Annotated in this window: 111 protein-coding genes and 6 pseudogenes (1 of these 117 cut by a window edge); 59 read left to right on the forward strand and 58 right to left on the reverse strand. The window is 66.3% G+C overall.

The genetic code is table 11. The features are described 5' to 3' along the window. On the reverse strand, positions 1-23 hold the 5' end (the start) of the coding sequence (locus tag ACRXBZ_RS37725; protein ID WP_433883156.1) for a PucR family transcriptional regulator. 1,297 nt of this gene lie to the left of the window's left edge; only the first 23 of its 1,320 coding nucleotides appear in the window; the start codon lies at positions 21-23; the stop codon falls past the left edge of the window. A 444-nt stretch (positions 24-467) separates the two neighbouring features. Between ACRXBZ_RS37725 and ACRXBZ_RS37730 the strand changes: the two genes are divergently transcribed. Then, complete coding sequence (locus tag ACRXBZ_RS37730; RefSeq protein WP_433883157.1) at positions 468-1,025, forward strand: ferritin; 558 nt, start codon at positions 468-470, stop codon at positions 1,023-1,025. A 134-nt stretch (positions 1,026-1,159) separates the two neighbouring features. On the opposite strand, the gene ACRXBZ_RS37735 is transcribed toward ACRXBZ_RS37730, so the two are convergent. The 6 genes and pseudogenes from ACRXBZ_RS37735 to ACRXBZ_RS37760 all read right to left on the reverse strand — a co-directional run. Beyond that, a complete protein-coding gene (locus ACRXBZ_RS37735; protein WP_433883158.1) occupies positions 1,160-1,531 on the reverse strand; it encodes a CBS domain-containing protein in 372 nt (123 codons plus the stop codon). A gap of 15 nt (positions 1,532-1,546) precedes the next feature. Beyond that, positions 1,547-1,699 (reverse strand): hypothetical protein, encoded by a 153-nt coding sequence (locus ACRXBZ_RS37740; RefSeq protein WP_433883159.1) that lies wholly within the window; start codon positions 1,697-1,699, stop codon positions 1,547-1,549. Between the two features lie 33 nt (positions 1,700-1,732). Then, positions 1,733-1,948 (reverse strand): helix-turn-helix domain-containing protein, encoded by a 216-nt coding sequence (locus ACRXBZ_RS37745; RefSeq protein ID WP_433883160.1) that lies wholly within the window; start codon positions 1,946-1,948, stop codon positions 1,733-1,735. 128 nt (positions 1,949-2,076) lie between these two features. After that, positions 2,077-2,442, reverse strand: coding sequence for a hypothetical protein (locus ACRXBZ_RS37750; RefSeq protein WP_433883161.1), 366 nt, complete (start codon positions 2,440-2,442; stop codon positions 2,077-2,079). A gap of 6 nt (positions 2,443-2,448) precedes the next feature. After that, positions 2,449-2,973 carry an NAD(P)H-dependent oxidoreductase subunit E gene (locus ACRXBZ_RS37755; protein ID WP_433884093.1) on the reverse strand — a complete coding sequence of 175 codons (525 nt, stop codon included), beginning with the start codon at positions 2,971-2,973 and terminating at the stop codon, positions 2,449-2,451. 146 nt (positions 2,974-3,119) lie between these two features. Beyond that, positions 3,120-3,347, reverse strand: a pseudogene (locus ACRXBZ_RS37760) (universal stress protein); the annotation flags it as partial. Positions 3,348-3,472: 125 nt separating this feature from the next. Between ACRXBZ_RS37760 and ACRXBZ_RS37765 the strand changes: the two are divergent. The 6 genes from ACRXBZ_RS37765 (at position 3,473) to ACRXBZ_RS37790 (ending at position 9,409) form a co-directional block, all read left to right on the forward strand. Then, positions 3,473-4,363 carry an IS982 family transposase gene (locus ACRXBZ_RS37765; RefSeq protein ID WP_433883162.1) on the forward strand — a complete coding sequence of 297 codons (891 nt, stop codon included), beginning with the start codon at positions 3,473-3,475 and terminating at the stop codon, positions 4,361-4,363. An 85-nt stretch (positions 4,364-4,448) separates the two neighbouring features. Further along, positions 4,449-4,865 (forward strand): CBS domain-containing protein, encoded by a 417-nt coding sequence (locus ACRXBZ_RS37770; protein WP_433883163.1) that lies wholly within the window; start codon positions 4,449-4,451, stop codon positions 4,863-4,865. 230 nt (positions 4,866-5,095) lie between these two features. Beyond that, positions 5,096-5,950, forward strand: coding sequence for a universal stress protein (locus ACRXBZ_RS37775; RefSeq protein WP_433883164.1), 855 nt, complete (start codon positions 5,096-5,098; stop codon positions 5,948-5,950). Further along, entirely contained in the window at positions 5,943-6,581 is a 639-nt protein-coding gene (locus tag ACRXBZ_RS37780; protein WP_433883165.1) for a hypothetical protein, read from the forward strand. The genes ACRXBZ_RS37775 and ACRXBZ_RS37780 overlap by 8 nt, the downstream gene beginning before the upstream one ends. Before the next feature lie 549 nt (positions 6,582-7,130). Continuing rightward, complete coding sequence (gene ltrA, locus ACRXBZ_RS37785; RefSeq protein WP_433881700.1) at positions 7,131-8,447, forward strand: group II intron reverse transcriptase/maturase; 1,317 nt, start codon at positions 7,131-7,133, stop codon at positions 8,445-8,447. A 263-nt stretch (positions 8,448-8,710) separates the two neighbouring features. Next, complete coding sequence (locus ACRXBZ_RS37790; protein WP_433883166.1) at positions 8,711-9,409, forward strand: haloacid dehalogenase type II; 699 nt, start codon at positions 8,711-8,713, stop codon at positions 9,407-9,409. 184 nt (positions 9,410-9,593) lie between these two features. On the opposite strand, the gene ACRXBZ_RS37795 is transcribed toward ACRXBZ_RS37790, so the two are convergent. Beyond that, positions 9,594-10,598 (reverse strand): Acg family FMN-binding oxidoreductase, encoded by a 1,005-nt coding sequence (locus tag ACRXBZ_RS37795; protein ID WP_433883167.1) that lies wholly within the window; start codon positions 10,596-10,598, stop codon positions 9,594-9,596. A 310-nt stretch (positions 10,599-10,908) separates the two neighbouring features. Between ACRXBZ_RS37795 and ACRXBZ_RS37800 the strand changes: the two genes are divergently transcribed. Then, entirely contained in the window at positions 10,909-11,424 is a 516-nt protein-coding gene (locus tag ACRXBZ_RS37800; protein WP_433883168.1) for a universal stress protein, read from the forward strand. A 32-nt stretch (positions 11,425-11,456) separates the two neighbouring features. Next, complete coding sequence (locus ACRXBZ_RS37805; RefSeq protein ID WP_433883169.1) at positions 11,457-12,344, forward strand: universal stress protein; 888 nt, start codon at positions 11,457-11,459, stop codon at positions 12,342-12,344. Between the two features lie 10 nt (positions 12,345-12,354). Here the strand turns inward: ACRXBZ_RS37805 and ACRXBZ_RS37810 are convergent, their stop codons facing one another. Then, positions 12,355-13,194: a universal stress protein gene (locus tag ACRXBZ_RS37810; RefSeq protein WP_433883170.1), complete on the reverse strand. Its 840-nt coding sequence runs from the start codon at positions 13,192-13,194 to the stop codon at positions 12,355-12,357. Positions 13,195-13,203: 9 nt separating this feature from the next. After that, positions 13,204-14,028 carry a universal stress protein gene (locus ACRXBZ_RS37815; RefSeq protein ID WP_433883171.1) on the reverse strand — a complete coding sequence of 275 codons (825 nt, stop codon included), beginning with the start codon at positions 14,026-14,028 and terminating at the stop codon, positions 13,204-13,206. A 318-nt stretch (positions 14,029-14,346) separates the two neighbouring features. Between ACRXBZ_RS37815 and ACRXBZ_RS37820 the strand changes: the two genes are divergently transcribed. Then, a complete protein-coding gene (locus ACRXBZ_RS37820; RefSeq protein WP_433883172.1) occupies positions 14,347-14,613 on the forward strand; it encodes a DUF3040 domain-containing protein in 267 nt (88 codons plus the stop codon). A 221-nt stretch (positions 14,614-14,834) separates the two neighbouring features. Here the strand turns inward: ACRXBZ_RS37820 and ACRXBZ_RS37825 are convergent. The 5 genes and pseudogenes from ACRXBZ_RS37825 to ACRXBZ_RS37845 form a co-directional block, all read right to left on the reverse strand. Next, a pseudogene (locus ACRXBZ_RS37825) lies at positions 14,835-15,320 on the reverse strand (heavy metal translocating P-type ATPase); the annotation flags it as partial. A 131-nt stretch (positions 15,321-15,451) separates the two neighbouring features. Next, the gene (locus ACRXBZ_RS37830) at positions 15,452-15,859 is read right to left on the reverse strand and encodes an Hsp20/alpha crystallin family protein (RefSeq protein ID WP_433883173.1); all 408 of its coding nucleotides are present in this window, start codon (positions 15,857-15,859) and stop codon (positions 15,452-15,454) included. A gap of 260 nt (positions 15,860-16,119) precedes the next feature. Beyond that, a complete protein-coding gene (locus ACRXBZ_RS37835; protein WP_433884094.1) occupies positions 16,120-16,653 on the reverse strand; it encodes a 2-oxo acid dehydrogenase subunit E2 in 534 nt (177 codons plus the stop codon). Further along, the gene (locus tag ACRXBZ_RS37840) at positions 16,536-17,000 is read right to left on the reverse strand and encodes a biotin/lipoyl-containing protein (protein WP_433883174.1); all 465 of its coding nucleotides are present in this window, start codon (positions 16,998-17,000) and stop codon (positions 16,536-16,538) included. Before ACRXBZ_RS37840 ends, ACRXBZ_RS37835 begins: the two co-directional genes overlap by 118 nt. Positions 17,001-17,020: 20 nt before the next feature. Continuing rightward, a pseudogene (locus ACRXBZ_RS37845) lies at positions 17,021-18,151 on the reverse strand (transketolase-like TK C-terminal-containing protein); the annotation flags it as partial. A gap of 62 nt (positions 18,152-18,213) precedes the next feature. On the opposite strand from ACRXBZ_RS37845, the gene ACRXBZ_RS37850 reads away from it, so the two are divergent. The 22 genes and pseudogenes from ACRXBZ_RS37850 (at position 18,214) to ACRXBZ_RS37955 (ending at position 35,071) form a co-directional block, all read left to right on the forward strand. After that, on the forward strand, positions 18,214-18,588 hold the full coding sequence (locus tag ACRXBZ_RS37850) for a hypothetical protein (RefSeq protein ID WP_433884095.1): 375 nt from the start codon (positions 18,214-18,216) through the stop codon (positions 18,586-18,588). A gap of 50 nt (positions 18,589-18,638) precedes the next feature. Next, the gene (locus ACRXBZ_RS37855; protein WP_433883175.1) at positions 18,639-19,169 is read left to right on the forward strand and encodes a hypothetical protein; all 531 of its coding nucleotides are present in this window, start codon (positions 18,639-18,641) and stop codon (positions 19,167-19,169) included. A gap of 29 nt (positions 19,170-19,198) precedes the next feature. Beyond that, a pseudogene (locus ACRXBZ_RS37860) lies at positions 19,199-19,671 on the forward strand (M24 family metallopeptidase); the annotation flags it as partial. Between the two features lie 165 nt (positions 19,672-19,836). Next, positions 19,837-20,232, forward strand: coding sequence for an MmgE/PrpD family protein (locus tag ACRXBZ_RS37865; RefSeq protein WP_433884096.1), 396 nt, complete (start codon positions 19,837-19,839; stop codon positions 20,230-20,232). A gap of 8 nt (positions 20,233-20,240) precedes the next feature. After that, on the forward strand, positions 20,241-21,317 hold the full coding sequence (locus ACRXBZ_RS37870) for an MFS transporter (protein WP_433884097.1): 1,077 nt from the start codon (positions 20,241-20,243) through the stop codon (positions 21,315-21,317). Further along, positions 21,314-21,475, forward strand: a complete 162-nt coding sequence (locus tag ACRXBZ_RS37875; protein WP_433883176.1) for a hypothetical protein — start codon at positions 21,314-21,316, stop codon at positions 21,473-21,475. Before ACRXBZ_RS37870 ends, ACRXBZ_RS37875 begins: the two co-directional genes overlap by 4 nt. Positions 21,476-22,165: 690 nt before the next feature. Further along, positions 22,166-23,680, forward strand: coding sequence for a heavy-metal-associated domain-containing protein (locus ACRXBZ_RS37880; RefSeq protein ID WP_433883177.1), 1,515 nt, complete (start codon positions 22,166-22,168; stop codon positions 23,678-23,680). After that, complete coding sequence (locus tag ACRXBZ_RS37885) at positions 23,569-25,761, forward strand: cation-translocating P-type ATPase (RefSeq protein WP_433883178.1); 2,193 nt, start codon at positions 23,569-23,571, stop codon at positions 25,759-25,761. The genes ACRXBZ_RS37880 and ACRXBZ_RS37885 overlap by 112 nt, the downstream gene beginning before the upstream one ends. Beyond that, on the forward strand, positions 25,749-26,498 hold the full coding sequence (locus ACRXBZ_RS37890; protein WP_433883179.1) for a cation transporting ATPase C-terminal domain-containing protein: 750 nt from the start codon (positions 25,749-25,751) through the stop codon (positions 26,496-26,498). Before ACRXBZ_RS37885 ends, ACRXBZ_RS37890 begins: the two co-directional genes overlap by 13 nt. A 107-nt stretch (positions 26,499-26,605) precedes the next feature. Further along, positions 26,606-26,812 (forward strand): three-helix bundle dimerization domain-containing protein, encoded by a 207-nt coding sequence (locus tag ACRXBZ_RS37895; protein WP_433883180.1) that lies wholly within the window; start codon positions 26,606-26,608, stop codon positions 26,810-26,812. 1,426 nt (positions 26,813-28,238) lie between these two features. Continuing rightward, a complete protein-coding gene (locus tag ACRXBZ_RS37900; RefSeq protein WP_433883181.1) occupies positions 28,239-28,481 on the forward strand; it encodes a hypothetical protein in 243 nt (80 codons plus the stop codon). 142 nt (positions 28,482-28,623) lie between these two features. After that, positions 28,624-29,052: a hypothetical protein gene (locus tag ACRXBZ_RS37905; RefSeq protein ID WP_433883182.1), complete on the forward strand. Its 429-nt coding sequence runs from the start codon at positions 28,624-28,626 to the stop codon at positions 29,050-29,052. Between the two features lie 395 nt (positions 29,053-29,447). Continuing rightward, on the forward strand, positions 29,448-30,164 hold the full coding sequence (locus ACRXBZ_RS37910) for a hypothetical protein (RefSeq protein WP_433883183.1): 717 nt from the start codon (positions 29,448-29,450) through the stop codon (positions 30,162-30,164). Positions 30,165-30,280: 116 nt separating this feature from the next. Continuing rightward, positions 30,281-31,348 (forward strand): SRPBCC family protein, encoded by a 1,068-nt coding sequence (locus ACRXBZ_RS37915; RefSeq protein WP_433883184.1) that lies wholly within the window; start codon positions 30,281-30,283, stop codon positions 31,346-31,348. 4 nt (positions 31,349-31,352) lie between these two features. Continuing rightward, a complete protein-coding gene (gvpJ, locus tag ACRXBZ_RS37920) occupies positions 31,353-31,775 on the forward strand; it encodes a gas vesicle protein GvpJ (protein WP_433883185.1) in 423 nt (140 codons plus the stop codon). Further along, a complete protein-coding gene (locus tag ACRXBZ_RS37925) occupies positions 31,772-32,578 on the forward strand; it encodes a GvpL/GvpF family gas vesicle protein (protein WP_433883186.1) in 807 nt (268 codons plus the stop codon). Before gvpJ ends, ACRXBZ_RS37925 begins: the two co-directional genes overlap by 4 nt. A 2-nt stretch (positions 32,579-32,580) precedes the next feature. Then, on the forward strand, positions 32,581-32,832 hold the full coding sequence (locus ACRXBZ_RS37930) for a gas vesicle protein GvpG (RefSeq protein WP_168588241.1): 252 nt from the start codon (positions 32,581-32,583) through the stop codon (positions 32,830-32,832). A gap of 4 nt (positions 32,833-32,836) precedes the next feature. Next, positions 32,837-33,286 (forward strand): gas vesicle protein GvpO, encoded by a 450-nt coding sequence (gene gvpO, locus ACRXBZ_RS37935; protein WP_433883187.1) that lies wholly within the window; start codon positions 32,837-32,839, stop codon positions 33,284-33,286. Continuing rightward, on the forward strand, positions 33,283-33,747 hold the full coding sequence (locus tag ACRXBZ_RS37940; RefSeq protein WP_433883188.1) for a gas vesicle protein: 465 nt from the start codon (positions 33,283-33,285) through the stop codon (positions 33,745-33,747). The genes gvpO and ACRXBZ_RS37940 overlap by 4 nt, the downstream gene beginning before the upstream one ends. Then, positions 33,740-34,522, forward strand: coding sequence for a GvpL/GvpF family gas vesicle protein (locus ACRXBZ_RS37945; RefSeq protein WP_433883189.1), 783 nt, complete (start codon positions 33,740-33,742; stop codon positions 34,520-34,522). Before ACRXBZ_RS37940 ends, ACRXBZ_RS37945 begins: the two co-directional genes overlap by 8 nt. Then, on the forward strand, positions 34,519-34,755 hold the full coding sequence (locus tag ACRXBZ_RS37950) for a gas vesicle protein (RefSeq protein WP_433883190.1): 237 nt from the start codon (positions 34,519-34,521) through the stop codon (positions 34,753-34,755). Before ACRXBZ_RS37945 ends, ACRXBZ_RS37950 begins: the two co-directional genes overlap by 4 nt. After that, the gene (locus ACRXBZ_RS37955) at positions 34,748-35,071 is read left to right on the forward strand and encodes a gas vesicle protein K (protein ID WP_433883191.1); all 324 of its coding nucleotides are present in this window, start codon (positions 34,748-34,750) and stop codon (positions 35,069-35,071) included. The genes ACRXBZ_RS37950 and ACRXBZ_RS37955 overlap by 8 nt, the downstream gene beginning before the upstream one ends. 184 nt (positions 35,072-35,255) lie before the next feature. On the opposite strand, the gene ACRXBZ_RS37960 is transcribed toward ACRXBZ_RS37955, so the two are convergent. From ACRXBZ_RS37960 to ACRXBZ_RS37970, 3 genes are all read right to left on the reverse strand, one after another. Then, positions 35,256-35,519: a GlsB/YeaQ/YmgE family stress response membrane protein gene (locus ACRXBZ_RS37960; RefSeq protein ID WP_168588245.1), complete on the reverse strand. Its 264-nt coding sequence runs from the start codon at positions 35,517-35,519 to the stop codon at positions 35,256-35,258. A 504-nt stretch (positions 35,520-36,023) separates the two neighbouring features. Then, positions 36,024-36,221 (reverse strand): ubiquitin-like protein Pup, encoded by a 198-nt coding sequence (locus ACRXBZ_RS37965; protein ID WP_433883192.1) that lies wholly within the window; start codon positions 36,219-36,221, stop codon positions 36,024-36,026. Between the two features lie 33 nt (positions 36,222-36,254). Then, positions 36,255-36,731: a DUF2017 family protein gene (locus tag ACRXBZ_RS37970; protein ID WP_433883193.1), complete on the reverse strand. Its 477-nt coding sequence runs from the start codon at positions 36,729-36,731 to the stop codon at positions 36,255-36,257. Positions 36,732-37,310: 579 nt separating this feature from the next. Here ACRXBZ_RS37970 and ACRXBZ_RS37975 point away from each other — a divergent pair. The 6 genes and pseudogenes from ACRXBZ_RS37975 (at position 37,311) to ACRXBZ_RS38000 (ending at position 42,307) form a co-directional block, all read left to right on the forward strand. After that, the gene (locus ACRXBZ_RS37975) at positions 37,311-37,649 is read left to right on the forward strand and encodes a DUF8129 domain-containing protein (RefSeq protein WP_433883194.1); all 339 of its coding nucleotides are present in this window, start codon (positions 37,311-37,313) and stop codon (positions 37,647-37,649) included. Positions 37,650-37,879: 230 nt separating this feature from the next. Next, positions 37,880-39,676, forward strand: a complete 1,797-nt coding sequence (locus tag ACRXBZ_RS37980) for a thiamine pyrophosphate-requiring protein (protein WP_433883195.1) — start codon at positions 37,880-37,882, stop codon at positions 39,674-39,676. A gap of 322 nt (positions 39,677-39,998) precedes the next feature. After that, the gene (locus ACRXBZ_RS37985; protein WP_433883196.1) at positions 39,999-40,325 is read left to right on the forward strand and encodes an enolase C-terminal domain-like protein; all 327 of its coding nucleotides are present in this window, start codon (positions 39,999-40,001) and stop codon (positions 40,323-40,325) included. Positions 40,326-40,339: 14 nt separating this feature from the next. Beyond that, positions 40,340-40,765, forward strand: a pseudogene (locus ACRXBZ_RS37990) (FAD-binding oxidoreductase); the annotation flags it as partial. An 83-nt stretch (positions 40,766-40,848) separates the two neighbouring features. Further along, positions 40,849-41,826 carry an FAD-binding oxidoreductase gene (locus tag ACRXBZ_RS37995; RefSeq protein ID WP_433883197.1) on the forward strand — a complete coding sequence of 326 codons (978 nt, stop codon included), beginning with the start codon at positions 40,849-40,851 and terminating at the stop codon, positions 41,824-41,826. Between the two features lie 76 nt (positions 41,827-41,902). Further along, positions 41,903-42,307 carry a DUF6292 family protein gene (locus ACRXBZ_RS38000; RefSeq protein ID WP_433883198.1) on the forward strand — a complete coding sequence of 135 codons (405 nt, stop codon included), beginning with the start codon at positions 41,903-41,905 and terminating at the stop codon, positions 42,305-42,307. A 312-nt stretch (positions 42,308-42,619) separates the two neighbouring features. On the opposite strand, the gene ACRXBZ_RS38005 is transcribed toward ACRXBZ_RS38000, so the two are convergent. The 3 genes from ACRXBZ_RS38005 to ACRXBZ_RS38015 all read right to left on the reverse strand — a co-directional run bounded on the left by ACRXBZ_RS38005 (position 42,620) and on the right by ACRXBZ_RS38015 (position 43,897). After that, a complete protein-coding gene (locus ACRXBZ_RS38005) occupies positions 42,620-43,177 on the reverse strand; it encodes a hypothetical protein (RefSeq protein ID WP_433883199.1) in 558 nt (185 codons plus the stop codon). Positions 43,178-43,288: 111 nt separating this feature from the next. Further along, complete coding sequence (locus tag ACRXBZ_RS38010) at positions 43,289-43,687, reverse strand: Rossmann-fold NAD(P)-binding domain-containing protein (protein WP_433883200.1); 399 nt, start codon at positions 43,685-43,687, stop codon at positions 43,289-43,291. 42 nt (positions 43,688-43,729) lie between these two features. Beyond that, complete coding sequence (locus ACRXBZ_RS38015) at positions 43,730-43,897, reverse strand: hypothetical protein (RefSeq protein ID WP_433883201.1); 168 nt, start codon at positions 43,895-43,897, stop codon at positions 43,730-43,732. A gap of 102 nt (positions 43,898-43,999) precedes the next feature. Here ACRXBZ_RS38015 and ACRXBZ_RS38020 point away from each other — a divergent pair. Then, positions 44,000-44,365, forward strand: a pseudogene (locus ACRXBZ_RS38020) (cytochrome c oxidase subunit 3); the annotation flags it as partial. A 341-nt stretch (positions 44,366-44,706) separates the two neighbouring features. Next, positions 44,707-45,129 carry an FHA domain-containing protein gene (locus tag ACRXBZ_RS38025; RefSeq protein ID WP_433883202.1) on the forward strand — a complete coding sequence of 141 codons (423 nt, stop codon included), beginning with the start codon at positions 44,707-44,709 and terminating at the stop codon, positions 45,127-45,129. 444 nt (positions 45,130-45,573) lie between these two features. Here the strand turns inward: ACRXBZ_RS38025 and ACRXBZ_RS38030 are convergent, their stop codons facing one another. The 4 genes from ACRXBZ_RS38030 to ACRXBZ_RS38045 form a co-directional block, all read right to left on the reverse strand. Then, positions 45,574-46,854: an MFS transporter gene (locus tag ACRXBZ_RS38030; protein ID WP_433883203.1), complete on the reverse strand. Its 1,281-nt coding sequence runs from the start codon at positions 46,852-46,854 to the stop codon at positions 45,574-45,576. A 20-nt stretch (positions 46,855-46,874) separates the two neighbouring features. Further along, complete coding sequence (locus ACRXBZ_RS38035) at positions 46,875-48,902, reverse strand: hydantoinase/oxoprolinase family protein (RefSeq protein ID WP_433883204.1); 2,028 nt, start codon at positions 48,900-48,902, stop codon at positions 46,875-46,877. Next, positions 48,902-50,623, reverse strand: a complete 1,722-nt coding sequence (locus ACRXBZ_RS38040; RefSeq protein ID WP_168588260.1) for a hydantoinase B/oxoprolinase family protein — start codon at positions 50,621-50,623, stop codon at positions 48,902-48,904. The genes ACRXBZ_RS38035 and ACRXBZ_RS38040 overlap by 1 nt, the downstream gene beginning before the upstream one ends. A 236-nt stretch (positions 50,624-50,859) precedes the next feature. Then, entirely contained in the window at positions 50,860-52,470 is a 1,611-nt protein-coding gene (locus ACRXBZ_RS38045; RefSeq protein WP_433883205.1) for a PucR family transcriptional regulator, read from the reverse strand. Positions 52,471-52,608: 138 nt separating this feature from the next. Between ACRXBZ_RS38045 and ACRXBZ_RS38050 the strand changes: the two genes are divergently transcribed. Then, positions 52,609-53,880 carry an NAD(P)/FAD-dependent oxidoreductase gene (locus ACRXBZ_RS38050; protein WP_433883206.1) on the forward strand — a complete coding sequence of 424 codons (1,272 nt, stop codon included), beginning with the start codon at positions 52,609-52,611 and terminating at the stop codon, positions 53,878-53,880. 267 nt (positions 53,881-54,147) lie between these two features. Here ACRXBZ_RS38050 and ACRXBZ_RS38055 read toward each other — a convergent pair whose 3' ends face one another. The 3 genes from ACRXBZ_RS38055 to ACRXBZ_RS38065 all read right to left on the reverse strand — a co-directional run bounded on the left by ACRXBZ_RS38055 (position 54,148) and on the right by ACRXBZ_RS38065 (position 57,603). After that, positions 54,148-55,500, reverse strand: coding sequence for an SLC13 family permease (locus ACRXBZ_RS38055; protein WP_433883207.1), 1,353 nt, complete (start codon positions 55,498-55,500; stop codon positions 54,148-54,150). 77 nt (positions 55,501-55,577) lie between these two features. Further along, positions 55,578-56,369 (reverse strand): enoyl-CoA hydratase-related protein, encoded by a 792-nt coding sequence (locus tag ACRXBZ_RS38060; RefSeq protein WP_433883208.1) that lies wholly within the window; start codon positions 56,367-56,369, stop codon positions 55,578-55,580. Beyond that, positions 56,362-57,603: a CaiB/BaiF CoA transferase family protein gene (locus tag ACRXBZ_RS38065; protein WP_433883209.1), complete on the reverse strand. Its 1,242-nt coding sequence runs from the start codon at positions 57,601-57,603 to the stop codon at positions 56,362-56,364. The genes ACRXBZ_RS38060 and ACRXBZ_RS38065 overlap by 8 nt, the downstream gene beginning before the upstream one ends. Positions 57,604-57,735: 132 nt before the next feature. Between ACRXBZ_RS38065 and ACRXBZ_RS38070 the strand changes: the two genes are divergently transcribed. Then, complete coding sequence (locus ACRXBZ_RS38070; protein WP_433883210.1) at positions 57,736-58,629, forward strand: LysR family transcriptional regulator; 894 nt, start codon at positions 57,736-57,738, stop codon at positions 58,627-58,629. A gap of 60 nt (positions 58,630-58,689) precedes the next feature. On the opposite strand, the gene ACRXBZ_RS38075 is transcribed toward ACRXBZ_RS38070, so the two are convergent. The 10 genes from ACRXBZ_RS38075 to ACRXBZ_RS38120 are packed head-to-tail and all read right to left on the reverse strand — an operon-like array spanning position 58,690 to position 67,826. Continuing rightward, the gene (locus tag ACRXBZ_RS38075; RefSeq protein ID WP_433883211.1) at positions 58,690-59,463 is read right to left on the reverse strand and encodes a crotonase/enoyl-CoA hydratase family protein; all 774 of its coding nucleotides are present in this window, start codon (positions 59,461-59,463) and stop codon (positions 58,690-58,692) included. Continuing rightward, positions 59,460-60,251, reverse strand: a complete 792-nt coding sequence (locus tag ACRXBZ_RS38080) for a VOC family protein (RefSeq protein ID WP_433883212.1) — start codon at positions 60,249-60,251, stop codon at positions 59,460-59,462. The genes ACRXBZ_RS38075 and ACRXBZ_RS38080 overlap by 4 nt, the downstream gene beginning before the upstream one ends. Continuing rightward, positions 60,244-61,605, reverse strand: coding sequence for an acetyl-CoA carboxylase biotin carboxylase subunit (locus ACRXBZ_RS38085; protein ID WP_433883213.1), 1,362 nt, complete (start codon positions 61,603-61,605; stop codon positions 60,244-60,246). The genes ACRXBZ_RS38080 and ACRXBZ_RS38085 overlap by 8 nt, the downstream gene beginning before the upstream one ends. A gap of 7 nt (positions 61,606-61,612) precedes the next feature. After that, positions 61,613-61,825, reverse strand: a complete 213-nt coding sequence (locus ACRXBZ_RS38090) for a biotin/lipoyl-binding carrier protein (protein ID WP_132495323.1) — start codon at positions 61,823-61,825, stop codon at positions 61,613-61,615. A gap of 32 nt (positions 61,826-61,857) precedes the next feature. Beyond that, complete coding sequence (locus ACRXBZ_RS38095) at positions 61,858-63,426, reverse strand: acyl-CoA carboxylase subunit beta (protein WP_433883214.1); 1,569 nt, start codon at positions 63,424-63,426, stop codon at positions 61,858-61,860. Further along, complete coding sequence (locus ACRXBZ_RS38100; RefSeq protein ID WP_433883215.1) at positions 63,423-64,994, reverse strand: AMP-binding protein; 1,572 nt, start codon at positions 64,992-64,994, stop codon at positions 63,423-63,425. Before ACRXBZ_RS38100 ends, ACRXBZ_RS38095 begins: the two co-directional genes overlap by 4 nt. Then, complete coding sequence (gene fabG / locus ACRXBZ_RS38105; protein WP_433883216.1) at positions 64,991-65,740, reverse strand: 3-oxoacyl-ACP reductase FabG; 750 nt, start codon at positions 65,738-65,740, stop codon at positions 64,991-64,993. Before fabG ends, ACRXBZ_RS38100 begins: the two co-directional genes overlap by 4 nt. Further along, positions 65,730-66,203: a MaoC family dehydratase gene (locus ACRXBZ_RS38110; RefSeq protein WP_433883217.1), complete on the reverse strand. Its 474-nt coding sequence runs from the start codon at positions 66,201-66,203 to the stop codon at positions 65,730-65,732. Before ACRXBZ_RS38110 ends, fabG begins: the two co-directional genes overlap by 11 nt. Further along, positions 66,200-67,420, reverse strand: coding sequence for an acetyl-CoA C-acetyltransferase (locus tag ACRXBZ_RS38115; RefSeq protein ID WP_433883218.1), 1,221 nt, complete (start codon positions 67,418-67,420; stop codon positions 66,200-66,202). The genes ACRXBZ_RS38110 and ACRXBZ_RS38115 overlap by 4 nt, the downstream gene beginning before the upstream one ends. Further along, a complete protein-coding gene (locus tag ACRXBZ_RS38120) occupies positions 67,413-67,826 on the reverse strand; it encodes an acyl-CoA thioesterase (RefSeq protein WP_433883219.1) in 414 nt (137 codons plus the stop codon). Before ACRXBZ_RS38120 ends, ACRXBZ_RS38115 begins: the two co-directional genes overlap by 8 nt. A 153-nt stretch (positions 67,827-67,979) precedes the next feature. On the opposite strand from ACRXBZ_RS38120, the gene ACRXBZ_RS38125 reads away from it, so the two are divergent. The 4 genes from ACRXBZ_RS38125 to ACRXBZ_RS38140 all read left to right on the forward strand — a co-directional run bounded on the left by ACRXBZ_RS38125 (position 67,980) and on the right by ACRXBZ_RS38140 (position 74,424). Further along, positions 67,980-68,591: a TetR/AcrR family transcriptional regulator gene (locus tag ACRXBZ_RS38125; protein ID WP_433883220.1), complete on the forward strand. Its 612-nt coding sequence runs from the start codon at positions 67,980-67,982 to the stop codon at positions 68,589-68,591. Between the two features lie 28 nt (positions 68,592-68,619). Beyond that, positions 68,620-70,176 carry a PucR family transcriptional regulator gene (locus ACRXBZ_RS38130; protein ID WP_433883221.1) on the forward strand — a complete coding sequence of 519 codons (1,557 nt, stop codon included), beginning with the start codon at positions 68,620-68,622 and terminating at the stop codon, positions 70,174-70,176. A gap of 75 nt (positions 70,177-70,251) precedes the next feature. After that, entirely contained in the window at positions 70,252-71,652 is a 1,401-nt protein-coding gene (locus ACRXBZ_RS38135) for an amino acid permease (protein ID WP_433883222.1), read from the forward strand. 474 nt (positions 71,653-72,126) lie between these two features. Continuing rightward, positions 72,127-74,424, forward strand: a complete 2,298-nt coding sequence (locus tag ACRXBZ_RS38140; RefSeq protein WP_433884098.1) for an ATP-binding protein — start codon at positions 72,127-72,129, stop codon at positions 74,422-74,424. A gap of 204 nt (positions 74,425-74,628) precedes the next feature. Here ACRXBZ_RS38140 and ACRXBZ_RS38145 read toward each other — a convergent pair whose 3' ends face one another. Continuing rightward, positions 74,629-75,552 carry a LysR substrate-binding domain-containing protein gene (locus ACRXBZ_RS38145; protein WP_168588279.1) on the reverse strand — a complete coding sequence of 308 codons (924 nt, stop codon included), beginning with the start codon at positions 75,550-75,552 and terminating at the stop codon, positions 74,629-74,631. A 130-nt stretch (positions 75,553-75,682) separates the two neighbouring features. On the opposite strand from ACRXBZ_RS38145, the gene ACRXBZ_RS38150 reads away from it, so the two are divergent. Further along, entirely contained in the window at positions 75,683-77,008 is a 1,326-nt protein-coding gene (locus tag ACRXBZ_RS38150; RefSeq protein ID WP_433883223.1) for an MFS transporter, read from the forward strand. 79 nt (positions 77,009-77,087) lie between these two features. Here ACRXBZ_RS38150 and ACRXBZ_RS38155 read toward each other — a convergent pair whose 3' ends face one another. The 7 genes from ACRXBZ_RS38155 to ACRXBZ_RS38185 form a co-directional block, all read right to left on the reverse strand. Next, the gene (locus ACRXBZ_RS38155) at positions 77,088-78,257 is read right to left on the reverse strand and encodes an aspartate aminotransferase family protein (protein ID WP_433883224.1); all 1,170 of its coding nucleotides are present in this window, start codon (positions 78,255-78,257) and stop codon (positions 77,088-77,090) included. Next, positions 78,254-79,585 carry an MFS transporter gene (locus ACRXBZ_RS38160; RefSeq protein ID WP_433883225.1) on the reverse strand — a complete coding sequence of 444 codons (1,332 nt, stop codon included), beginning with the start codon at positions 79,583-79,585 and terminating at the stop codon, positions 78,254-78,256. The genes ACRXBZ_RS38155 and ACRXBZ_RS38160 overlap by 4 nt, the downstream gene beginning before the upstream one ends. Positions 79,586-79,619: 34 nt before the next feature. Beyond that, the gene (locus tag ACRXBZ_RS38165) at positions 79,620-81,290 is read right to left on the reverse strand and encodes a hydantoinase B/oxoprolinase family protein (RefSeq protein ID WP_433883226.1); all 1,671 of its coding nucleotides are present in this window, start codon (positions 81,288-81,290) and stop codon (positions 79,620-79,622) included. A 253-nt stretch (positions 81,291-81,543) separates the two neighbouring features. Further along, positions 81,544-83,574, reverse strand: coding sequence for a hydantoinase/oxoprolinase family protein (locus tag ACRXBZ_RS38170; RefSeq protein WP_433883227.1), 2,031 nt, complete (start codon positions 83,572-83,574; stop codon positions 81,544-81,546). Positions 83,575-83,606: 32 nt separating this feature from the next. Further along, on the reverse strand, positions 83,607-84,365 hold the full coding sequence (locus ACRXBZ_RS38175; RefSeq protein WP_433883228.1) for an IclR family transcriptional regulator: 759 nt from the start codon (positions 84,363-84,365) through the stop codon (positions 83,607-83,609). 301 nt (positions 84,366-84,666) lie between these two features. Then, complete coding sequence (locus ACRXBZ_RS38180) at positions 84,667-85,257, reverse strand: response regulator transcription factor (protein ID WP_433883229.1); 591 nt, start codon at positions 85,255-85,257, stop codon at positions 84,667-84,669. After that, positions 85,230-85,622 carry a hypothetical protein gene (locus tag ACRXBZ_RS38185; RefSeq protein WP_433883230.1) on the reverse strand — a complete coding sequence of 131 codons (393 nt, stop codon included), beginning with the start codon at positions 85,620-85,622 and terminating at the stop codon, positions 85,230-85,232. The genes ACRXBZ_RS38180 and ACRXBZ_RS38185 overlap by 28 nt, the downstream gene beginning before the upstream one ends. A gap of 118 nt (positions 85,623-85,740) precedes the next feature. Here ACRXBZ_RS38185 and ACRXBZ_RS38190 point away from each other — a divergent pair, with 118 nt between their 5' ends. The 3 genes from ACRXBZ_RS38190 (at position 85,741) to ACRXBZ_RS38200 (ending at position 89,666) form a co-directional block, all read left to right on the forward strand. Continuing rightward, positions 85,741-86,676 carry an IS4 family transposase gene (locus tag ACRXBZ_RS38190; RefSeq protein WP_433883231.1) on the forward strand — a complete coding sequence of 312 codons (936 nt, stop codon included), beginning with the start codon at positions 85,741-85,743 and terminating at the stop codon, positions 86,674-86,676. Between the two features lie 714 nt (positions 86,677-87,390). After that, positions 87,391-89,055, forward strand: a complete 1,665-nt coding sequence (gene ltrA, locus ACRXBZ_RS38195; RefSeq protein WP_433882425.1) for a group II intron reverse transcriptase/maturase — start codon at positions 87,391-87,393, stop codon at positions 89,053-89,055. Positions 89,056-89,279: 224 nt separating this feature from the next. After that, on the forward strand, positions 89,280-89,666 hold the full coding sequence (locus ACRXBZ_RS38200) for a hypothetical protein (protein WP_433879291.1): 387 nt from the start codon (positions 89,280-89,282) through the stop codon (positions 89,664-89,666). A gap of 22 nt (positions 89,667-89,688) precedes the next feature. Here ACRXBZ_RS38200 and ACRXBZ_RS38205 read toward each other — a convergent pair whose 3' ends face one another. The 5 genes from ACRXBZ_RS38205 to ACRXBZ_RS38225 all read right to left on the reverse strand — a co-directional run bounded on the left by ACRXBZ_RS38205 (position 89,689) and on the right by ACRXBZ_RS38225 (position 95,584). After that, entirely contained in the window at positions 89,689-90,078 is a 390-nt protein-coding gene (locus ACRXBZ_RS38205) for a hypothetical protein (protein ID WP_433883232.1), read from the reverse strand. A 218-nt stretch (positions 90,079-90,296) separates the two neighbouring features. Next, the gene (locus ACRXBZ_RS38210; protein WP_433877661.1) at positions 90,297-92,075 is read right to left on the reverse strand and encodes a reverse transcriptase/maturase family protein; all 1,779 of its coding nucleotides are present in this window, start codon (positions 92,073-92,075) and stop codon (positions 90,297-90,299) included. A 798-nt stretch (positions 92,076-92,873) separates the two neighbouring features. Then, a complete protein-coding gene (locus ACRXBZ_RS38215) occupies positions 92,874-93,782 on the reverse strand; it encodes an IS3 family transposase (RefSeq protein WP_433883233.1) in 909 nt (302 codons plus the stop codon). Then, complete coding sequence (locus tag ACRXBZ_RS38220; protein WP_433883234.1) at positions 93,779-94,072, reverse strand: transposase; 294 nt, start codon at positions 94,070-94,072, stop codon at positions 93,779-93,781. Before ACRXBZ_RS38220 ends, ACRXBZ_RS38215 begins: the two co-directional genes overlap by 4 nt. 177 nt (positions 94,073-94,249) lie before the next feature. After that, positions 94,250-95,584, reverse strand: a complete 1,335-nt coding sequence (locus ACRXBZ_RS38225) for an IS66 family transposase (protein WP_433883235.1) — start codon at positions 95,582-95,584, stop codon at positions 94,250-94,252. A 441-nt stretch (positions 95,585-96,025) separates the two neighbouring features. Here ACRXBZ_RS38225 and ltrA (ACRXBZ_RS38230) point away from each other — a divergent pair, with 441 nt between their 5' ends. After that, positions 96,026-97,516 (forward strand): group II intron reverse transcriptase/maturase, encoded by a 1,491-nt coding sequence (gene ltrA / locus ACRXBZ_RS38230; RefSeq protein ID WP_433883236.1) that lies wholly within the window; start codon positions 96,026-96,028, stop codon positions 97,514-97,516. Positions 97,517-97,870: 354 nt separating this feature from the next. Here the strand turns inward: ltrA (ACRXBZ_RS38230) and ACRXBZ_RS38235 are convergent, their stop codons facing one another. Next, a complete protein-coding gene (locus tag ACRXBZ_RS38235) occupies positions 97,871-98,791 on the reverse strand; it encodes an IS701 family transposase (RefSeq protein WP_433883237.1) in 921 nt (306 codons plus the stop codon). A gap of 115 nt (positions 98,792-98,906) precedes the next feature. On the opposite strand from ACRXBZ_RS38235, the gene ACRXBZ_RS38240 reads away from it, so the two are divergent. From ACRXBZ_RS38240 to ACRXBZ_RS38250, 3 genes are all read left to right on the forward strand, one after another. Further along, positions 98,907-99,815 carry an IS5 family transposase gene (locus tag ACRXBZ_RS38240; protein WP_433877464.1) on the forward strand — a complete coding sequence of 303 codons (909 nt, stop codon included), beginning with the start codon at positions 98,907-98,909 and terminating at the stop codon, positions 99,813-99,815. Positions 99,816-100,605: 790 nt separating this feature from the next. Beyond that, the gene (locus ACRXBZ_RS38245; protein ID WP_433883238.1) at positions 100,606-100,776 is read left to right on the forward strand and encodes a helix-turn-helix domain-containing protein; all 171 of its coding nucleotides are present in this window, start codon (positions 100,606-100,608) and stop codon (positions 100,774-100,776) included. Positions 100,777-100,911: 135 nt separating this feature from the next. Further along, positions 100,912-101,502 carry a hypothetical protein gene (locus tag ACRXBZ_RS38250; protein ID WP_433883239.1) on the forward strand — a complete coding sequence of 197 codons (591 nt, stop codon included), beginning with the start codon at positions 100,912-100,914 and terminating at the stop codon, positions 101,500-101,502. On the opposite strand, the gene ACRXBZ_RS38255 is transcribed toward ACRXBZ_RS38250, so the two are convergent. Genes ACRXBZ_RS38255 through ACRXBZ_RS38280 form a run of 6 tightly spaced genes read right to left on the reverse strand, consistent with a single transcriptional unit; the run spans position 101,473 to position 107,551 of the window. Beyond that, complete coding sequence (locus ACRXBZ_RS38255; protein ID WP_433883240.1) at positions 101,473-102,768, reverse strand: cytochrome P450; 1,296 nt, start codon at positions 102,766-102,768, stop codon at positions 101,473-101,475. The genes ACRXBZ_RS38250 and ACRXBZ_RS38255 overlap by 30 nt on opposite strands. After that, complete coding sequence (locus tag ACRXBZ_RS38260) at positions 102,761-103,846, reverse strand: fatty acid desaturase (RefSeq protein WP_433883241.1); 1,086 nt, start codon at positions 103,844-103,846, stop codon at positions 102,761-102,763. The genes ACRXBZ_RS38255 and ACRXBZ_RS38260 overlap by 8 nt, the downstream gene beginning before the upstream one ends. Further along, positions 103,843-104,124 (reverse strand): acyl carrier protein, encoded by a 282-nt coding sequence (locus ACRXBZ_RS38265; protein WP_433883242.1) that lies wholly within the window; start codon positions 104,122-104,124, stop codon positions 103,843-103,845. The genes ACRXBZ_RS38260 and ACRXBZ_RS38265 overlap by 4 nt, the downstream gene beginning before the upstream one ends. After that, positions 104,125-105,060, reverse strand: coding sequence for an acyl-CoA desaturase (locus tag ACRXBZ_RS38270; RefSeq protein ID WP_433883243.1), 936 nt, complete (start codon positions 105,058-105,060; stop codon positions 104,125-104,127). Between the two features lie 3 nt (positions 105,061-105,063). Beyond that, positions 105,064-105,945, reverse strand: coding sequence for an acyl-CoA desaturase (locus ACRXBZ_RS38275; protein WP_433883244.1), 882 nt, complete (start codon positions 105,943-105,945; stop codon positions 105,064-105,066). Continuing rightward, on the reverse strand, positions 105,929-107,551 hold the full coding sequence (locus ACRXBZ_RS38280) for a fatty acyl-AMP ligase (protein ID WP_433883245.1): 1,623 nt from the start codon (positions 107,549-107,551) through the stop codon (positions 105,929-105,931). Before ACRXBZ_RS38280 ends, ACRXBZ_RS38275 begins: the two co-directional genes overlap by 17 nt. 393 nt (positions 107,552-107,944) lie before the next feature. On the opposite strand from ACRXBZ_RS38280, the gene ACRXBZ_RS38285 reads away from it, so the two are divergent. From ACRXBZ_RS38285 to ACRXBZ_RS38305, 5 genes are all read left to right on the forward strand, one after another. Continuing rightward, a complete protein-coding gene (locus tag ACRXBZ_RS38285; protein ID WP_433883246.1) occupies positions 107,945-108,247 on the forward strand; it encodes a hypothetical protein in 303 nt (100 codons plus the stop codon). A 236-nt stretch (positions 108,248-108,483) separates the two neighbouring features. Beyond that, positions 108,484-109,605, forward strand: coding sequence for an IS66 family transposase (gene tnpC, locus ACRXBZ_RS38290; RefSeq protein WP_433883247.1), 1,122 nt, complete (start codon positions 108,484-108,486; stop codon positions 109,603-109,605). A 64-nt stretch (positions 109,606-109,669) separates the two neighbouring features. Continuing rightward, positions 109,670-110,089, forward strand: a complete 420-nt coding sequence (locus ACRXBZ_RS38295) for a hypothetical protein (protein ID WP_433883248.1) — start codon at positions 109,670-109,672, stop codon at positions 110,087-110,089. A 554-nt stretch (positions 110,090-110,643) separates the two neighbouring features. Beyond that, positions 110,644-111,912, forward strand: coding sequence for a group II intron reverse transcriptase/maturase (gene ltrA / locus ACRXBZ_RS38300; protein ID WP_433883249.1), 1,269 nt, complete (start codon positions 110,644-110,646; stop codon positions 111,910-111,912). Positions 111,913-112,035: 123 nt separating this feature from the next. Then, on the forward strand, positions 112,036-113,040 hold the full coding sequence (locus tag ACRXBZ_RS38305) for an IS3 family transposase (RefSeq protein WP_433883250.1): 1,005 nt from the start codon (positions 112,036-112,038) through the stop codon (positions 113,038-113,040). Positions 113,041-113,348 lie beyond the last annotated feature (308 nt).

Here is a 113,348-nt window from a genome sequence, read left to right on the forward strand (position 1 = left end):
AACCAGCGCATCGTCGGTCGCATTGATCCTCCCACGCAAGGGACATCGTCCACTACCTGGCCATCCTCGGTCAGCGCACCGGCTCTACGCCATACCGTCAGTCCACCCGGGACGGCGAGGACTTCGATGAAACCCCACCACAGAGCCCACACGGCTCACTTCTGACCACTTCCGCACCAAGGTAGCCAGGGCGTGGTCCAATGCAGCCCGTGTTGGAGGATCGGGTGCGGCGCGGGTGCATTGTGGACGGTCATGGTGCGCTGCTGACCGCCGCCCCGTCGGATTAGCGAAGCGCCGACGGGACGACGCCCGTGGATCGAGACCGTCAGGAATACCGATCTCCTCGAACAGGGTCTGCCGAGCGGCCTTGCGAGGCTGGTTTGGTGTGGCGGGAGGGTGTCGCTCGATTGGCTTGAATGCTGGAAACCGGGTTCTTGGCGGTCAACGGTGCGCCGTAGCGTTTGTACATGGCTACCGTTGTGAAGATCGTGCCGCGCACCTCGCGTGTCCAGAACCTTTTCGAGGAGCAGGTGGGCAACGAGTTGGCCGTGGCGCAACAGTACCTTGCGATTGCGGTGTGGTTCGACCAGCGGGACCTGCCCCGGCTGGCTTCGTACTTCTACCGGCACTCGGTTAAGAAGCGCAACGATGGGATGCGGGTCGTCCAATACATGTTGGATAACAACATCGAGGTCGCGATTCCCGGAGTTCCGGCCGTCCGCAACAGGTTCGAGGATCCCCGCGAGCTCATCGCCCTCGCCTTGGAGAAAGAGCGCGCCGTGACCGACGAAGTCACGACGTTGTCGCAGACGCTCCGGGAGGATCGCGACTACCTCGGCGAGCAGTTCATGCGCTGGTTCTTGACCGAACAGGTCGAACAGGTCGCGGAAATGACCACGGTGCTCGATGTCATGGATCGCTCGCAGGGCAACATGTTCGACATGGAGGACTACCTCAAACGAGACCCCGTCGGCGAAGACAGGAACGATTCCGCAGCCCCGCGCACAGCGGGCGGGGCGCTATAACCGGATCCGGCACTGGGCCACAGCGGTTCGGTGCTGCTGGTACCCCGTCTCACCTGCACCTCGAGTACCACGCCGCTCAGTAGCACGACCCTTTTGAGGCTCGGGGATCGGTTGATGCGCTGTGCCGGTCGTGGTCAAAGCCAGGTTTCGACGGCCAGCAGGTCGCGCATGGAGATCACGCCGACGACCATTCGGCCTTGCTTCACCGGGAGGTGACGGATCCCGGCGTCGAGCATCCGCCGCGCCGCATCCCGGGTGTCCTCCCCGAAGGCAGCGGTTTCCAGTTGGTGCGATGCGAACAGGGTGGCTGTTGCCGTTCGCGGATCAGCCTTCTCCGCGACGGCCCGGACGATGTCCCGTTCCGAGATGATGCCGACGATCCGGTCGTTGTCGAGCATGGCGAGAGCGCCGACGTGGTCCGCGGTCATCTTCCTCGCGACCTCTTCGAGCGAATCGGACGCGTCACACGTCAGCGTCCCCGGGTGGAAAACGTCTTCGACGTGCATGGCTTCCTCCGTGCGCTATACGTGCAGTCGATTCGGCTCGGCTTCGACCACGGTCACCTGCCGTGTACCCGGCGTCGCCAGCGTCAACGCGTGAGCGATGTCGTGGCTGGCCGGGTCGCCGACCGCGGCCGGCTGAGGATTCTCCAACGGTTCGGCCCACTGCGGCATCAGAGCGGATCCCGGTCTGGTCCAGCCACGAGATCACCGCGCCCTCGCGGCAAGCGCGGGCGGCGATGGCCGGATAGTCCTCCTCCCCTCATCGGCGCACGGCCTCGGGGTCCCGCTCGTAGGCCTGCGGATCGGTTTCTGCGGCGACACACCCCAACAGCGCAGATAGTCGCCGACGGTGTGCAAACTCAACACGACGCCGTGGCGCATCCGGATCAACTCGGCCACCGCCTTGCGGGTCCACACCACCCCAGCCGAACGCAGCGGAGCTGCACGACCGGCCCGAAATGGGACTGGATCCGCACCTGCATGCGCTGCACCCTCACCATCCGCCTGTGATCACCCGAGGGCGGCGCAATTTCGCGAGAAATTGACCGTCACCCGGGTGAACGCCAATTTCTCGCGAAATTGACCCCACCCTTGGCCCCACCGAAGGAGAACCACGATGTCCTGGAGCCTTCCACGATCTCGACGTCGAAGTCGAACGACGAGCCGTGCACACCGGCCCCGAAGTGCCCCGCAGCGCGCGCTGCTTCCACCGCAGCCTGCATCCTCCCCACCGCCACCGGGTACTCCGACCGCACGAACACCACGCCCCGGTTCGCGCCGACCGCAAAACCGGCGGGGGCCAGTCCTTCCAGCACGCGGTGCGGGTCGCTTTCCAACAGCAGTCGGTCGCAGAACGAACCAGGATCGCCCTCGTCCCCGTTGGCCACCACGAATCTCGGCGCCGGGCCGCGCACCGCCTCCTACTTCTGCACCACCGGGAATTCGGCACCGCCTCGGCCGCGCAGGCCGGCGATTGCGACCTCGGCGCGGACCGCGTCCGGGGATCCGTCGGCGACGAGATGCGGCCACACCTGCCAGGCGTCCTCCGCACCGGTCAGCCCCGCGAGCGTCACGGCCCGGCGGCTGGCGACGCGGTAGGGGATCGCGGGCGCCGGGGTGACCGGGTGGTCGGCGGAGAGCAACCGATCATCGAGCTCAGGACCGGTGATCGGCGTGTGCTCGTCGAGGGTGGTCGGTGAGGAGACGCCGGCCAACGACACCGAACCGTCGGCGCTGGCGTGGCCCGGTTCGACGCCGAGCGCCGCTTCGGCCAGCGGCATGGTGTGGTCGCCCGCCGAGACGAAGCACGAGGTTCCGGCGCAGATCCGGACGTGACGCGTGCCGCGCACACCGGCGAAATCGGCGTAGAACCCCGCCGCCCCAGTGAGCGCGGCCACCGGCCGCCGGATCTCCTCGGCGATGACGTGCAGGTCGTTCGCACTGATGCGCTCCCGTCGCGCAGCAACGGCATGCTACCGCCCGAGCACTCCGGTCTCGCCGTGCCCGAACCGCTGTTCCCATTCCACGAACGCATCTCGCCCACGGACTCCCCCTCGGCGATGAGGCCGTCAGCCGGGGACAACGCGACCGGACACGGCGGGTGGTGCAACACGCCCCTGGCCGCCGAGCCCACCAGCAGGCCGGGAAATCCCCCGAGCCCACGATGGCCAACCACCAGCAGCTGCGCATGCTGTGTGGCCTCGCACAGCGCTTGCACCGGCGGGGTGTTCGACACGATCTGGCGCACGACCACTTCCGGGTAGGACTCGGTCCAGGCGGACACCTGTTCGGCGAGGCACGATGACTCAGAGCCGTCCACGCCCCAGTTGCAAGCTCCGCGTCCGGCGGCGAGTGACCATCTCCCCTAGATGATTGATTCCGTGAAGATCACGTGAAGGGAGGGCCGGTGAGCGGGTAGAGGAGGAGGGTGTTCAAGATCAATGTGTGAGCAAAGAACTAAACACCCTCCTGACCGCACTCTACGTGCTCGTCGACGACCACGTTGTTCCCGCCCGCACAGGGCGAGGTCGTCAACCGCTACTCACGGACAGTGAGCTCATTACGCTGGCCGTGGCCCAGGTCCTGCTGCGCTACCACGGGGAGCGTCGCTGGATCCGGCACATCCATAGCGATCCGCAGTGGCGCGCCATGTTCCCGTATCTGCCGAAACAGTCCGGCTACAACAAGCGTTTACGTGCGGCGGAACCGTTGCTGTGCAAGGCAATCCGGACCGTGGCTGCGTGCTGCCCGTCCTGGTTCGACGACCTGTGGATCACCGACGCCACCCCTGTGCCCTGCGGGATGTCCCGCGAGACCGTCAAGCGCTCCGACCTCGCCGGACACGCCGGCTACGGGTACTGCGCGTCACACGCCCGCTGGTATTGGGGGCTCAAGCTGTACCTGGTGTGCAGCGGGGATGGGGTACCCATCATGTGGTGCCTGGCCAACCCCAAGATCGGCGAACGCGAGGTGCTGGCCGCGCTGCTCGACCACAACCACCACCTCATCCGCGACGGCCAGATCCTGCTGGCTGACAAGGGATTCTCCGGCAAGGAGTTCAAGAATCTCACCGAGCAGATGACGCTGCGCTTGCTACGCCCGGACCGCAAGGACGAGACCTACCGCAACGGCAACCTCGGCGGAGTGCGCCAGTGGATCGAGTCGGTCAACCAGACCCTCAAAGCCCAACTCGGCCTCGAACAACACGGCGGACGCACCCCAGCAGGCGTGTTCACCCGCATCGCCCAACGCCTACTGGCCATGACCGCCGCCATCTGGCACAACTGGACAACCGGCGCGACCAGCAAACGATCACTCATCGCATTCGATCACTAACACCAACTTCACGGAATCAATCATCTAGCTGAGACGCCGCGGGCGCGCGACGGTCAGGAGCGGGTACGGCCCTTCGAGGTGGAACATGAACGACCAGGAAACCGCGCTCGGCCTCGCCAGCACCCCCGTGGTCGCGGTCCGACCCGAACTGGACGCGATGGATGCGTTGTATGAGATGTACCGCCGCGACGTGCACCACCTCGCCGTGGTCGCCGACGAGGACACCGTGGGGCTGGTGAACGCGGCAGACCTGCTGCAGGGCATCGCGGCCCAGTACCCGAAGCCGACCACTTCGGCCGGCTCGCTGTGCCCGGCGCAGGGGCCCCGAGTGGACGCGACCGACGACATCGGTTTCGCAGCGCAACGCATGATCGACGCCCACACCGATGCCGTCCTGGTCATGCGGCACGGGCGGGTGTGCGGTGTGCTCACCGCGGTCGATCTCGTCCGCAGCATCGCCCAGGACTCCGTCGCACACCAGCAGAAAGAGGGGTCTCGATGAGTGTCGCTAGCGCCGAGATGGACGGGAGCCACGGGCAGGACGCGTGGTTTTGCTGGCGGAGCGCTTCGCCCGCGGGGAAATCGGCGAAGAAGGATACCGGCACCGGATGACGGTATTCGCCGAACGCAGGCGCCGGACGTGACGCCTGGGTTGGGCGTACCACGCAAGTGGTACCCGAGAACGAGCTGGGGACGATCCGATGTACCCGATCTCGACGTGGGGGAACGCGCATGCGGTGCGTGCTGGCAGGCGTCGACGGCTCCGCTGAGTCGGCGACTGCGGCACTCTGGGCAGCTGACGAGGCATCCCTGCGTGGTGTGCCAGTGCGGCTCGTGACGGTCGTCGCGAGTGGCGACAGCTCGCAGGCATGGAGCGTCGTGCGCAGCGCCGGCGAGTTGTGTTGTCGTGAGCATCGCAAGATCGATAGTGCCGAAGACGTGGTGCACGGATTCCCGCCGGATGCACTGGCCTTGGAGTCCGTCGACGCCCAGTTGCTCGTCGTCGGTTCGCGCGGCCGGGGCGCCGTTGCCGAGACACTGCTGGGATCGGTGAGCAGAGCGGTTGCGGAACGAGCAAGCTGTCCAGTCGTCGTCGTTCCGCAGCATCGGACCAGTTTCGCCCTGGGCCCGGTGGTGCTCGGTGTGGCAGACCCGCCATTCGGTTCGGCGGCAGTCTCGTTCGCCTTCGCAGAAGCCGCCCTGCGGGACACCCCGCTGCTGGTGGTGCACGTGTGGCGACCGGTCCCAGGCAAGCAGTTCCGGACCGCGCCCGCATCGATGGCGAGGTTGTCGACAGTGGACGAAGCCCGAACCGGCCTGACAGTGAATCTGGCTGACTGGACGGCAAAATACCCGAACGTTCAACTAGGCACGGACGTGCGCTACGGCAATCCCGCCGAGGAGTTGAGCCTCGCCGCCTCCTCGGCCCAGCTGCTGGTCCTCGGCCACCACAGCAGGGTACTCGGGTTCGGCTCGGTCGCGCGCAGCGTCCTGCACCGTGCGGACTGCCCGGTCGTGATCGTCGGCGAAACCCACCACGGCGAGGACCTTGATTTCGCCGAAGAAGGGAGAAGAGCTGATGAATGACGAGACCGGCAAGACGCGGACCCAGCACCCCGACGTCGCCTCAGCGACGTGGGAGGTCACCGAGCGTTCGGTGAGCGTCGACGACTTCGCGGCGCGCTACGACGTCGGCGCGGTCGAACACCTGGTCGTCGATGCGCAGCCGGAGACGATGTACCAGGAGCTGCGGCATCTCGACCTGCTCACCATCAGGTCGCGAACCGCGGACCTGGCCATGTGGGCGCGGGGACTGCCGGAGCGGCTCAAACGCCGAGTTCAGCCTCGGGTTCCGACCCGACTGACCTACGACGACCTGTGCGTCAGCGGCGACTGGGTGCTGCTCGGCGAACAGCCAGGCCGGGAAGTGGTTTTCGGTGCGGTTGGCAGGTTCTGGACGCCGATCGTGCGCATGGAGGAGGTCACGGCCGAGGAGTTCGCCGAGTACGGCAAGCCCGGCAGGGGAAAGATCGTCACCTCGCTCTCGGTGCGCCCCTACGGCCGCCGCAGCAGCCTGGCCACCTACGACATCCGCGCCACGCTCGACGACCCGATCACGCGCCGGATCTTCACGCTCTACTGGCGGACGGTATCGCCGTTCGTCAAAGCCATCATGCGCGCCACCCTGCGCGCTGCGGCCAAGCATGCGCGCGCGTGAGTGATTTTTCTGGCGAGAAAAGGGCTCTAGGAAGCGCCGGGGTAAACCGGCATGAGGAAAGGGATGAAAGCGCCCGACATCGAAGGAGTAGCGATCCACGGTGGCCCCGAGCCATGCGTCGACGACCCGTGAGGGCGTGGCGAAGCGTTGGACAGGGGTACGTGCAGGCCGGGCTATGGAGCCGCGAAATCCCCACTTCGGGGTGCTGACGTTGTTGGAGCGGCGGAAGGCAACACTGCTGGCGGCGTTATCGCGAGTCGCCAGTGGGCCCCGCGCGGTCGGAGAACCTGTGCATGTACGGAGTCCTCATGTGCGAGAACCGGGAGATCCCATGCTCGCCCGTCTGCCTGATCAGCAGGCGGGCCGTTCAGGGAACGCTGAGGCGGTAAGCCTGGGATGAACGAGTGTGGGAAGTCGGACGGCCCCGTAGTACCTGCGAACCCGCCGAACAAAGCCGCGCCTGTGGTGGCGGAGGTGGGGGAGGAAAGGGGGTCGGCCAAGGGGAACACGGCCAGCAAAACACGCCCCGGACACAGAGCCGGATCGGGTGTGCCCAGTGCGCTGGCTCGTGTGCGGCAAGTGGCACGACGGGATAGGGATGCGCGGTTCACCGCGCTGCTGCACCATGTCGACCTGGATCGCTTGCGGAAGGCGTATTGGGCGATTCGCCCGAACGCCGCGCCGGGGGTGGACGGGGTGACATGGGAGGTCTACGGGCAGGATCTGGAGGCGAATCTTCATGATCTGCATGCCCGTGTTCATAGCGGCGGGTACCGGGCGAAACCCTCGCGGAGGGCGTACATCCCGAAGGCAGATGGGCGGCAGCGGCCGCTCGGGATCGCCGCGTTGGAGGACAAGATTGTCCAGCGGGCGGTCGTCGAGGTGTTGAACGCGATCTACGAGGTGGACTTCCGGGGCTTTTCCTATGGGTTCAGGCCGGGGCGTAAGCCTCACGACGCGTTGGATGCGTTGGCGGTCGGGATCGAGCGGAAGAAGGTGAACTGGGTGCTTGACGCGGATATCCGTGACTTTTTCGGTCAGCTTGATCGGGCTTGGCTGAGAAAGTTTCTTGAGCACCGGATTGCGGACAAGCGGGTCTTGCGGCTGATCGACAAGTGGTTGGCTGCGGGGGTCGTCGAGGACGGGACGTGGACGCAGAGCGACAAGGGCTCACCGCAGGGGGCATCGGCGTCCCCGCTTTTGGCCAATGTCTACCTGCACTACGTCCTCGACCTGTGGGCTGACTGGTGGAGAAGCCACCACGCGCACGGTGACGTGATCATCGTGCGGTGGGCGGATGACTTCATCGTGGGGTTCGAGTATCGACAGGACGCCGAGCGGTTCCTCGGCGAGCTTCGCGAGCGGTTCGCGAAGTTTGGGCTGGAGCTGCACCCGGAGAAGACGCGACTGATCGAGTTCGGCCGGTTCGCCGCCGGGAATCGACGGAAGCAGGGACTGGGCAAGCCGGAGACGTTCGACTTCCTGGGCTTTACGCATATCTGCGGAAAGACCCGGACCGGACGCTTCGGGTTGCGGCGGTTCACGATCTCGAAGCGGTTGCGGGCGAAGCTTGGTGAGGTGAAGACCGAGCTGATGCGACGCCGGCATCTGTCCGTCCCCGAACAGAGCACATGGCTGGCCAGCGTGGTGCGCGGGCACTTTGCTTACTATGCCGTGCCCGGCAACAGCGCAGCGGTGAACGACTTCCGGGATCAGGTGACACGGCACTGGTATCGGGCGCTTCGGCGACGTAGCCAGCGCACCCGCTTGACCTGGGAACGGATGAACCGGCTGGCCAACCGGTGGCTACCGCAGGCTCGTATCACGCATCCTTGGCCCAGCGAGCGCTTCGCCGCCAGAACCTAAGGCAGGAGCCCAGTGCGGTAGTTCCGCACGCTGGGATCTGTGCGGGGGGCCGCCCGTGAGGGCGGTCCCTACCGCGACCTGCTTCTTCCGTAGGTTAGGCGTGTCCGGGGATTGACACATCTACCGAGACATGACACCGGTAAGAATCGGCATTGCCGCTCACGGCCCGATGGACGCCGGTCGTGAGTGAGTGTTCCGGTAAGAACCGGCATCATCACTCACGACCGCACGGCCGCCCGGTTTCCCGTGGAAAGATCGCCGGAATGGCGATCGATGTGTGCGAGATTCGGGTCCTGTTCTTCGACGTGCTCGGGACCGTGGTGGACGAAGCAGGTTCGGCAGCGGACGAGTTCGAACGGGCAGTACACGACGCAACCGGTCAGAGCGGACACGGCAAGCCGCTGGCCGCAACGTGGTTGGGCGAGTGTACCCAGCGGCTGAACTCGATTCTCGGAGGTGAGTCGTGGGCGCCGCTGGAGGAGATCAACCGCCACGCCCTGGCCACAGCAGTCGAAGAACAAGGACTCACCGTTGACGCCTCGGCCCTGGACCGGCTCGCACTGGTCACCCGACGGCTGCGCCCGTGGCCGGATGCGGCGCCTGCTCTCCGCGCCTTGTCCGGACGTTTCACCCTGGCGGCGCTGTCCAACGCGACCACGGCGATGCTCGCCGCTATCAGCCGCCGAGGCGCTCTACCTTGGCACTGCGTGCTTTCCAGCGAACTCGTGCGCTCCTACAAGCCCGACCCCGCGGTGTACGCGATGGCGCTGGATCTTCTCCGCGTCGAACCCGAGCAGAGCATGCTCGTCGCGGCACACCCCTGGGACCTGCGCGCCGCAGCGGCGAAAGGCATCCGAACGGCATACGTGGCCCGGGCAGGAGAGGGCGCCCCAGAACCCACCGACGCCTTCGACGTCGAAGTCGACGACCTCGCCCACCTCGCACGCACATTGATCGAGTGAGAGGACGCAGGGCAACTTTTGCCAAATTACTTGGAAAAGGGATTCTCTCGTGGGCAGACGGGTGCGGTGACGGCCACGGATGGGGGCCTCAGCGTTGCACGGGCGCTGGCCAGCGTCGGCACCGTAAGGTGCTGGCTCGCGGAACGTTTTTACACGCTGTGTGAACGGCTCTGATCAAAACACCTCAGGTTTCGAACGCTTCGGCGGCGCCGTTGACGAGCATGTCGCCGATGTCCCGGCGGGGCGAAGCGACCGACGGCGCGCCGTGGCCGATCCGCAGCAATGCTCGTGGGGTGACGTTTCCACCGAGCAGCCGTTGGAGCTCCTCGCGTGTCTCCGGCACCTCGACGACCTCGGAGATCATCGACGCGACCAGGCCTTGTGCGGTTGCGGTCAGCCACAACCGCTGCAGCGCCTGCCCGGCCTGCAGGTCTGCTTCTCGGCTGTTGTGCCGGGTGCACAAGACGACCAGCAAGGGATGGGTTTCGAATTCGGTTCCCGGCGCCCGCTCGGTTTGCCCGGCGGTGAAGTCGCGGTGCACCCACTGGTCCTTGGGTTCCGGTTTGGGGCCCGCTGCCGACACCGGCACGCCCTCGGTCGTGTCATCGGCGCGTCCGATCCATGCGGCCATTTCGGTTCGGAAGCGCGGGTCGGCCATCTGCGCTCGATGCGCACGATGCACCAACCCCTCAAGCGTGCCGTGCTCGCCTGGCTGTACCACGTGCAGCCAGGCTTGCTCTTCATGAGCAGCGCGCATCAGCAAGTGCCGGTCCTCTGTGGACACAGGTATGTTCCGGAACGGATGCCGGTGGCTGTGCCGCTCGGTGATCGCCTCATAGCACCGGAGGTCGACCGGGCGCTGGTGAGCTTGGCCGCCGCCGCGCACCTCGGCCAGCGTGGTGGCGGCTGCCAGGTGCGGGAGCAACGTCACCACCGGCCGGATGCCCGCTTGTTCCAGAGCGAGTCGCAGGTTGAACAGCGCCGCCCCGCACGCCAACCGCAGTTCCCTGTCCTCGGGGTCGGCGATCGGCAGGTGCCGTTTCGGATCCGCGTGCAGTTCGATCAGTTGGGGCAGGATCCGGAAGCGCCACGGCTGGCTGTTGTGCAGCGATGGAGCCATCCCGGCCAGCCGGATGATCTGCTCCGTCTGGCCTGATGTCAGCCCGAAGGCCGCGGGGAACGCTCGCATTCACGACTCCTCATCCGCGCGTTCGATGCCGTCACTGTGACTGTTCGGATTTTGCCGGGGCGAGGGTCCAAGTGCCTCTGAACTGCACCGGAGGCGCGAGTGACGAAGTGCCCTAATTCCGGTCGAATGCATGGCGCAGCCTTGGCATCGACACCGATCCGCTCGGGGAGCCAGTGATGAACGGTTCACCGGGAGACAACCTGCAATGGCTGGTCCAGGCGCTGCGGTCGATTCCCAACCCGTTGCGACGCCGGGAGCGGGACGTTGTCGAACCGATGTGGACTCGCTTGCGTTGAGGCAGGAGTGCGAGGTGGGAACCGTGGTCGGCTACGAGGTTCTCGTGGTGGGGGTGGACGGATCGGACGCGAGCGCGCGAGCGCTGCGCTGGGCCCTCGATGAAGGACGGCGGCGGTGCATACCGGTGCACGCGGTCATGGCTTGGACATCGCACGCTGTTCTCGCCGGGCCGGGCCCGATGTTGATGCGTCCTGGCCTGGCGCCGCACCACGTGCGGGAACAGCTTTGGGAGGACCTGAAGAATGTGGTGCGCGGCTGCATGGGCGGAACCACGACGCCGGAGGTCCACATCGAACTCGTCGAGGGTGATGCTGCCGAGGTGTTGGCCGAGCGGTCGGCGCACGCCACGATGCTGGTCCTGGGTGATCGTGGTCACGGGAGGGTCGCCGACGCGATTCTGGGCAGCACGGCACTGCGGTGCATCCACAAGGCACGAAGCCCGGTGCTGGTCGTCCCCGAGGGAATGCCGGAGCGGACCGGGCAACATGAACAGGCCGGCGTGGCCTCCCTCGATCCCGCGCTCGATTAGGGCGAGTCAGCAGTGAGGGGAGATCGATCGGGATGAATGAGACCAGTCGCAAGGCTGTGGTGGTGGGGTTCGATCTGACGGAGTCTTCCCGACGGGCTGTGTGGTGGGCAGCGCGCGAGGCATCCAGTCGGCGTCATCCGTTGATGCTCGTGCACGTGCTCACGTGGCCGTTCGAAGAGCTCGCCCCGATCAAGGTGCCAGGCGAAGGCGACGTCCTGGAGCCGCTGCAGAAGATCCTGCGACAGGAACTCGCGGAATTGGTCGCCGGCTGCTGGGAAATCGACGCGGAGCTGGAAGTGCACAGCAGCATGCCGTTCGGGGATCCGGCGGAAATGTTGGCGGACTTGGCCGGGGAGGCCGAGGTGCTGGTGCTCGGCGGGCCGCGCATCGAGATGGAGCTCGGGGTGCTGGGCTCGACGTCGGCGGAACTGCTGACGCGGCGTACTGGGGCTCCCATCGTCGTGGTGCGTGGTGGCCGCGAGCAGCTCGGTTCGGCGCCGGTCGTCGTCGGCGTCGACGGATCATCGGTCAGCCGACTCGCCATCGGTTTCGGCTACGACTTCGCTTCCCGTCACGGCAGCGAACTGGTCGCGGTGCACGCTTGGAGCGACCTTCCGCTGGACCCCTTCGCCCGGGTGCAGCAGTGGGAGCTGCCTTGGGGCGAGGTGCGCGAAGAAGCCGAGGAAGTGCTCGCCTCATCCCTGTCGGGCTGGGGTGAACGGTTTCCCGATGTCAGCGTTCGGCGGGTGGTTACGCCGGAAAAGCCCGCCGAGGCGCTGTTCAGAGAAGCCGAGGGCGCGAGCCTGCTGGTCGTGGGCAGCCATGGGAGGGGACGAATCCGTCGCAGCCTGCTCGGCTCGGTGAGCCATGCGGTCGTCAACCGCGCCTCTTGCCCGGTCGCGGTCCTGCGCGCTGGGTAACGCGCCTGCCCTACTGCGCTTGATGTCCTCCTGCGGTACGGACGACAGCTACCGGGCACTGGGCGTGGTGCAAGACTCCTGCGGCCACCGAACCCAGGAAAAGCCCGTCGAACCCGCCGCCGCCCCGGTGCCCGACGACGAGCAGACATGCGTCGCGTGCCGCGTCGGTCAAGGCAGCTACGGGGTGTCCCCGCTGTGCCACCTCGCGCACCGTGACCTTTGGGTATTCCGCGCGCAGGGCAGCGGTTTGCTTGCCCAGCGACTGTTTGATCCCCCGCTCCACCTGTTCGCGGTCGACGGGTGCCAACGGCACGGCGAGCAGGCCTTCTTCGTGCCACACCTCCATCGCGACCAGGTCGGTGCCCAGCCGCTCTGCGGCGGCGAACGCGAACCAGAGCGCTTCCTGGCTGCACGGTGAATCATCCACACCGGCGACCACTGGGCCCACGGTGGTGGGGATGCCCTTGCGCACGATGACGACCGGGCAGGCCGCGTGGGTGGCCACGCCGACACTCACCCCGCCCAGCAGGGCGTCGGTGAAACCGCCATGCCCACGCGCACCGAGGACCACCAACTGTGCTTTCGCGCTCTGACGCAACAGCACCTCGACGGGATGACCGGTCGCGACTTCGGCGGTCACCGCAAGATTCGGCCGGTTGGCACTGCACTCCGCCGCGGCCTTCTGCACTGCCTTCTCGGCGTAATCGGCGCGGGCCGGATCGTCGTTGGTGATCACGACGTGAAGCGGCGCGCGGCGGCGATCCGCTTCCGCGGCGGCCCAGACGGCAGCGGCGATCGAGCTGTCCGATCCGTCAACGCCCACCACGACGGGCTGGTCCGGTGTTGACACGGCACTTCCTCAACCTTTCGTGTCACGGACGACAGCGACCGGGCACGGGGCGTGGTGCAGCACCCCGGCGGCCACCGATCCCAGCAGCAGTCCGGTGAACCCGCCGCGTCCGCGGTGCCCGACAACCAGCAGCCGTGCATCTTCGGCTGCGGCGGCGAGCTCGGCGACCGGGTGTCCCCGCTGGGCGACCTTGCGGACAGGCACATTCGGGTAGGACTCGGCCCAGCCAGCGAGCTGCTCTGCCACCCAGCGCAATGCTTCGTCGTGCAGATCGGCCAGCTCGTATTCCAGGCGGGGCACGACCGGCGCGTACTCGATGTCCTGCCATACCTGCATGGCCACGAGCCCGGACTCAAACCGGGACGCGGCGTCGAACGCGTATTGCAGGGCGGCGCCGCTGTGCGGGGAGTTGTCCAGCCCGACGACGACCGGGCCGCCCTCGCGGCGCCTCCGGACCACGACGACGGGGCACCGCGCGTGGGTAGCCACCTTGGCGCTGACCGAGCCCAGCAAGGTCGCGGCCAGCGTGCTTCGTCCGCGGGAACCGACCGCTACCAGCACGGCACCGTCGGAGAGCTGCAGCAGGACGTCCGCGGGGTCGCCGGGCACGACGTCCGAGGAGACTTCAAGGCTCGGGTGGTCGCCTGCGATCTGGTCCGTCACGGGCCCGAGGATTTCCCATGCCTCGTCGTCCCACATCGGGTCACCGGACGCCATCACGACGTACAGCTGCTTAGCGGGCCGCAGATCGGCTTCTCCAGCAGCCCACCGAACGGCCGTCAGCGACGATTCGGAGCCATCCACTCCGACGACAACCCGCCCACTCGACTCCATGCCAAACCTCCCACTGCCTGCCTCCTGGGTACCCCGGGCCATCTTCGGCACATAAGGCCACTCGGCCCTAGCTAGTGCTAGTGGGGCCGCGGTTCTCGGTGATGGCGACAGCGATCACGGTCGGCGCGAGGTAGGCGGCGGTGGCTCCGACCAGGCGTTGGCACCGATTCGCCGCGAACAGCGCATGGTGTGGGGACGTTGGACTCTGCTGCGGCGCTGGCTCCGCCCTTCATCGTGAGGCGTCGACTCGAGCAGTGGGAAGGTCGCCGTCATCTTCCTCATAGGTTCGGTTCGCTTGGTGCACCTCGGGAGGTTCCGATGCTGAGACGCTACGAACGGCGCCTTCTCGAGGAGATCGAGCGGCAGCTGTGTTCCGAAGACCCGGAGTTCGCGCAAAGGATGACCCATGTGCGCCCATTCATGAAGGTCTTGGGGTGGCTCACGGTTCGCAGGGCTCTCGGAATTGTGGCGGCGTTCCTCGCCCTGCTGTGCGTGGTGTTCAACGAAGGTACCGGATTCTTCGTTGCCGGGGCACTCGCCGCAGCGCTGTTCATGTCCGAGAGTTGGCAGATCCAGACCGAATGACGAGGAGTTTCGCGATGCCCACGACAGAGCACTGGTCGGTCGACATCTATCTCACCGAGCTGACCGGCGAGCCCGCACACCTGCACGGCTAGTCCGCGCGTCGAACGGGAGCGTCCGCAGGCGCTGCTCGCAACGCATGCATATCCGCCACCCCCGCCTTGCACCGATTCGTCGAGGACTGCGGCACTGCTTCCGACCTGGCCGTCCACCGGCACGACCTCGCCAGGGTTCACCACCAGCAGGTCGCCGACGCTCACTTGGTCCACGACAACGGTTTCGAGCGCGCCATCCGCGTATCGATGGGCGAACCGCGGCGCGTGTTCCATCAAGGCGCGCAGGTCATGGGAGGCCCGGCGCTGCGCCGCGGCGTCCAGGGCCTGCCCGGACGCCAACATGACCGCGATCAGCGATCCGGCGAGGTACTCGTGCACCACGAGGGTCCCACCGAGCGAGAGCACGGCGATGAGATCTACCCCGGTACGTCCGCGCCACAGCGCGTGCGCCATCCACGTCAGCGCGGGCACGATCGCTACCGCGGTTCCGGCCACCCACGCCGCGCCGGCCGTGCTGGCGGCGCCAACCGCCCAGGCGATGACGCCGAGCAGCAACGCTCCCGCAGTGACAGCGAGAAGGGTTGGCTCGAACCACGGCCGAACGCGGCGAGCAGCGTTCGGCCACCTGGGTACTGAGCGTGGTTCGGACATCATTTGTCGTTGTTGTCTTCGTCGATGCGGATTCCGCTGGCATTGCCGAGGGTTTCGACGAAGACGAGAAGTCCAGTGAGTCCAGCACCGCGCTGGGGAAGGCGCGGCCGCTGTCCGCCACGCCCTCCAGTCGTTCACTTGCCCTTGCGCATCACCGGGATTTCCTTGCGGGTCTCGGCTTCTCGGCGTGGCATGTGGATAGTGAGGATGCCCGCTTCGTACTCGGCGTTGATGTCTTCGGTGTTGCAGCTGGTCGGCAGCAGCAGGGTGCGGCTGAACGAGCCGTAGTAGAACTCGCTGTGCCGGTCGGTGCGTTCTTCGTGCTTGCGCTCCGCGGTGATCTTGAGCTGGTTGCCCTCGACGTTGATGTGGATGTTCTTTTCGGGGTCCACGCCGGGGAGTTCGCAGCGGACCACGAACTCGTCCTTCTCAGTGTAGGTCTCCACGCGCATCGCATGCCGTTCACCGAAGGGCCACTCGGTTTCGAACATCTGGAAGATGTCAGGCAGGCCCAGGCTCGGCCGAGGCTGCAAGCTGGTCATGGTGTCCTCCGTTCGCGAAAGATGGACAACGTCTACGGTCCGTCTTGCCATCCCTGTGGAATAGGGCCGACCGGCCCGTTCCGACCGGACGCATCGCGGGTACCCGGGCGGCGTTGAACTTGGACCCGTGGTGCCGGGGGAGTGTCGCGATGACAAGCCCGTGAGTGTTTGTGGGTGCTATGGCACCCAATAGCGCTCACGGCGGTCACCTGAGCGCCGTCGCGAGGTTCGACAGCCCGGACGGGTAAGCCACCTTCAAATCACGAAACGTGTGAAAGCGCGCTGTCTGGTTGGCTTGGAAAATCAGCCCGTTCGATGTGGTTCTTGATCGTGGACAGGAACCGAGCGGCGTCGGCGCCGTCGACCGGCCGGTGGTCGTAGCTGACGGACAGGTAGGCCATCGAGCGCACCGCGATCGTGTGCCCGCCCGTGCCGTCGGGGCGGGGAACCACGCGCTCCACAATGGCTCCGGTGCCCAGGATCCCGGTCTGCGGGGGGTTGAGGATCGGTGTGTCGAAGAGCGCGCCGCGGCTGCCGGTGTTGGTGATCGTGAACGTGCCGCCGGCTAGCTCGTCCGGGCTGATCCGGCCATCTCGCGTGCGCCCGGCGACGTCGGCGATGGCGACCGCCAGCCCCTCGACATCGAGGCGGTCCGCGTCGCGGATGACGGGCACCATCAACCCACGCGGGGTATCGACGGCGATCCCGAGGTGACAGGCGGAGTGGTAGGTGGCTGTGGTGTTGTCGTCGCTGACCGAGGCGTTGAGCATAGGGTGCTCGCGCAGCGCCTCGATCGCGCCCTTGGCGAAGAACGGCAGGAAAGACAGCCTCGTGCCGGTGCGCCCGGCGGCGTGTCTGGTTCCGGAGCAGGCGGTGCGTCACTGTGCGAGGCGGGCACTGCCCCTGCGGGCTCGACGATGGCCAGCGGTTCGCCCACCGCGACGGTGTCATTCTCCTTGGCCAACAGCTCGCGGATCGTGCCGGCGAAGGGTGCAGGCACTTCCGTGTCGACCTTGTCGGTCGCCACCTCGAGCAAAGGCTCGTCGGCAGCAACGGTGTCGCCGGCCCGCTTGAGCCAGCGGGTGATAAGGGCTTCAGTCACGTTCTCACCGAGCGCAGGCATGGTCACATGGGTGCTCATTGGACGTCGTTCTCCAAACGTTATTCGGCGAGGTCGAGGGCGGCACGGACGATGCTGTCGGCGTCGAGCCCGTGGTAGCGGTACACGTCCTCGAGCGAGCCCGACTGACCGAACCGCGTGACTCCAAGCGCGGAAGTCGGCACCCGGTTAATCGTGGCCAGGAACGACAGTGTGTGTGGATGTCCATCGAGGACGGTGACCAGCGGTGTCGCCCGGTCCGCAGCGAACACCTGGTCCACGATCCACGACTCTGCCTGCTCAAACCCCTGGCGCGCGCGCACGGCGCGATATAGCAGGTCGGGGCTGGTCACGCAGATGACGTCGGCGATCGTGCCTGCGGCCTCGAGCCGGTCGGCGGCCGCGAGCGCCTCGGGCACCACGGCACCCATCGCGGCGATCGTCACCCGCGCACCTTCCCGCCGCCGCAGCGAATACGCACCTGCCACCACTTGCCGGCGCCGGCGCTCCCGTGCCGCCGGGTCGGTGGGCACGGCGGCTAGAGACTGATCGACCGGCCTCGTCGACAACCTCAGGTAGGCCGAGCTGCCGTCCGGCCCGCCGAGGCGGGCGAGGCTGGCCAGCAGTGTCCACTATGTATCGATCGCGAACGCCGGCTCATAGGTCACGCACCCGGGCTGCTCGAGCCCGATGGACGGGGTCTTGATGGACTGGTGCGCACCGCCTTCTGGCGCCAGCGACACGCCTGATGGGGTGCCGATCAGGATGGACTGGCCTCCGGCGTAGATGCCGTAGGACCAGGGTTCCAGTGCCCGCTCGACGAACGGGTCGTAGAGCACACCGATCGGCAGCAATGGCTCGTCCCACCGGCTCCAGGTCGCGCCCAGCTCGCCGAGCAGGCTCACCAGGTTCACTTCGGCGATGCCGAGCTCGATGTGCTGTCCGGTCGGCTTCTCCCGCCAGTGCAGGATGGTCTCGGCGTCGTCGGCGAACCAATCCCGACGTTCGGTCAGCGACCACACCCCGACCTTGTTCACCCAGCCACCGAGGTTGGTCGTCGAGCTGACGTCGGGGCTGACGGTCACCACGCGGCGGGCGACGTCCGGCGCCTCGCGCGTGAGATCCAACAGCACCCGACCCAGGGCGGCCTGGGTCGTCGCCGTCCCGGACGGGGTGCGCCCGATATCGGTCGGCACCGTTGGAGGCGTCTGTGGGAGTGGCCGAGATCGCCCGGCAGGTAGGGCTCGGAAAGACAGTGGTCTCCCGGATCGCTCAGACCCTCGTCTCCACGGGGCTCTTGGAGCGAGAGCCAGGCGGCTGGTACCGCATCGGCCTGCACGCATTCGAGATCGGTAGCCAGTATCAGCTACACCGGGTGCTTGAGGAAGCCGCTTCATCATGGGCGTGTCCCGTTATGCGGAGTAGTAACCCGATATTCGGAACAGTAGGGATAGCTCGCGCAGGGAGCACCTACATCGTCCGGACTCAAGGACGTCAACACCCGGAAGCGCGACCGAGGTGGCCCTCGACGGTAGCTGGGTCTTTCCGGTGGGCCGCTCCCAAAGAACTGCAGTCATTTCCGAAGATCGACTCCCGCAAACTCCGAAAGTTTAGGAATGATGCGACGTGAACGATGAAGCACCGGGCCGACTGCTTAACACGACGCGGGCAGTCCGGGTCATGGAGGAGATCGGAGTCGACGCACTGATTGCGACGACGCCCGAGAATGTCACGTACTCGAGCAACTTCTGGGCCCTGCCACAGTGGCTTCGGCGGGGTCCTCAGGTGTATTTCGCGCTGTCCCGGCAGGCGCTGCAGGAGGATTCCTGGCTGGTCGTGGGGACCGGGACGCTGGATCTTCTCGCCAGCCAGCAGGTCTGGATCGACAACGTCGTCCGTTATGGCTTCTTCTCGCTGACGGGATCCGTAACGAGCCATGGGCTCGACAGTGACTGGGTCTCGGCCGAGCAGAAGCGTCTCAGCGACCTGCTTGATTCTCCGTATGGGGATGGACCGGCGAAGGCGCTGGCCCACGCCATTGAGAAGATGGGACTGACCGCCGGCCGTCTGGGCATCGACGAGTTCGGGATCACGCCGTCTGTACTGGCCGAGAGCTGCGTGAACTGCTTCCTCAGTGCGAGATCGTTCCGGCGAGCGAGGCGTCCAGGAAGATACGGGCAGTCAAGACCGCGGCCGAGGTTGCGCGGCTGACCAAGGCTGCGCAGGCCACCGAGCGAGCGATCGAGGCGACGTTCGCCGAGGTAAAACCCGGAGTGACCGAGACGGAACTGTCGAAGGTGTTCCTTCGGGAGCTTATCGATGCAGGGGCGGACCCTGCCCTGACCGTCCTGGGATGCGGAGTACGGTCCGCCCTGTCCAGTGCCACTCCGTCGAACTACGAGCTGTCGATCGGCGACATCATCCGCTTCGATGCCGGTTGCTACTACGAGCACTACCGTGCCGACATCTCGAGGTGTGCGGTGCTCGGCGAGCCGACCCCGAAGCACACCCGAATTTACGACGCAATCCTCGCAGGTCAGGACGCGGCCCTGGCGAAGATCCGGCCCGGCGTCGCTGCGCGGGAGGTCTACCATGCGCTATGGAGGTGGCCCGGTCCGCCGACCTCCCGGACTACGAGCGGAATCATGTCGGGCACGGAATCGGCATCGAGGGATACGACATCCCCAATCTCACTGCCCAGAACGAGACGGTCTTTGAGGCCAGCATGACGCTGTGCATCGAGACGCCCTACTACGAGCTCGGCTGGGGCGGGTCTCCAGGTCGAAGACACGGTCGTCGTCACCGACACCTACGAGACGTTGATGTCGACAGGCCGGCACCTGCGCGTCCTAGAAGTCCGATGAACGGACCAAGTCTCATGGGCTCGCTTGCAGCCCGCTGTTCCGAAGCCGCAGCGGCCGGTCAAGGCGGCTTGCCGGTAATAAGGCGCGCTGAGGAGTGCGTACTCGATTTGGTCGCGTTGGCGATCGGTGGATCTCAAACCGAAGTGGGTCGAATCGCGCTGCGCAGCAAACTGGGGCGATCCACTCAGAATCGGTCGGCAATGACTGGTTGCTCGGTCCTCGGTATGCAGGAAAGGTTGTCGGCTAGCGACGCCGCCGGCTTGAACGGTCTGCTTGGGCATGCGCTGCAATGCGACGACGGCATGAGGAGGGCGCACGGCCACCCTGGCATCGCGGTCATTCCCGCGGCGCTTGCCTCGGCCGAGGCAAGCGGGGCAAGTGGACGGACATTCCTCTCCGCGGTTATCTGACGGCGACCCTGGTCGGCAGCACGCTGGAGTTTTACGACTACCTCATCTTCGGCCAAGCCGCCGCGTTGGTGTTCCCCCGGCTGTTCTTTCCTGGCACCTCGCCCAGTGCGGGGGTGCTGAGTGCGTTCGCCGTGTTCGGTGTCGGCTTCGTCGCCCGACCGGTTGGTGCGGCTATCGCTGGCCACTACGGTGACCGTTACGGCCGTCGTGCTGTCTTATTCGTGACACTGGTTTTGATGGGGATCGCCACCGGTGGCATCGGGCTGCTCCCAACATACGGCGAGGTCGGCATGTGGGCGCCGGCCCTGCTGGTGGCGTGCCGGCTCGTGCAGGGGTTGGCGCTCGGTGGGGAGTGGGCCGGTTCCGTCCTTCTCGCTGTGGAGCAGCCGGAGTTCCAGCGGAGCATGGACACCAAGGCCGCGGTGCGGCGGCCGCTGCTGACCGTGCTGCGCGACCGGCCGGTCAACTTCGTGTTGTCTATGGGGTGCCGAATGGGCAACGACATAGCCTTCTACATCGTCACCGTTTTCGCCATCACGTATGTGACGCACGAGAAGCTCATGCCGACGACCGTGGTGCTCACCGCGACGATGGCGGCGGCCGGGGTCTCCGTGATCACCACGCCGTTGATGGGCGCGCTCGCCGACCGGGTCGGCGCGCGCAGACTGTCGGTGTATGGGTTGGTCGGGCTCGCCATCGGCGTAGCCGCATTCTTCCCGCTGCTCAACACCGGGCGGCCGACACTCGCCATCCTGGTGGTGGCGCTGACGAACGGCATCGCCGGCAAGGCCTTTTGGGCGCCGTACGCCGGGATCATGTCCACGCTGTTCTCCACCGGATGCGCTACAGCGGGATGTCGTTCAGCTTCCAGCTCGCGGGCATCCTCGGCGGTGGAATCGCCCCGTTCGTCGCCGCGTCGCTGCTCGAGCTCACCGATTCGTGGGTGCCGATCATGCTGTACGGGCTGGTCGCGATCGCAGTCAGCATCGGCTGTGGGATCCGCGGTGCGGCCGCATGATCGACCCGCGCGCGGCATCCGTGCCGGTGTCGAGAGTGCCAGTGTGGGGGAAGAGGCAAAACAATGACGTTGACCATTCCGAGCATGGCCGAGGTGACCGATACGCCGGCGCCGCGGCCGCCGGACAAGCTAGCCGCGTCGCGTTACGACGTTGCGTCCGGCGTCGATCACGAACGCTACCTCCCGTACGGCGCCTTCAAGTTCGAACGGCGCAACGGCGAATAACGGTTTGAAGTGATCCCGCTTCCGTCGACAGTGATCATAATGTTCACCGGCGGCAGGAAGGACGGGGATGGCGAGTCGACGGAGTTCGCCGGGCGGATCTGGAGAAGCTGCGCAAGGGCTATGCCCAGGCCCAGATGTATATCGCATTTTGAAAAAAGCGGCGGCCTGGTTCGCGAGCGGGAACAGGTAGAGTTCGAATTCATCGCGGGCCAGGCCGATCAGAAAGAGTTTCCTGCGGATTGTATGTGCTGGATCCTCTCTCAGCTCAGCAGTACTGGCGTGTTGGCGGGTCGAACAGCGGGGCGAAGCCCGTCGCTGTCGTTGATCGGCTCGCGGGCCACGGAGAGGACGGATGTACGGCTGTTTCGAGGTTCGCTTTTCGCTCGCCGGCCCTACGCTCGGATTCACCACGGTATCTGTGCGCGGGAGGTAGTCGTGGCTAGGACAGCGCAGAACGCAACGCCTGGTGCAGGCGCGCGGCGACATGGGGCGTGGTCGCGAGCCGGGACGGTCGGCCTGCCCGTCGCGGCGGAGTTTCGTCGGCCCGATGTTTGGGTGCGGTGTAGTGGGGGGGACGCGGCCCGCGCGGTGCGGGACGGTTGGGTGCTCGAATGGCCGGTTGTGGAGGCGACCGGCGCGGGGGTGCCACGGGCGTCGGCCGGCTGCGTGTCGAGCAGTTGAGGGTGTTCGATGCTGCGTACCTTGGGCGTGTTGGCCTCGCAGATCGTGGCTCCGGTGGCGGCCGCCGCGAGGAGCATCGCGGGCTTGGAGAGCGGGCGGCGGGCGTGGGCGTCGGAGGGGCGTGCGCACGTAGAGGTGCGCGGTGTTCATCAGCCGGGGACTGAGGAAGCCGGCGAGCGGATCGTCCGGCGCCTGGAGAAGGTGCCGGGCGTTGCCTGGGTCGAGATCAACGCCGCCGTGGGGCGGGTGGTCATCGGGCACGATCCGGACTTGGTGGGGATCGCCGAGCTGGTGGGCGCGGTGGAGGACGCCGAGGCGGAAACGGGGCTGGACGGGGAACCGTTCGCCACGGTCAGCGCAGATCATCCGGACAATCCGGTCAAGGTGTTCGCCGAGGTGGCGATGCTGGGCGCGAACCTGGCCGGCGCTGCGATCACGATGGGGGCCGAACTGCTGCCCTTGCCCGCCCTGCCGCCGTCTGTTCCGGCGCTGGTGTCGACCGGGGAATCGGCCTCCCGGGTCCGGGGGCCGTTGGAAACCCGGCTGGGCAAGACGGCCACCGATGTGCTGTTCGGGATCGGCAGCGCGGTGGCGAACACGCTTGCGCAGCGCCGGTCGAGTTTGCTGGCGGAATCGGCGTACCGGTTTTTTCTGTTGCGGGAGACCCAGGCCGCGCAGCGTAGCTGGGCCCGGTGGGAAGCCGGCGTCGGCAGGCATCCCGCCAGTCACCGCAGTGAGCCGGTGGCGGTTCGGCCGCGCCCTGTGCCGTTGCCCGATGGCCCGGTCGAGCGCGCCGCGAACGGTTCGGCTCTTGCCGGGCCGGCGGCGTTCGCGGGCATGCTCGGGGTGACGCGGAGCTTTCAGCGTGCGCAAGCGATGTTGGTCGCGGGCGCGCCGCGCGCGGCTTTGGTGGGCCGGGGCGCGTTCGCGGCTCAGCTCGGGTACGGGTTGTCCGAGCGGACGACGCTGGTGTTCGAACCCCGGGTGTTGCGGCGGTTGGACCGGGTCGACACGGTGGTGATCGACGCCGGCGTTGTGCGCACTGGTGCTCGGCTGGTGCACGACGTGATTCCCGCGCAGAGCGATCACGCGGTCGTTGAGCTGTGGGAACGGGCGCACCACTTGGTCGGTGTGACCAAGGCGGATGGAACGCGGCGTGAGGGTTGGTCGCTGTCTTCGGTGGCTCAGTCGCGGTTGCCTTCTGATGTGCGTGGCGCGGCGGGGCCCGGCATTGAGGTGTTCGCGCTGCGCCACGATTCGCGGAGGGTTGCGTGGGTCCTTGCCGCCGAGGAATTGGATCCTCTCGCCGAGGAGTTGGTCGCGGCAGCTCGCGGGGTCGGGTCGGTGGTCGTCGCTGGGGATGGGGCCGGTTGGCGGCGCAGATCGGTGTTGATCGCGTGGTTGCGGGTGGGGTGCGGCTTGCTTCGGCTGTGCGGGAGATGCAGCGGGAGGGCCGTGTCGTCGCTGTGGTGTCCTCGCATGCGCGGGCGGCGCTGGCGGCTGCGGATGTCGGTTTCGGTGTGACCCGTGATGGTGAGGTTCCGTGGGGTGCGCACCTGATCGCGGGCGCGAGCCTGGGGGAGCCGTGTGCGTTGTTGCGCAACGTGTCGACCGCGCGTCATGTCAGCAGGCGCAGCGCGCAGCTGTCGTTGATCGGTTCGGTCGGCGGGGCGGCGCTAGCCGCTTTCGGGCCCGCTATCGGGAGTCAGGCCCGTGCTGGAATTCCGGTGGCCGTGTGCGCGGCGATCGCGCTGGGAGCGGGGACGTGGTGGGGGATGCAGGCTGCGTGGCGCCCGGTTCCGCGCGCCGTGCCGCGCACTGCCTGGCATGCGATGGCGCCCGGCACGGTGCTGGACTTGCTCGACAGTTCACCAGAGGGCCTGACCGGTGATGCGGCGCACCAGCGTTTCCCGGATCATGACGAAGGAGCGGACTTCGGCCGGATGGGTGTGCTGCGGGCGTCGTTGGAAGAGCTGGCGAGTCCGTTGACGCCTGCCTTGGCGGGTGGGGCCGCGATCTCGGCGAGCATCGGTGCCGTTGCGGACGCGACGATCATCCTGGGCGTGCTGGGAATGAACGGGTTGATCGGCGGCGTGCAACGTATCACCGCGGACCGTGCGTTGAACAAGCTGCTGGCGGCCAGCGTTGTTCGGGTTGTGGTGCGCCGCAAGGAAAACGTGACGCAGTTGCCCGCTGACCAGCTCGTGCTCGGTGATGTGGTGGAGTTGGTGGCCGGGGATGCTGTTCCGGCCGACTGCCGACTCCTGGAGGCGGACGGGCTGGAGCTCGATGAGTCGAGCCTGACCGGCGAGTCGATGCTGGTCACCAAGACAGTGACGGCGACTCCGGCGGTGCCGGTCGCGGACCGGACCTGCATGATCTACCGGGGCACCGCGGTCGCCGCCGGGCGAGCCGTGGGTGTCGTGGTCGCGATCGGTGCGAACACCGAGGCCGGCAGCGTGATCGGGCCTGAGGTCCGACGAGGTGCAGATGGTGTCGCGGCTCGCCTGCAGACGCTGGCGAAGGTGACGGTGCCGGTCTGCCTGGGAGCAGGTGGGGTTCTGCTGGTCACGGACATGCTGCGGGGGCGTCGGTTGGGGACATCGCTGGGGCGGTCGGTGAGCCTGGCGGTGGCGGCCGTTCCCGAGGGATTGCCGTTCGTTGCCACCGTCGCCGAGCTCGCGGCTGCCCGGCGGTTGTCGAAACGCGGGGCGTTGGTGCGTAACTCCGCGACGATCGAGGCTCTGGGCCGGGCGCAGGTGTTGTGCTTCGATAAGACCGGCACCCTCACCGAAGGGCGGATCGCGCTACGGCGGGTATCCGACGGCGCGTCGAGCCGGTGGCTCGAGGACATTTCCACAGTGCAACGCCGAGTGCTCGCGGGTGCTTTGCGGGCAAGTCCGTTGGTGGACAACGGTGAACTGCTCCCGCATCCCACCGATCGCGCGGTCGTCGATGGCGCGCGCGGCGCGGGAGTGCACCCGGCCGAAGGCAAGGAGGGCTGGGTGCCGATCGACGAGATGCCCTTCGAGCCCTCCCGCGGCTACCACGCGGTGCTCGGCACCTTCAGCGACGGCAATCTGCTGAGTGTGAAAGGTGCCCCGGAGATCGTGCTGGCCCAGTGCACCCGGTGGCGCAGACCAGATGGCGACGTGCCGCTGGAGGGTACCGCTGGTCGAGGCGTCGAGCGTGTTGCCGAAAACCTCGCCCGGCAGGGCTACCGGGTGCTGGCTGTCGCCGAGCGGGCTGCTTCGGATCGCAGTGATCTCGACGAGTCCCGGATCCGGGATCTGCGGTTGATCGGATTCGTCGTGCTGGCCGACCCGGTACGGCCCACCGCGGCCGCCGCCGTCGCACAGCTCCAGCGGGCCGGTGTCGAGGTCGTGATGGTCACCGGCGATCACCCCAGCACCGCCGAGGCGATCGCCGCCGAACTCAACGCGCTCAACGAACGCCGCGTCATGACCGGCACCGAACTGGACACCCTCGACGACGAGCAGCTGGCGGCGGAAGTAGCCACCGTCGCGGTGTTCGCGAGGTCAGCCCGGCACAGAAGGCGCGCATCGTCGAGGCCCTGCAGCGCAACGGCCGTGTGGTCGCGGTGACCGGGGACGGCGCCAACGACGCCCCGGCGATCCGGTTGGCCGACATCGGCATCGCGCTGGGGCAGCGCGCAACTCCTGCGGCGCGTGAGGCCGCCGACCTCGTGGTCACCGACGACCGCATCGAGACCATCGTCGACGCCATCGTGGAAGGCCGCGCCATGTGGGCATCGGTGCGCGACTCGCTGGCCATCCTGCTCGGCGGCAACCTCGGCGAGATCGGCTTTACCGTCGTCACCGGTCTGATCAACGGCGGGGGCAGCCTCAACGCCCGGCAGCTGCTGCTGGTCAACCTGCTCACCGACATCCTCCCGGCGATGGCGATCGCGGTAAGGCCACCGCCGACGATCACCGCCGATATGCTGCTGGCCGAAGGCCCCGAAGCCTCGCTTGGCGCGGCGTTGACCCACGACATCTACCGCCGTGCCGCGGTGACCGCCGGGGCCGCGATCTGTGCGTGGATCTTGGGCAGGGCGACCGGAACCCTGCGCCAGGCCAACACGGTCGCGCTCGTGGCGCTGGTCGCCGCCCAGCTCGGACAGACCCTGGTCGTGCGCGGACGGACACCACTGGTCGTGGGGTGTGCGTTTGTCTCGTTCGTGGCCCTGGCCGCCGTCGTCCAGACACCCGGCCTGAGCCAATTCTTCGGGTCCAGCCCGCTACTCCCGCACGGCTGGATGATCGCCGCGGGCGCAACGACCGCCGCCACCGCCCTCAGCCTCCTGCTCCAACAATGGTGAACCGCCGTGTGTGAGCGCCAAGATCCCGTCACCGCAGCCATCGTCGGGCCCGACTCGGGACAACTTCGAGCAGACAAGACCTCCAGCCGACGGGCGATGAACTCGTGATGGGGATCGATCACGCGCGGCTTCAACGAGAACTGGACCTGGTACGGGAAGAACTGTCCGGCCAGTTCCCCGACGCGCGGCCCGGACAGATCTTGCACGCGATCAACACCGCGGCCGCCGAGCTGGTACCGCAAGCCACGATAGGAACCTTCCTGCCGATCCTCATACGCCGACGCGCGCAGGAAAGACTACGAACACGGCAATAGCACGCGAGCGGCACCGACACCGCGGCCAGGCCGCTTCACCGGAGGAACGTGGTGCGGAGGCCCCCGGATTTATTGATCGGAAACGTAAGGGTGTGCGATCTTCGTTGGTCTGGCGTGATCGGCAGCGCAAGCTGCGGTATGCGGTCGCCGAGCACACCCCGGTCATGTTGGGGCTGCCGGATGACCGCAGACCAGCACGACCGCCAGCACGAGTGTCGTGAGCGGTTTCAGGCGCTGTAGCCCCGAAAACCGCGCACGGACCACCTCGGAACGCAGAAGCGGAGACGGGAGGTGATCACAACCTACAGTTCGCACACTTCCGCACGGCACGAATACATGCTCGGCGCGATGTCTGCCTACTCGTGGTGGGGGGTGCTTCTCTTGCCGGATGCGGGTGGGTGTGGGTGTGGTGCCCGCACCGGGCTGCGCCGCTTACGAACCGGTTTGCCGCTCTCTCCTGTTCCGTGCGCTGTCGCATCGTGGGAACCGGTTTCTTTCGGTGTGCTCTTGGTATGTGTCTTATCGGTGCGCGGCCTGGAGGTGCGCCGGTCGGCCCCGCACGCCGGTCGGACTTCCTTTTCCTTTGCGGCACCTTTGGCTTGCGGGGCCATGCCGCGGGCCATGCCGGCATCGGTCGGTGTTCGAGCGCCGTCGTCGGAGCCCTTCAGCCTCTCACCGGCCCGGGTAAGGGCGCCGCCTGTGGTAGCCAAGACCATCCCGATACTGCGGGTCACGCCTGTGCGCAGCCGTCCGAACCGTCCCTGCCTACCGGATTCGCCTTTCTTTTCCTTTACTTGTCCAGTGCGGGACTTAGGCAGGTCCGTGGCCGCGTCGGAAATGGTCCGACCAGCGCGCTTCGAAACGGGCTGGGTCCGCTCACGGACTAGCGGGACGTTCGGCAACTTCCTACCCACGGTATGGCGAAGCTTCCGGCCCACGTTTCGGGCGGTCATTCGCAGCTTAAGCTTCATCAACCACCTCTGCACGTAACCGATGACGATCGCCAGAAACACCTTGATCCGGGTCATCGCAAACCTCCGGCGCTGATCACATTGCCGGAGATCGCGTCCGCCCAATAAGTGCGCATACTCGACCTCGGCGATGTCCGAGCTGTCGCGCTCGGTGTTCCCCAGTTCCGGCGGTTGAAACCACGAAGTGTGAACTACTTGTGCCCGTCGTCGCCCCGGACCAGCTGGGGCACTGGATCGGTTATCGACAGGCACCAGTGGGGTAGCCTCGGTGCATGGCTTCGCTGGGCAAGGCCGGGGCCAGGCCTCGGAAATTCCTAGCGCGATTGGCCGGATGGCTACGGGAGGCCACTGGGCGGATCGTCCGTGACTTGCTGGTCAAGGGCTCCGAGGTGCTACACCGAAAGGTTCCCGCCTGGTTGGACAAACTCGCCAACTCGGCGAGCAGTTCGCCGAGCGTGCAATCTGGACTGGCTGGGGTTTCCGCTGCTATTAGGGGGAAGCACCCGTTGTGGCCGGCGGTGAAGGCCGCGGTCACCGGACTGAGCGTCAAGGTCAAGGTCCTCCTGGTTGTTGGCCTTGCCCTCGTCCTACTGTTGGGGCCCGTGTTGCTCGTGCTGCTCTTGTTGTTCCTGATCGTTGTTGCGGTGATCAGGACGATGCGGGTTCGGCGCAGTGAGGAACTTTTTACTTTATGGTGATTGTGGGGTGATTCAGAGTTGCATCGCAAACAGCTCTTGAACCTTCACCGACTGACAGTGTCGGGAAGCCCCGCACGAATAGTTTTTTTAAGTGTTCGGACGTTGGCGTGCATACCGCGATCTTGGCATCGGGAGGGTCGTGATGTTGGTCCGGATCAAAGTGTACCTGGCAGCTTTCGTCGGCTACCTGCTGGGCCGATGGCGCATGGGGAAAGCCGCCTTGCGGTTCGCGCGCCTGCTGGCACGCAAGAAACTGAGCAGCATGCCTGGCCGCCGCCGGGCAGCCTCGAATCACAGAAGGCTACGGCTTCAGCGCGCAGGTGTGACCGCTGCAAGCGTTATGGCTGGCGCCGGCGCTGCATACGCTGCGTATCGCATGACTCGCTCGGTCGCGCTCGAATCCAGCGAAGCCGAGCAGCCGTCTGGCGAAGGCACTCCAGGGGAAGGAGCTGCGTCGCTGGGCGAGAGCAGGGACGAGACAATCGTTCCGCCAGAGGGTGCTATCCCGGCCGCACGCGAGGCACCCAAGACCAAAGCGAAGAAGGCAGCGAAGAAGGGGGCTCAACGCTGACCCGGTACCGAGCCACGGCCATCTAAATCAAGGCTACTGCATTCTCCGAATCTTCATGGCCGCTACAAGACCGGGTGAGTGGACGAGGAACTCCTGGGGCCGGCGTAGTCCGGTGATCTCGATTTCGAGTTAGGCATATTCCATCGTGAGGGACAGCCGCGATGGTTGATGAATTTCAAAATCAGAACCGATCATGAAATCGACCCGTGGCGGAGGTGTCCGGCGGTCAGTGGGTGGGTAGCCTATTGAAATGATCGTGGTAGTCGGCTGATCGGGATTCGACGCTAGGTCGATTGCAAGATAGTAGCGCCGGACACTGGCTGCACTCGGTTGCGTGAGTTGATCGTGACTGCGGGCAACAGGCCCTCACGGCACTTCGGGGCAGGGGAGCTGATATGAAATCCGGACCTCAAATTGCGCTGGCAGTAGCCGTCGGTTATGCCCTCGGGCGCAGTCGCAAGATGAAGCTCGCGATCACCGCCGCGGGGATGCTGGCGGGACGACGTTTCGCAGATCCCAAGGAGCTGCTGGCCAAGGGCGGCAAACTGCTAGGAGCGTCCCCAGAGGTGCAGAAGCTTACGGGAGAGGCACGAGAGCGGTTGTTGGACGCGGCCAAATCAGCCGTGCTGGCGGCAGCGACGAGCAAGATCGAATCGCTTGGTGACAGCCTAACGGAGCGTGCCGCCGGGTTGCGTGCGGTCAACGTCGAAGGGGCCGGAGAGCAGCTCTCGGGCGCCGGGAAAGAAGTGACCAGCCTCAGCAAGAAGGCGATGCGGCGGAGGGCGAACTCGGAAGGGACTCCCGCAGCGGAAGAGGATGAGATCGAGTCCGGGGGAGACGAAGAAGAACAGGCTGCGGAGCAGTCCTCAGACGGCAGAACGGAACGCCACCGCACGTCCGGACACTCCGCACCCTTGAGCGGTCGGTTGGCGAGGTCTGCCACCGAGGCGAAGGAAACCGTGCGGACGTCGCGATCCAGTGCGCAAGGCAAGTCCTCTAGTGGTTCGAGCGGACGGGCTGGGAGCCGGAGCGGCGGTTCGGCGGGACAGGGCCAGCGCAAGCAGGCGGCGACCCCCAGGTCCAAGCGGTCTGCTCCTAGGAAGACGTCTTGAGGGGCTGGGTGATGACCATGGCGCAACCGTCCAGCGAAAATCGCGCATCCAGATCGGGTGGCTTGTTGCGAGATCTACCGCTCGAGCCGTTGAAGGCCGGCGCCAAGGAGCTACTGATGTCGGCCGGGGAGCGTGCGGCCGGCTTCGTCGGCGACAAGGTCGAAGAAATGGCAGAACGGTTGAGCGAATCGGCGGAGAACGGTGGCGCCGGACTGATGGCAGCGGTTACGGGCAGCAAGGAGCTGGCAGAAGGAGGATCCCCGGTTAAGTCGGCGCTGAAGGCCGGGTTCACGGGTATGGCAGAAAAAGCCAAAGGCGCACTGGGCATGGGCGGCGGAAAAGGAGGGAAGAAGGGGAAGTCCAAGGTAGTGAACATCATCGAGCACAATGATGTTGGGCTGCCGATTCGCGTCGTGTACGACCAGTGGACCAGATTCGAGGATTTCCCGAGCATGACGAAGAAAGTCCTCAGCGTGGATCAGGAGTCCGACGAAAAGGTCAACTGGCAGGCGCAGATCTTCCTCTCGAAGCGGAGCTGGCAAGCCACCATCGTCGAACAGGTTCCCGACGAACGGATCGTGTGGACTTCAACAGGCGCGAAGGGGACAGTGGACGGCTCCGTCACCTTCCACGAGCTCGCGCCGGATATGACCAGGATCTTGCTAGTCATCGAGTACTACCCGCAAGGGTTCTTCGAGAAGACCGCGTACATGTGGCGCGCGCAGGGCCGCCGTGTTCGCGCCGACTTCAAGTACATCAAGCGGCACTTGATGACGCGGACGATCTTGGAGCAGGACGCGGTCGAAGGTTGGCGTGGCGAGATCCGGGATCGTGAGGTCGTTAAGACCCACGAAGATGCATTGCGCGAAGAGGAAGAAGACGCGGAGTACGGCCCTGAGGCTGGCGAGGAAGAGCCGCAAGAGTACGAGGGCGAGTACGGCGAAGCCGAAGAGGGCAGTGAGGAGGGCGAGTACGGCGACGAAGGGGAGGAAGAAGCCGAGGAATACGGAGAGGAAGAGGAGGGCGAGTACGGCGACGAAGAAAACGAGAGGGCCGAAGAGTCGGAAGCCGAGGAGTACGAGGATGAAGGCGAGGAGAAGTACGAAGAGGACGAAGCCCGCGAAGACGAAGGCCAGCGCGGCCGGCGTCGCCGTGCAGCGGTGACGTCCAGCCGGAGAAGGTGATCACATGACCGTCGCGAGCATGCAAGGGGGCGGCGGATCGCCGGTGCAGCGCGGATCGTCGGGCGACTTGGCGGAGGTTGTCGAACTTATCCTGGACAAGGGACTCGTCATCGACCTCTTCGTGCGGGTTTCCTTGGTGGGAATCGAGATCGCCACCGTCGATGCGCGGGTCGTAGTGGCCAGTGTGGACACCTACCTGCGGTTCGCCGAGGCGACCAACAGACTGGACCTGGAGCAGAAGGGCGGCAAGGACCTTCCGGAGCTGATGGAGGGCATGACGCAGAGCGGCGTCGAAGGCAAGACCAAGGGAGTGATCGACGCTGCCAAGGACAAGTTCGACGAATTCCGGAGTGGTGATCAGGCGGAGAGGCGGGAGAAGCAGCCCGTCAAGCGCAGGGAACCGCGGAATCGGGAGCGTGAACGATGACCACGCACGCGAGGCGCGCCGAAGGTGTCCGGACCGAGCAAGAAGGCACCGAGCAAGAAGGAACCGAGAAAGCCGTGTATGTCTACGGCATCATCGGTCGTCGGGAAGAGCTGCCGGACGAGCTTCCCTCTGTCGGGGACGACAAGGCCAAGGTGGTGCTGGCCTCGCGCGGCGAACTCTCCGCGTTGATCAGCGAGGTGCGGCTGGTTCGACCGCTCGGCACCCGTGAGGATCTGCTTGCGCATGAGCGTGTCCTCGACACCCTCGCCGCCGAAACGACCGTGATACCGATGCGTTTTGGTTCGGTCGTGACAACTGAGAAAGCGGTCGTCGAGGAACTGCTGGACCCCCACCACGACCACTTCGAGGCCATGCTCACCGAACTTGAAGGACTCGTTCAGTTCACCGTTCGGGGCAGATACGCGGAGAGCGCGCACCTGCGCGAGATCGTGGCTGACGTACCCGAAGTCCGACAGCTTCGCGAAGATCTCAGCGGTCTGCCGGAAGACGCGGGCTACGCAGAGCGCTTGCGGCTGGGTGAACTTGTCAGCAACGCCGTTGCCCAGAAACGCGAATCCGATGCGGAGACGCTGATAGCCTCGCTCGAACCGTCCTCCGCTGCTTCACTTTCACATGCGGTCGCAGCCGAAGACGATGCCGTGCACGTCACGTTCCTAGTCGATCGCGAGGAGATCCCGCAGTTCGAGCAAGCCGTGGACGAACTGGGGGAGTGGTGGGCGGGACGGATCGACCTGCGCTTGATCGGTCCGCTCGCGCCTTACGACTTCTTGCCGGGGGCCTGAACATGGGACTCATCACCGGGCTTCTCACGCTGCCCCTGGCACCAGTACGGGGTGTCGTGTGGGTTGCCGAACAGGTGAAGCAGCACGCAGAACAGCAGTATTACGACCCCGCGCTCATCCAGCGCCAGATTGCGGACGTCGACGATGCCTACGCGGCCGGTGCGCTGTCCGACTCGGAACGCGACCGGTTGCACGAAGACTTGCTGAACAGGCTGTTCGAGGCGCAGCGGCGACGTCGAGGAGAGGAGATGTGACCTGGTGGCTACGGTGCGGCGCGAGGGATCAGGAGATCGCGAGCCGCCGGCGGAGCGCCGTCGGCGCAACCCCCCGCGGCAGCCGGCATCCAGGACGCCGACAACCAAGAGCAGCCCGGAGCAGGGCCGGAAGCCGGAGCGGGCGCGCCAAAAACACGACAGCGACGATGACAAAGGCCGAGCGCAAGAACAGCATTCACTCAAAGCGGCCCAGGTGGCCCGGCTGGCCGTACGCCAAGTGCACGAGTTGACCGGTCGGCAGCCGGAAGGCGTCACTTCGCTCGAGCGGTCCGAAACGGGCTGGGTCGTGGGCGTCGAGGTGGTCGAGAGCCGCCGGGTTCCGGACACGGCCGACATCTTGGCCGTGTACGAGGCTGAACTGGACGACGACGGTGATCTCGTTTCTTACCGCCGGGTCGACCGTTATGCCAGAGGGCGAGGCAACGAACGATGAACGGCTATGACGGCAGCGACCGGGCCACCGCTCCTGCAGTGCGAGGAGGCGGTGCCCGCGCACCGACGTGGTACGGCGAGCGAGCGACGTCCGCACAACCGCAGTCCGCGAACCTTGCCGACATCCTGGAACGGGTCCTGGACAAGGGCATCGTCATCGCCGGTGACATCCAGGTGAACTTGCTGGACATCGAACTTCTCACGATCAAGCTCCGGCTGGTCGTCGCCTCGGTTGAGCGCGCCCGCGAAATGGGGATCGACTGGTGGGAGCACGACCCGACGCTGTCCTCCGGCCACCGTGACCTAGTCGAAGAGAACCGGTCGCTGCGATCACAGGTGCGCGAACTCGAATCCGGGCGCAGCACGACCGAGGCGGCGCTGGAGGAAGGTGCGGACGAGCCGTTCCCCGAACCTCATCGGGAGGTGCGCAAACGCAGCACCGAGGAGCAGGACCGTGGCTGAAACGCTTTCTTACGTCTACGCGATCTTGCGAGCGGGCGTGGACATTTCCGTGCGGGTGGCAGGAATCGCCGGGTCGGAGGTCCGTCTGGTCACTTCCGGTGGCCTTGCTGCACTTGTCAGCACTGTCGACGCCGGCGAGTTCGGCGAGCAAGGGCTGCGCAAGAACCTGGAAGACATGGGGTGGCTGGAAACTACGGTCCGGGCACATAGCCGGGTCGTCGAGGCCGCGATCAGCGCCGCCCCTGTCGCCCCGCTGGCCCTGGCCACGGTCTACTACAACGATGACCGCGTTCGGGCCGCGCTCGCGGAGCGCGGACCCGCGTTTGCCGACATCCTGGAGCTTATCTCCGGTCATGCCGAGTGGGGCGTCAAGGCGTTCGCTGACGTCAGCAAGAGGGAGCAGCGGGAGCCCACCGCCTCGGGTCCCGGAGGGTCCCAGGAGCGGCCGGGGCAGGCATACCTCGGCAAGCTCCGGGAACGGCGGAAGGGACAGGCCGAGGCGGAGCGCGATGCGTTGCAGCAAGCCGAGGAGATCCACGATGCGCTCAGCGATCTGTCGCATGCGAACCGGGTACACCCGCCGCAGAATCGTGATCTCGCGGGCTATCAGGGATTGATGGTGCTCAACGGTGCCTACCTGGTAGACGATGCGCGCACCGAGGAGTTCATAGCGGCGGTGGAGAGCATCGCCGCGGAGAGCGCCCTGCGGATCGAGCTGACCGGACCGTGGGCCCCGTATTCGTTCGCGATGGTGGAAGGTGCGGATCAGCGGTGAGCGCGATTGACGCGGGCCGCGACATCAGCCCGCTCACAGTTCGCGACTCCCGGGAGATCGCACTCGTCGACCTGCTCGACCGGTTGTTGGCGGGCGGCGTCGTGTTGGCCGGCGACGTAACCATCTCGCTGGCGGGTGTCGACTTGGTGCGGGTGTCTTTACGGGCCATCATCACCTCGATCCACGAGGTCACGGTGGATGCCGACTCGTGGGAGCAGGTCGACGATGGGTGAATCTTCGCGTGACCACCGACCCGAGAGGCAACGGGGACTGCCGCACCGCATCGAAACCGACGCGGAGTCGGTACAACGTGACCTGGTCCGGCTCGTCCTGACTATCGTCGAACTGCTGCGCCAGTTGATGGAACGGCAGGCCCTGCGCCGTGTGGATGCGGGCGGGCTCGACGAGGACCAGGTGGAAGAGCTGGGCCTGGCTCTGATGAAGCTGGAAGAGGCGATGGCCGAACTCCGCGACCGCTTCGGCTTCGCCGCTGAGGACCTCAACCTCGACCTCGGGCCACTCGGCCCTCTGCTACGTCGCGATGACTAACCACAACGGAAACTGTCATTTGATCGCGATTCGCGGCTGGCTTCTGCGCCCACGCCGTGGCGCTGGTCATGTGACGCATTTTGCGCGGGTCAGTGGATCCGACAGCTACTGGAGGTCTATCTCGTGCCTGTGCGCTGTACACGGCCGCACCGCTACGGGTGATGCGGTCGTTCATATGTTGCTCTTATGCGTGGGTGCGGTGGATGATCAGCCGATAGATCAGCAGCAGGATGAGCGAGCCGATGATTGCCCATACGAAGCTCATCACGTTGAAACCGCTGACGCCTGCGCCGCCCATTACGCGGGTTGAAATCCAGCCTCCGAGTAGTCCGCCGACGATGCCGATCAAGATGGTCACGATGATCCCGCCAGGGTCACGGCCGGGCAAGATGAACTTGGCGATCGCGCCAGCGATCAACCCGAACAGGATCCAGCTAAGAATTCCCATGACACTCTCCTTCTTCAGGTCTTTTCAGTGCCTATGGGGTTTCCCAGGCTGGGCTCGATGTATTCGCGAGTGGATGTGGGAATCGGTTCCGGCGGTGGGAGGGTGTGCGGGCGACTGATGTCCTGACGGGTGGCTGCTGCTGGGGTTCGAGCACGTGCCCGGTCGGCATGCAGATCTCTCGCCGGGTTCGCCGGACCTTCCGCGCCATCCGTCTGGCGAGATCCGGTTGCATGGGCAAGGGCGACGCCCTCTTTGTCAGGATGAGACGAGACAGTTGGCGTGAGTGCGGGGTACCGGAGCGAGGGCGGGGATCGTAGATCCTGATGGACGTGTCCACTTGGCCGCGCGGCCGGCACCCGGAGAACCGGAACCTACGGGTGGAAAAGAGCTCTCAACGCGTTCGCCGCACGCTTCGGCGACCGGCTCCCCTCTGACCAATGGGCACAATAGATGTTCAACAATCAATGAACTTCAAACATCTAGGATCAATAACTGCGGGAAAGTTCATTGGCCGCCCTTTTGTATATAATTTTTAAAGATTACGTCGGCCTCCTCCTCAGTTTGGGGCAGCAGCTCATCCAATTCTTCCATAAATTTGTCATATTTTTCCTTGTCATGTGCAGTCGTTCGGGCAGTTTCACCCTGGTGCGAGTCCTGCTCGTCATCGTCTTGACGTTCGTGACGTGATTGTTGCTGCACCACAGTTGTCCTCCTTTAGCCGACGCGAGACCGGAATCATTGTTCGAAACATTCGGACACGAAGGCGCGGTCGCCTGCTGTAGCCAGAGTGTCGGCTACGGTTGATAACCACTGCATAAGCTTGTTTTGCGCACTGGGCTGATCTGATTGCCCCGCAACGTCGAGCGAAGGCAGGCCGAGTCGTGCCGCGAGCGCGATGCGCAGTTCGTGAACTGTCCAGGTCCAGGTCATGCGGTGCTGGCCATCGCGAATGACGATGGCCCCACCGCGGTCGGGTAAATCATTGAGCAGAGTCGTGATCGCTGCCTGAGCCCTGCTGAACCGGGAAAAGAGGTCGCGCTCGCGAAGGCAATCGTCTCCGAACAAGCTTGAAATTACCGGATCGTCGAAGTGTCCACCGAGTGCTCGATCCACGCGATGCAGGTAATCGGTCAAGTGTTTCCGCAGCCAACGGATCTGGCGAGGACTGAAAATGACGATGGTATTGTCACCTTGGCGATCCCAGCTGATCAAAACACGCCTCACCTCCCCACCGTTTCTTCCTGCGGCTCTCCCTGGGTTCCCAACTCCAAGCATGGACGACACCGAGCCGATGATCCGCACAAATGAGAGGAAAATTGCCCATAAAACAGCAAGAACTGCCCTTTCATGCGCTCGAAACGTATGTCACCAAGCCCGGAGCATCGTCACCGCGTTCGGCTCCAGAGCGCCGGTAAGGAAGCTGCCGTCGGTGACGACGTCAAGAAATGGTGCGGCAATACGCTGGATGGGCGATTCGGCGTGAAGACGGCGCCGCGGGCAGGTCGAGTCCGCCGGCTCGGAGCCGGCGCGGCCTTCCATGGAGAGCTTCAGGAAATCGGCGTCCGCTACTCGGACTGAGAAGGACCACGCGACTGCTCGCGTGGTCCTGGTTCCAGACATGGCTGCGTTCAGCTGCAAGCGGGCGGAGCGGGGGGCAGTTCGGCCACTCGACACATCGGGCCCAGAGACCTTTGGGTTAGGGCTAAGCATGTTCCTGCCGGGAATGGGGAACGCCTGTGGTTGATGTACGTGCGCTGCGCGCGCCGCTGGCAGGACCGCAGAGGAGGAGAGATGTCCCCGCAGGAGCTTCCCCTCATCGACTACGACAACGGACCGGTTGGCTCCTTGCAGCACCGGATCCGCTCGCTGGATGGCCAGGAGATCCAGCAGTTGCTGGATTACGAGCGCGAGCACAACAACCGGGTTGAAGTGATGGAGATCTTGGAGAAACGGTCGCAGGAGTTGCGAGATGGCGCGACTCCGTCGGGCGGGGCGCAGGATGACCGGCGGGTGGAGGCCGAGGGCACTGCTGGCGAGTCTCCGGTCAAGCCCAGCGGCTCGCCGGAACCGCGGCACGGGATCGGTGGGTTGCCCGGCAAACCCGAGGCCGACCGCCCGCAAAAGCGGTGAGCCGTGCTGCGTCGTTGTTGCGCTGGGAGATGTGCTCGGCGGCAGAGCGTTTGGCGGCAGCAAGTCGAGGGCCTCGCTCGTGCATTCAGCCGAGTCCTTCCTCCTGAGTCGGCCCAGAACTTCGAGCTCGGTCGCCTTCGGTGGACTGCCGACGGTGGTTAGTGTCGCGGCACTTCGGGTAGATCGGCCCTGGGGATTGTCCCCTGAGTTTTTTCGAGGAGGTGCTCAACGTGGCGGAGTTGGTTGCGGATCGCGTCTTGTCCCGATTGCGGGAGTGGGGCGTCGAGCACGTTTTCGCCTATGCCGGTGACGGGAGCAATGGGTTGCTGGCCGCGTGGGAGCGGGCCGGTGATCGGCCGCGCTTCGTGCAATCCCGGCACGAGGAACTGTCGGCGTTCGAGGCGGTCGGATATGCGAAGTTCTCCGGCCGGGTCGGCGTGTGCGCCGCTACTTCAGGGCCCGGAGCGATCCACCTGCTCAACGGCCTCTACGACGCCAAGCTCGACGGCGTGCCGGTGGTGGCCATCATCGGGCAGACCGCCCGCTCGGCCGCGGGCGGTTCGTATCAGCAGGAAGTCGACCTGATGGCGCTGTACAAGGACGTCGCGAGCGAGTACCTGGGCATGGTCATGGTGCCCGAGCAGCTGCCCAACGTGCTGGACCGGGCGATGCGCACCGCACATGCGCGCAACACGGTGACGGCGGTGATCATTCCCGGCGACGTGCAAACCCTTGAGTACAGCGCGCCGACGCACGAATTCAAGATGGTCCCCTCCAGCATCGGGATGTCCGGCTCCTCGGTGCTACCGGACGCGGCCAGTATGCGCAGCGCGGCCGAGGTGCTCAACGCGGGCGAGCGTGTGGCGATCATGATCGGTCAGGGTGCGCGCGATGCCGCGGACGAGGTCGTCCAGGTCGCCGACGTACTCGGCGCGGGTGTGGCGAAGGCATTGCTCGGCAAGGATGTGCTGGCCGACGACCTGCCGTTCGTGACCGGGGCGGCCGGGCTGCTGGGGACGAAACCGTCGTACCAGCTCATGCGTGATTGCGACACGCTGCTGGTGGTCGGGTCGAGCTTCCCGTACAGCCAGTTCTTGCCCGAGTTCGGGCAGGCACGCGGGGTCCAGATCGACATCGACCCGAACCGCATCGGCATGCGCTATCCGTTCGAGGTCAACCTGCTCGGCGATGCTCAGCGGACCTTGAGCGCGCTGCTGCCGTTGCTGCGGCGCAAGAGCGACCGCTCTTGGCGCACGAGCGTCGAGGACAGCGTGCGGGAGTGGTGGGAGGTCATGGACCGGCGGGCGCACGTCGAGGCGGATCCGATCAACCCGGAGCGGGTGTTCCACGAGCTCTCGCCCCAACTGCCCGACGACGTCATCCTCACCTCGGATTCCGGTTCGGCGGCGAACTGGTACGCGCGCCACCTCAAGATCCGCGCTGGCATGCGGGGTTCGTTGTCGGGGACGTTGGCGACGATGGGCCCGGGGGTTCCGTACGCCACGGGGGCGAAGTTCGCACACCCGGATCGCCCGGTGATCGCGCTGGTCGGCGACGGTGCCATGCAGATGAACGGCATCAACGAGCTGATCACCCTGGCGCACTACTGGCGGGAGTGGAGCGATCCGCGGGTGGTGGTCGCGGTGCTCAACAACGGCGATCTCAACCAGGTCACCTGGGAACTGCGGGTGATGAGCGGTGCTCCGCAGTTCATCCCGTCGCAGCGCCTTCCGGACGTCGGCTACGCCGCGGTCGCCGACCAGCTGGGCTTGCGGGCGGCGAAGGTCGATGATCCCGGCCGGATCCACGAGGCGTGGCGGCAGGCTTTGACCGCCGACCGGCCGACCGTGCTGGAGTTCGTCACAGACCCAACGGTGCCGCCGATCCCGCCCCGGGCAGACCTCGACCAGTTGGAGAAGGTGACCAGCTCGCTGCTCAAGGGAGACCCCGAGGCTTGGTCGGTGGTCCGTGAGGGCGTGAAGTCCAAGGTGCAGGAGTTCCTGCCCGGTGGCCGCCACAAGCGATGAGCACCACCGGGGCCCGGATCGGGCCGGTGCGGGCGAGGGCGTACCGGGTGCCAACCGATGCTGACGAGGCCGATGGCACATTGGCCTGGTCGGCCACGAGGATCGTGGTGGTGCGCGCCGAGGTCGGTGACGTGGTCGGACTGGGCTGGACCTACGCCGATGTCGCGGGTATCGAGCTTGTGCACGGGATCCTGGCCTCCGCCGTCGAAGGCCGCGACGGGCTCGATGTCCCGGCCGCGTGGCAGGCGATGCAGCAGGCGGTTCGCAACGTCGGGCGTTCGGGCCTGGTCTCATGCGCGATGTCGGCGGTAGAGATCGCGCTGTGGGACGTTGTGAGGCGGTGGACTGCCTGCAGGTGGACGTCACCCGCTGCGGTGGTTTCGGAGAGTGGTTGCGGGCCGCCGCGTTGGCGGCTGCTCGCAACCGGGAGATCTCCGGGCACTGCGCGCAGAACCTCGCCGCACACGTCGCGCTGGCCACGCCGAACCTCCGGCATCTGGAGTGGTTCCACGACCATGACCGGATCGAGCGGATGGTCTTCGACGGGGTGCTCGATCCGACCGGTGGGTGGGTGCGCCCCGAGCTCTCGCGCGCGGGGCACGGCATGACGTTCAAGGCGGCTGACGCCGAAGCCTCTCGGATCGCCTGAAAGGGGAGGGGAAGATGGTTGATGGTCGTGCGCGGATCTCCGAACCGTCTCAAGTGGACATCGAAGCGCTGGAACGCGATCTCCGCGCGGAGGTCGATGGGGAAGTCCGCTTCGACGCGGGCACCCGCGGCGCGTATTCGACGGACGCGTCGAACTACCGCCAGGTGCCCATAGGCGTCGTCGTGCCGCGCACGGTGGAGGCGGGAGCACGTGCGGTAGCGGTCTGCCGCCGCCATGACGCGCCGGTTCTGTCTCGCGGCGGCGGCACGAGCCTCGGGGGCCAGTGCACGAACGCCGCGGTCGTCCTGGACTGGAGCAAGTACTGCAACAAGCTCGTCTCGGTCGACCCGCGAGCGCGGACCTGCGTCGTCGAGCCCGGGATCGCGCTGGACGACCTCAACCGCCAACTCGCGGAGCACGGGCTGAAGTTCGGGCCGCAACCGGCCACGCACAGCCACTGCACGATCGGCGGGATGGTGGGCAACAACTCTGCGGGGCCAGCGCCCAGCAATACGGCAAGACCGTGGACAACGTGGCCCGGCTGGAGATTCTCACCTACGACGGCACCCGGGCCTGGGCGGGCAGATGGACGCAGGAAGAACTGGCGGACCGCATCGACGCGGGCGGCGGGCTCGGCGCGTTGTGCGCACGCTTGCGGGAGATTCGCGACCGCTACGCCGACCAGATCCGTGAGCGCTACCCGGACATCCCGAGGAGGGTGTCCGGCTATAACCTGGATTCGCTGCTCGGCGCGGAATTCGACCTGGCCGGGCTCGTGGTCGGCAGCGAGGGCACGCTGGCCACCGTGCTCCACGCCGAGATCGATTTGGTGCTAGTGGTGCCGGCTGCAGCCATGCTCGCGCTCGGCTACGACGACATCGCTGCGGCCGCCGACGCCGTGCCGGAGATCATCGCGCATTGCCGGCCGATGCAACTGGAAGCCATCGGTGGCGAACTGGTGCACTTTATGCGGGAGGAAGGCCAGTTCCTCGAGTCGGTCGCGATGCTGCCGCAGGGGAACAGTTGGTTGATGGTCCAGTTCGGCGGCGACACCAACGAGGAAGCCGACACTCAGCTGCACGAGTTGCTTGCCGCTCTGGGGAAGTCGACCTCGGACGATGACGTCGCCGTTTCGGACGATCCCGAACAGGAGCAGCGGATGCTCAAGGCTCGCGAGGCGGGGCTGGGAGTCACCGCGCATCCCCCGGATATGCCAGAAAGCTGGGAAGGCTGGGAGGATTCGGCCGTGTCGGCGAATGCGGTCGGCGACTACCTGCGCGACCTGCTCGCGCTGTTCCAGCGGTACGGCTACGAGCGTCCGGCGCTCTACGGCCACTTCGGCCACGGCTGCGTGCACATCAGGATGCCGTTTCGGCTCAAGAACGGCCCCGGGCTGACCACGTTCCGGGAGTTCTTGTTCAGCGCAGCCGACCTCGTCACGTCGCACGGCGTGTGGACTGTCAGCGAAGAGCGAGGCGGCCCTGAGTTCTGGGAGGACTAGGCCAGAAGCGTTCTGGTTACCCTGAGAGCAGCCTAGTGATTCTGACAGGAAGTGAGGTTGGACGAGAGGAGCGGCCATGGACACGACCAGCCGCGCGGCCGACGGATTGGTCACCTACGTGAGGTCGGTAGCCGACGACCTCGGCGGCGATGTCTTCGAGATCGATATCAATCTCGATCGGGAATTGGCCACCGCGATTGTTCTGGTGAATTCGCACGTACCAACCCTCGCGGAGTTTCCGCTCTTGCTGACTTGGGATGAGGTCAGCGGCTGGGGGCTGCGCATCGAGACCGACGGCCAGGGGGACACCGCAGTGCTAGAGTTTATGGGCGAGGACATTCTGCCCGACCCTGCGCGGGTAGAGCAGTTCCTGCTGGAGGCGACGAACGGGCAGAACCCCGGAATGGTCGCCGCACCAGCGTTTCGCTTCCCGAATGCGCAGGACGACCTCGAACGACGGCTTGCGGAGTTCTGCGAATGAGGGGGACGGCATGGGCATGTGATACATCCGCCGTCTTGCCGGTCGGCCTCTTTTGACCCCTAAGTTCGTGCAAGCCCTTGCACCGTTGCTTGCGCAGGAGGTCGGCCAATGACGATGCCGAGCAGCGAGAGTTGCGACCGAGCCAAAGATACGACGGACGGGTTGTAGCGTTGAGCGTATTTGATGCAGGGACGCGCATTTGCGCACTGCAACTCAGGTAGGCTGTGATGTCGGTCTGCAGCGCACTGCAGCTGGCAGAATCAACGACGGTCGCACTCAAGGGGCTTCCGGCGATTCACTAGTCCATCGCGGCTACTCACGATATTCAGGTCTGGACGGGCGTGCCTCGCTGCTTCCCAGGGCGGAGTTCACGACGTGGCGTGATCCTTCCTGTGATACTGACCGGGGCTCAATCGTGTCTGGCTCGGGCGCGAGCCTGCCGGCCACGACTATGCCGTAGACGGCGTGATCGAGTGCGATGAGCAGTCGTCCAAGTAGCTTTCGGCGAGCCGGGCGTACAGCCAGAAGCGGCGCTATGATGCCCTCGAAAACCAGCCAGATGACTAGACCGTAGGCCGGCCCGCACCACCGTCTCGCGCGGATCTTACGAGGAAGAAGCCGGTATCCGAGTCCTGCCAGTGCGCCATAGAACCAGTGCGCGGTCTCAGTCAGTGCGGCGCGATGTTCCTCGGCGAGCCTGTGGACGGATTCTGGCGCGTGCTGGCCGACGATCGCTTCGGGCGGGGTTTCGTGGACGAGGCCGATGTTACCGGTGACGGTGCGGATACCTGTCATCGCCATGGCGCCGACTAAGCCGCGCGCTCCGGCCAGGACCAGATCGCGGGTTCTTGACTGCTGTGAATGTGACACGCGCACCCCTCGCCTGATCGTGCTCGTCAGACCTGATTCTGAGCACCCAACGGCTACCCGATCGGGCGGACGCAAACCATGTTCCGGCGGGTCATGAGCACTGGCGAGTGGTCACGGTCGTTGACCCGCTCCTGTTCCGACTTCGTGCAGGCGCCCTCCGGGTATGTGCGATTGCAGAGGCGGGGTATTTCCGCCCGTGGCGTTGTGCAATCCGCGGAGGAAGTCTTCAACGGCGTCCGTTGAGCTGTGCTGTGGTGTCCAACCAAGCTCGTCGCGAGCGCGGGTGATGTCCATGACGGGAAGTCGGAGGAACATGTCGAACAGTTCCGGCGAAGCGGGGACCAAGTGCAGCTTCCAAGCGGCCGAAAGGGCGGTCTGCGGAATCCACGATGGAAGGCTCACCGTGGGCTTGCTGAACAGCTTGCCGAGGACATCGGTGTCGATCAGCGGATCTGCGCTGATGTTGAACGCACCGATGCTGGTGGAGTGTGCTGCCAGCCGGGTGTCCATTCAGGGTCGAAATTCGAATGCCTGGCTAGTTGATCTTTGTGGTCAGGCTGGGGTGACTGGTGGCATCCAGGGGTTGCCGGTGAGGGCGGCGTGGATGGCGTCGATGGCGCGTCGCCCGTGGTTGGTGGCGCTGGTCAGGTAGGAACGGACTCGGCAGAACCGGGCCAGGGTGGCCAGGGTGTGCCAGTAGCCGGAGACTTTCTGGTGCAATTTCGGGCTTTTCAGCGCTTGCTCCGGTGTATTTGCTGAAAAGCCCGAGGGTGCGCAGTGCTTTTTTGGTGCGTGCGGGCAGTTGCCGGTACCACACCAGCGTGCCAGTGGGGTGTGTTCGCCGCCGAACGCGGGGATGTCTACGGGTTGCGCCGCTGGTATGTCGTCACCCTCGTGATGGGGACGATCTTCGTGCTGGGCCAGGCGAACGAGTACCGCATGCTGGTCACCGAGCACGCCACAACGATCTCATCCTCGGCATTCGGGACGGCCTTCTACACGGCTACCGGGTTCCACGGCCTGCACGTCATCGGCGGCCTGGTGGCATTCGTGTTCTTGATGGTCCGCACTCTCCTGAGCCGGTTCACGCCGGCGCAGGCGATCGCGGCGATCGTCGTCTCATACTACTGGCACTTCGTGGACATCGTGTGGATTGGCCTGTTCAGCGTGATTTACCTGGTCCCCTAACCTGGCATTGGTTGTGGGGGCTTCATGACACTCCAGCCGGTCGCGGCTTCGAGACGTTCAAGGTCACCGCAGGCGACCCCCGACGAGTTGTCGCCCAGCCTCAATCGACCGGATCTCGGTGCGATGAGAGTGGTGTCGGAGGTCCTGCGAGGCGCAGGAGACGGCGGGTGCGCTGTTGCGCTGCGGTTCTCTTCCCACGGGGCCGCTGGCGCATTAGGGTGTGGATCCCCGATCAGGTGCGCAGGCCAGGCATGGGCCGCTGTGCCGGAGTGCTGGTCATCTCGCTCCCCGAACGCTCGGGTTGGCTGGTCACTTCGACCGGTTTCGCGTCAGGAGATGTTATGAGCCATACCGCAAATGATGTGCCGCCAACAAAGAAGGTGCGGCGCTCACCGGAAGCCACCATTCCGTCGACCGAACCGCCCAAGCCCGTCGGCATCCCGCAGGCTGCCCGGGAGCCCGTTTCCCGCGGGGCGACCCCAAAGCTGATCTACACGCGTGGCCCCGACGCCGGGGTCGGGCATGAAGTGAGCTCACCGTGCATGCTCGGACGTGATCACAGCTGTGACCTGGTGCTCGATGATCCCACTGTGTCCCGTTTTCACGCCGAGGTGTTGCTGATCAACGATTGTTACGTGGTGACCGACGTCGGCTCGCTGAACGGCACGTACGTCAACGGACGGCTGATCGACCGTGCGGAGCTCGTCGACGGCGATGCGGTGTGGATTGGAACCTACCGTCTCCGTTTCCAGCTCGACGGCTGACTTCGAGTAGCTGGGTTGGTAGCACCGTCGGTAGCACCACCGTGCAAACGCGCCCCTGTAGCACTGCGACGCCGGTCAGGTCGGGGCTGGGGAGCGCCGCAGCTGACAGTGATCAACCCTCTCCAACTAGCGGAGACCTCCGGGTTGGGCGCTGTTTCGGTGCAGGGCGGTGATCAGATCGTGGGGCGGAGGTGCGCTGCAGAGAATGGATGCGCCGCTCACCGTTTCCCAGGACTTTTCCCGGGTCCTGCAGCGAGTGCCCGGTGTGTTCATTCCCCTCGGTCGATGCCGGATCGGCCCACCTCCGAGCGGAAGTGGGCCGATCCGGTCGACTGGCGTCCCGGCACTGTCATCGACCAGTGTTCGCTTGCTGGCTGCGGACCGCGCCGTGCCGTCCTCGATGCTTACGGCCTTTCCCAACGGCCGCACATCGGTTGACGACGATCAGGAATTGGCGGTGGGAGTTCCTTCCGGTGATGTAGCGGCTCTCACGGTGCCGTCCTCGAGGTTTTCCAGGCGGGAGTTCCGTGTCTCGGGGAACAGCCAGATCCACGCACCCACCGCGGTGTAAAGGACTGTCGCCGCGAGGAAGATCGGCATGTAGCCGGCATTCGCGATGACCCCCGCCGCGATGAGCGGAGGAAGCGCGGAGGTTCCGCGGGCGAGCTGGAGTGCCGCGGAAACACCTGCCGAGCGGAAGCGCGTCGGGAACACCTCGCTAAAGAGCGTCCCGAAGATGGTCGGTGCAGTCGATCCGAAGTAGAGGATGAAAAACGGTACGAGTAGCACCGATGAGCCGATTGCAGACGGACCGGCGAGATAGACGATCAATCCGCCGACGGCGGCGAAGACCATCACGATGGTCACCGTGGGACGGCGTCCCCACCGGTCGCAGGCCCAGGAACCGAACAGGCATCCGCAAAGGCCGGCTACGGCGGTGAAGAAGATCCACCACGAGGCCGCGGCCATGCTGAACCCGAGCGAGGTCAGGTATTTCGGCAGCAGCGTCGTCAAGCCGTAGTAGGCCCAGAAGTAGAGGACGGCAGGGACAAGACACAGGGCGAACGGGCGGAGGAACGTCCCGGACGTGTACTCCCGCAGTTTGAGGCGGTTGACCGAAGCGTTCTTGACCCAGTGGGGAGACTCGGGAGTGTGTGAGCGGAGATAGATGACCAGCAGCACCGGCGCTCCGGAGATCGCGAACGTCCATCGCCACCCAATCGCCGGAAGCAGATGCCCCCCGACGAGAGCAGCAAGCATGATCGAGAGAAAGGCGCCGCCGTAGTAGAGGCCGCCCCACCACCCTCGACGGCTCGGTTCGATGATCTCGGAGATGAGTGACTGCCCGACGCCGTATTCGCCGCCGAGCCCGAGTCCGGCGATGGCCGTCAGGACGACCAGCACTTCGTAGTTAGGTGCGATCGCACGGGCGAAGGTCGCGATCGTGAACATCAGCACGGTGATCATCAGGACGCGGCGGCGGCCGATGCGGTCAGCCAGCATCCCGAAACCGACCCCACCGACAGCCATGGCGATCAGCGAGGCGGACACGAGCCATGCACCGGCGGCCGTGGACAGGCCGAATTCCGCGATGATGGGGACCAGTAGGAAGGTGAGAAGGAAGATCTCGTAGTAGTCGAAGAGCCACCCGAGGAAGGCCCCGACGAAGGCACCACGCTGTGCCTTGTCGAGGCGGCCCCGGGATCCTGTAGTGGTGTCAGCCACGATGGACTCCCATCGGTGGGTCAGGACCGCTTGAGCAGCAGATTTCCAGTGGGGGTGAGTTCGGTACGCCAGCCCTCACGGACCAGCACAGTGGTGTCCTCTTGCACGATTACCGCTGGCCCGTCGAGTTGGTCCGGCACCGCCGAGCGCGACAGCACCGGCACGGTGGCGAAGCGGTCCTCCCCGGGCAGGTAGATGCTGCGTTCCCCGCGGTGCACCGGTGCTGTGCTCGGAGCGATCGACGGGCGCGGCCGGGCCATCGAGGCCGTGGCGCGCACGCCGACGATCTCCACCATGCCCTCGGGGTCCCGCTGCCCGTAGTGGCGCTCGTGCAGGCTGTTGAAGCCGGTCTCCACCGCGTCGAGCAGTTTCGGGTCGTTGGCCGCCACGGGCACGGTCAGCTCGTGTGACTGGCCGACGTAGCGGGCGTCAACGGCGTGCGCGATGGTGATCTCACCGGTGGCTCCGGCACGCCGGATGTCGGCGTGAGCGAGATCGGCAACCGCTTCGAGCGCCGCAAGAACCTCGGCCGGATCTGTGTGGCCGGGGCGCCCGCTGAAGGTCCGTTGCCGCGGGACCTGCATGTCGGCGCTGAGGAGCCCGTAGGCGGACAGAACACCCGGATGCGGTGGCACCAGGATTTCGTCGATCCTCAGGTCGTCGGCGACGGTGCATGCGTGCATCGGTCCCGCTCCTCCGCAGGCGACGATGGCGAAACGGCGGGGGTCGTGCCCCCGGGCCACCGAGACGACCCGCAGTGCCGCGGACATGGAAGCCGAGGCGATTCGGTGCACACCCCAGGCGGCCTCGGTCTCGGTCATGCCGAGCGGTTCGGCGACCCGCCGGCGCAACGCGGAAACGGCGAGTTCCCGGTTCAGGGACAGGCGTCCGCCTGCGAGGCCTTCGCTTCCGAGGTATCCGAGCACGAGGTTGGCATCGGTAACGGTGGGCTCGGTTCCGCCACGGCCATAGGCGGCGGGGCCGGGTACGGATCCCGCGCTGCGCGGTCCGACGCGCAAGCTGCCTGCGGCATCGACAAAGGCGATGCTGCCGCCACCCGCGCCGATGGTGTGGACATCGACGGTCGGTACCCGAAGCGGATGGCCGACCACCACGGCCTCATCGTGCACCAGCGGCTTGCCGTCCACGACCAGGGCGACGTCGGTGCTCGTGCCGCCCATGTCGAATCCGAGAACGGACCGGCGGCCGGCGTCGCGCGCCACCGCGGCAGCCCCGCTCGCGCCGCCGGCCAGGCCGGACAGCACGGTCCCCACGGCACGCTCGGCGACCAGTTCAGCCGAAACGACGCCGCCATGCGACTCCATCACCTGCAGCGCGGCCGGCACCCCGAGCTCCTGCAGCCTCGTCCCGACGCGGTTCAGGTACGCCGCAATGCGAGGACGGATGTAGGCGTCGACCGCGGTGGCGACCAGTCGTTCGAACTCACGGAAGCGCGGGTCGATACGCGACGACAGGCTGACCGTCAGTTCGGGGTGGCGCGCCGTGATGAGCTTGAGAGCACGCTCCTCGTGCCCGGAGTCGACGAACGAGAACAGGAACGACACGGCGATCGCCTCGACATGGTGCCGGTTGACGAGGTCGTCGACCGCAGCGACTAAAGCGGCCTCATCGAGAGCGTCCACCTCCTCGCCGAAGGGACTCATTCGAGCCTGCACCCCTCGCACCCGGGAACGGGGACACAGGTAGTCGGGGGTGTCCGCTCCGGCGAACAGGTCGTACATCCGGCTGCGCTTGGCCCTGCCGAGGTACAGGATGTCTTCGAAACCAGCCGTCGTGACGATGCCGATCCGCGAACCGCCCTGTTCGAGCAGGGCGTTGGTCCCGACCGTCGTACCGTGCACCAGGGAGGTGACGTCCGCGCCGGTCAGCCCGGCCGCCCGCAGAGTGCGGGCGAGACCGTCGGCGAGACCTTCGCTTTGGTCCACGGTGGTGGGGACCTTGCCGATCGTGGCGGGGCCGCCGTCATCCGGACAGACGATGATGTCGGTGAAGGTGCCCCCGACGTCGATGCCGACAGATGCTCCCATTATGCCTCCTTGCTTTCTGCCCGCAGCGCCTCGGTCGCTGCGTCGTCCACCGCGCCGTCGGCGTCGAGTACGACGCCGTAGACCTCACGTGCCTGTGAGACCGTGACCCGCTGGTCCGCGACGTCGGTCGCGACCAGGGACGGCGGTCGGCTCATCGGATCCCCGTGCCCACCTCCACCGGATAGCCGTACGCGCAGCCGGTCACCGCGTTCGAGATTGACCATCGTCTTCGACGGCAGAGACTCTTCGGACCCGTCCGCTCGCAGGATCGCCGCTTCGCTGTGCGGCGCACCGATACCGTCGTCGAGGCCCCACGCACGTGAGGTGTGCCGTTCGCCTCGGTAGTTGGCCGAAACCTCGGTCCCTGCAAGAAACACCTTCTCGGTGCCGCACCCGCCGCGCCAGCGGCCCGCTCCGCCAGAGTCGGGCCAGATCGACCAGCTCTCCACGCGCACCGGAGCGGCCAATTCGAGCGCCTCCGCCGGAACGTTCATGCAGTTCGAGGCGCTCGACTCGACGGCGTCGACCCCGTCGAGCCCCGGTCGGGCTCCCATGCCACCCGGGCCGAGTTCGCTGGTCACGAACGTTTCGCCGGTGACGGGATCGACGCCGCCGAAGTTCATCACCAGCAACTGGCCGCTGTGTGCCGCCGGGATCCGCTCCGGCAACGCCTGCGCGAAGCAGCCGAACAGCACGTCGCACAGCCTGAGTACGGTCGCGGTCCGCGAGTTGACTGGAGCAGGCTCCTCGGGGTTCACCACGGTCCCTGGGGGCAGCGTGATCTGTACCGAGCGGTAGCAGCCGCTGTTGTTCGGGATGTCGTCGCCCGTCACTGCTCGCAGGACGTAGTAGACCGCTGCGATCGAGGACGCGGGAACGCAGTTGTAGGGGCCCCGGGTCTGAGGCGCGGTCCCGGTGAAGTCCACGTGCAACGACGAGCCGTCGACCGTGACGGTTGCCCGGAGCTCGATCGGCTTCCCTACGTCCACACCGTCGTCGTCCAGGTAGTCGACGAAGCTGTAGCTGCCGTCGGGGATGGCGGCGATGCGGTTGCGGGTGAGCTCGTGGGACTGCTCCAGCAGCGCGGCCACGACGGCATCGTAGGTGTCGGCTCCGATCTCGCCGACGAGTTCGCTCACTCGGGTCTGGGCAAGCGAGCATGCGGCGAGCTGCGCACGCAGGTCGCCAAGGACGACGCGGGGGGTGCGCACGTTGGCGCGAATCACCTCGAAGATCGGGGTGACGGGCTCGCCGCCGTCGACAAGCTTCATCGGGGGAAGGCGCAGTCCTTCCTGAAACAGGTCGGTGGCGTTGGGCGGGAGACTCCCGGGCACCATCCCGCCGACTTCTTGGTGATGCGACATCGTCGCGGCGAGCGCGACCACGTTGCCGTCGTGGAACAGCGGGCGAATGACCGCTATGTCGGGCAGGTGGGTTCCGCCGGCGTAGGGGTCGTTGAGAACGAAGACGTCGCCCTCGCTCATCTCGTCCGTAGGCCAGCGGGTGAGTACCGCACCCACAGCTGGGATCATGCAGCCGAGGTGGATGGGGATGGACGCGGCCTGGGCGATATTGTTGCCTTCTCGGTCGAACACCGCCGAGGAGGCGTCGAGTCCCTCCTTGACGATGGTCGAGTAGGCGGCCCTCAGCAACGCGCTCTCCATCTCGTCGGCGATGGAGGTCAGCCGGTGTCGTACGACCTCGCGGGTGATCGGATCCATTGATCTCCTCGGCGTAACGGCCCGCACCATGACGGCCTCGGCATGGTGCGGGAGGGATAGGGAGCCCGATGGCTTGGCGACAACTGTGACCGCCGACCGAAGCGCGGAACAAGTCACGGAGTGTGCAGTCCGGTTCGCTGTAGTTGCACGAGTTGCTCAGGGCGGCGCGGGTTGGGCAGGACGCCGTGAGCGTTATTGGGTGCTATAGCACCCGCAAACACTCACGGCGCGAAGTCCTAGGAACGGTTGCGTATGCGGCGCCGGAATTCAAGCCCCCGCAATGCGATGAGCAGGCGCAGGTTCACATCGGGGTCCTCGAGCGAGACGTTCAGCAGTCTCGTGATCTTCTCGATGCGGTAGTACAGGGTCCGTCGCTCGATCGACAGCACCCGCGCGGCTTCGGCCTTACGACCGGAGTGCTCGAGGTAAACCTGCAATGTCGGCAGGAGCGGTGTACTCGCGGTGGCGTCGTGATCAAGCAGCGCACCGAGCTCGCGCTCGATGTGCCGACTCAGCGACTGGGCGCGATCGAGGTCGATGAGCAGCCGGTCGATCCCCAGATCGCCCGAGAGCAGCACCCCGCGCTCGCGTCCTATGCGCGTCGCGTACCGGACGGCGTCCGCTGCGTCGGCGAATGCCCGTGGCAGGCCAGTGACCGGAACGGGATCGCTGATGCCGGCCACCACCGGCACGCCGTGATCCGCATAGCAGGTTTCAGCGACCTGCTCGGCGCGGGCACGGACGTCGTCAGGCGAGTGGACATGACCACCCAGCACCGTCAGCAACTGCCCCCCGTCGTACGCGGTGAGGACTCGGTCCCCCGCATCCGACGCGAGCAGCCGGCGTGCCGACGTGGCGACTGCACGCAGCCGCTCAGACCGCTCCAGCGGTCGGAACACCAGTACCCGGAAGCTGCCGGAGAGGTCGATCCCGAAGGCCGCGGCGCGCAACCGCAGCTCGCGCTGGTCGGCGACGTGTCCGCCGACCAGATCATGCACGAAGACACTGCGTGCGTTCTGCTGCCCGAGCCCAGCGTCTGGATCCTTGGCGAAGGCCAGCCCGATGGCGGTGGCGGCTCGGTCCAGAATGAGTCGCCCGGCCTCATCGGTCGGGTCTCCCGGCTCGAGCACGTGCACGCTGCCCCAACACTCGCCGCGGACCGGGATCGCGGCCCAGACGCACGTCGTACCGCCCGCAGTGGTCCGGCTGGGTAGGCCGTCGGAGGTGGGGGTGTGTCCCACACGCGCGTGTGCCGCCCAGTTCCCGACCCGCCGGTCGGTCTCGGCGGTCTGTGGAGCGTACGCGAGGACCTCGCCCGCGGCGTCGGAAACGACCACCGGGTGATCCAGCGAACGGGCCAGTTCGTCTATGGTTTCGGTGAGGCTTCCCCCATCGAGCGCCAAGCGCGCGATGCGGCGTCCGGCGGACTCGGCACGCTGCATTGCGCCGACCCGGCTGTTGATGATCGTCGTGTGGACGGCCTCGGTGATGTCCATGAAATAGGCGGGGTGCTGCAGCTCGATGACCGGCAGCCCGTGGTGGCGCGCCTCATCGCACATCGCGCCGGGAATCCGGTGCAGGACCACGCCGACCTCCACCGCCACACCGGCGATGCCGGCCCGAGCCAACTCGCGAATCCAGGCGCGCTGGGCCGATGCCTCGGATGCGATGCCGCGGCCCTGGGTCAACAGCAGCTCGCCGCCCTGGAACAGGCGCCCAGAATCGGGCATCTCGCTGATGTGGACCCAGCGGACCGCGACATCGAGGGCGTCGTCAGCCGCGACAACGCGGGCCGAGGCCCGGCGAAAGGGCTCGAATTGGAGGACCTCACGAAGAGTCGGAACCATCAGCGAAGCCTAAGCAACTCGCGCAACAGATCGCCACAAGATGACACATGTTGTGCATTGTCAGTTGGTTATTGCGCCGTCACGATGGCAGAGATCCGGCCGTTGACCGGAAGAACGAAATAACGCGGGAGGAACTTAATGCCGACCACGAAAGGTCGCCGTCCCGACGTCGTCATAGTGGGCGGCGGGATCATCGGACTCGCGACGGCGTACGAGCTCGGCCGGGAAGGAATCGCGGTCGCGCTCCTGGACGCAGACGTCCTCGGTTCCGGCCAGTCCACCCGGGGGTGGGGGTTCGTCCGGCAGCAAGGTCGCAGCCCGCAGGAGCTTTCGATGATGCGGGCCGCGAACCGGCGGTGGAGCGGCCTCGAGGACGAGCTGGACGAGAAGATCGAGTGGGTTCAGGGTGGCAATCTCGCTCTGGCCGGTGCGGACGCCGCCGAGAAGTACGTGACCTGGGCCGGGATCGGCGCGGAACACGGTCTCGACACTCGACTGGTCGATCCGTTCGAGGTGCAGGAGCTCGTGCCGGGTCTGCGTCTGCCGCACGACACGGCGATCTACACCAGTTCGGACGGGCACGCCGACCCCGTGTCGGCCACCCGGGCCTACGGCGAGGCCGCGGCCCGGGCCGGCGCGGTCGTGCTCACCGGCTGGCGTGCCCTCGCGCTCGAACGACGGGGGGACCGGGTGATCGGAGTCCACACCGACCACGGACCTTTGAGGGCGGAAACGGTCGTGTGCGCCGCCGGCGCGGGCTCGCGCCGACTGCTGCGTACGGCGGGGATCCGACTGCCACAGAATCGGGTCCGGGGAACGGTCGGGCTAACCGCGCCTGTCCCGCCGGTGTCGACCACGAGCGTGTGGGCGCCGGGCCTGGCATTCCGGCAGCGCCCCGACGGTCGGATGATCTTCTCGACCGGAGGCGGCGGAGACGTCGATCTGACTCTGGACACTTTCCTGCAGGCTCCCCACTTCATGACCGCCTTCCTGCATAACCACCGCAGAATGCGGCTGCGCGTGAACGCCGAGGCGCTGCGCGAGCTTCGGCACCGGTTCACCGGGGTCGAGGTGTCCACGGAGCCCTGCACGTCCCCTGCTCTCGCCAGGCGCAGCCTGACACGTCTGCGGGCGGCCCTGCCGTCCCAGCTCGAGCTGCGTGCTGAACGCTTCTGGGCCGGTGTCATCGATGCCACGCCCGACGGCCTGCCCGTGCTGGACCGCCCCGCTGAGCACCCTGGCCTGGTCGTGGCGACCGGGTTCAGTGGTCACGGATTCGGTCTTGCACCCGCCGTCGGTGAAGTTGTCGCTGCCCTGGTGAACAACGCCCGTCCCGACCACGACGTCCACCCCTTCCGGCTGCGCCGCTTTGCGGACGGTGACTACCGGGCACCGACCGCGATTCTCTGAGATGTGCGGCTGCCGTCGCCGGACCAGCACGGTGCCGGTGGTCGGACTCCGCTGTACGGCGCCGGATCGCACTGCCGGCTGAAATCGCCGACATCCTGACGAAATCCCGGCACAACTCGTGACATCGGACGACTGCGATTCACGACTGCCAAGACGATCCACAGTGGACTTTTGTGTGCTGGGCGCGCTGTGCAGGAGTGCCGATTTCGCGCGAAATCGCCGCTCGCCACGCGTGCCACGTGTCAATTTCGCGCGAAATCGACGAAATCATAGGAGGCTGGGGATCACGAGCGCCGCGCAGGTCACCAGCGGTCCGATGACGGTCATGGACAGTCCCCAGCGGAGGAGTGCCCGGGTGACTCGCGGCCGGTCCGCCTCGGGCGTGCAGGCGACCATGACGGCTCCAGAGGTGGAGAACGGCGTCGAGTCGACGATCGTGGCGGACACAGATAGCGCGATGATCAACCCTGCGGCGGAGATGCCGCCCTCGGCGATGAGCGGCAGCGAGAGCGGGATGATGATCGGCAGCAATGCGGTTGTGGACGCGAATGCCGACACGAGCGCGCCAACGAAGCACAGCATGAGGACCGCGACGAGCGGCGAGGGGATCGCGGCGGCGAGGTCGCCAAGCGCGTCGACCGCGCCCATGCGCTGCAGCAGTGCGACGTAGGTGACGATGCCGCCGACGAGCAGGATCGTGCTCCAGTCGATGTCGGCGATCGCCGCGGCCGAGTCGCGAGGGAAGGCGAGCGAGAGCACGACACCCAAGGCCAGGGCCACCGTGCCGATGTTGATGGTGATTCCGAAAGCCGGAACCGCGATCACGATGACAACCAGAGATGCGAGGCAGAGCAGCGTGAAGCGCTGAGCGAGCGTGGTGCGGGTGGCCCTCGCCGGGCTGGACATCGTGCGCTCGACCCGCTCGGCGGTCGACACCGAGGCCCCACTCGATCCGCTAGGCATACCGCCGCCGATGGGCTCGAGGGGCACGGCTGGGATGCCCACTGTGCTGTCCCCGGCGTCCCCGGTCCGGTGCCGCCGGAACAGTATCTGCGCCGCCACCTGCAGCGCGACAACGAGGGCGAGGACAAACGCGAACTGCGCATAGGGATTGACCACCACGCCGCCGAGTTCGCCGATGCTGACGGTGAGCACACCGTAGAGGCTGGTGGGCGCGAAGGCGCCCGCGATGGAGCCGTTGACCGCGCCGAGCCCCATCACCATCGGGTCCCGGCCGTTCTTCTCCGCCAGCAGCATCGCGATCGGGATCACGATGAGGGCCGCCAAGGGATTGCCAAGTCCTGCGATGACGAGTGCGATCACGAACATCAGCCATGGCAGGAGGAACTTCTTCCGTCCGGTGCGACGTACCGCGCCGTCGACCAGCCAGTCCAGTGTGCCGTTGGCCCGCGCTATCGCGATGAGATAGGTCATCCCCAGTAGCAGCACCATGAGGCTCACGGGGAAGCCGCCAAGTACCTCTTCCAACGGCTGCCGGCCGAGAGTCAGGCCGACTCCGACCGCCGCGGTGAGCGCCAGCGCGCCTATGTGCACGCCCCGTACAGCGCCGAGGACGAACACGAGAACCAGAATGCCGATGGCAACGAACTGGACCGTCATGTCGAGGACTCCCTGCGTAGGGTGACGGATGAGATGTGGGTCGTGCATCTTTCGGGAACGCGTTGCCGTGCGTCAGGTCAGCGACCGCGCCAGCACGGTGATCTTTTGCCCAGGAAGGCCGATACGGCCTCCCGCGAGTCGTCGGAGAGGTAGCTGCGCACCACGAGGTCGTCGTTGCCGGAACCGGGCTCACGTGCCCGCAACAGCGAGGACTTGGTGAACGAGAGCGTCAGCGGTGCGAGCCCAACCATCTCCTGGGCGATGCGCATGGCGAGGTCGCGCAGCTCGTCGTGGGTGTCCACGGTGTCGCTCACGGCACCGGCGCGAACCAGGTCGCCGATATCGAGCAGTGCCGCTCGCATGATCATCCTGCGGGTGAGCGGCACGCCGACCAGTTCGGTCAGCCGCGTCAGGTTGCGTACCGACAGGCAGTTGCCGACCGTGCGGGCGATGGGGAAGCCGAACCGCACCCCCGGCCCGGCGACGAGGATGTCGCAGCAGGCCGCGAGGAGTGCGCCCTGCCCGATCACGGGCCCGTCCAGGGCCGCGATCGCGGGGACGCGCAGGTTCTCGATCGCGCGGAGGGTGCGTTCGGCGTGCGACTCCACCGCGCGGACGTCGTCGGCAGACTCCATGCCCCGGAAGCCTTCGATATCCCCGCCCGCCATGAAGGACGGCTTCCTGCCGGTGGCACCGTCGAACACGACGACCCGGATTTCAGGGGTGCGGTTGACATACTCGCAGCCCGCGACGATCAGGTCCTCCATCTCCGGGGTCGCGGCGTTCAGCCGGTGCGGCCGGTTGAAGGTCATCCGGTAGACCGGGCCGTCTTGTTCGGCGAGCAGGGGAGCCCCGTGGAAGTCAGTCATGGCCATCGCCTCCGATGGGAGCGGGGTTCCGCGCTGCGCGCACCACCCCGTCCGCGTCGAGCCTGGCGATTTCGGCCCCGGTGTAGCCCAGTCCACTGAGGACCGCGCCGGTCAGGTCACCCAGCCCCGGGCCAGGGGTGCGCCGGACGGTCGGCGTCCTGGACAGCCGCATCGGCGAGCCCATCTGCCGTACGGGTGTGCCGTCGCGTGTCGTCGACTCCCAGAAGAAATCACGGACGATGAGGTGCTCGTCGGAGAACACCTGTCCGTAGTCGTGGATAGGGGCTGCGGGAACACCCACCTCGTCGAAGAGGTTCAGCCAGTGTGTGCGGGGCTGCGTGCGGGTCCGCTCCTCGATCGCGGCGATCAGCTCGCACCGGTTCCGCATACGGTCGTCATTGGACGCGAATCGCTCGTCATCGATCAGTTCGGTCAGACCCACGCCGTGGCAGAACGCCAGCCAAGTCTTCGGAGTGGCCGCGCCGACGGTGAACCAGCCGTCGGACGCGCGGATGGCCTGATATGGCGCAGCGGTCTGGTGCGCCGAGCCCTGCGGAGCGGGGATCTCGCCAGTGGCGCTGTGCTTGGCGAACTCCCAGATGGCGAAAGCGACCCCGGTCTCGTACAGGGAGACGTCGATGAACTGGCCCTCTCCAGTCCGATTGCGGTGGTTCAGCGCCGCAAGCACCGCGATGGCCCCGTACATCGCGGCGCCGATGTCGCACAGCGGCACCCCCGCCTTAACGGGCTCGCCGCCGGGAAAGCCCGTCACACTCATCACGCCGGAGCGAGCCTGCGCCATGATGTCGAGCCCGGCGTTCGTCGCGAGCGGGCCGTCCTGGCCCCACCCCGACGCGGCGAGGTAGATCAGCCCGGGGTTCTCCTCCGTCAGGCTCGCGTAGTCCAGGCCCAGCCCCCGCATCGCGCCAGGGCGGAGGTTCTCGACGACGACGTCGGCCCTTGCGGCGAGTGCGCGGAAGATCGCCTTGCCCTCTTCGGACTTGAGGTTCACCGCAACCGAACCCTTGTTCCGGTTCAGGGTGAGGAACGCGGAACTGTCCGCTGTGCCGTCGATGACGGCGCCATACGTGCGGACGACGTCGCCGCCATGAGGGTCTTCGATCTTGGTCACCTGAGCGCCGAGGTCGGCGAGCAAGGTGCCGCAGTAGGGCCCGGCGAGATAGTTGCCGACCTCAAGGACCCGCAGTCCGTCGAGCGCGTGCGCATCAGTCACTCTTTCTCCAAAATTCGGGGTACTCGGCGCGATGATCGAGTGAGCTCGGTCACCCGTGGAAATGAATGGGGTAAGTCAAGCAATGGCGTTCTGGTGCGTCAATGGCGGATATTGCACTGATACGGTGCACATATGCACCAATACCGGGCGTCGATGGCCCTATGCCCGAACCTCCTGTATCTCTCCAGCATCGTCGAGTACGGAAGCTTCGCCGCCGCGGCCGCGGAACTGCGGATGACGCCGTCCACACTGAGCCGGGGGATTCGGCGGTTGGAGAACGAGCTGGGAATGGCGCTGGTCCTGCGCAGCGGACGCAGCATCGAGCTGACCCCTGCGGGCCGGCTGCTCGCCGAGCACTCACGTCTCGCGCTGCGGCAGGTGCGGATCGGGCTGCGCGAGGCGCGGCTGACCGGCACGAAGCTGGTCCGGGTCGGGCTGCTCCGGTCGCTGGGCTCGGATTACATGCCCGCCGTGGTCGGCAGCTTCGCCGCGCGCTGGCCCGACGTAGAGTTCTCGTTGCGCGAGGGCAGCAGTGACGGACTCGCGGACATGCTCGTCGAGCGTGAGATCGACGTCGCGATGATCGCCCCGCCTCCTGAGCGCCCCGAGATCGCGGCGACCGTCCTGTTCGAGCAGCGGATCGACGTCGTCGTGGCGGCCGGCACGCGGCTGGCCGGCCGTGCGTCGCTGGACGTCCGGGAGCTGGCGGGGGAGAACCTGATCCTTTCCGAGTCCGGCTACGCCGCCCGCGCGGTGGCGGACCGGATGTTCGAGAGCGTGGGCCTGCACCCCAAGGTGATCTTCGAGACCGACAACATGGAGATGGCGGTGTCGCTCGCGGCGGCCGGTGTCGGGGTCGCCGTCGCTCCGCCGACCGCCAGGGGCAACGACGGCGTCGTGCGGGTGCCGTTGACCGACCCTGCGGCGCGCCGCGACGTCGCCGTGTGCAGGCTGGCCGGGGTGGCCCTTACCCGGCACGTCGCCGACTTCCTCGACCACGTCACGTCGTACCCGGCAGGCGCGTGATGGACATCGCCACCGTGTCGAGCCTGTGCGCGCCGCTGGGCGGCGAGTTGCGTGTCTTGCTCACCGGCCGGTGAAGCGCGGCGGCCGTCGCTCGGCGAACGCGCGGGCGCCTTCGGTCGCGTCGCGCGAGGCCCACACGTGCTCGACGGCCCGCGCCTGACGTTGCCAGATCTCGCCGGCCGGCCAGCTGCCGGCGTGGTCGAGCACGTACTTGCTCGCGACCACACCGAGCGGGGCGTTGGCCGCGATGGCCGTGGCTAGGTCCTCAGCGGCGGCGAGGCTTTCTCCCGGTTCGGTGACGAGGTTGATGAGCCCGAGCTCGTGCAGGCGGGGGACCGGTATCTCGTCGCCGGTGAGGGCCAGTTGCGCGGCGATGTTGCGGGGGAGTCGCTGCGGCAGGCGCAGGAGCGCGCCGCCGTCGGCGACGAGCCCGCGCCTGACCTCCGGGATGCCCAGGCGCGTGTCGCGGGCCGCGACGATCAGGTCGCACGCGAGCGCGATCTCCAGCCCGCCGGCGAGGGCGAACCCTTCGACGGCCGCGATCAGGGGCTTGCGCGGTGGGCGGCGGACCAGGCCGGCGAATCCGCGTTCGGGATGCTCGCCGGTCTCCCCGTCGAGGAAGGCTTTCAGGTCGAGTCCCGCGCTGAAACCGGGTCCGTTGCCGGTGAGGATGCCCGCCCGCAGTGTGTCGTCGGTGTCGAGCCGGTCCATGGCTTCGGCGACGAGGCGCGCGACCTCGTCGTTGATCGCGTTGCGGGCGTGCGGCCGGTCGATAGCGACGAGCAAGACGCCCTCAGCAGGCGTACTGATGTGGACGGGACGGGCGTCGGTCATGTGTGCTCCTGCACGAGTATCGTCGCGCCGATGCGGTAGCGGGATGCCGGGCCACCGGTGACCGTGAGGTGGCTGATTCCGGCCACGGTGTCCGGCCGGACCACGAGGCTGCCTCCCGGCCAGCGGTACTCGACGCCGTCGTGGCGAGGGTGTGTCTCCGCGTCGAGGACATCGGCGAACAGCCGGTGGGAGAAGGCTGGGTCGGTGGAGCGCAGCGTCGTGGACCGCAGGCGCGCCAGTGGACCGGCGGGCACGTCCCAGGCAAACTCCCACCAGCCGGGCTCCCGGCCTTCGCGGTTCCCTGGTACTCGAGCGGGATCTCGCGTCCGGGTGCCGAGCAGCTCGCGTAGGGGTGGGTAGCCGACGTCGCTGTCGGCGAGCTGGATCGTCACGCCGTGGACATCGTCGGGAGGCAGGAAGGTCTCCCGCCACGGGGTGTGCGTGAGGTCGGTCTTCACCACCCGGAGGCCGAGCTCGCGCACCTGTTCGATGGTGCGGGCGAGGTCGGGCACGAGGAAGGTCAGGTGGTGTGCTGTCTCGCCGTGCCGGCGGAGGAAGCGGGTGAGGAACCCGTCCGTCTCGTCGGGCTGGGCGTCCATGAGCTCGAGGCGGCCGCCGGAGTGCTCGTCGCCGAGCTGGCAGACGACGTAGCGGAACTCCGGGAGCACCTGCCCGACGAGCGGCGTCGCACCGAGGGTGCCCCGGAGCCGGCGCAGCCAGCTTGGCGCGTCGTGCACGGCGATCGAGGTGTGGTCGAATTCGGTCGCGCCGCGTGTGCCGTCACTCATGCCGTGCAGTCTGCTTCAGCCAGGCGCTGTCCTCGAGCAGGTCGCGGCAGCTTTCCGCGCGTCGCCACTGGTCGCTGGCGAGCAGCGCGCGGTGGAACGGCAGAAGCGTGGTGACGCCGTCGATCCGGAACTCGTCGAGGGCGCGGAGCATGCGGTCGGTAGCGGTGGCCCTGTCCTCTCCCCACACGATCAGTTTCGCGATCATGGGGTCGTAGAAGGGAAGCACGGCGGAGCCTTCGACGACGCCGGAGTCGACGCGCACGTACGCTCCGCGTGGCTCCTGGTATCCGCTGATGGTCCCGGGTGCGGGCAGGAAGTGCTTTGCGGCGTTCTCGGCGTTGATCCGGCACTCGATCGCGTGCCCATCGAGGCGCAGATCGGCCTGTCCGAATGACAGCCGTTCGCCCGCGGCGACGCGCACCTGCTGCTCGACCAGGTCGATGCCGGTGACCATCTCGGTGACGCAGTGCTCGACCTGGATGCGGGTGTTCATCTCCAGGAAGAAGAACTCGTCACCGGCGAGCAGGCCTTCCACGGTGCCCGCAGAGTGGTAGCCGATGGCCTTGGCCGCCGTGATCGCCAGCTCGCCGATGCGGGTACGCAGCGGCTCCGGCAACCGCGGCGCAGGTGCCTCCTCGACCAGCTTCTGGTGCCGCCGCTGGATCGTGCAGTCGCGCTCGAACAGGTGAACGACATTGCCGTGGGTGTCGCCGAGCAGCTGGACCTCGACGTGCCTGGGGTCGTCGAGGTAGCGCTCGAGGTACACGGTGGGATCGGCGAAGAACCGTTCCCCTTCGCTGCGCGCGCTCTCGACGGCGCCGGGAAGCTCGCCGGGCTCGCGGGCGACCCGGAACCCCTTGCCGCCGCCCGCCCCAGACGCCTTCGCCGCGATGGGGTAACCGATCGACTCGGCCAGTGCCAGCGCGTGGTCGTCGCCGGAGACGGGTTCGAGAGAGCCTGGCACCACGGGGACACCGGCCTCCGACATCGCCCTTCGCGCCTCGATCTTCGAGCCCATCACCCGGATCGCCTCGGGCGTCGGCCCGATGAAAATGAGCCCGGCCCGTTCGCAGGCCTCGGCGAACTCCGGGTTCTCCGCGAGAAGCCCGTATCCCGGGTGGACGGCCTGTGCGCCCGTCCTTCGCGCGGCGTCAAGGACGCGGTCGATCCGCAGGTAGCTCTCCGAAACCGGTCCGGGGCCTATACAGACCGCCTGGTCGGCAGCGCGGACGTGCACCGCGTCGGCCTCCGCATCGGAGTGGACCGTGACGGACTCGATGCCCATCTTCCGAAGGGTTCGCAGGATGCGCACCGCGATCTCGCCGCGGTTGGCCACAAGAACTCGAGTGAACATGGCGACCTCAGCTCACATCGACCAACACGTGGCCGTCGTCCACGGCGTCGCCTTCCTTGACGTGCACCGCGGTGACCGTGCCCGCTTCTCCGGTTTCCACCGGGATCTCCATCTTCATCGACTCGAGGATGACGACGGCGTCGCCTTCCTCGACGGTGTCGCCGACTCCGACGAGGACCTTCCACACCACCGCGGTCGTCTCGGACTCCACTGTTGCCATGAGGGTTCCCTTCGTGAGGTCTGTCTTGTGGTTCAGGGCCGCAGGCTCCACTGCCTGCGTTGCGGGCCGAGGGAGGTGCGCACCCGGTGCAGCGAAGCCTCCAGGAAGGCGCACACGATCTCCCTGGTGTCCCTGGGGTCGATCATGTTCTCCACCCCGAAAGCCTCGGCGGTCTTCCATGGGTCCGCGAGCGCGAGCATCCGTTCCTCCGCAAGCCGCCGGTACTCCTCGGGGTTATCGGCGTTCTCGATCTCGTGCTTGAAGCCCGCCTCGACGCCGCCCTCGACCGGCAGGTCGCCCCATTCGGCGGTGGGCCAGGCGAGGCGCAGGCTGAGGCTGTCCGGGCTCGACGTCGCTGACACCGCCATGCCGTAGGCCTTGCGGACCTGGATGGTCACGACCGGCACCTCGGCCTGGGTGATCGACTGGATCGCCCGCATGCCCCAGCGCACGACGTTGCCGCGCTCGGCGTTGGGCCCGACCATGAAGCCCGGCACGTCGACGAAGTAGACGATGGGCAGGTGGAAGGTGCTGCAGGTGTCGACGAAGCGCACCTGTTTCTCCGCCGCGGCCGCGTCGAGCGCGCCGCCGAGATGTTGCGGGTTGCTCGCCACGATCCCGACGGGGATGCCGTCCATGCGGGCGAACCCGGTGGTCACCGCGCGGCCCCAGCGCGCGCCGACCTCGAAGAACGAGCCGCGGTCGACGACGGCGCTGACGACCTTGGACGCCTTGTAGGGACGGCGGCGGTTCTCCGGGATGATGTCAAGTATCTCGTCGACCCGGCGGTCGGTCGGGTCGCTGCGATCGCCTCGCGGGGGCATCTCCCAGACGTTCTGCGGAAGATAGCCGAGCACGGTCTGCAGCTGCCGGATCGCGTCGTCCTCGTCCTCGGCGAGGTTGTCGATGCACCCGGACTCCGCGGTGTGCACCCGCGCGCCGCCCAGCTCGTACTTGTCGACGTCCACTCCCAGAGCGCGCTTCACCAGTGGTGGGCCCCCGGCGAAGAGAACGGAATCCTTGGTCATGACCGAGAAGTGGCTCAGCACGGTCCGTCCCGCGGTGCCGCCCACCGCCGCGCCGCTGACCATGGTCAGCACCGGGACCTCGGCGAGCAGCTCGTAGGAGCGCTGCCAGCTCAGTGAGCTCACGAGGTAGGAGTGGCCCTTCTCCGCCTGCGCGGCCACGTCGCCGCCGATGCCCTCCATGAACAGCACGAGCGGGATCCGGTACTCGTGCGCGAGGTCTTCCACGAAGCCGCCGAGGCCGCCCTTCATCCGATCCAGATAGGTCTGTGGCGCTCCGCCCCGCACGGTGAAGTCCTCGCCGCCGACCGCGACCGCGCGACCCGCGAACTCGCCGAGCCCGCAGACGTAGCTCGCCGGCATCATGCCGCGCAGCCTTCCCGTGGCATCGACGTCCTCGTAGGCGGCGAACTCGCCGACCTCGTAGAACGCGCTCGCCGCCCGGTCGATCCGCTCGCGGATCGTGTACCGGCCCTGGTCATGGGCGCGGTTGACGCGACGCTCGCCGCCGAGCTCGCGCGCGAGCGCTCTCCTGCGGTCCAGCTCGGCCAGCGCGTCTTTCCAGGTGAAGCTCATCGGTGTGCCTCCCTTAGGTTTTCGCGGTCATGCACCCCGGCTCCGCTCGTGGCGCGGGAGAGCCAGCGCTTCTGGATCACGCCGGTGCCGACGCTGCGCACGAGCGTCTCGGCTGAGGTGATCTCGACGTAGCGGGGGACGGCGTAGCGGGGCAGCTGCCGGTCGCAGTAGTCGAAGAACGCGTCGACATCGAAACCGTTTTCGTCGACAGGGACGACGAAGACCTTGATCTCGTCCTCGCCGCCGACCTCGTCGACCACGCCGATCGAGGCGCACTCCTGGACACCGGGGGCCTTGCGCAAAGACATCTCCAGCTCGTAGGCCGAGATGTTCTCGCCTCGGCGACGCATGCTGTCGGTCATCCTGCCGACGAAGTAGAGGAAGCCGTCATCGTCCATCCGGCCGAGGTCGCCGGAGTGGAACCAGAGGTTCCGCCAGGCGGCGACCGTCGCGTCGTCCCGGCGCCAGTAGCCGAGCATCATCAAGTCGGGACTGTGCGGCCGGTAGACGATCTCGCCGACCGTGCCCGCGGCCACCGGATGTCCACGGTCGTCGTGGATCTCGACGTCGAAATGAGAGCAGGGTGTTCCGGCGCTGCCGCGGCGGCGCCGGCCGGTCGTCTCGAAGGTAGGGCCGTCGGCTTCGGTCTGGCCGAACATGCTCAGGATGTCGATGCCGAGCCGCTCCTCGAAGAACGTGTACGCCTCGTCTGGGATCGGTGCGCCGAGGACGCGCCGCAGCGTGGTTCCGGCCGCGGGCTCTGCGCCGAGCTTCCGGATGATCGAGAGCACGGCCCCGATGGCGAACGCCCAGGTGCAACCGAACTCCCTGACATGTTGCCAGAATCGTCGCGCGCTGAAGCGGCGGTCGAACGCGACTGAGGAACCTGACTGGATCACGGCCGGGAGGACGACGTGGAAGTCGACGTGGAAGAACGGCAGAACGAAGTAGCCAGTGTCGCGCTCGTCGAGGTCGAGCACCCGCGCGATGACGGCGCCATGGTTGGAGAAGTAGCCGCGCGGCAGCATCACTCCCTTCGACGATCCTGTGGTGCCCGAGGTGTAGAGAATCGTGGCCAGAGTGGACGGTGCCAGCTCCGTCTGGACGGCGTCGAGCTCGCGTGCGGTCGCGGCGTCGATCTCCGGTGGTGGGGCGTCGTCGAGAAGTCGTCGCGGCACCGTGAGCGCGGTGTGCAGGCAGCCAGTGAACTCACGCTCGGCCACGAGCAGCGCGGGGTCGCAGTCGGCCAGCACGAAGTCCAGCAAGTCGCCCTTGAGCTCGGAGTTGACCGAGACCTCGACGGCGCCGATCCACCAGATGCCGAACTGCCACGCGAGCCGCCATGCCGAGTTTCCGCTGAGGACCGCGACCCGATCACCGGTCTGGATGCCACGGCCGCGCAGCTCAGCGGCGCAACGGCGTGCCGCGCTGGCGAACTCCCGTACCGTCCAGGAACTTCCCGGCCAGTGCAGCAGAGTGGCCTCGGGCCGGGTGGCCTCGGCTTCGATGAGGTCGGCGACCGGGCTGATGCGGCCGAGTTCCACGCCGTCGAGCAGCTGTGCCCTCATAGGTGTAGCTCGCCCCCGGTCACGTCGATCACTTGCGCTGTGATGTAGGACGCCTCGGGGGAGAGGAGGAACGCGATGACGTTCGCGATCTCGCCTGGCGCCGCGAGCCTGCCGAGGGTGATGGTGTCCAGCCACTTTTGCCGGACCGAGTCCGGCACCGTGCCGATCATCGGTGTGTCCACGGCGCCGGGGGCGACCGCGTTGCACCGGACCCCGCGTGAGGCGAGCTCGACCGCGACCGTCCTGGTGAGGCCGACGACTCCGGCTTTCGCGGCCGAGTAGTTGGTCTGGCCGAAGGTGCCGTACCGGCCGGAGGAGGACAGGTTGACGATCGCGCCGCCGTCCGCCGCGGTGACGAGCGGAGCCATGACCTGGCAGCCCAGCCAGGCGCCGCGCAGGTGGACGTCGAGCACCTGGCCCCATTCCTCGTCGGACATCCGGGCCATCGAGCGGTCACGTGTGATGCCCGCGTTGTTCACCAGGCCGTCGAGTCCGCCCAGCTGATCCTCGACGGTGGCCGCGGCGGATGTCCACGAGGCCCGGTCGCCGACGTCCAGGGCGACCGGCAGCGCGTTTGTCCCGGCCTCCTTCGCGACCTGGTGCGCCGCGTCGGTGTCGATGTCGGCCACCGCCACCCTGGCGCCGCGCGCGGCGAGGGTCAGCACGGTCGCGCGACCGATGCCGGAACCGCCACCCGTGACGAGATATCTGCGGTCCGCATGCACGTGTGTTTGCTCAGCTTTCATCCTTGCCTCCGACCAGAAGGACATCCGTGCCGCGCTGGACGACATTGCCGTCCTGGGTGGCTGTCTCGACCTCGATCGTGACGATGCCCGCCCCTGGCCTGGAGCGGCTCGGCCGCAGCGCGGTGATCATCTGCGTGACGTACAGGGTGTCGCCCGGGTAGGTCGGTGCGACCATCGCGCGCTCCGTGTTGAGGAAACCGAGGACGTGTAGCTGGTCGAGTCCGGGCGTGCGCAACCCGCTCGACATCGCGAGCACGAGCAGGCCGTGCGCGATCCGGCCCCGGTACCCGGTGTTCGTCCTGACCCATTCATCGTCGGTGTGCAGCGAGTTGAAGTCACCGGACAGCCCCGCGAAGAGGACGATGTCGGCCTCGGTCACGGTCCTGCCCGCCGACACGTGCTTCTCGCCGAGCCGCAGCGAGGAGAAGTAGCGCGGCTCCGCTTCGTGCGCCTTCGTGGTCATGACAGCCTTTCCAGAATCATGGCCATGCCCTGGCCGCCACCCACACACATGGTCTGCAGGCCGATTTCCTTGTCGCGCGCGGACAGGGCGTTGATCATTGTGGACGAGGTGCGGGCGCCGGTGGCGCCGAACGGATGCCCGATCGCGATGGCTCCACCGTGGACATTGAGCCGGTCGATGGGAATGCCGAGCTGGTCCTGGCAGGGCAGTACCTGCGCCGCGAAGGCCTCGTTGAGCTCGAACAGGTCGATGTCGCCGAGCGACATCCCCGCGGTGTCCAGGACCCGGTGGGTGGCTTCGACGGGACCGAGCCCCATGATCTCGGGCGACAGGGCTGACACGGCGGTGGCGACGATCCTCGCCAGCGGTGTCACTCCCAGGTCGCGCGCCTTGCTGTCGCTCATCACGAGAAGCGCCGCCGCGCCGTCGTTGAGCGGGCAGCTGTTGCCCGCAGTCGACCGTCCACCGGGACGGAACACCGGACGCAGACCGGCAAGCGCGTCGAGTGTGGTGCCCGGGCGCGGGCAGTCGTCCCGGTCCACGACGGTGCCGTCGGCGCGGCAGTACGGGACGAGATCCTTGGCCCAGAAGCCACTGTTCACCGCGGCCGCCGTGCGCTGCTGGGACAACAGGGCATAGGCGTCCATATCGGCGCGCGTGACGTCGTGCAGTGCGGCGACGTTCTCCGCGGTCTGGCCCATGTCGATGTACACGTCGGGAAGCAAGCCGTGAGCGCGGGGATCCTCCCAGCCTTCGGGGGTGGCCTCGGCGGCGGCCGCTGAGCGCTCGCGCGCCTCGTCGAACAACGGGTTCATGGTCCCCGGGAGCGAGTCGGCCTCGCCCTTGGCGTACGAGCTGCAGCTCTCGACTCCGGCGGAGAGGAAGACGTCGCCCTCGCCCGCCCGGATGGCATGCATCGCCATGCGGGTCGTCTGCACGCTCGACGCGCAGTACCGGGTGACCGTGCACCCGGGCACCTCGTCCAGGCCGAGCAGGACCGCCACGACCCTGGCCATGTTGAAGCCCTGTTCCCCGCCGGGCGACCCGCAGCCGAGCAGAAGGTCGTCGACGTCGGAGGGGTCGAGCTGTGGAACCGCGCGGAGCACGTGTTGGATGACCTGCGCGACGAGGTCGTCGGGGCGCTCCCGTGCCAAGGAGCCCTTGGTCATACGGCCGATCGGAGTCCTCGCGGCCGCGACGATCATCGCTTCACGCACGGGCCACCGCCTCGGCCCTGGCGCGCTCGTCGGCGGTGAGGGCTCGAGAGCAATGCGCCTTCTGGTCCCACATCACCACGACCACCTCCGCTCGGGCGGCCTGCTCGCCGCCCGGCAGGGTCAGTGACTCGGCGGTGCGGATGCTGCTGTGGCCGAGGCGGCTGATGCCGATCGAGATCTCGGCGACGTCGTGGTCCATCAGGATCTCCTGCTGGTAATCGATCTCGATCCGCGCGACGACGTAGGCGTCGGGATGCTCGACCCCGATCGCGGTACGCAGCCACCGGGTGCGCGCCTCGTCCAGCAGAGTCAGCACGGTGCCGTGGTAGACGTGCCCCTGATGATCAAGGTCTCGCCAGCGGAGCGGTACCCGGGTGCGATGAACGCCGAGCGCACGGATGGACACGGTCACCTCTCTTGTTTATATTGGTCAAGCGATATAAATTAACCTCGCATGAGACTCGCTTTTGTGTCAATACCTGGAATACCCGGCCACAACCCACCTCTTCGCGAGGTCGTATATGTTGCGATCGACTTAAAAGCCACCGGAGGGGGATGCGTGCCCAAGATCGTCGATCATGACCAGCGCCGAGCGGAGCTGGCCGACGCCGCCCTGGACATCATCGCCAAGGACGGCATCAAGGCGTTGACGCTGCGCGCGGTGGCCGAGGCGGCCGGGTGGTCCACCGGCGTCGTCAACCACTACTTCAGCTCCCATCACGACCTCCTGGTCGGCGCGCTGCGTCGGGCGGCCGAGACGCAGGGGCGCATGTTCAAACAGCTGCGGCACGACGCCTCGCTCACACCCCTGGAACGGCTCGGTCAGCTGATCGAGAGCGTGCTCCCGCTCGACGACCGGAGGATCGCGATGACACGGATCTTCCTCGTCTTCTATGCAGAGGCGGCCGCGAACCCCGCGGCGCGCGAAGAGATCGTCGACTACCTGGCCAGCTGGCGGCGAGTCGTGCGCCGGGTGGTGGCCGAATGCCAAGAGGCGGGCCAGGTGCCCGCGGACGCCGACACGACGAAGCTCGCCGCTGAGCTCGTCGCGCTCTCCGACGGCCTCGCCATGCACGCGATGCTGGACGAGCAGGTCATCGAGGGAGTGACGGCAGACGGGCACATCACGCTGCAGCTCGTCGGCGAGTCGTGGCGGCTGGCCGCGCGCTGACGGCGGCCCGGACCCCGGAGGTGACTGCATGCAGGTGCCGCTGCGGTGGCTGGTCGGGCGCCCGGAACTCGGCCTCCGGGTTCGTGCGGGCGCCGACCAGCTGGACCGAGCTTTCTCCTGGGTCCACGCCATCGACCTCGCCGACCCCTCGCCGTGGCTGGCCGGTGGTGAGCTCGTCCTGACCACGGGACTCGGCCTGCCTGCCCAGCAGTCCGCGCAACGGAACTACGTTCGCGGGCTCGCCGAGGCTGGCAGCGCGGCGCTTGGCTTCGGGGTCGGACTGTCCTATCAGGACATTCCCGACGCGGTCGTCGGTGCCGCGGAGGAGCTCCGCCTTCCGCTGGTTGAGGTGCCGCTGTCCACGCCTTTCCGCGACGTCATCAGAGTGGTGGTCGACCGGTATGCGGAAGAGCGCCACGGCGACCTCCTCCGGAACTCCCGTGTGCAGTCGAGCATGACCCGTGCCGCGGTGCGGCAAGGGCCGGAGTCCGTGGTGCACGAGCTCGCGATAGCCCTTGAGGCACAGGTACTCCTGCGAAGCAGCGACGGCTCGGTACTCGCGGCCTCACCAGCGGACGCCGAGGAGCTGTCGTTCTCTTTGCCGGAAGGGGACCTGGACTCGACCATGACGTTCACCGCCATGGACAAGAACGGGACCACCATCGCCCAACCGGTGTGGGTCGGCGGAAGGCGGCACGGGTGGCTCGTGCTGGCCCGGCCGTCAAGCTTGAGACCGGCCGATCACACGCTGATCTCGCAGGCTGTCTCCCTGATCGTCCTGGATCGCGTCAAGCCGCGGGGGTTGCGGGCGGCGCAGAACCGGTTGAACAGGACCATCTTCGGCCTCGGCCTCGGGCGGTCGGTGTCGCCATGGCGGTTTGAGGAACACCTGCGCGACGTCGGCCTCACCGGGACAGAGCTGAGAGTCCTGGCTTGCGGCGGAGCCGATCCGGGGTTGATGCTCGACGAGGCAGACGACCTGCTTGACGGCGAGGAGCTGCCGACCGTCGCGGTGGAGCGGGACGAGCATCTGGTGGTTCTGCTGCCCGGGAGCGGGCTCGACCTGGCGAGGACTCTGACTGCCGCGTTGGTGCGGACGTCTCGTTCCGCGTACGGCGGATTATCCGAGCCGGTGACGCCTGAACACGTGCCGGGTGCCTTGCACCAGGCTCTCACCGCGGCCCGTACCGCACGAGCACGACGCGCACCACTGGTGTGTTTCGGCGAACTGGCCGGGCACGCCTTGGTGTTCGACTCACGGACCCGGGAGGCCCTCGCAGAGCTGGCGCACGAGCGGCTCGGCCGTTTGTCCGCCTTCGACCGCGAGAACGGCACCGCTCTCGTGACCTCCCTGCGCGCGTACCTGGAACAAAGCGGGCAATGGAATGTGGCGTCCACTGTGCTCGGTGTACACCGGCACACCCTTCGGGGTCGAATGGAACAGATCCGTGATCTCCTCGGCATAGACATCGATTCCGCGCATGTCAGAGCAGAACTGCTGCTGTCGCTGATGGTGTGGACGGACGACGGCGAGACCGACATGACGGAGTTCTGTTCCGCCGAAGCCGGACACGATGTCCAGTGACTACCTTGCGGGGAACGTGAACGATGAGCGGATGACGCGATTCCATTGGACCGGTCGGGAATCCTGGAGGGCATGATGCTCGAGAACACCGCGCAGCACAAAGCAGAAACACCGGAGAAACCTCGCCTCGGCAACGCCTTGCGGCAGCGGCACGTCACCATGATCTCCCTTGGCGGGATCATCGGAGCCGGACTGTTCGTCGGAAGCAGCGCGGCCATCGCCAACATCGGGCCTGCCGCGACCGTCACCTACGCGCTCGCCGGTCTCATCGTCCTGCTCGTCATGCGCATGATCGGAGAGATGGCAATTGCACTGCCCGACGTCGGCACCTTTACCGAGTACGTGCGCACCAGCCTCGGCAACCTGAGCGGGTTCACGGCGGGCTGGTTGTACTGGTACTTCTTCGTCATAGTCGTCGCCGTCGAGGCCGTGGCAGGCGCCGAACTGCTGCAACGCTGGATTCCCGTGCCCATGTGGGCGCTCGCGCTCGCGCTCGTGATCATCATGACGGCGGTCAACCTGATCGCGGTCAAGTCATACGGGGAGACGGAGTTCTGGTTCGCGTCGATCAAGGTCGGTGCGATCATCGTCTTCATGGCGGTGGCCGCGTCCTACGCGTTAGGGTGGACTTCCGGTACCGGCCCGACAACGGTCAACCTCGTCAACGACGGCGGGTTCATACCGAACGGACTGACCGCCGTTCTGGCGGGGATCCCGACGGTCATCTTCGCCATCTGCGGAGCCGAGATCGCCACGATCGCCGCGGCGGAGTCAAGCGAGCCGGCCCGGAGCGTGGCGAAGATGACGCGCTCGGTGATCGCGCGCGTGCTCACCTTCTACGTCGGTTCAGTGTTCCTGATCGTGTGCGTGGTGCCGTGGCGCGAAATCGTCCCCGGCACGTCGCCGTTCGTCGCGGTGCTGGACCGCATGCACATCCCCGCTTCGGGCGAGATGATGAACATCATCGTCGTGGTGGCCGTGCTCAGCTGCATGAATTCGGCGGTCTACGTCTCCTCGCGAGTGCTGTTCAGCTTGTCGACGCACGGAGACGCCCCGAGGTCATTCTCCCGGCTGAGCCACACCCGCGTTCCAACGAGGGCGGTGCTCGCGGGCGGTGCGGTCGGCTACGTCGCCGTCGGGGCGGCGGTTTTCTCCCCGGACGGTCTGTTCGCCTTCCTCGTGAACGCGTCGGGCGCCATCATGCTGCTGATCTACCTGCTTGTCGGCTTCGCCCAGCTCCGGCTACGGCGCCGGATGCAGCGCGAAGGGCGGGAGCTGCCCCTGAAGATGTGGCTCTTTCCGTGGCTGACCATCGCGGTCATCTTGTCCATTGTGGTGGTACTCGGCATGATGGCTGCTCAGCCCGGGCTGTCCGGGCAGTTCTTCACCAGTCTGGCCAGCGTGGCCGTCGTGCTCGCCGGCTACGTGGTGCGGAAGAAAGTCCTCCAGAACCGCTCCGGGGCCAGCCCGATGTAAGCTCGTTCGACGACCGTTGCCTCAGGCGCGGCCCACCGGACTCGTGGGAGGGTCAACTCCGGCCAACCCGACACCGGCCTAAGGTCTGTTTCGAAAGTGGTTTGCGTAAGGGTGCTGGTAGCGGCCCCCTGCGGGAGTTGCTGTGGCCTTCTCACTGCGGGATCCCCGACATCATGAATGCCCAATTCACCGAGTCGGGGACTGGCCTCGCCGAGAGCCCTTCGGCGGGCACAGCCCCTGAGAACCCGCGGCGGTGCCAGTTGAGTCCCACACTGCAAGCGGCTGCCGCCGCTTATAAAACACGTCCTAACACCATCACCAGATGTCACGCCACAATCGCCAACTGACACGCGCCGCAAGGCAGTGAATGCAAACAATGCTAATCTGGAAATCGGGATTCCGGATCTTTGAGTGGAAGTGGTGCAGCGCCGACGTTTCCCGGTGGTGCTAGCGTTCATGGCGAGGGGGTGCGTGATGCTAGTCGGTGTAATTCCAGCCGAGTTGACGAGTTTCGTCGGCCGTCGCCGGGAACTCGCCGTAGTAAAGCGGGCACTCGCTGGTGCGCGGTTGGTGACGTTGACGGGTGCGGGTGGAGTAGGGAAAACGCGGTTGGCGTTGCGCATTGCGCACGAGCGCCGCCGGGCATTTCCCGACGGGTTGTGGTTCGTGGAGCTGTCCGGTCTCGCGGACGGGGAACTGCTTGCCTCGACGGTGGCCAGCGCGGTCGGATTGACCGAACGGTCAAGTCGGCCGCCGCTGGAATCACTGGTGGACTACCTGGCCGACAAGCAGTTGCTGCTGATCCTGGACACCTGTGAGCATCTCCTGTCGCCGTGCGCGAACCTGGTCAGCGCGGTGTTGCGCAGAGCCTCAGGCGTGAAGATCCTGGTAACGTGCCGTGGCGTACTCGACGTTGCCGGTGAACACGTGGTTGTCGTCCCGCCGTTGTCGGTACCAGACCCCGCGGTCACGTCAGAGCAGGAGATCGCAGACTGTGAGGCTGTGCGGCTGTTCGCGGATCGTGCAGCAGTTACGGCACCAGATTTTGCGATCAGTGCCGACAACAACGCTGCGGTCGTCGAGATATGTCGCCGGCTGGATGGAATTCCGTTGGCTATCGAGTTGGCGGCGACGCAGCTACAGGGGTTAACCGTACGGCAGTTGGCGTCACGGCTGGAAGACCGTTTCGGTCTGGTGACGAGTTGGCGCCAGGGTTTCCCCGCTCGGCAGCAGACGCTGAGGGCCGCCATCGACTGGAGCTTCGACCTGTGCTCACCGCGGGAGCAGGCATTGTGGGCGCGCTTGTCGGTCTTCGCCGGGGGATGCGACCTGGGCGGCGCCGAGGCGGTCTGCCACGAAGAGGGGGCCGACCGATATGAGGTGCTCAAGCTGATCAACGCGCTTCTCGACAAGTCGATCCTTTTCCGTGAAGAACACGGTTCGCAGACCAGGTACCGGATGCTCGACACCATTCGCGAGTACGGCATGCAACGACTGGCCGAGAGCGGCCAGGAAACGATGCTGCGTCGCCGGCACCGCGACTGGGTCCAAGGACTGGCGGCCCAGGCCGACGCCGAGTTGTTCGGCCCGCGCCAAGGGCGTTGGCTCATTCAGCTGGTCACCGAGCAAGCCAACTTGCGCGCAGCGCTGGAATTCTGCGTGGCCGAACCTCATGAGGTCACGGCGGCGTTGCGTATCCTCAAGCAAACGCTTTTTTTCTGGTTCGTCATCGGGCTGCCGGGCGAGGGCCGCTATTGGATCGAGCGGGCGTTGGAGCGTGTTCAACAACCTGATTTGACCCGAGCCTGGGCGATGTGGGCCGCCACCCACCTGGCATGTCTGCAAGGAGACCCCGACGCGCCACGGTTGCTACGGGACTACCACAACATGGCGGAACAGTTGGACGATGATTCCATTCTCACGGGCGCGGTATACCTGTCCGGAATGATCGCGCTGTGGCAGAAGGGAGACTTCGCCCAGGCGGCTCCGTTGCTGCGGCAAGCCACCGAAGGACACCGCGCCCACCATGACACCGTTCAAGCCTGGCTCGCATTGCTCAACTGGGCCATGGGCGCCGCCCTGACCGACGACGCCTCCGCCGAACCCCTCAGCGAGGAACTTCTCGTCATGACCCGCGATTCAGGGGCCGAATTCTTCCTGGAATTTGCGTTGTGGACGGCGTGTGTCGCCCAGTTCCGCCTGGGCAACCTCACTCGCGCCACGGCTTTGATCAGCGAAGCGATGCAGCACTGTCATAACCTCAAGGACCGCTGGGGGACGCCCTGGGTCATGGAAGTACTTGCCTGGGTCACCTCCGCGACTGAACCCGGCACGCGGGCCGCCCAGCTGCTCGGTGCCGCACATACCCTCTGGCGACGCACCGGGGTTTCGCTCCCAGATTTGGGTATTTTGATCTCTTCCCACAATCTGGCCGAGGCCCAACTCCGCAAGTCGCTCGGCGAACCGGGATTCAACGAATCCTTCCGCGAAGGTCAACATCTCACCTACGAGCAAGCATTGGATCTCGCGCTTACGAAATCACAATCTGTATTATCGGCCGCTCCGTCGCAGGAGAGTACGGATAGGCCATCGCCGCTGACCCGCCGCGAGGTCCAAGTCGCCGAACTCATCGCCGAAGGCCTGAGCAACAAGGACATCGCTGCACGACTGGTCGTCGCGCCGCGTACCGCTGAAGCCCACGTCGAACACATACTCGTGAAACTCAATTTCACGTCCCGAACACAAATCGTGCGCTGGATACTAGACGAGTAAGTCCAAATTCCTGCGGGCATGAGACGAGGACCAGTCTCACCAGGGCAATCCGCGTAAGCGAAGAACACCCGTGAGTGTTTTTGGGTGCCATAGCGCCCAAAAACGCTCACGGGTGTTGGCGGGAGAGCTACCGCTGCACCGTGCTTATGGCGGCGCGGTCGCCCGCTTGGCCACTGGTTGAAAGGCACGGCCTCAGCTCTCCATTTATGGACGCGTTCCGGGGATGCCTGGTCCTGTGGGGGTGGTCGGCCAGTGGCGGGTGTCCTGGATGGGGCGAATGGGGTTGCTGTGGGCCAGGATCGCTGTGGTGAGTGCCTCTACGGGTTCGGCGGGGGCGTGGGGATTGGTCAGGAGGACCAGGTCGAGTTCGCCGAGTTCGGGGAGTCCGGTGCTGTGGGGTAGCTCGGCTAGGTCGGCGGGCAGCAGGCTGCGGGGGAAGATCGCGACGCCGAGGCCGGCGCGGGTGGCGGCGAGTACGGCGTTGATTCCGCGCGCGGTGCAGGCCACGCGGTGTTTAATGCCAGCCTGTTCCAACGCTTGCACGGCCAGTGCGCGGCTTGGGCTGGGGGCCTGGTAGACGATCAGTGGTACTGGTCGTTGTTCGTCCCATCGTAGGCCGGTGCCATCGGCGGCCGCCCAGACCAGCCGGTCCCGGCGCACCAGCCGACCGCGCCCGTCTCCGGCGGCGGTTTTGAGGAAGGCGACGTCGACGTGGCCGGATTCCACCCGGCGTTGCAGCTGCACACTTTGGGACACGGTGAGGTCGAGAGTGACACCGGGGTTGAGGTGCCGGAAGTCCCGCAGGATCCGTGGCACCTGGGTCAAGGCGAGATCGTCGGTCACTCCGAATCGCAACCGGCCCCGCACCCCGGCGCCAGTGAAGTAGTCCGTCGCCTGGGCGTTTGCGGCGAGGATGGAGCGGGCGAAGCCGACCATCGCCTCCCCGTCGACGGTCAAGGTCACGCGGCGGGTGTCCCGGACCAGCAGCGGCCGGCCCACTGTCTGCTCGAGTTTGCGGATGTGCTGGCTGACCGTGGGCTGCCCGAGACCCAGCGCCGCCGCGGCCTGCGTGAAGCTCAACGACTGCGCCACCGCCAGGAACGTCCGCACCTGCTCCGGAGGAAACACCACTACCCCAAATATTTCGGCGATTCATCGCGATTCGTAATGAGAATTATTGTACCAATTTTCTTTCTAAATTGGTATGGGCACCCAATGATGGAGAGGCAGATCCGGCTAACGAAGGAGGCGCTTCGCCGTGACTAGGGCGGCACACAGACGCGAGCATTTCCCCACCCGGTCGAGACCGCCTACCCCGCGGAGTGTCAGGTTTGCCGCGCTGGGCTCCCGGAACTTCCGTCTGTTTCTTATTGGCCAGGCGGTGGCGACTACGGGGCTGTGGGTGCAGCGCATCGCCCAGGACTGGCTGGTCCTCAGCCTCACCGGGAGCGCCACCGCCGTCGGCGTCACTGCTGGTCTGCAATGGGCGCCCATGCTGGTCGTCGGGCTGGCAGGCGGGTGGATCGCGGACCGCTTCCCGAAGCGCCGCGTGTTGCAAATTACCCAAGCTGCGGCCGCCATCCTGGCCGCGCTGCTCGCCGGGCTCACTCTCACCCACCAGATCACCGCCTGGCAGATCCAGCTTCTGGCGGCCGGAGTCGGCACTATCGCCGCGATCGATCAGCCTGTGCGGCAAGCGTTTGTTCTGGACCTGGTCGGGTACGGCCAGGTTCACAGCGCGGTCAGCCTCAACTCCTCGGTGTGGCAACTCGGTGCCCTTGCCGGCCCGGCGGTGTCCGGAGTGTTGATCAGCGTCGTCGGCCCGGGCTGGGCTTTCGCCCTCAACGCCGTCTCCTACGCTGTCGCGCTCGTTGCTTTCGCCTGCATCGACCCCGGCCGGCTCACGCACTCACCGCCTGGGGCGAGCGCTGCCGCACCCGCCCCAGGCGGTCTGCGCGCGCTGGCACGGCGACCGGAGATCTGGCGGCCCATCGTGCTGGTCGGCGCGTTCAGCATGTTCTCGCTCAACCTGCCCGGCACCTTGGCCGCCTACGCCCGCACCGTCCACAGCGGACCGGCCGGCTACGCGCTGCTGACCTCCACCGTCGCGCTCGGCTCCGTGCTGGGCGCGTTGATCGCCGCGGCCCGCACCCGCACCACCCTGCGTGGACTGACCTGGACCGGGTGTGCGTTGGCCGGCCTGTACCTGCTCGCCGCCGCCATGCCGACGCTGTGGAGCCTCGCGTGCGCCCTCGCCGCGGTCGGCATGGTCACCCAGCAGTTGTTCACCGCGGTCAACGCCACCGTGCAACTCGCCGCCGGGAGTGCGCTTCGCGGCAGGGTGGTGGGCGTCTACCTTCTCGTGTTCATGGGCACCGGCGCCCTCGGCGGACCGTTGCTCGGCGCCGTCAACCAGCACCTCGGCCCCCGAATAGGCCTAACGCTCGCTGGTGCGATCCCCGCCACCGTTCTCCTCCTGCTATCCCTCACACAATTCGCACGACGCCTCCCCGCGCACGCCCCCGGCAGCCCCGGGCCTAGTCCAGCGGGTGAGATCGAGACGAAGTCGGCAGCTCGCCGTTAACCTTCCGAGTAAGGACAGGAGACGGAGTTGGACGCGATACGCGTCCCCCTCCGTCATCCTGCCTGCGGGTGCTCGAAGTTCACTGAGACTGCTGGGCGGTGTCTTTCGGGTCGATTGCGTCGATGACCGCCTGGCCGACCCGTTCTATGTGGGTGGGTGTCATTGCCGTGGAGAGTGCGAGCAATCCGTTGGTGCCGCAGAGCACGCCGCGCCGGTACAGGCTCCACCACACTTCGGTGGGGTCCGGTGCTATCAACCGGAGCAACGAGCCCGAGCCGTGCACCGCGACACCGGCATCGTGAAGCCGTGACCGCAGCTCGTCACCACGTCGGTTCAGCTCCGCGATCTTCTGGGAATCGAAAAGGCCGAGCGCGGTGATTCCCGCGGCCATCGTGACTGGGTTGGCGCTGAAGGTTCCGCCCCAGGACACGGCTCCCGGTGTTTGCGGGACGAACGGCGAGAGGACCTCGGCGCGTCCCCCGATCGCCCCGACGGGGAATCCGCCGCCGATGACCTTGCCCACAGACACGAGATCCGGCTGCAGGCCGTACTCCTGATGCAGTCCTCCCTCGCGCAGGCGGAACGTGATGACCTCATCGACCGCCAGCAGCGCACCGTACTGTCTTGTAAGGGCACGGAGTTTGGCGACGTATTCGTAGTCGGCACGGTTGAGTCCGGCACGGTTGGGCATGAGGTCGATGAGTACCGCCGCGATCCGGTCACCGTGTTTCCGCATCGCTGCGGTCAACGCCTCGAGGTCGTTCTGCGGTAGGACGAGCACCGAGTCGGAGACCGAACGCGCAACCCCCGGCGCCCCCGGCGAGACGACCGCATCGCCGGTGCCGTGGTAGCTGCCTTCGAACCGCACGATGAGGTCGCGGCCGGTGTGGGCACGGGCCGCGCGCAGGAGCATGAGCACCGCTTCGGTGCCCGAATTGCAGAATCGCCACTGCTCGATGCCGGTACGTTCGCGCAAATGCTCGGCGAGCGTGACCTCGGATGCCGTCGGCAGGCCGAACGCGGTGCCGGACCAAGCGGCTTCGGTCGCGGCCTGAAGTACATCCGGGTGGGCATGCCCGTGGATGAGCGACGTGTAGTTGTTGTTGCAGTCGATGACCTGATGACCACGGTGGTCGGTGACGATCGCGCCCTCGCCGTGTACGGCGTACGGCGGGTGGGGAGGGACGAACACCGTCGTTCGGGTGGTGCCGCCCGGCAACACCTGCCTAGCCCTATCCGCAATACTCACAACGCACCACTCCTTACTTTCGCCACGGCACCTGGATTGTGCAGGTCTCCTCCTCTGGTCTCCCGCGTCAGCGACGCGGCCACGAGCACCAGGGCAAGCGCTGCGCATGCGTAGACCACGACGGGGGTGGTCGAGTTCGACGCCTGCAGGAGGGCCACCGCGATGGTCGGGGCGAGGCTGCCTCCGACGATGCCGGAGAGCTGGTAGCCCAGAGACGCACCGCTGTAGCGATGCCGGGTATCGAAGAGCTCACAGATCCACGACGCCTGCACCCCGTACATCGCTGAGTGGAAGAACAGGCCGCCGAGCACGGCGAGCACGATCAGTCCCGTGCTCTTGGTGTCAACGAGCGGGAAGAACGCGACCATCCATACGAGCGCCCCGGCGGCGCCGAAGATCGTCAAACTCTTGCGGCCGTAGCGGTCGCTGAGTGCGGCGAACGCGGGATAGGTGAATAGCTGCATGCCCGCGCCGATCAGCGTTGCCAGCAGGCCGACGCTGCGCGGCAGGCCGAGGGTGGTCGTGACGTAGGTGAGGAGGAACGTCACCAGCAGGTAGTAGACGATGTCTGCGCCGGCGCGGATACCGATCACTCGCAGCACGTCCAGCGGCTGGGTTTTCAGCAGGTTCAAGATCGGCGCGTGCCCGGTGGTGCGTGTCTCCGCGTCGAGTTCGGTGAACGCCGGCGATTCGCCAACCTTGCGCCGGATGTAGATGGCGATCAGAACGACCACAATAGACATCAGGAAAGGTATCCGCCAGCCCCATTGAACGAAGGCGTCGCGCGAGAGGGTGCCTGACATCAGGTACAGCACGGCGGTACTGAGCAGCGTGCCGATCGGGACGCCGACTTGGACGAAACTGGTCAGGTAGCCGCGGCGCGTGGATGGCGCCCGTTCCGCGATCATTAGCGCGCCACCGGCCCACTCGCCGCCGAGTGCGAATCCTTGCGCGAGCCGGACGACGATCAGCAAGATGGGCCCGGCAACACCTATGGTCGCATAACTCGGGATCAGCCCGATCGCGACGGTCGAGCCGCCCATCAGCGAAACCGTGAACAACAGAACTTTCTTGCGGCCGAATCGGTCGCCGTAGTGTCCGGCGAGGATGCCGCCGATGGGTCGGGCGAGGAAACCGGTCGCGAAGGTCAGGAACGACAGGAGGGTGCCGGTTAGGGGGTCGAAGGTGGGAAAGAAGACTTCGTTGAACACGAGTGCCGCGGCGGAGCCGTAGAGGAAGAAGTCATACCACTCCAGTGAGGTCCCGACGAGACTGCCCAGGATGGCCCGGCGGATCGGAGTCTCCGATCCTGCGGTTGTTTCGGACATGGCTTTACTCCAGTTGGGAGTCGGTGAGGGCTGGCTACGCGGTCTGCGCGTAGATCCGGGTGGCCGTCTCGTGATCGAGATAGCCACGTTCGATGTCGGCCGCGATGGCTTCGGGATCGCGCTCGGCGGCAGGCCCATATCCACCGCCGCCCGGGGTGCGCAGGCACATGATGTCGCCGGTGCGCAGCGCGACGTTCTCCCCCTTGCTGATCATCGGCAGGGTTACTTGCGCGCCGCCGATCCGGAACCACGGCGAGGACGTCTGCCCGGGCGTGCCGCCGGCACGTCCGACCGGGGCGGTCTTGGCCTGGTCTCCGAGAAGGCTGGCCTGCCCTTCGCTGGCGGTGAATTCGAACTCGAAATGGACTCCGAATCCGCCGCGCTGCCTGCCGTGTCCCGCGGATCCGTCGCGGAGCGAATACTGCCGGAAACGCAGGGGGTAGCGTTGTTCGAGGGTCTCGATCGACTGCACCCTACCGATGCTCATCAACGAGCAGCCGTTGGACAGCCCGTCCCCGCCCGGGTGGCCCCCGTATCCGCCGCCGAGGAACACGTACAGCACGAAGGGCGTCCCGTCCTCCCGCACGCCGCCGATCGAAAGGTTGTTGACGGTGGCCGACGACCCGGCCGGGACGCGGTCTGGCGCGGCTTCGGCGAGCGCGCCCATGACGGCGGTGATGATGCGCTGGCTGGTCTCGGCTGCGCAGCCTGCCACCGGGCGCGGGGGTTTGGCGTTGAGGAACACGGTCTCCGGGATGACGAAGGTGATCGGCTCGAAGATGCCCGAGTTGATCGGGATTTCGGGGAACAGATGCTTGATCGCGACGATGCTGCTTGACACCGTCGCGGCGTGCACCGAGTTCATCGGCCCCTTGCACGGCGCGGAAGACCCACTGAAGTCGATGGTCAACTGCTCGCCTGCGACGGTGATCCGAGCATCAACCCGCAGCACCTCGTCGGTGATTCCGTCGTTGTCCATCTCCTCGACGAAGTGGTAGGTGCCATCTGGGATCTCAGCGATGTGCGAACGCATCTGCTGAGCCGACCGCTCGCGCAAGGAATCGATCACCGCGCTCACGAGTTCGGGGCCGTACTCGTCGAGCAGTTCGGTGAGCCGGGCCTCGCCCGCGCGCAACGCCGTCGCCTGCGCGTCGATGTCGCCCAGCACGTCATCGGGCAGCCGGGAATTGGTCTGCAGAATCGCGACGATATCGGGGTTCAGCTCGTCGCCGCTGAACAGTTTCACCGGCGGCAGGCGCAGGCCCTCCTGATAGCAATCGGTGGCCGCCGCGCCGAACCCGCCCGGCACCCGACCGCCGAGATCCGGCCAGTGCCCGGTGTTGGCCAGGTATGCGAACAGCTCGCCCTGGTAGAAGAACGGCCGCACCATCTTCGTGTCCATGATGTGCGTGCCGCCCGCGAACGGGTCGTTGACGATGAACGTGTCCCCCTGCCGGACCTCGCCGGCACCGGAGATCACACTCGCCACCGTGTACTGCATGGTGCCGACGAAGATCGGCAACCCGCGCGTGCCCTGGACGATCATGCTGCCGTCGGTGGCCGAATAGATGCCGTCGGCACGGTCCCAGGCGTCGGAGATCACCGGCGAGAACGCCATCCGTTCGAACACGGTATCCATTTCGTCCGCGATCTGTTCGAGCCTGCCCCGGATGACGGCGATGGACAGCGGATCGAGTTCAGTCATGATGTGTAGGTGGCGGAGACCCCCGGCTTTAGCCGTGGGGAGGAGCCACCCCACCTCCTCTCGTGAGTTGCACTGATCAAGCCTTTACAGGGTGTTCCCGCGGGGTGTGGGACGTGGCCTGTGGAGCGGGTGTAAGACCTCTGGGCGCTTCCTGCGTCCCCCGCCTTAACCGGGGAGGCAACCGGCAACGAAGCAGGAAGCTTCCGCCGCGAGGCGGAAGGGATTCCCCCGGCTTTAGCCGTCGGGAGGAAACTCAAGATGCCACCTTGACGATGAGGCTGCCGTTTTCGTGAACGGTCGCGGATGTAGCTGGGGGAAGCACGATCGTGGTGTCGCTCTGCTCCACGACCAGGGGGCCCTGGAGATGCTGGCCCGGGAGCAAGGATTCCCGTCGTAGTACGGGAACCGTGTGGGTACCGTCGCCGAAGAAGACGGTCCGTTCATGGGCTGGCGCGTGCTCCGTCGAGGTAGCCATGACCTGCTTGACGGCCTGGCGCTTGCCGGTCACGACCGTGCGAAGGCTGATCAAGCGGATCGTGCCCGAGGGATTGCGGCCGTGGTAGATCGCGAGGTACTGCCGGTGGAACTCCTCGGCGAGCCTGTCCGGGGTCCACGCCTCGCGCTCGTCTCCGAGAGGTACGCGGATCGAATAGAGCTGCTTGCTGAAGCTCATCTCGGCGATGTGCTCCACCGCGACGTCCTGCTCGGTGAACCCGTCGGCCTCCAGGGTCTTGCGTCCCAGCTCGGCCTGATCGGCAAGGACACATTCGACGCCTCCGGCCGTGCACTCGGCGACATCGGAGCCGACGGCGGTGACGTAGTCGTACTTCACGTCGGCGATCAGACAGCCGTATGCCGACAGCGCACCGGGATGCGGAGGGACCAGCACGGTCGTGGCGCCGACGGCACTGGCCAGCTCAGCGACGTGCATGGGGCCCGCGCCGCCGAATCCCACCAGCGCGAACTCGCGCGGGTCGTGTCCCTTGTCGACACTCACCATGCGGATCGCGTTGGCCATCTTCTCGTTGGCGAAGCGGATGATCGCGAGCGCAGCCGCGGTCATGTCGAGGCCGAGCGGTTCGGCGACGTGCGAACGGATGGCTTCGACTGCGGCGTCGCGGTCGAGCGCGAAACCGCCCTGTGTGCCCAGTCGCTGGTCGGCCGCGATCCGGCCGAGCACGATGTTGGCGTCGGTGACAGTGGGGCGTGTGCCGCCCCGGCCGTAACAGGCAGGGCCCGGATCGGAGCCCGCGCTTTCGGGGCCCACCTGGAGGATTCCGGCGCGGTCGACCGACGCGATGGAACCGCCGCCGGCGCCGATGGTCGTAATGTCGATCATCGGAACCTTGATCGGGACCCCGTAGTCGATGGCGCTCTCCGCGGTCACCGCTGGGCAGCCGCCGGGGATCAGCGCGACGTCGAAACTCGTGCCGCCCATGTCGCAGGAGATGACATCGGGCAGACCGGCCGCCTCACCGAACGCCGCCGCGGCGACCGTGCCCGCGGCAGGACCCGACAGCAGCGTGCGCACAGCGAGCTCGCCAGCTCGGCGGGCCGGGATCAACCCGCCGTTGGACTGCATCACCTGCACGTCCCGGGCGAACCCCTGATCCTCCAATCGTTGCTGCACCGCACCGAGGTAACGTGACATCGGCGCCCGGACGAAGGCGTTGGCCACCGTGGTGGTGGCCCGCTCGAACTCGCCCAGTTCCGGGCACACCTCGTACGATGCGGTCACCTCCACGCCAGGCAGCAACCGGCGCAACTCCTCCGCGAGCGACCGCTCGTGGTCGGCATTGACGTAACTGTTGATTAAGCAGACCGCGACACTCTCCACGCCGGACCCGCGTAGCGACGTGGCGGCGGCCTCCACCGATTCTCGGGACAGGGGTTCGATCACTCGCCCCTGCGCGTCGACGCGTTCGTCAACCTCGAACGACAAGCTCCGCGGAACCAGTGGCCGATACGTGCCCGTCAGACCGTACGTCGTGGGCCGGTCGCGCCTGCGCAGCTCCAGCACATCGCGGAAACCCCGCGTGGTGACCAACGCGGTCCGCGACCCCTTGCGCTCCAACACGGCATTGGTCGCGACCGTTGTGCCATGCACGACCGCGTCGAGTTCCGCAAGCGGCACGTCGAACTGCCGCAGGCCGGTGAGCAGGCCGTCCGCGTGCCGCCCCGGCGTGGAAAAAACCTTGGCGAGCCGGAGTTCCCCGGTTCCCGCGTGATACAGCAGCACATCGGTGAACGTGCCACCCACATCGATTCCAGCGACGATCTCCATTGTGAGTATCAACCTCGGTGTTCCTCAGCCGGTCAGGGCCGGCTGGATAGCAGTTCAGTCATCTTCTGCGCCGCTTCCGCCAATGGCTCGATCCACTGGTCGGTGCGGAAACGGCTGCTGGGCCCGGCGACGCTGAGCGCGGCCACGTAATGTCCGCTTGCGTCGGCGACGCCGGTGGCGACGCCAGAAATCCCTTCTGCATACTCCTCGTCGTTGAGGGCATAGCCCTTCCGGTGAATCTCCGGGAACAAAGCCTTGAGTGAGGATTTGGTGCGGACGCTGTTTGCGGACACACGCGGCAGCGCCTCACCGGGGTAGAGGCTGTCGACCTGGTCGTCGGTCATGTGCGCGAGCAGGAACTTCCCCGAAGCACAGCTGATCAACGGCATCCGCGTGCCCACACCGATCTCGGCCCGAAGCACGTGCTTCGTTTCGAACCGCTGAATCATGATCGCGTCACGGTTCCGCGGGACCGCCAGCGACACGGCTTCCCCGCACAAGTCAGCAAGCGCACGCATCGGTGCGATCAGATCACCCCCGAACCGCGCCGCGTCCGGAACGGCCGATCCCACCTCGAACGCCGTCAGGCCCAGCCGATACCGGCTATCCGCGGTGCGCTCAACGAACTCCTGTTCCAGCAACGTGGCCAGCAGGAGATGAGCCTTGCTCTTCCCGATCTCCAGCGCCCGCGCGACCTCGGTGATACCCATCCCGCCCGGGTTGTCGGCGAGTAGTCGCAGCACGCGCAACGCGGTAGCCGCCGTGCTCGAAGTACGCGATGTGTTTGACATATACGAACACCTTTCGTAAGATGCGAACACACGTTAAGGAGTACGCGCAGCCTAGTCAAGGCTTCGCGTGTTTTCGTTCATGCAAAACCCGGCGAGCCAAGGCCGAGAAGCAAAGCCTGGGCAGGGCGGACTACTGCTGGTTCACCGCGCCGAGCAAGGCGCTGCGATGCGCCGGGGCAGCGGTTTTGCAGGACTGCGAGATGGGTGGCGCTGGCGAGCGCGGTCCTGGAGCGGCGCTGGGGTTGGCTGTCGCAAAAGAGCCGGGGATCTGAGCCTCCGAGGCGAGCAGAGGCTGGGGTCGTCATTGGCGGAATCGCGGTCCTGGCTGCGGCGAGTTGGCGGTGCTTCGAGCTTCCGCGACCATGGCCGCGATCTGGGTGCGGGAGGCGAAGCCGAGTTTGGTGAGGATGTGTTCGACGTGGGCTTCCGCGGTGCGTTGGGAGATGACCAGGGTTTCGGCGATCTGCTTGTTGCTCATTCCTTGGGCCACGAGAGCAGCGACTTCCCGTTCTCGTACGGTGAGCTGTTCGGTTGGTTCGTTGCGCGTGGCCGTCCTTTGGGCGGGGGTATGCCCGAGGAGCTCTCCTGCCACGTCGCGGAAGGACAGTCGGCCCCCTTCCGTGAACGCCTTGGTGTAGGCCTCTTCTCCGAATGACCGTCGCACCTCTTCTTGGCAGAGCTGTTGGTACTCGTTGAAGTAGGAAAACAGGGTGCCACCGAATTCGCTGCGGAGGGTGTGAGCTACGCCGGGCAGGCGAGCTGCTTGCTTGTGCTGGCCGGTGCTCGCGGCTATCCAGCTCAGGGCTTCCAAGCAGAGTGCGGTGCAGTACTTGTCGTGGAATTCGTCTTGCGCTGCCAGGCATTTCAGTTCGAGCTTTCGAGCACGGGGCAAGTCGCCTTGGCGCCAATACTCAAGGCCCAAGCCCCACAACGCGTAGGCACGGCGCCACCGTTCGGCGTGTTTCTCGCACAGGTCCAGGAGGTTTGCCACTGGGCCATCGCCTGTCCGTCGTCACCTTGCATCCAGTAACTGAAGCTGAGGAGGATCTTGGCCGTGATTCCCCAGTCCCAGTCCTTGCTGGGGGTGGAGATGTTATCGAGGAGCGCGATGGCGCTGGAGAAGTCGTGCCGGTGCATGGCAGCGAACGCCTCAGGAACCTTGTACCAGCGCGCATCGATGGTGTCGCCGAGGTCGTCAGCTAATTGCTTGCTCTCGCGCAACATGCGGGTCCCTGCGGTGAGGTCGTTCTGCAGCAACGCTAGAAGCAAGGCCGGGTAGTTAAGGCGTGAGCCGGTTTGTCAACCCCCCGGGAACGGGCAACGGAGTCCCTGCTAGAACGGTGTCGACCAAGATCACCAGATAGCAGGAACTCCGTTGGATACCCAGTCTGTCATTACCCGCACGATCACCGTGTCCGGGGGCCGGTTCGCACCCGGTCACCTCGGTGAACTCACCCAGCACTTGCCCTTCGAGATGGTCGATGAGGCCCTGACCGCCACCCGCACCACGCAGTCCCGGCTGCGGGATCTGCCCTCACGGGTGGTGGTCTACCTGCTGCTGGCCGCGTGTCTGTTCCCCGAGATCGGCTATCCCGGTGTATGGCGCAAACTCACCGTCTCCCTCACTGGCCTGCCCTTGGTCACCCCCACCACCAGCGGACTCGCGCAAGCCCGCCGCAGGATCGGCGTCGCGCCCTTGCGATGGTTGTTCGACCTGCTCCGCGGACCGGCGGCCACGGTGGGGCAGCGCGGAACCTGGTGGCGTGGCCTGCTGGTCTGTGCGATCGACGGCACCATTCTGACCGTGCCCGACAACCCCAGAATGCTGGCCCGTTTCACCAAACACCCCGGCAACCACGGTGGCACCGGTTATCCCCAGATCCGGCTGGTGGCCCTGCTCGCCTGCGGCACCCGCACCCTGATCGACGCGGTGTTCGGCCCCACCACCACCGGCGAGACCACCTACACACCACACCTGCTGCGCAGTCTGCGACCAGGGATGATCCTGCTGGCCGACCGCAACTTCGGCGCCAAAGACCTCATCACTGAGATCGCAGACACCGGCGCCGACGTCCTCGTCCGGCTGAAAAACGGCCGCAAGATGCCAGTCCTGGCCCGATACCCCGACGGGTCCTACCTGTCGATGCTGGGCCGGCTGCTGGTACGGGTCGTCGAGTGCGAGATCACCATCTCCACCACCGCCGGCCGGCACACCGGTGTCTACCGGCTGGCCACCACCCTGACCGATCACCATCACTACCCGGCCGCCGAGTTGATCACCTTGTACCACCACCGTTGGGGTGCGACGTGAGGTCGCACGATGTGAGTGGTCACGTTGTTTGGAGGTTCCCCTAGTGAAGACGTGATCCGGTCCAGTGTCCGCGGGATCGTCTCCGCCTTGGCATGCGTCGTGGGTAACCGCGGGGTGTGAAGCCCAGGGTAAAAGCCGAAGCTGCTGCTGTTCCACCCAGCGGCAGCGGGCGAGGAGAAGGCCGGACGGGTGAATGTAGGTGAATCTCCGCATGCTTCGTAATAGTGGCTTCCGCCGGTGGAATGTGTCAGGCGGATGACAGGGCTGGCCGTTGAGAAACGGCAGGTGCCGATCGGAGACCCAGCGCTGATCGGGAGGACACCACCGCCCCGGAGTATAGGAGGCACCCACCCCGGCCGCATCTCACACGTGCGGAACATGGAAACCCCGGCGGAGTCCTGATCGCCTGGGGGCGGGCAGGTAGGCCAACCGCGAGGAAGGCGGAATCCTCTGCCGGGAACAAGATGCCCAAGAAGCAAAAGCCGGTCATGCCGATAACGGCGTCATCGTCATCGGGAGAAACCCTGGTGGCGGTGGACGAAAGTCAACAGGAAACCAGCGGCAACACGACGGCACCTCCCGGCCGCCGCCACTGGATAACTGGCCGGATACCGGGCCTGGTGCCCGGGCCTTGAAAGAGGCGCTGACGTGGGCAGGTGAGCCTTTGAAGACAAGCAGCCGAAACCCTGGAACCGAAGGACAAGTTAGACACCGATGGTGAACGGACCCAAGGACGTGACCCTCGACTGGGCCGCCATTGACTGGCGCCTGCACGAGGAAAACGTACGGCGGCTACGGCAGCGGATCTTCAAGGCGGCGCGGGAGGGTTCCCTGGCCACGGTCAGGAACCTGCAGAAACTCATGCTGCGGAGCTGGAGCAACACGCTGGTCAGCGTGCGGCAAGCGACGCAGTTGAACGCGGGACGCAAAACCGCCGGGGTCGATGCGGAGGTCGCCTTGACTCCTCAGGCCAGGATGGAGCTGGCGGTGCGGGTGCATCGCGAAGCCGCAACCTGGCGTCCCCGGCCGGTGAAGAGGGTTTATATACCCAAGGCGGGAAACCGTGCAAAGCTGAGGCCGCTCGGAATTCCGGTCATCGCGGACCGCTGCCATCAAGGCAGGGTCCGTAATGCACTCGAAGCTGAGTGGGAAGCCCAGTTCGAACCCAAGTCTTACGGGTTTCGACCGGGGCGAAGCTGCCATGACGCGATCGGGGCGATCTTCCAGACCTGCTGTTCCGCCAAGACCAAGCGGGTCTGGGCTCTGGACGCGGACCTGGCAGCGGCATTCGACAAGATCGACCACAACCGGCTACTGGAAGCACTCGGGTCTTTCCCGGCCAGGGACCTGATCCGGGAATGGCTGAAAGCCGGTGTGATAGAGGAAGGAAAAGGGTTCACGCCAACCGATGAGGGCACACCCCAGGGTGGCGTGATCAGCCCACTCCTACTGAATGTCGCTCTGCATGGGCTGGAAACAGCAGCCGGAGTCCAATACTACCCCGCCGGCACCAGCGAGGCGAGGAAAATCAAACCGGGCTCACCGATGGTAATTCGGTACGCCGACGACCTGGTCGCACTCTGCCACAGCCAGCGGCAGGCACAGGAAATCAAGGCCAGAATCGCTGAATGGTTGGCACCCAGGGGTCTCAGCTTCAATGAGGAAAAGACCAAGATCGTAAACATCGATGATGATGGGTACGACTTTCTGGGCTTCAACATCAGGCGGTATCACGGCAAGCTGCTGATCAAACCATCGAAAGCGGCTGTCCAGCGAATCCGGGAACGGCTCCGCACCGAGTTCCGCGCCCTGCGCGGGGCGAACGCGGCTGCGGTCATCGCCAGGATCAACCCCATCACCCGGGGTTGGACGGCCTACTACCGGGGCGTGGTCTCGTCCAGCACATTTTCCAGTCTGGACAACTATCTGTGGGTGCTCTGCTACAAGTGGGCAACCTTCAGCCACGCCAACAAGCCGAAGAAATGGATCGTGGCCCGCTACTTCGGCAAATACAACAAGTTCAGAAACGATCGCTGGGTGTTCGGTGACGCCGCCAGCGGCACCTACCTGGCGAAACCCTCCTGGACCGGCATCGTCCGGCACACCATGGTCAAGGGCGCGGCATCCCCAGATGACCCTGCCCTGGCCGAGTACTGGGCCAACCGGCGACGGCGCGTCAAACCCCCGCTGGACAGCTACACGCTGCGCCTGCTCACCAAGCAGGACGGCCGCTGCCCGATCTGCCGGGGACCGATCCTGACCGCCGACCAACCGCAGTCCCCCCCACGAATGGGAACGGTGGTGGCAGCACGTCGTCCGACGGGCGATCAACGCCAACTACCTCACCCATCACGGACGGCCCAGCTCACCAGACGGTGACCACACCCGCCTCGTCCACGCGGCCTGCCAGCGCGAACTCCTCGCTCGCCAGCGCAGCCGCACAGCCTGCACTCCCACACCGCCCTCGCGGCTTGCTTGCGCTGACTCGCGGTGAAAGCCGCACGGGCAGTGCTGAGGGGAGGCCAGCGGGGCAACCCGCTGGCCTTACCCGATAGATCGAAACCGCCTACCTGGAACTGAAATCGTCCATCCTCGGCGGCCGGGTGTTACGCGCCCGCACCCCGGCTGGCGCCGAACAGGAGATCTACGCCCTGCTGGTCACCTACCACCTGCTGCGCACCGCGATGGCCGACGCCACCAACACCCAACCCGACATTGATCCCGACCGAGCCAGCTTCACCATCGCCTACCAGGCCGCCCGCGACCAACTCATCCAGGCCGCCAACGTCATCGCCGACACGGTCATCGATCTGGTCGGCACCATCGGCCGCCATATCCTGGCCAACCTGCTCCCCGCCCGACGACTACGGGTATGTCCCCGCATCGTCAAACGCGCCATCTCCAAATACCAGGCCCGAGGCCCGAACATCGACCGAACCAGCTACAAAGCCACTGTCGGCGTCGACATCCTCACACCCGCAGACCCTTGACGATCACTACAACAGCCAAACTTCACGGCCTTGACGCTAGAAGGGTAGCGCTGGCGAGCGCACGAGCTCGGGCGACGCTGGGTTGGTCGTGGTGGCCCAAGAGGCGTTCGAACCAGCGGCGTCCTTCACTGACGAGTCCGTTGACCCTCCACACGTCGCGGCATGCGTCGGCGATCCGCAAATCCTCGTGGGATTGCCCTGACGTGGCAAGACAGAACTCCATCGCGGCACGAATATTGGTCTGCTCCAATAGCATTCGGTCCGCGATCTGTTCCTGGGTGGCCCCGAACCATCGATGATGGGTGTCCTCGGCAAGCTTCAGATACCACGCCAGGTGCCGTTGTTGGACGTCGAGTTCCTCCCCGTCGGCGCAGAGGATCTCCCGGCCGAATTGGCGGATGGTTTCCAGCATCCGGTAGCGGACGTGTCCATTCAGGGTCGAAATTCGAATGCCTGGCTAGTTGATCTTTGTGGTCAGGCTGGGGTGACTGGTGGCATCCAGGGGTTGCCGGTGAGGGCGGTGGACAGGGTGGGCCGCGCGGCGAGGTTCCTGCTGAGCAGGTCCTTTTCCGGCGCGGCCTCCCTCCGAACCACGCGGACTAGTTTCCCAGTACGTGGCTCTCCAGCGATCTATGCCGCGTTCGCGGCGGGGTGCCCGTGATGGATGGCCTGGTGGCAGGGATGGCAGACCACGAGGGTCTTGCGGCGCATCCTGGTCATGAGTGCCGCCCAGACGGGCTGATCTGGGCCGGGTTCCCCGAGTTGTGTGAGTTTGCGGACTTGGTGCACGAGCACCTTGGCCGCATCGCCACACAACTCACACCGCCGCTTCAGGAGCCGGGAGACCAGCTCCTTACGGGGATGAGGAACCGGCATGGGGACGCGGTCGTGTAGCTTTGCGTCCCTGTTCCGTGCAAGGGGTATCCCGCCGAACCGTGCGACCAGTGGCTGCTTGCCGTCGCGTTCGACGCGGGCTTCAAAGCAGGTGCGCAGCCCTCGCGGTGTGGAGATCTTGGCCTTGTGACGGGCCGCCATCTTGCTCACCGTGGAGTTGTGCTTTGCCGCCAGCGTCTTGAGCATCGACGTCTCGGCGACCCAGCGGAGCCGGGAGAGCCGCCAGACGTCGATGGCGAGCAGGTAGTACTGGACGATGCCCCGGTATTCGTTCCCGTAGGTCTTGACGATGTCGTAGTCGTCGAGATTCTGCATGGGACTGCGGTGCCACGGTGTGCCGTGTCGCAGGTAGGGGGCGCTCTTGGCCGTGATCACATCGAGTGGCACCCGCAGCGCGATCTGTCCGTTGGCCGTTCGACGACCACCGGTGATGCGGGTGTCGTTATGTTGGGTGATGATCTCATAGCCGAGGTATCGCGCTGCCCGGGTCCGGGCGTGCGTGATCAGTGTCTTGTCGGCGGATAGTTCCAGATTGAGTTCGTCACGCAGGAACGTCTCCAGCTGATCTTTGATTCTCTCGGCTTCGACCTTGGGTCCGGTGAAACCCAACAGGTGATCATCCGCGTAGCGCGAATAGCGCAGCCGCCGATAGCCAGAATCATGGGGATCCCCGGCCGGTAGGCGGCGAAGCTGGCCACGCAGTGTTCGGGCCTTGGCCCGATCGCCGCGTCGTCGCGCTTCCTTCAGACCGTCCTTGATTTTCTGGTAGGCAGGATTGCGAGCCCTGCGCTGCCCTTGGGTGTGTTGTGGGATAAGAACGGTCTCGACAAACTTGTCCAACTTGTCCAGGTAAATATTCGAGAGGATGGGCGAGGCGGTCCCACCCTGTGGCGCACCGCTGAGGGTGGTGTTGTATACCCAGTCCTCCAGGTATCCGGCCCGTAACATGTTGCGTATCAGCCGCAGGAACCGTCCATCATGGATCTTTTCCGCCAGGATCTTGATCATTATTTGGTGATCAAGACTTCCGTAGCAGTCGAAGATGTCTCCCTCGATGAACCAGACCGTGCCGGTCCAGGTGTTGGTGATCTGCCGCAACGCGGTGTGGCAGCCCCGGCCGGGACGGTACCCGTGCGATCGGTCGGAGAACTGTGGCTCGTAGTAGGCCTCCAGAAGCAGGCGCACCACTTCGCCAACAAGTTTGTCCGACCAGGTGGGCAGCCCAAGCGGGCGTAGCTTCCCGTTCTTTTTCGGGATGTAGGTCCGCCGTGCGGGAGAGAATCGGTAGCGTTCGTGACGCGTTGCTTCGATGATGGCGTTGATTTTCTCCAGCGACATGCCGTCCGCGGTTTCCTGGCCGACCCCGGGCGTCATCGCACCTTGGTTGGCGTAGATGCGTCCGTAGGCCAGCAGATACAGATCCTTGTTGAACAGTTGTCGATACAACTCGTTGCACGGCAGACCTTTCCTGCCGCGTTCACGGAGGACACCCAGCACCGTTTCAGCACTCTGCATTTCGCATCCTTCCCGGTCTCGATGGTGTCCGATCACCTGTGCCCCTTCGCCCTGCGGACGGCCTTCCCGTCCTCCTTGGCAGGTCGTCACTCCTGCGACTACTACGGGCACTCTGTCGCCGTAGGGCTCGCGCCCCGTAGGCGATCCCACGTTCGTCCTTGAATACGGTTCTAGCGTGACGTAGGCGACCCACTCATCTCCTTGAATGTCCTCATTGGACATCGCTTCGCCTCAGAAGGTTGCAGCAGGTGGATTGACACCCTGCCGCATGAGACGACACCGGTTTCAGGCGTTTTCTTCCGGCGGGCGTTCAGTTGCACCAACTGGAGATTGGGCTTCAGGCAATCCAGCTTTCGCCATATCACGCCGGGTCCCCCAGCGCGCCGCCCCACACGCCTGGGCACGACCGCTGGTTTTCTGGCATGCTATTTTCCCTTGCGCTCTTTCGGGCTCCGGTCAGCCATCAGACCCAGAAATCCACCTCCAATCTCTCCCTGCTGAGCAGGGCATATATCCAAGGCGCCTCGTGGCGCAGCAATCCCCTGAAACTGTAGAGGGTTGATTTGTAGGGATGTTGTAGGTTGTGGTCAGCGCCGCGCTGCTGGGGCGGGCGGGACCGTGGGTCCTGCCCGTGCCGCTGCGCGTTAGGGGCCGTAGAGGCTCCGGGGTCAAGGGCGGGCCGCTGGCCCGTCGCGTAGCGATCGCGAAGCGACCCTTGAGGCCGGAGGAGCGGCCCCGTAGCCTTGCGCGGCGCGGTCTGGTGTGGACAGTGGCGGCGAAGCCGCCTCGATTGGTATTTCATGCCGCCGTTCTCGGTGCCTGGGGTGCGTTCGCCTCAGTGGTTCGTGCGTGTTCGTAGGCGATGGGGCTGAGCATGCCGTTGGTGGAGTGGCGGCGGACGGTGTTGTACTCGTCGATCCACGCGGCCACCGCCGACCGAGCCTGCCCGCGGGTGGTGAAACGGCGTGTGCTGAGCAGTTCGAACTCCAGGGTGGAGTTGAACGACTCGGCCACCGCGTTGTCCAGCGCGGAGCCGGTGCGTCCCATGGACTGGGTGATATCGGCGCCGCGACACGCCGCGACGAAGATGTTACCGGTGTACTCGCCGCCCTGGTCGGAATGAAACACCACGCCCTGCACGGATCCGCCGCGGATGGCGATGGCCACGCACAGCGCCGCCCGGGCCAGCTCGGCGTCGTGGTGGGCGCCCATGGCGAACCCGACACAGCGGCGGGAATACAGATCCAGGATCGCTGCCAAATAGAGTTTTCCCTCATCGGTGGGGATTTCAGTGAGATCACCGCACCAGCGTTCGTCGGGCCGATCCGGTGGGCGGAAGTCCCGGCGCACCGCATCCGGTGCCTTCCGGGCCCTCCGGTCCGGCCTGGTCGCCGACCGGTGTCGCCGCCTGCCCCGGGCCACCAGGCCGGACTCGGCCATCAGGACCGCCACCGTGTTGGGCGAGACCCGCCAGCCCATCTCCCGCAGATCGGCGGTGATTCTCGGCGACCCGTAGGTGCCGCGATGAACCCTGAACAAATACGCGATCACCGACGCCAACGCCACCCGGCGTTTGTGCCGCAGCGAGGGATCACCACGACGCCACTTGTAGAACCACGCCTGCGACACCCCCAGAGCGCGGCAGGACACCGCGTGCGGGATACCGTGTTCCACCCTCTGAGCCGCGATCAAGACAGCGAGGCTCACCGCCCCATCGCGTCCTTGACCCAGAGGGCGGCCGAGCGCTTGAGCACATCACGCTCCATGGCCAGCTCGGCGTTCTCCTTACGCAACCGGTTCAGTTCGTCACGCTCGCTCTCGCTGAGCGCCCCGTCGCCCTTACGAGCCCGCCGGTCGAGGTTCACCCACCGACCCAGCGTGCCCTCCTTAATCCCCAGCTCCCGGGCGACCCGCGCGATCGGCTTGCCCGTCTCCCGAACGATCCGGACCGCGCCTTCCCGAAACTCTCGATCGAAATGCCGCCGTTCCACGGCCATCACTCCTCATCGGCGATGCCTCTACGGTACGAGGGGAAACCCACGGCGTGGATGGCGTCGATGGCGCGTCGCCCGTGGTTGGTGGCGCTGGTCAGGTAGGAACGGACTCGGCAGAACCGGGCCAGGTGGCCAGGGTGTGCCAGTAGCCGGAGACTTTCTGATGCAGTTTCGGGCTTTTCAGCGCTTGCTCGGAGGCGTTGTTGGTCCAGGGCACCACGAACACCCTGGTGAACAGCCAGACTTGGTTGGCTTTGCCGGCCAGTCGGGTGGCGAGGTTGTAGCCGGGGTGGTTGCCTTTGTCCCAGTCGCGGTGGCGATTCCCCAAGCGACGGCCTTGTCGTAGCGGGCGCGCAGGTCGGCTAGCAGGTCGGGGTCGAGGCGATCGGCCCCGGTGGCGTGGGCGTCGGCGACGGCGGTGTGCGCTTCGCGCAGCACCTTGCGGACGGTGGCGGCCCATCCTTGCTGGGTGGGGTGCAGGTCGAGAACGCCTTGCAGGTGGCGGAACAGGTGCGCCACACACTGCTGGACCCCGGCCAGCCGGGCGTCGAACTGATGCCAGGCGGTGTAATCATCGCGCACGAGATACCCGGTGTAATCGTTGAAAAGCCCGAGGGTGCGCAGCGCTTTTTTGGTGCGTGCCGGCAGGTTCCGGTACCACACCAGCCGTTCATCCGGGGTGCGCACACAGACCACATGTGGGGCGCCGGGGACCGGTTGGCCGTCCTCGCCGGTGTCGGGGTGTGCGATGTTGACCGGTGTTTCGTCCGCGCACAGCACCGGTTCGGCGGCCAGCACGGCGCGCATCGCGTCATCGAATCCTGCCTGATCCAACGCCTCAACGACACGTTCGTGCGCGCGGGCGACGAACCCGGTCGACACCGGAGCGGAAAGCAGCGCTTCCATCAGCGTCGCGGTGCGCTCCACCGGCACATTCCCGGTCGAGGACAGCAGGACCGCCGCGGCGTTGACGTTCGGCCCGTAGCACACCGCCCCGGCCTGCCCGAAAGGAACCGCCGCGGTCGTGGTCTTCCCGCAACTGCCACACTGCCGCTTCGGCAGCCGGTACTGCACCCGCCGCAGCCGGATCGGCGGGGTGTCCCAGACCTGCGTCCAGGACATCCCCGCATCCCGGCCCTCGGCCAGATCCGCACTACACCCCGAACATCGCGTCGGTTCGGGCGCGGTCTCGCTGCGATCCGGGTTGACCACCGGCACCAAACCCGACCCTGGATGTCCTTGCTGGCCACCGGGCTTGCGGTCCTTCGACCGCACCCGCTGCGAGCGCTGCGCGCGGCGTTTTCCCTTCGCTGCCAGCGAGTCCTGCGATGGCGGCGTTGAGGAATTCGTCGAATCCGTACCCAACCTGCGCTTCAGCTCAGCGTTCTCCGCCCGCAGCCGGGCGTTTTCTGCCTCCAAGGCCTCAACCCGAGGCACCAAGCCCTCAACCAAGGACACCAACTCGTCATACGAGGGCGCGGGCTGCTCCGGTCCGGACACAACCCCAATGATCAACGATCAACCCTGCAAGATCAAGCCAGCCAGCCCGCAACCACAACCCCAGCTCAACCAGACCCTTGAATGGCACAGAGCGCCGGGATAAACCGGCATGGAGAAGGAGATGAGAGAGCTCCGCATCGAAGGGCCAGCGACCCACGATGACCCCGGGTCATGCGTGGACGCCTGTGAGGGCGTCGGCGAAGCGTTGACAGGGGCACGTGCAGGCCGGGCTATTGAGCCGCGAAATCAACAACACCGGGGTGCCGACGTCGTTGTCCAAGGCGGAAGGCAACATCGCTGGCGGCGTTATACGCGAGTCGCCAGCGGACCCCGCGCGGTCGGAGAACCTGTGCATGTACGGAATCTCCATGCGCGAGAACCGGGAGATCCCACACTCGCCCGTCTGCCTGATCAGCAGGCGGGTCGCCCAGGGAACGCTGAGGCGGTAAGCCTGGGATGAACGAGCGTGGGAAGTCTGACAGCCCCGTAGTACCTGCGAAGCCACCGAACAAAGCCGCGTCAGCGGCGGCGGAGGTGGTGGAGGAAAGGGGGCTGGCCGAGGGGAACACGACCAGGCCGACACGTCCCGGACGCAGAGCCGGGCCAGGCGTGCCACACGGGCTGGCTCGTGTGCGCGAAGTAGCACGAAGGGACAAGGAAGCGCGGTTCACCGCGCTGCTGCACCATGTCGACCTGGATCGGTTCCGGGCGGCCTACTGGGCGATTCGCCCGGATGCCGCTCCGGGGGTGGACGGGATGACGTGGGAAACCTATAGGCAGGACCTGGAGGCCAACCTCCGGGACCTGCACACGCGGGTCCACAGTGGCGCATACCAGGCGAAACCCTCGCGGAGGGCGTATATCCCGAAGGCGGACGGGCGGCAGCGACCGCTGGGCATCGCCACGTTGGAGGACAAGATCGTCCAACGGGCCGTCGTCGAGATGCTCAATGCCATCTACGAGGAGGACTTCCTGGGCTTTTCCTACGGTTTCCGGCCAGGGCGCAGTCCGCATCACGCGCTGGACGCGCTGGCGGTCGGGATCAAGCGGAAGAACGTGAACTGGGTACTCGACGCGGACATCCGCGACTTCTTTGGCCAGCTTGATCGGGCTTGGCTACGGAAGTTTCTTGAGCACCGGATCGCGGACCAGCGGGTGCTGCGGCTCATCGACAAATGGCTGGCCGCAGGGGTTGTCGAGGACGGGAACTGGTCGCAGACAGGGAAGGGAGCACCGCAGGGGGCATCGGTGTCACCGTTGCTCGCTAACGTCTACCTGCACTATGTGTTCGACCTGTGGGCGCAGTGGTGGAGACGCCGTCATGCGCGCGGTGATGTGATCATTGTGCGTTTCGCCGACGATTTCACCGCTGGCTTCGAGTATCAAGAGGACGCGCAGCGGTTCCTTGCCGATCTCCGCGAGCGGTTCGCGAAGTTCGGGCTGGAACTTCATCCCGACAAGACCCGGCTGATCGAGTTCGGGCGGCACGCCGCCTGGCGGCGAGCGGCGCGGGGGCTCGGGAAACCCGAGACGTTCGACTTCCTCGGCCTCACGCACCAGTGCGGCAAGACGAGGAACGGGCGGTTCTGGCTGCGGCGGGTCACCATCTCGAAGCGAATGCGGGCGAAGTTACGTGAGGTCAAAGAAGAACTCAAGCGACGCCGGCATGAGCCCATCCCCGACCAAGGGCAGTGGCTGCGAAGCGTGGTGCAAGGTCACCTCGCTTACTACGCCGTGCCCGGCAACATCCAGGCAGTAGCGGCCTTCCGCACCCAGGTGACCCGGCACTGGTACAAAGCGCTACGGCGCCGCAGCCAGCGCACGCGGATCACCTGGCCACGGATGAACCGCCTCGCCTACCGTTGGTTACCACCCGCTCGCAAGATGCACCCTTTCCCCGACGTGCGCTTCGACGCCAAAACCCGAGGCAGGAGCCCAGTGCGGTAGTCCTGCACGCTGGGATCTGCGCGGGGGGCCGCCTGTGAGGGCGGTCCCTACCGCGATCCACCAGCCCGCATCCACCGGGTTAGAGCTGGCGGGAGCTCAAGAGGCGTAATGTAGCCGATTTCTCGCGTGTACCTTCCCATCTCGCTCACCACGCCCGGCCCATCCGGCAGTCCTGGGCCGACGCGGCTTCTCTAGGCTGCTCCCGCCCTCCCCGGCGACCCCCGGATCAGGCTGCCTGACGCTTCACCCCGCCGCTACGACGGCGAGGAGATGGCGGTCTTTCACCTCCATTCGGAACAACGATGCTTCGTGGCGCACTCGAGGCTGCTCCCACCCTCCCCGGTGACCCCCGGATCAGGCTGCCTCCAGCTTTACTCCACCGCTACGACGGCGGAGAAATGGACGGTCTTTCACCTCCATCCGGAAATGACAGCGCCTCGTGGCGCACTTCTTGCGGTTCCAGGGTGCTCGGGCGCGGGCGGTGGCCAGGTCCGCCTCGGGGGTGCCGTTGGCGGCGTACCACAGGGTGAGGATGGTCAGGCCGAGCATCGCGAAGGGCACGGTGCGCTCGACGGCGCGAGGCAGCCGGTTGGCGGTGTCACCGGCGCCGATGAGGATCTTGGAGTCCTTGATCGTTTGCTCCACGCTCCAGCGGTCGGCGTAGCGGGCGATGACTGTTTCGGCTGAAGCGCTGGTGTCGGTGGACACCAGCGCGATGTCGTAGGGCCGGGCCGAGTCGGTCTCCTTGATCAGCACCACGGTGACCGGGGTACGGTGCAGCGAGCCCCACCACAGGCAGGTGATGGTGGCGATGTGCACGGTTTCGGTCTTGCCGTAGCAGGTGACTTCCGTGGTTCGCCAGGTGGCGGTGGCCGCGAGGTCGGTGCAGGTGCCGAGTTTCTCGCCTTTCCATCTGGGGTGCCCGCGCTTGCCCGTGGGCTCGGGCGGTAGGGCATACAGCACGGCGTTGGCTGCCAGGCGGGTGGTGAACGTGGTGGTGCCGGGCAGCGTGCGCCACGCCGGTCCCCGGTAAGCGGCGTCGGCCACCACGTGGAGGGTGCGTTCGGGGAACGCGCGGGCGAGCAACCCGACCAGCGCCCGGGCCGCGTCGGGCTTGGAGACACCGGATTTGGGGATATGCAACCGGAACAGGACCGGCAGGCAGACCGCCCTGGTCAAAAACGGCACGGTCACGATGAGTCCGACGACCACGAAGCAGTTACCCCGCCCGATCCCGTCGCGGCCCTTCGCCGAGCCGTCGTGCTGCCAGAACACCCCGTGGGTCTTAGAGACTGTTGGGTAACTGGGACGACACTGAGCGTGGCGTGATGTTGATCACGGTCGGTGTGTCGAGATGACAAAGAGATCATCCCCGCCGTGATCTTGTTGTGTGTGCAACTGCGATACCGGCGGGGATGATCGCCGCCCATGTTATCCGTCCAGTCTGACCGATGAGGTGTGGGCGGTCCTGGAGCCGTTGATGCCGGTACGAGACCGCCGAAAGGGCGGTATGGCAAGGAAATACGACGATCGCCTGGTGCTGGACGGGATCTTCTACGTGCTGCGTTCGGGTTGTCAGTGGCGGATGATTCCCCGTGATCTGCTGCCCTGGGACGCGGCCTATCGCTGGTTTCGGGACTGGAGTGCCGACGGCACGATCGACCGTGTCCACGACGCGCTGCGCGATCAGGTTCGGCGCCAGGCCGGACGCACGGCGGACCCGTCGGCGGCCGTGCTCGACGCCCAGTCCATCAAAAGCAGCGAGGGAGGGCAGGAACGCGGGTTCGATATGGGCAAGAAAACGACAGGCCGCAAACGGCACCTGGTCGTGGACACCCTCGGCCTGCTGCTGGTCGTCATGGTCACCTCCGCATCGGTGCAGGACCGCGCGGAGCGCGGCGGGCGCGAGATCCTGCGACGCCTGGCGGCCCGGTTCCCCTCGATCGCTCTGGTGTGGGCCGATGGTGGATACGCCAACTCCGTCGTCAACGGCCTGCTGGCCTGGGCGAAGGAAAAACTCGGGCTGGTACTGGAAATCGTCAAACGCAGCGACGATGTCAAGGGGTTCCAGGTGCTACCACGTAGGTGGGTGGTCGAACGAACTTTTGGGTGGCTGATCCGCAACCGTCGCCTCGCCCGCGACTACGAACGCCTGACCGCGAACTCCGAAAACATGATCAAACTAGCGATGATCCGCCTCATGGCCACCCGGCTCGCCGGCCAGAGCATCCGGTGGTCCAACGCCACCGAACGCGAAGCCGCCCGCCGACTCACCGCCGAAACCAACATCGCTGCGTAACCACCCAGTTACCCAACAGTCTCTTAGCGCCATAGCGGTGAAACAACGTGTCGTCGACCACCACCGTCACCGCCTGCCCGGCCGGGACGAAACGGGCCACCACCTGCCGGGCCAGCAGCAACCCCAGCGAATCCAGATCTCAACGCGCGTGGGAGAAAAACCGGTGCGCCCGAGCGTGGTGGGAGCGTCCCGCCAGTCCGGCCGCGCTCCACATTCCCGTTACCGTCCGGGGGCCTGTGGCTGCCAGCAGGCCGGTCACCAACGAGACGAACGTGGCGAACGTCGGTGCGGTGAACACCGAACGCACCCCTTCCAACACCGACAGCAAACAAGACGGTATGGTTCCCACAGGAAGCATCGGCGAATCTCCCGGACAACGGGCGGTTGCAAGCAACGCCGATGCTTCCTCCATCTTCAGGCCAGGTCACGCCGCCACGCCGAGCACCTTCGGCATCCACCACGTCAGATCAACTCACCAAAAACTGCGAAACCTCAGTATAAGTTGCCGATCAATATTGGGGTAGGGCTGAAGTCGAGGAGGCGCGGTGGTGCTGGCGGCCGTGCGGGATCTGCGCGAGATGCGCGAGCCGTTGGGCCCGGAGGAGATCGCGCGGTTCGAGACCGATGTGTTCGCCGGGTTCGTGCTGGCCCGCTCGGCCGCCGGGTTGGCCGATAACACGATCCGTTCGGATGTCTGCCATCTGGAGCAGGTGCGTGCCTGGTTCGGCCGGCCGTTATGGGACCTCCAACCGTCCAATGTGGATGTCTATTTCGGCACGGTGCTGCGGGGTTGTCGCTGCCGGTGCTCGCCGCGCTCTGCGACATCTTCAACTGCACCCCGGCCGACCTGATCGCCACCAAGGCCCAGAACGCGGCCGTCCGCAAGACCGCCACCGACGACGGCGTAGTCAACCTCAACGCACGCCGGCCCAAACGCGCCCGCCTGCGCCCCGAGTCGTGAGCACGAAACCGGACAAGCAGGAGACCGTCGAACAGCTCTGCGCTCGCTGCGAGCGCACCTTCCAGACGCTGGCGTGGGTCAAGCCCTGGCCTGAGGGGTATCTCTGCTCTACCTGTCACATGTCACACCTGGGAGTTGGAAACCTACCCGCATCAGAAAACGACCAATCCGGCCCCGATCGGTCAGCGGCAACGCCTGGCCATGGTCGGCCGCGCGCTCACCGACGACGGCATCCCACTACTCACCCGCGTCGCCGCGATCCTGATGCTGCTCTACGCCCAGCCCCTCACGCGGATTCTCCGGCTCACCGTTGACGACGTCCTGGTCGAAGACGGTGAGGTCAGCATCCGGCTCGGCGACCCGCCATCCCCGGTACCGTACCCCTTTGCCGGGCTCCTGCTCGATCACCTCGATCACCGGCTCAACCTCACCACCGCCACGAACTCTGGCGCCCGCTGGATGTTCCCTGGTCGCCGAGCCGGTCAGCCCATGGCCCCGACGACGCTCGAACTGCGCCTGCGGCAGGTCGGGATTCCCGGTCTTCGCGGCCGGACCGCCGCCCTCCGGCAGCTCGTCTTGCAAGCACCGGCACCCGTCGTCGCCAAGTCGCTCGGTTACTCCCAGGAGCAGACAGCACGGCTGGCCGCTGAGGCGGGAGGGACCTGGGCCCGCTACGCCCGTGGTGATCACACCCGGTTACAAGATCGAGGAATACGCGACAGTTGATTCCGCGAGGTCACCAGTAACTGCACCCCTTCGAGACCGTCCGGCTGTGGCATGGACCTGAGCCGTGGTCTCAACCAGGGTGACGCCCATGCGCGCCAGGCCCCGCTGCACCAGTTGATCCCGGTAGCTCAGCGGACGGGTCAGGGCCATGGTAGGGAATGCGGTCAGCACCATGGGCAACGCGACCTCGGTCTGCATCCTGGCCAGCGCGGCCCCCAGGCAGTAGTGCGTCCCCAGGCCGAAGGCCAGCGGTTGGTTGTCCGCCCTGGTGACATCGAACCGTCCAGGGTCAGTAAACCGGCGCGGATCTCGGTTGGCGGCGGCCAGCACGAGCAGCACCCGCGACCCGGCGGCCACCCGCGTGCCGAACAGGTCGAGGTCACGGGCGGCGGAGCGGGTCAGCGCGTGGATGGCCGGATCGAACCGCATGGACTCGGTGATGAAGGCGGACGTGTCCTGAGTAGCCTCAGGGTGCTCCAGCGCCAGGCGCACGATGTTGCCGATCAGGTCGCTGGGAGTCTGCGCGCCCGCGATGAGGAACATGACCAGGCTGGCCAGCAGTTCCTCGTCCGACAGCGCACCGGTGGCATCGCGCTCGGACACCATCGAGCTGATCAGGTCGTCGGCGGGGTGGGCGCGGCGCTCGCGGAGCAGCCCGCCGAGGTAGTCCAGCAGCACATCCATGCCCGCGTCGCCCGGCCGCAGCTCGTCCAGGTCCAGTATCGGCTCGAAGGCGGTGGTACAGGCGGTGATGGCCGCGCGCAGACCCATCCGGTCGGCCTCGGGGATACCCAGCAGTTCTCCGGTGACCGCCATTGGCAGCCGGAAGGTGAACTCGGAGACCAGATCGACCGGGCCTCCCGTGTCCAATTCGGACAGTCGGGCGAGCAGTCGCGCGCACGACCGTTCCGCCATCGGTCGCAGCGTGGCCACCCGGCGCGCGGAGTACGCCTCGCGGGCGAAGCGCCGCAGCCGGTCGTGGTCGGGTTCATTGGAGAACATCATGATCTTGGTAAAGCACTGCCACGAGGAGTGCTCCAGCATTCCGGTGCTCTGGTGCACCGCCGCGTCGGTCACCAGCAGGTCCGGCTCGCGCAGTGCGGCACAGCACTCCTGGTAACCGAGCACCAGTGTCATCCTCGGTCCCAGTGGCACCACCGGTCCCAGCTCCCACAACGCGCGGTAGAGCGGGTACGGATCGTGTTTGCCCTCCGGGGTGAACAGCGCCGCCAACGCCTCGCTCGGCCCCATCGCCACGTCAGTCACGGTTGTCCTCCGCTGGGACCTTGTTGTGGGCGAAGTCCTGGTAGAAGCCGGCTTGCTCGTCGTACAGGTGCAGGCTGCGCAGGATGGTCCACAGGCCGCGCGGGCTCAGCCGCTGTTCGCGCACCATGCCGGGGTACGCCCGCTTGAGCGCCTGCTGGGCCTGCGGCAGGTGGTAGAACGGGATGGCCGGGGCCACGTGGTGCGCGGTGTGAGTGGCGATGTTGTGCGTCAGGAACGACAACGCCCTGGGATAGGTGTAGTCGGTGGTGAGCAGCAGCCTGCCCGCGTTGCGCGTCCAGTGCTCGGAGGTCAGGTACGGCAGGTCGCTCGCGCTGTGGTGCATCAGCGTGGTGGCGCTGAACCACAGGTGGATCGCCACCCAGGGCAACACGAAGTACAGCAGCAGGCCACCCGGCCCGGTCACGGCCGTCAGCCACACCAGGTAGGCCAGGCACACCGGCCCGGTGAAAGCGATCGAGCGCCACACCTCGCGACGCATGGACCGCTTGGGGAAGAAACCGGGCCGGTACCCGGACACCGCCCAGTAGCGGATGGTGCCACCCCAGAACGCCCAGGTCCGGGTGCCCACGTACACCGCGCGGCCCCACGGGGACAGCCGCTCGTACAACGCGGGCGGCAACGGCCGCCAGTCGGTGTCCAACTCCAGGTTGTTGGTGTGGGAGTGGTGCATGTTGTGCACGTGCCGCCAGGAGTGGAATGGGTAGAGCAACGGCAGCAGGGCCAGGTGCCCGACGGCCACGTTGAGCCTGCGGGAGCGGGAGAACGATCCGTGGCCGCAGTCGTGCGCAATACAGTGCAGACCCCAGCCGCCCAACCCGGCGGTGAGCAGCAGTGGCGGATACAGCAGCCAGCGCGGGGCGAACACCAACCCGAGCACCGAGCCCGCGTACAGCGCCCAGCTGACCGCGAAGCCCAACAGGCCGCGCGCCGGGCGCGGGGTAAAGTACTCGCGGGGGATGGCCTCGGTCAGGCGTTGCCCCTCCAGTCGGCGCGACTTGTCCATGAACTCTTGGAAGGCCGCGCCGGGCCGGGTGGGCAGGCTGCGCCGGGAGGTCATTCCGGTTCCTTGAGCAGGTAGTCCACCAGCACGTCGATGGACTGGTACTCGTAGAGCAGCGCGGGCGAGAGCCTGTGCTCGACCAGCTTCTCCAGCTTGCCCGACAGCTGGATGCCCGCGCGGGAGTCCAGGCCGTAGTCCTCGAACTCCCGACTGGTGTCCACCTGTGAAGGGGAGACGGACAGCTTGTCAGCCAGGTAGTCCACCAGCCACGCACGCAGCGCCTCCTCGGTCAGCTGTCCGCGCTCGTCCCGCTTGGCCTTGGTCCGGTTGAACATCTACTGGGCTCCACTCCTGCGTCGGCTGATGGTGCCGGAATCGGGTTCACGCAGGCCCCAGACCAGTCCGAGCCTGCCCAGCAGGGCGATGGCCCAGCCGCTGGCGTCGGGTTCCCACCAGTGCACGGCGTGCCGGAAGGAACTGGGGAAGGCGTGGTGGTTGTTCTGCAGGCCCTCGCCGAGCGTGAAGACCGCGACGAGCCAGTTGTTGGTACTGCAGTCCCGGTTGTCGAAGGGCCTGCCGCCGTAGGCGTGGCAGAGGGAGCCGACGCACCAGGACGCCTGGTTGGCCACGAAGATGCGGGCCAGGCCGCCGAAGATGAACGCAGTGAACGCCGACATCGCGGTGTGCCCGATGGCGAAGCCCACAGCCGTGGGCAGGACCAAACCCAACAGCACCCAGGCCGGATACAGCCGATGGTGCACCACCAGTCTGCGATCGCGCAGGATGTCGGGGGCAAACCGGGACCACCGGGTGTCCTCAGGGCTGAGCATCCACGGCATATGCGCGTACCATAGGCCGCGCAGCCGCTGCCTCCACGATGCCCCGTGCAGGTTGGGTGAGTGCGGGTCGCCCTCCCGGTCGGCGAACCGGTGGTGCCGCCGGTGGGTGGCCACCCAGAACAGCAGCGGTCCCTGGGCGCCCATGGAGCCGGCGACCATGAGCACGTCCTGCATCCAGCGCGAGGTCTTGAAGCTGCGGTGCGCCAGGTAGCGGTGCAGCCCGATGGTAACCCCGCCCAGGTGCACCAGGTACATCACCGCGAACAGCCACAGGTCGGTGGCGGTGTACCGTCCCGTACACAGCAGATAGACCGCGATCGCGGTGCCGATCAGCGGCAGGGTCATCGTGGTCAGCGCGGAGAACCTCTTGATGCGCAGGCTGCGCCCGTCCAGGTGGACGATCGCGCCCCGCAGCGAGGTGTCGACCGGCATCGCTCAGCCCCCTTTACGGGTCTGGGGCGGGTAGCGCACCTGGCTGACCAGCCCGGCGCGGTCGAGCAGGCTGATCACCGCCCCAGTGGGGTCCAGCTGCCAGAACCGCTGCCGGTTGTGCGCCAGCGACGGCTGCGCGTGGTGGTTGTTGTGCCAGGAGCCGCCCACCGAGATCGGGGCGAGCGGGGCGATGTTGTGGCTGGCGTCGCGAGTGGGGTGCGGTCGGCTGCCCACGGTGTGCCCGAGTGAGTTGACCGCCCAGGTCACGTGGTCGAGTACGAAGATCCGGGCCAGCCCGCCCCACAGCAGGCCGCCCAGGGCGTCTACCGGGCGCCCGGTCAGCGCCCACCCGGCAAGTGCGGGCAGGACCAGGCCCAGTAGCACCCACCAGCCGTAGTACCGGTCCACAATGAGCACCTGCCGGTCCTTGAGCAGGTCGGTGACCAGCTTGCGCCAGGCCCCTCGGCGCAGGGTGAACAGCCAACCCACGTGGCCGTGCCACAGCCCGCGCAGCCGACCGCCCAATCCAGGCCCCAACGGGCGTGGAGAATGCGGGTCGCCGTCGCGGTCGGCGAAGGCGTGGTGCTTGCGGTGCACCGATACCCAGAACAGGATCGGCCCCTGTGCGGCCATGCTGCCCGCCACACCCAGCGTCAGCGTGACTGCGGGCCCAGCCACGAAGGACCGGTGTGCGAAGTAGCGGTGCAGCCCGCCTTCCACGCCTAGCGAGGTGATCGCATACATCACCGCGAACAGTCCGAAGTGAATCCAGGAGAATCCGTACACGGCGGTGAAGGCGAGGGCGGCGAGGAAACCGAGCGTGGAGCCACTCACGGTCGCCCAGGCCCATGCCCCGGTCGCGGTGTCGTCAGCTGTGCGGCGCATCGCCGGCCCCCGCCAGGTAGTGCTCGCGCGCGGTGTGGCGCCGGATCTTGCCGCTGTTCGTGGTGGGCACGCCGCCCACGCGCACGAAGCGCACCTCACGCGGGCGTACCCCGTGTTCGGCGGCCACTGCGGCCACCGCCCGCTCCCGCAGCAGTGCCGTGTCCGGAGTCTGTGTTGACAACGTGCGCAGTTCGCTGACTACGACCAGTTCCTCACCGGACTCCCCCGGCACCCCGAAAGCCACCGAGCGCCGGATCAGTTCGTGCGTCCGGTTCACCGTCAGTTCCACGTCATGCGGGTGCAGGTTGCGCCCGGCGATGATGATCAGATCGCTCAGTCGCCCGGTGACGTGCAGCTGCCCGTCGTGCAGGTAACCGAGGTCCCCCGTGCGCAGATAGACCGGGCTTTCCCCGATATCGGCTAATCGGGCGCGGAACTTGCGTTCGGTCTGCTCGGACCGCCGGTAGTACCCGGCGGCCACGTTCGGACCGTGTACCCAGATCTCGCCGACCTCGCCGTCGAGCGCAGGATGGCGCGAGTCCGGCCGTACCACGCGAAGCTCGTGTCCCGCGGCCACCGGCCCGCAGCTGATAACACCGTCGTGACTGGTCACCGGGGCGCCGACCGGTTTGCCGGTGACGAACAGGGTCGCCTCGGCCAAGCCGTAGCAGGGGATCAGGCTCTCCGGCCGGTAGCCGCGGGGCGCGAAGCGATCGGCAAAGGCGGCGACCGCCCCCGGCAGCACTGGTTCGGAGCCACAGAAGACCTGGCGCAGCGACGATAGGTCCACCGTGGCCAGCTCGTCGTCGGTGACCGACTCGGTGCACAGGTCGAGCCCGAAGGTGGGCGTCACCGTGATCGTGACCTGGTAGTCGGTGACCGCGCGCAGCCAGCGGTAGGGGTGCTGGACGAAGTGGTCTGGGGACATCATCACCAGTGGCCACCCGCCGTGCACGGCGTGCAGGATGGTGCCGATCAGCCCCATGTCGTGGTACGGCGGCAGCCAGGACAAGCCGACCCGGTCCGGCTCAGCGCCCAGGTGCGCGGCGAGCACCCGGCAGTTGCTGATCAGGTTCTGCTGGGTGAGCACCACGCCCTTGGGGTCGCCGGTGGAGCCAGAGGTGTACTGCAACAGCGCTGGATCGGCCACTCGCCTGGGCGGTTCACACTCGGGCACCGGCAGGTCGCCGTCCAACAACAGCCAGCGCACGCGAGAATCGGGCGCGAACCGGGTCAGCCGCCCAGCCTTGGCCGCCTCAGCGATGATCAGGCCGGGGTCACAGTCCGCGATGATCGCGTGCAGCCTGTCCGCCGCCCTGCGGTTGGTCGAAGGATAGGCAGGCACCGCGACCGCGCCCGCCCACAGGATGCCGAACAGGGCGGCCACGTAGGGCAGGCCGGGTGGTAAGGCGAGCACCACCGGTTCGCCCGGTTCCAGCAATGTGGCCACCGCCTGTGACTGCCGCCACAACTCACGGTAGGTCCAGGTCCGTGCGCTGGTCGAGGTGCCGTCGGGCAGGAATCGGTAGGCGATCTGGTCGGGTGTGGTGCGGGCCCGGTACCGCAGAACATCACACAGGGAGGTCGGTGAAACCCACTCACCCATGCCAACTCCGTTCGTGTGGGCAACTAGAGCGCTGTTCCTTACGGGATGGCCACGGGTACGGTGACGATCGAAATTCAGGCGGGCTCGCTGCAAATCAGCCCTAACCTAACCATGATCAAGACGTGAGGGATTCTGTCGATCGAGTGAAATTGCGGTCGACGCTGACAGTCACAGGTACGGGCGCGACATCGGTACCACCGGGCTTGTAGGAGGGCGAGCGCCCAGTCGCCAGGCCGGGTCTTAGCCTGAATGCACCGATGATCTTGGATAACGGTTCGGCCGTAAGTGGACGAGATGCCCTCTTGAGCTGGGACGATTGATCTTGCTGAGGGATCCAATGGTCCGAGTTGAGAGGGCATCTCTGGAGTGCGATCTTCTCATAGCCCCACGCGGGTGGATGCGGTGCTCGATGATCCGAATCTGATCGGCGATGCCGGGCTGGTGCCGGTGGTGCGGCTGGCGGAACGGGCGCGGCTGGGCGAGCTGGTCGCCGAAGCGGTACGCATCACCGACGCGGGCAACAGCGGTGGGGCCAACCCTGCGGCGAAAGTGCTGACTTTGGTCGCAGCGATGTGCGCGTGTCCATTCATGGCTTGGGTTGAGCTGGTGGGGTGTGTCTGGCTTGATCTTGTTGGCTTGATCGTCGATCATTGTGGCCGTGTCCGTACCGCCCGAGCAGCCTGCGCCGTCGTATGAGCAGCTTGCGGAATTGGTGACGGCGCTGTCGGCCGAGGTGGCGGCACTGCGGGCGGAGAACGCGGAGCTGAAGCGCAGGTTGGGGATGGATTCGACGAATTCCTCGACCCCGCCGTAGCAGGATTCGCTTGCGGCGAAGGGGAAACGCCGCGCGCAGCGCTCACAGCGGGTGCGATCGAAGGACCGTAAGCCGGGCGGCCAACCCGGGCATCCGGGCTCGGGTTTTGCAGCGCGCGGTGAAGCCGGATCGCAGTGAGACCGCGCCCGAGCCTGCGCAGTGTTCGGGCTGTGGCACGGATCTGGCAGAGGCGCGGGATGCGGGGATGTCTTGGACGCAGGTCTGGGATACCCCGTCGATCCGGCTGCGGCGGGTGCAGTACCGGCTGCCGAAATGGCAGTGTGGCGGTTGCGGGAAGACCACGACCGCGGCGGTTCCTTTCGGGCAGGCCGGGGCGGTGTGCTACGGGCCGAACGTTAACGCCGCGGCGGTCCTGCTGTCCTCGACCGGGAATGTGCCGGTGGAGCGCACCGCGACGCTGATGGAAGCGCTGCTGGGCGCTGCAGTGTCGACCGGGTTCGTCGCCCGCGCGCACGAACGCGTCGCCGAGCGGCTGGATCAGGCAGGCTTCGATGAGGCGATGCGTGCCGTGCTGGCCGCCGAACCGGTGTTGTGCGCGGACGAAACACCGGTCAACATCGCGTACCCCGACACTGGCGAGGACTGCCAACCGGTCCCCGGCGCCCCACATGTGGTCTGTGTGCGCACCCCGGATGAACGGCTGGTGTGGTACCGGGAACTGCCGGCACGCACCAAAAAAGCGCTGCGCACCCTCGGGCTTTTCAACGGTTACACCGGGTATCTCGTGCGCGATGATTACACCGCCTGGCATCAGTTCGACGCCCGGCTGGCCGGGGTCCAGCAGTGTGTGGCGCACCTGTTCCGCCACCTGCAAGGCGTTCTCGACCTGCACCTCACCCAGCAGGGATGGGCGGCAACGGTCCGCAAGGTGCTGCGCGAAGCGCACACCGCCGTCGCCGACGCCCACGCGGCCGGGGCCGATCGCCTCGACCCCGACCTGCTGGCCGATCTGCGTGCCCGCTACGACAAGGCCGTCGCTTGGGGAATCGCCACCAACCGCCACCGCGACTGGGACAAAGGCAACCACCCTGGCTACAACCTCGCCACCCGACTGGCCGGCAAAGCCGGCCAAGTCTGGCTGTTCACCAGGGTGTTCGTGGTGCCTTGGACCAACAACGCCTCCGAGCAAGCGCTGAAAAGCCCGAAATTGCATCAGAAAGTCTCCGGCTACTGGCACACCCTGGCCACCCTGGCCCGGTTCCCCTCTTTGCCAGACTGATGTGAGACACCTCGTGTGAGTGCGGGGTTCCTGACCGAGGGCGGGATCGGAGATCCTGGTGCACGTGTCCACACCATCTGACAAGCAGCCCGACCCGTCACCGCTGGCGGGTCCGGGCGACCCAGCACCGCGCCCGTCCCGCCGGGTGTTCAGCCCGGAGTACAAGCTGGCGATCGTCACCGAGTACGAGAACGCCCCCAATGGCGAGAAAGGCGCGATTCTGCGTAGAGAAGGCTTGTATTCCTCACATGTCATCGAGTGGACGCGTACTCGTGACGCGGGGGTGTTGACAGGTCGAGCGGCAGGTCCGGCGGCGGCATCGAAGCGCTCGAAGAAATCGACCGAGGAAGTCGAGCTGGAGAAGCTTCGCCGCCAGAACGAGAAGTTGAAAGGCGACCTGGCGAAGACCCGGATGGCGCTGGACATTATGGGAAAAACTCACGCGCTCTGTGTACCACGAACGTCGAAGGAGTTGACTTGGTAGGTAAGCCAGGTTTCTGAGATGTGTAACTGCATGGGAGATGGAGGATGGATGGCCCTCCGGAGTCGCCTTGCGGGAGGAGACTTCAAAGCACCTCAAGCTGCGTTAGCTGAAGCCTGTCGTGGTGAGCGTTGAGGAAAAGGCGCACAGGATGCGTCAGCTGGGGATCGGGAAGGTGAGCTCAGCTCTCCGCTGTAGAAGCACCGAAATGAGTAGTTGGCATCAAAACCAGGGTGTAGAGCGTGTCCTGGGATCAGTCTGGCGGATACCCGTTTACTGGCCAGGCGGTGCCCGGTGTGAATGGCGGCACGAGCCCGATCTGCGGCTTCCATGCGGAACGTGGGAGGGCATGCCCCGACACTGCTCCCGGCTGGTCCGGGACGACAGGGAGTGCGCACAAGCGGCAGAAACCGTGAGGCGTCGAGTACCGTTGCGTGGGCGTGCAGTCGGACCGGTTCATAGTAGTGATGAAATCCCTGTAATGGGGATGGAGCGAAGGGACCGGACCGTCCAGGACAAGTTCGTTCGAGCAACCAGGTCATCCTGGGAGGGATCGAGTGGGCGAGCCACAGCAAAGTGAGAAACCGTTCGTTATTTCAAAGCGGGAAGTGTGGGAGGCGTACCAGAAAGTCAAGGCTAACAAGGGCGCTCCGGGAGTGGACGGTGTTACCCTGGAGGCATTCGAAGCGGATCTAAGAAATAATCTTTACCGGATCTGGAACCGGATGTCGTCGGGGTCGTATTTCCCTCCTCCGGTGCGGGCGGTGCCGATACCGAAGAAAGGCGGGGTCAGGATACTGGGTGTGCCTACGATCGCCGACAGAATCGCTCAAACGGTCGTAGCCGCGAGACTGGAGCCGCGTATGGAGGAAATCTTTCATACCGACTCCGACGGCTACCGGCCGGGGCGATCAGCGATCGACGCGGTGGCCAAGTGCCGGGAACGCTGCTGGAAAACCGATTGGGTGATCGATTTGGACATCCAGAAGTTTTTCGACAGTTGCCCGCATGACCTGATCGTCAAGGCGGTGGAGGCGAACACCGACCAGCGCTGGATCGTGATGTATGTCAAACGGTGGCTAATCGCACCGTTGCAGCACCCGGACGGCTCGGTGGACGCACGGGACCGGGGAACGCCTCAGGGCTCAGCGGTCTCGCCATGCTTGGCTAATCTCTTCCTCCATTATGCGTTCGACCTGTGGATGGCGAGGACCTTCCCATCCTTGAGGTTCGAGCGCTATGTGGATGATGCGGTGGTGCACTGCACCAGCAAGCGCCAAGCGCTGGCGGTGCGGACCGCGATCGGACAACGCATGGAACAGGTCGGGCTCACGCTCCACCCGGACAAGACCAAGCTGGTGTACTGCCAGGACAGCAACCGGCGACACAGGTATGACACCGTGTCGTTCGATTTCCTGGGCTACACTTTCCGGCCGCGGGCAGCAGGCAACAAGCGGACAGGGAAGATGTTCACCTCGTTCGCGCCGGCGATGAGTCGGGACAAGATAGTCGCCAAAGGCAAGGAAGTCCGTCAGTGGCGGCTGCATCTGCGCACCAACGACACTCTGGCCGACCTCGCAGAACAGCTCGATCCGATCGTGCGAGGCTGGATGACTTACTGGGGCCATTTCAACAAGTCCCAGATGTTCGCACTCCTGCGCCGCGTGAACGCCTACCTCATGCGGTGGGCCCGCAAGAAATACAAACGGCTCCGCAGTCAAACACGCCTGCAAGCCTGGTGGGACCGGCTCGTAACCAACGAGCCCGGCATGTTCGCCCACTGGCAATGGGTCACAGACTGCGGACTCTCCTTCGCCGGACGGTAGGAGCCGTATGAGCCGAGAGGCTCACGTACGGAACTGTGGGAGCCCGGGGGTGCGATTCCCCCGGGCGACCCGACTGGAAAGGCTCTCCGAGAGCGCGGAGAACGACGAGCCGCCGACGACATCATGACGACCGCGTTCTCCGACCTGCGCGCAGCCGAGATTTCGGTGCAGAAATCGTGTGCGCTAACCGGGGTTTCCCGGGCGACGCACTATCGGCACGTCAATCCGAAGGGTGCGATGCATGGCCCCTGGCTACCCCGGAAGCCACCACCGGCGGCCCTGACCGACACCGAGCGGGCGCTGGTGACCGACCTGCTCACCAGCCCTGCCTACCAGGACCTGGCGATCCCGCAGGTATGGGCACGGGAGCTGGACGAGGGCCGGTACTGGTGCTCGGTGTCCACGATGTACCGGATCGCCCGCGCCGCCGGCCAAGTGTCCGAACGTCGCCGCCAGGCCACCCATCCGCCCCGGGTCCGCCCAGAACTGGTCGCGCACGGCCCGAGCGAGGTGTGGTCGTGGGATATCACCGCGTTAAAAGGACCAGTCAAGGGGATCTGGTACAAATGCTACGTCGTCCTGGATATTTTCTCCCGCTATGTCACGGGCTGGCTGGTCGCCGCGGCCGAGGACGCGATTGTGGCAAAAGACTTCCTCGCCGACGCAGTGGCGCGTAACGGTGTCGAGCCGCACACGATCCACGCTGATCGTGGTGGCGCGATGGTGTCCAAGCCAGTATCCGAGCTACTCGTGGATCTCGGTGTTCTCCGGTCCCATTCCCGCCCGCGCACGTCCAACGACAACCCATATTCCGAAGCGCAATTCAAAACATTAAAGTACATGCCTGATTTTCCTGATCGGTTCGGGTCGTTGGAAGACGCGCGCACGTTCTGCGAGGGCTTCTTCGCCTCCTACAACCACGAGCACCGGCATTCCGGGATCGGGATGCACACCCCCGCCTCGGTGCACTTCGGGACCGCCGAGCAGGTCCACGCACAGCGGCAGGCCACGCTCAACCGGGCCTACGCCGCTCATCCGGAACGCTTCACCCGCCGTCCCCAGCCACCCCAGCTGCCCAAGGCGGCCTGGATCAACCAGCCCATCGACCAGCCACAACCAACCCCGTAACACAACCTGTCTCATTTGACTTGACAACTACCGAAAGACTCGGGATCTGCACCGACCTCGCAGTTCAAGGTCATGGCCGCCGGATACGATGAGTGGTCCGGAGAACCGGTGCGCCAGGAGATCCAGAAGAAGACGCGGCTCGACCTCGCGCCCATCCCTCAGACATATCGCGGGCTCACGTTCGGCATGACCGAGCTAATGGCGCTCACCAAGTCGCGCAGCTGGACGCACCACGCCAACCCCGTGGCCGAGTGGTGCTTCGACGCCGTGGAGGTCCGCCACCCCCCGGAGATGCGGATCAGCTCCGG

It is taken from the genome of Saccharopolyspora hattusasensis (genome assembly GCF_050972075.1).
GTDB lineage: Bacteria > Actinomycetota > Actinomycetes > Mycobacteriales > Pseudonocardiaceae > Saccharopolyspora > Saccharopolyspora hattusasensis.

Coding starts and splice junctions, on each gene's coding strand:
- ACRXBZ_RS37730 (WP_433883157.1), top strand. CDS start 468: ATGGCTACCGTTGTGAAGATCGTGCCGCGCACCTCGCGTGTCCAGAAC.
- ACRXBZ_RS37735 (WP_433883158.1), bottom strand. CDS start 1,531: ATGCACGTCGAAGACGTTTTCCACCCGGGGACGCTGACGTGTGACGCG.
- ACRXBZ_RS37740 (WP_433883159.1), bottom strand. CDS start 1,699: ATGCCGCAGTGGGCCGAACCGTTGGAGAATCCTCAGCCGGCCGCGGTC.
- ACRXBZ_RS37770 (WP_433883163.1), top strand. CDS start 4,449: ATGAACGACCAGGAAACCGCGCTCGGCCTCGCCAGCACCCCCGTGGTC.
- ACRXBZ_RS37775 (WP_433883164.1), top strand. CDS start 5,096: ATGCGGTGCGTGCTGGCAGGCGTCGACGGCTCCGCTGAGTCGGCGACT.
- ACRXBZ_RS37780 (WP_433883165.1), top strand. CDS start 5,943: ATGAATGACGAGACCGGCAAGACGCGGACCCAGCACCCCGACGTCGCC.
- ACRXBZ_RS37790 (WP_433883166.1), top strand. CDS start 8,711: ATGGCGATCGATGTGTGCGAGATTCGGGTCCTGTTCTTCGACGTGCTC.
- ACRXBZ_RS37795 (WP_433883167.1), bottom strand. CDS start 10,598: ATGCGAGCGTTCCCCGCGGCCTTCGGGCTGACATCAGGCCAGACGGAG.
- ACRXBZ_RS37805 (WP_433883169.1), top strand. CDS start 11,457: ATGAATGAGACCAGTCGCAAGGCTGTGGTGGTGGGGTTCGATCTGACG.
- ACRXBZ_RS37815 (WP_433883171.1), bottom strand. CDS start 14,028: ATGGAGTCGAGTGGGCGGGTTGTCGTCGGAGTGGATGGCTCCGAATCG.
- ACRXBZ_RS37820 (WP_433883172.1), top strand. CDS start 14,347: ATGCTGAGACGCTACGAACGGCGCCTTCTCGAGGAGATCGAGCGGCAG.
- ACRXBZ_RS37830 (WP_433883173.1), bottom strand. CDS start 15,859: ATGACCAGCTTGCAGCCTCGGCCGAGCCTGGGCCTGCCTGACATCTTC.
- ACRXBZ_RS37840 (WP_433883174.1), bottom strand. CDS start 17,000: ATGAGCACCCATGTGACCATGCCTGCGCTCGGTGAGAACGTGACTGAA.
- ACRXBZ_RS37855 (WP_433883175.1), top strand. CDS start 18,639: ATGGAGGAGATCGGAGTCGACGCACTGATTGCGACGACGCCCGAGAAT.
- ACRXBZ_RS37865 (WP_433884096.1), top strand. CDS start 19,837: ATGGGCTCGCTTGCAGCCCGCTGTTCCGAAGCCGCAGCGGCCGGTCAA.
- ACRXBZ_RS37875 (WP_433883176.1), top strand. CDS start 21,314: ATGACGTTGACCATTCCGAGCATGGCCGAGGTGACCGATACGCCGGCG.
- ACRXBZ_RS37880 (WP_433883177.1), top strand. CDS start 22,166: ATGCTGCGTACCTTGGGCGTGTTGGCCTCGCAGATCGTGGCTCCGGTG.
- ACRXBZ_RS37895 (WP_433883180.1), top strand. CDS start 26,606: ATGGGGATCGATCACGCGCGGCTTCAACGAGAACTGGACCTGGTACGG.
- ACRXBZ_RS37905 (WP_433883182.1), top strand. CDS start 28,624: ATGTTGGTCCGGATCAAAGTGTACCTGGCAGCTTTCGTCGGCTACCTG.
- ACRXBZ_RS37910 (WP_433883183.1), top strand. CDS start 29,448: ATGAAATCCGGACCTCAAATTGCGCTGGCAGTAGCCGTCGGTTATGCC.
- ACRXBZ_RS37915 (WP_433883184.1), top strand. CDS start 30,281: ATGTCGGCCGGGGAGCGTGCGGCCGGCTTCGTCGGCGACAAGGTCGAA.
- gvpJ (WP_433883185.1), top strand. CDS start 31,353: ATGACCGTCGCGAGCATGCAAGGGGGCGGCGGATCGCCGGTGCAGCGC.
- ACRXBZ_RS37925 (WP_433883186.1), top strand. CDS start 31,772: ATGACCACGCACGCGAGGCGCGCCGAAGGTGTCCGGACCGAGCAAGAA.
- ACRXBZ_RS37930 (WP_168588241.1), top strand. CDS start 32,581: ATGGGACTCATCACCGGGCTTCTCACGCTGCCCCTGGCACCAGTACGG.
- ACRXBZ_RS37940 (WP_433883188.1), top strand. CDS start 33,283: ATGAACGGCTATGACGGCAGCGACCGGGCCACCGCTCCTGCAGTGCGA.
- ACRXBZ_RS37955 (WP_433883191.1), top strand. CDS start 34,748: ATGGGTGAATCTTCGCGTGACCACCGACCCGAGAGGCAACGGGGACTG.
- ACRXBZ_RS37960 (WP_168588245.1), bottom strand. CDS start 35,519: ATGGGAATTCTTAGCTGGATCCTGTTCGGGTTGATCGCTGGCGCGATC.
- ACRXBZ_RS37975 (WP_433883194.1), top strand. CDS start 37,311: ATGTCCCCGCAGGAGCTTCCCCTCATCGACTACGACAACGGACCGGTT.
- ACRXBZ_RS38000 (WP_433883198.1), top strand. CDS start 41,903: ATGGACACGACCAGCCGCGCGGCCGACGGATTGGTCACCTACGTGAGG.
- ACRXBZ_RS38010 (WP_433883200.1), bottom strand. CDS start 43,687: ATGGACACCCGGCTGGCAGCACACTCCACCAGCATCGGTGCGTTCAAC.
- ACRXBZ_RS38025 (WP_433883202.1), top strand. CDS start 44,707: ATGAGCCATACCGCAAATGATGTGCCGCCAACAAAGAAGGTGCGGCGC.
- ACRXBZ_RS38035 (WP_433883204.1), bottom strand. CDS start 48,902: ATGGGAGCATCTGTCGGCATCGACGTCGGGGGCACCTTCACCGACATC.
- ACRXBZ_RS38040 (WP_168588260.1), bottom strand. CDS start 50,623: ATGGATCCGATCACCCGCGAGGTCGTACGACACCGGCTGACCTCCATC.
- ACRXBZ_RS38045 (WP_433883205.1), bottom strand. CDS start 52,470: ATGGTTCCGACTCTTCGTGAGGTCCTCCAATTCGAGCCCTTTCGCCGG.
- ACRXBZ_RS38050 (WP_433883206.1), top strand. CDS start 52,609: ATGCCGACCACGAAAGGTCGCCGTCCCGACGTCGTCATAGTGGGCGGC.
- ACRXBZ_RS38055 (WP_433883207.1), bottom strand. CDS start 55,500: ATGACGGTCCAGTTCGTTGCCATCGGCATTCTGGTTCTCGTGTTCGTC.
- ACRXBZ_RS38060 (WP_433883208.1), bottom strand. CDS start 56,369: ATGACTGACTTCCACGGGGCTCCCCTGCTCGCCGAACAAGACGGCCCG.
- ACRXBZ_RS38070 (WP_433883210.1), top strand. CDS start 57,736: ATGCACCAATACCGGGCGTCGATGGCCCTATGCCCGAACCTCCTGTAT.
- ACRXBZ_RS38075 (WP_433883211.1), bottom strand. CDS start 59,463: ATGACCGACGCCCGTCCCGTCCACATCAGTACGCCTGCTGAGGGCGTC.
- ACRXBZ_RS38080 (WP_433883212.1), bottom strand. CDS start 60,251: ATGAGTGACGGCACACGCGGCGCGACCGAATTCGACCACACCTCGATC.
- ACRXBZ_RS38085 (WP_433883213.1), bottom strand. CDS start 61,605: ATGTTCACTCGAGTTCTTGTGGCCAACCGCGGCGAGATCGCGGTGCGC.
- ACRXBZ_RS38090 (WP_132495323.1), bottom strand. CDS start 61,825: ATGGCAACAGTGGAGTCCGAGACGACCGCGGTGGTGTGGAAGGTCCTC.
- ACRXBZ_RS38095 (WP_433883214.1), bottom strand. CDS start 63,426: ATGAGCTTCACCTGGAAAGACGCGCTGGCCGAGCTGGACCGCAGGAGA.
- ACRXBZ_RS38100 (WP_433883215.1), bottom strand. CDS start 64,994: ATGAGGGCACAGCTGCTCGACGGCGTGGAACTCGGCCGCATCAGCCCG.
- fabG (WP_433883216.1), bottom strand. CDS start 65,740: ATGAAAGCTGAGCAAACACACGTGCATGCGGACCGCAGATATCTCGTC.
- ACRXBZ_RS38110 (WP_433883217.1), bottom strand. CDS start 66,203: ATGACCACGAAGGCGCACGAAGCGGAGCCGCGCTACTTCTCCTCGCTG.
- ACRXBZ_RS38130 (WP_433883221.1), top strand. CDS start 68,620: ATGCAGGTGCCGCTGCGGTGGCTGGTCGGGCGCCCGGAACTCGGCCTC.
- ACRXBZ_RS38135 (WP_433883222.1), top strand. CDS start 70,252: ATGCTCGAGAACACCGCGCAGCACAAAGCAGAAACACCGGAGAAACCT.
- ACRXBZ_RS38140 (WP_433884098.1), top strand. CDS start 72,127: ATGCTAGTCGGTGTAATTCCAGCCGAGTTGACGAGTTTCGTCGGCCGT.
- ACRXBZ_RS38160 (WP_433883225.1), bottom strand. CDS start 79,585: ATGTCCGAAACAACCGCAGGATCGGAGACTCCGATCCGCCGGGCCATC.
- ACRXBZ_RS38165 (WP_433883226.1), bottom strand. CDS start 81,290: ATGACTGAACTCGATCCGCTGTCCATCGCCGTCATCCGGGGCAGGCTC.
- ACRXBZ_RS38170 (WP_433883227.1), bottom strand. CDS start 83,574: ATGGAGATCGTCGCTGGAATCGATGTGGGTGGCACGTTCACCGATGTG.
- ACRXBZ_RS38175 (WP_433883228.1), bottom strand. CDS start 84,365: ATGTCAAACACATCGCGTACTTCGAGCACGGCGGCTACCGCGTTGCGC.
- ltrA (WP_433882425.1), top strand. CDS start 87,391: ATGGTGAACGGACCCAAGGACGTGACCCTCGACTGGGCCGCCATTGAC.
- ACRXBZ_RS38205 (WP_433883232.1), bottom strand. CDS start 90,078: ATGCTGGAAACCATCCGCCAATTCGGCCGGGAGATCCTCTGCGCCGAC.
- ACRXBZ_RS38210 (WP_433877661.1), bottom strand. CDS start 92,075: ATGCAGAGTGCTGAAACGGTGCTGGGTGTCCTCCGTGAACGCGGCAGG.
- ACRXBZ_RS38220 (WP_433883234.1), bottom strand. CDS start 94,072: ATGGCCGTGGAACGGCGGCATTTCGATCGAGAGTTTCGGGAAGGCGCG.
- ltrA (WP_433883236.1), top strand. CDS start 96,026: ATGAACGAGCGTGGGAAGTCTGACAGCCCCGTAGTACCTGCGAAGCCA.
- ACRXBZ_RS38260 (WP_433883241.1), bottom strand. CDS start 103,846: ATGACCTCCCGGCGCAGCCTGCCCACCCGGCCCGGCGCGGCCTTCCAA.
- ACRXBZ_RS38265 (WP_433883242.1), bottom strand. CDS start 104,124: ATGTTCAACCGGACCAAGGCCAAGCGGGACGAGCGCGGACAGCTGACC.
- ACRXBZ_RS38270 (WP_433883243.1), bottom strand. CDS start 105,060: ATGCCGGTCGACACCTCGCTGCGGGGCGCGATCGTCCACCTGGACGGG.
- ACRXBZ_RS38275 (WP_433883244.1), bottom strand. CDS start 105,945: ATGCGCCGCACAGCTGACGACACCGCGACCGGGGCATGGGCCTGGGCG.
- ACRXBZ_RS38280 (WP_433883245.1), bottom strand. CDS start 107,551: ATGGGTGAGTGGGTTTCACCGACCTCCCTGTGTGATGTTCTGCGGTAC.
- ACRXBZ_RS38305 (WP_433883250.1), top strand. CDS start 112,036: ATGACGACCGCGTTCTCCGACCTGCGCGCAGCCGAGATTTCGGTGCAG.